The organism is Arenimonas aestuarii, from assembly GCF_054781715.1.
Window position 1 is genome coordinate 1 of sequence record NZ_BAAGTW010000006.1, and the last position, 112,157, is coordinate 112,157.

General features: G+C 69.1%; 98 protein-coding genes and 1 tRNA gene (1 of these 99 running past the window's edge). 44 read left to right on the plus strand and 55 right to left on the minus strand.

Annotated elements, in window-relative coordinates:
• Window positions 1-113: 113 nt before the first annotated feature.
• Window positions 114-611, minus strand: a complete 498-nt coding sequence (locus tag ACYVJH_RS09660) for an MgtC/SapB family protein (protein ID WP_460454435.1) — start codon at window positions 609-611, stop codon at window positions 114-116.
• A gap of 26 nt (window positions 612-637) precedes the next feature.
• Window positions 638-1,849, minus strand: a complete 1,212-nt coding sequence (gene tyrS / locus ACYVJH_RS09665) for a tyrosine--tRNA ligase (protein WP_460454436.1) — start codon at window positions 1,847-1,849, stop codon at window positions 638-640.
• A 183-nt stretch (window positions 1,850-2,032) separates the two neighbouring features.
• On the opposite strand from tyrS, the gene ACYVJH_RS09670 reads away from it, so the two are divergent.
• A complete protein-coding gene (locus tag ACYVJH_RS09670; RefSeq protein WP_460454437.1) occupies window positions 2,033-3,325 on the plus strand; it encodes a peptidoglycan DD-metalloendopeptidase family protein in 1,293 nt (430 codons plus the stop codon).
• 4 nt (window positions 3,326-3,329) lie between these two features.
• Entirely contained in the window at window positions 3,330-4,463 is a 1,134-nt protein-coding gene (locus ACYVJH_RS09675; protein ID WP_460454438.1) for an anhydro-N-acetylmuramic acid kinase, read from the plus strand.
• Window positions 4,464-4,475: 12 nt separating this feature from the next.
• Here the strand turns inward: ACYVJH_RS09675 and ACYVJH_RS09680 are convergent, their stop codons facing one another.
• The 3 genes from ACYVJH_RS09680 to ACYVJH_RS09690 are packed head-to-tail and all read right to left on the minus strand — an operon-like array spanning window position 4,476 to window position 6,868.
• Window positions 4,476-4,766, minus strand: a complete 291-nt coding sequence (locus ACYVJH_RS09680; RefSeq protein WP_460454439.1) for a hypothetical protein — start codon at window positions 4,764-4,766, stop codon at window positions 4,476-4,478.
• 57 nt (window positions 4,767-4,823) lie between these two features.
• Window positions 4,824-6,104, minus strand: coding sequence for an AmpG family muropeptide MFS transporter (locus tag ACYVJH_RS09685; protein WP_460454440.1), 1,281 nt, complete (start codon window positions 6,102-6,104; stop codon window positions 4,824-4,826).
• The gene (locus tag ACYVJH_RS09690) at window positions 6,101-6,868 is read right to left on the minus strand and encodes an exodeoxyribonuclease III (protein WP_460454441.1); all 768 of its coding nucleotides are present in this window, start codon (window positions 6,866-6,868) and stop codon (window positions 6,101-6,103) included. The genes ACYVJH_RS09685 and ACYVJH_RS09690 overlap by 4 nt, the downstream gene beginning before the upstream one ends.
• 112 nt (window positions 6,869-6,980) lie before the next feature.
• On the opposite strand from ACYVJH_RS09690, the gene pyrE reads away from it, so the two are divergent.
• The gene (gene pyrE, locus ACYVJH_RS09695; RefSeq protein WP_460454442.1) at window positions 6,981-7,628 is read left to right on the plus strand and encodes an orotate phosphoribosyltransferase; all 648 of its coding nucleotides are present in this window, start codon (window positions 6,981-6,983) and stop codon (window positions 7,626-7,628) included.
• A gap of 15 nt (window positions 7,629-7,643) precedes the next feature.
• Window positions 7,644-8,333: a DUF4124 domain-containing protein gene (locus tag ACYVJH_RS09700; protein WP_460454443.1), complete on the plus strand. Its 690-nt coding sequence runs from the start codon at window positions 7,644-7,646 to the stop codon at window positions 8,331-8,333.
• Window positions 8,334-8,347: 14 nt separating this feature from the next.
• On the opposite strand, the gene ACYVJH_RS09705 is transcribed toward ACYVJH_RS09700, so the two are convergent.
• The 3 genes from ACYVJH_RS09705 to coaBC are packed head-to-tail and all read right to left on the minus strand — an operon-like array spanning window position 8,348 to window position 12,366.
• Window positions 8,348-10,669 (minus strand): phosphomannomutase/phosphoglucomutase, encoded by a 2,322-nt coding sequence (locus ACYVJH_RS09705; RefSeq protein WP_460454444.1) that lies wholly within the window; start codon window positions 10,667-10,669, stop codon window positions 8,348-8,350.
• Window positions 10,670-10,705: 36 nt separating this feature from the next.
• Window positions 10,706-11,164 carry a dUTP diphosphatase gene (gene dut / locus ACYVJH_RS09710; protein WP_460454445.1) on the minus strand — a complete coding sequence of 153 codons (459 nt, stop codon included), beginning with the start codon at window positions 11,162-11,164 and terminating at the stop codon, window positions 10,706-10,708.
• Window positions 11,161-12,366 (minus strand): bifunctional phosphopantothenoylcysteine decarboxylase/phosphopantothenate--cysteine ligase CoaBC, encoded by a 1,206-nt coding sequence (gene coaBC, locus ACYVJH_RS09715; protein WP_460454446.1) that lies wholly within the window; start codon window positions 12,364-12,366, stop codon window positions 11,161-11,163. Before coaBC ends, dut begins: the two co-directional genes overlap by 4 nt.
• Before the next feature lie 93 nt (window positions 12,367-12,459).
• Here coaBC and radC point away from each other — a divergent pair, with 93 nt between their 5' ends.
• The 5 genes from radC (at window position 12,460) to ACYVJH_RS09740 (ending at window position 17,214) form a co-directional block, all read left to right on the plus strand.
• Window positions 12,460-13,134 (plus strand): RadC family protein, encoded by a 675-nt coding sequence (radC, locus tag ACYVJH_RS09720; protein WP_460454863.1) that lies wholly within the window; start codon window positions 12,460-12,462, stop codon window positions 13,132-13,134.
• Window positions 13,135-13,203: 69 nt separating this feature from the next.
• Window positions 13,204-14,250 carry a hypothetical protein gene (locus tag ACYVJH_RS09725; RefSeq protein WP_460454447.1) on the plus strand — a complete coding sequence of 349 codons (1,047 nt, stop codon included), beginning with the start codon at window positions 13,204-13,206 and terminating at the stop codon, window positions 14,248-14,250.
• A gap of 192 nt (window positions 14,251-14,442) precedes the next feature.
• Window positions 14,443-16,206 carry an arginine--tRNA ligase gene (gene argS, locus ACYVJH_RS09730; protein ID WP_460454448.1) on the plus strand — a complete coding sequence of 588 codons (1,764 nt, stop codon included), beginning with the start codon at window positions 14,443-14,445 and terminating at the stop codon, window positions 16,204-16,206.
• A complete protein-coding gene (locus ACYVJH_RS09735; protein ID WP_460454449.1) occupies window positions 16,206-16,790 on the plus strand; it encodes an SPOR domain-containing protein in 585 nt (194 codons plus the stop codon). Before argS ends, ACYVJH_RS09735 begins: the two co-directional genes overlap by 1 nt.
• 25 nt (window positions 16,791-16,815) lie before the next feature.
• Window positions 16,816-17,214, plus strand: a complete 399-nt coding sequence (locus ACYVJH_RS09740) for a hypothetical protein (protein WP_460454450.1) — start codon at window positions 16,816-16,818, stop codon at window positions 17,212-17,214.
• Here the strand turns inward: ACYVJH_RS09740 and ACYVJH_RS09745 are convergent.
• Entirely contained in the window at window positions 17,201-18,052 is an 852-nt protein-coding gene (locus ACYVJH_RS09745; protein ID WP_460454451.1) for an NAD(P)-dependent oxidoreductase, read from the minus strand. The genes ACYVJH_RS09740 and ACYVJH_RS09745 overlap by 14 nt on opposite strands.
• On the minus strand, window positions 18,049-19,953 hold the full coding sequence (gene speA / locus ACYVJH_RS09750; RefSeq protein ID WP_460454452.1) for an arginine decarboxylase: 1,905 nt from the start codon (window positions 19,951-19,953) through the stop codon (window positions 18,049-18,051). Before speA ends, ACYVJH_RS09745 begins: the two co-directional genes overlap by 4 nt.
• Window positions 19,954-20,063: 110 nt before the next feature.
• Between speA and speE the strand changes: the two genes are divergently transcribed.
• The gene (speE, locus tag ACYVJH_RS09755; protein ID WP_460454453.1) at window positions 20,064-20,915 is read left to right on the plus strand and encodes a polyamine aminopropyltransferase; all 852 of its coding nucleotides are present in this window, start codon (window positions 20,064-20,066) and stop codon (window positions 20,913-20,915) included.
• Window positions 20,916-20,995: 80 nt separating this feature from the next.
• On the opposite strand, the gene ACYVJH_RS09760 is transcribed toward speE, so the two are convergent.
• The 4 genes from ACYVJH_RS09760 to ACYVJH_RS09775 form a co-directional block, all read right to left on the minus strand.
• Entirely contained in the window at window positions 20,996-21,487 is a 492-nt protein-coding gene (locus tag ACYVJH_RS09760) for a hypothetical protein (RefSeq protein ID WP_460454454.1), read from the minus strand.
• A gap of 19 nt (window positions 21,488-21,506) precedes the next feature.
• Window positions 21,507-21,836 carry a LysM peptidoglycan-binding domain-containing protein gene (locus ACYVJH_RS09765; protein ID WP_460454455.1) on the minus strand — a complete coding sequence of 110 codons (330 nt, stop codon included), beginning with the start codon at window positions 21,834-21,836 and terminating at the stop codon, window positions 21,507-21,509.
• Between the two features lie 81 nt (window positions 21,837-21,917).
• Window positions 21,918-22,256 carry a P-II family nitrogen regulator gene (locus tag ACYVJH_RS09770; protein ID WP_034224894.1) on the minus strand — a complete coding sequence of 113 codons (339 nt, stop codon included), beginning with the start codon at window positions 22,254-22,256 and terminating at the stop codon, window positions 21,918-21,920.
• Between the two features lie 20 nt (window positions 22,257-22,276).
• Entirely contained in the window at window positions 22,277-23,563 is a 1,287-nt protein-coding gene (locus ACYVJH_RS09775; RefSeq protein WP_460454456.1) for an ammonium transporter, read from the minus strand.
• Window positions 23,564-23,742: 179 nt separating this feature from the next.
• On the opposite strand from ACYVJH_RS09775, the gene ubiK (ACYVJH_RS09780) reads away from it, so the two are divergent.
• Window positions 23,743-24,009 carry a ubiquinone biosynthesis accessory factor UbiK gene (gene ubiK / locus ACYVJH_RS09780; protein ID WP_460454457.1) on the plus strand — a complete coding sequence of 89 codons (267 nt, stop codon included), beginning with the start codon at window positions 23,743-23,745 and terminating at the stop codon, window positions 24,007-24,009.
• 250 nt (window positions 24,010-24,259) lie between these two features.
• On the opposite strand, the gene ACYVJH_RS09785 is transcribed toward ubiK (ACYVJH_RS09780), so the two are convergent.
• Complete coding sequence (locus tag ACYVJH_RS09785) at window positions 24,260-24,658, minus strand: DUF4279 domain-containing protein (RefSeq protein ID WP_460454458.1); 399 nt, start codon at window positions 24,656-24,658, stop codon at window positions 24,260-24,262.
• Between the two features lie 15 nt (window positions 24,659-24,673).
• Complete coding sequence (locus ACYVJH_RS09790) at window positions 24,674-29,530, minus strand: RHS repeat domain-containing protein (RefSeq protein WP_460454459.1); 4,857 nt, start codon at window positions 29,528-29,530, stop codon at window positions 24,674-24,676.
• 168 nt (window positions 29,531-29,698) lie between these two features.
• On the opposite strand from ACYVJH_RS09790, the gene ACYVJH_RS09795 reads away from it, so the two are divergent.
• The 4 genes from ACYVJH_RS09795 (at window position 29,699) to ACYVJH_RS09810 (ending at window position 32,513) form a co-directional block, all read left to right on the plus strand.
• The gene (locus tag ACYVJH_RS09795) at window positions 29,699-30,178 is read left to right on the plus strand and encodes a hypothetical protein (RefSeq protein WP_460454460.1); all 480 of its coding nucleotides are present in this window, start codon (window positions 29,699-29,701) and stop codon (window positions 30,176-30,178) included.
• Window positions 30,179-30,269: 91 nt separating this feature from the next.
• On the plus strand, window positions 30,270-30,536 hold the full coding sequence (gene ubiK, locus ACYVJH_RS09800; protein WP_460454461.1) for a ubiquinone biosynthesis accessory factor UbiK: 267 nt from the start codon (window positions 30,270-30,272) through the stop codon (window positions 30,534-30,536).
• Window positions 30,537-30,554: 18 nt separating this feature from the next.
• Complete coding sequence (locus ACYVJH_RS09805; RefSeq protein WP_460454462.1) at window positions 30,555-32,069, plus strand: YifB family Mg chelatase-like AAA ATPase; 1,515 nt, start codon at window positions 30,555-30,557, stop codon at window positions 32,067-32,069.
• A 24-nt stretch (window positions 32,070-32,093) separates the two neighbouring features.
• Entirely contained in the window at window positions 32,094-32,513 is a 420-nt protein-coding gene (locus tag ACYVJH_RS09810; RefSeq protein WP_460454463.1) for a GFA family protein, read from the plus strand.
• On the opposite strand, the gene ACYVJH_RS09815 is transcribed toward ACYVJH_RS09810, so the two are convergent.
• Complete coding sequence (locus ACYVJH_RS09815) at window positions 32,510-33,691, minus strand: putative peptide maturation dehydrogenase (protein ID WP_460454464.1); 1,182 nt, start codon at window positions 33,689-33,691, stop codon at window positions 32,510-32,512. The genes ACYVJH_RS09810 and ACYVJH_RS09815 overlap by 4 nt on opposite strands.
• Before the next feature lie 112 nt (window positions 33,692-33,803).
• On the opposite strand from ACYVJH_RS09815, the gene ACYVJH_RS09820 reads away from it, so the two are divergent.
• On the plus strand, window positions 33,804-34,091 hold the full coding sequence (locus ACYVJH_RS09820) for an NHLP-related RiPP peptide (protein WP_460454465.1): 288 nt from the start codon (window positions 33,804-33,806) through the stop codon (window positions 34,089-34,091).
• Here ACYVJH_RS09820 and ACYVJH_RS09825 read toward each other — a convergent pair whose 3' ends face one another.
• The 4 genes from ACYVJH_RS09825 to aceB form a co-directional block, all read right to left on the minus strand.
• On the minus strand, window positions 34,092-36,716 hold the full coding sequence (locus ACYVJH_RS09825) for a putative peptide modification system cyclase (protein WP_460454466.1): 2,625 nt from the start codon (window positions 36,714-36,716) through the stop codon (window positions 34,092-34,094). It abuts the gene before it with no gap.
• A 70-nt stretch (window positions 36,717-36,786) separates the two neighbouring features.
• Complete coding sequence (locus ACYVJH_RS09830) at window positions 36,787-37,803, minus strand: GGDEF domain-containing protein (protein ID WP_460454467.1); 1,017 nt, start codon at window positions 37,801-37,803, stop codon at window positions 36,787-36,789.
• A gap of 110 nt (window positions 37,804-37,913) precedes the next feature.
• The gene (aceA, locus tag ACYVJH_RS09835; protein WP_460454468.1) at window positions 37,914-39,218 is read right to left on the minus strand and encodes an isocitrate lyase; all 1,305 of its coding nucleotides are present in this window, start codon (window positions 39,216-39,218) and stop codon (window positions 37,914-37,916) included.
• Between the two features lie 32 nt (window positions 39,219-39,250).
• On the minus strand, window positions 39,251-40,852 hold the full coding sequence (gene aceB, locus ACYVJH_RS09840; RefSeq protein ID WP_460454469.1) for a malate synthase A: 1,602 nt from the start codon (window positions 40,850-40,852) through the stop codon (window positions 39,251-39,253).
• Between the two features lie 120 nt (window positions 40,853-40,972).
• On the opposite strand from aceB, the gene ACYVJH_RS09845 reads away from it, so the two are divergent.
• Window positions 40,973-41,932: a LysR family transcriptional regulator gene (locus tag ACYVJH_RS09845; protein ID WP_460454470.1), complete on the plus strand. Its 960-nt coding sequence runs from the start codon at window positions 40,973-40,975 to the stop codon at window positions 41,930-41,932.
• Here ACYVJH_RS09845 and ACYVJH_RS09850 read toward each other — a convergent pair.
• The 3 genes from ACYVJH_RS09850 to arfB are packed head-to-tail and all read right to left on the minus strand — an operon-like array spanning window position 41,902 to window position 44,236.
• The gene (locus ACYVJH_RS09850; RefSeq protein WP_460454471.1) at window positions 41,902-43,170 is read right to left on the minus strand and encodes a mechanosensitive ion channel family protein; all 1,269 of its coding nucleotides are present in this window, start codon (window positions 43,168-43,170) and stop codon (window positions 41,902-41,904) included. The two genes, ACYVJH_RS09845 and ACYVJH_RS09850, sit on opposite strands and share 31 nt — an antisense overlap.
• Window positions 43,171-43,226: 56 nt before the next feature.
• Entirely contained in the window at window positions 43,227-43,814 is a 588-nt protein-coding gene (locus tag ACYVJH_RS09855; protein WP_460454472.1) for a lysophospholipid acyltransferase family protein, read from the minus strand.
• On the minus strand, window positions 43,811-44,236 hold the full coding sequence (gene arfB, locus ACYVJH_RS09860) for an alternative ribosome rescue aminoacyl-tRNA hydrolase ArfB (protein WP_460454473.1): 426 nt from the start codon (window positions 44,234-44,236) through the stop codon (window positions 43,811-43,813). Before arfB ends, ACYVJH_RS09855 begins: the two co-directional genes overlap by 4 nt.
• A 42-nt stretch (window positions 44,237-44,278) precedes the next feature.
• Here arfB and ACYVJH_RS09865 point away from each other — a divergent pair, with 42 nt between their 5' ends.
• The 5 genes from ACYVJH_RS09865 to plsB are packed head-to-tail and all read left to right on the plus strand — an operon-like array spanning window position 44,279 to window position 51,499.
• Window positions 44,279-46,258: a UvrD-helicase domain-containing protein gene (locus ACYVJH_RS09865; protein ID WP_460454474.1), complete on the plus strand. Its 1,980-nt coding sequence runs from the start codon at window positions 44,279-44,281 to the stop codon at window positions 46,256-46,258.
• 58 nt (window positions 46,259-46,316) lie between these two features.
• Window positions 46,317-47,222 (plus strand): 5'-nucleotidase, lipoprotein e(P4) family, encoded by a 906-nt coding sequence (locus tag ACYVJH_RS09870; RefSeq protein WP_460454475.1) that lies wholly within the window; start codon window positions 46,317-46,319, stop codon window positions 47,220-47,222.
• Window positions 47,219-47,935, plus strand: a complete 717-nt coding sequence (gene pyrF / locus ACYVJH_RS09875; RefSeq protein ID WP_460454476.1) for an orotidine-5'-phosphate decarboxylase — start codon at window positions 47,219-47,221, stop codon at window positions 47,933-47,935. Before ACYVJH_RS09870 ends, pyrF begins: the two co-directional genes overlap by 4 nt.
• A gap of 50 nt (window positions 47,936-47,985) precedes the next feature.
• Window positions 47,986-48,939 (plus strand): hypothetical protein, encoded by a 954-nt coding sequence (locus tag ACYVJH_RS09880; RefSeq protein WP_460454477.1) that lies wholly within the window; start codon window positions 47,986-47,988, stop codon window positions 48,937-48,939.
• Window positions 48,940-48,949: 10 nt separating this feature from the next.
• Window positions 48,950-51,499 (plus strand): glycerol-3-phosphate 1-O-acyltransferase PlsB, encoded by a 2,550-nt coding sequence (gene plsB, locus ACYVJH_RS09885; RefSeq protein ID WP_460454478.1) that lies wholly within the window; start codon window positions 48,950-48,952, stop codon window positions 51,497-51,499.
• Window positions 51,500-51,529: 30 nt separating this feature from the next.
• On the opposite strand, the gene ACYVJH_RS09890 is transcribed toward plsB, so the two are convergent.
• Window positions 51,530-51,736 (minus strand): YdcH family protein, encoded by a 207-nt coding sequence (locus ACYVJH_RS09890; RefSeq protein ID WP_460454479.1) that lies wholly within the window; start codon window positions 51,734-51,736, stop codon window positions 51,530-51,532.
• A gap of 58 nt (window positions 51,737-51,794) precedes the next feature.
• Between ACYVJH_RS09890 and ttcA the strand changes: the two genes are divergently transcribed.
• From ttcA to ACYVJH_RS09910, 4 genes are read left to right on the plus strand one after another with little or no spacing between them, the layout of a single operon-like run.
• Window positions 51,795-52,742, plus strand: a complete 948-nt coding sequence (gene ttcA / locus ACYVJH_RS09895) for a tRNA 2-thiocytidine(32) synthetase TtcA (protein WP_460454480.1) — start codon at window positions 51,795-51,797, stop codon at window positions 52,740-52,742.
• 27 nt (window positions 52,743-52,769) lie between these two features.
• Window positions 52,770-53,681 carry a recombination-associated protein RdgC gene (locus ACYVJH_RS09900; protein WP_460454481.1) on the plus strand — a complete coding sequence of 304 codons (912 nt, stop codon included), beginning with the start codon at window positions 52,770-52,772 and terminating at the stop codon, window positions 53,679-53,681.
• 38 nt (window positions 53,682-53,719) lie between these two features.
• On the plus strand, window positions 53,720-54,484 hold the full coding sequence (locus ACYVJH_RS09905) for a YgjP family zinc-dependent metalloprotease (protein ID WP_460454482.1): 765 nt from the start codon (window positions 53,720-53,722) through the stop codon (window positions 54,482-54,484).
• 20 nt (window positions 54,485-54,504) lie between these two features.
• On the plus strand, window positions 54,505-55,029 hold the full coding sequence (locus ACYVJH_RS09910) for a hypothetical protein (protein WP_460454483.1): 525 nt from the start codon (window positions 54,505-54,507) through the stop codon (window positions 55,027-55,029).
• Here the strand turns inward: ACYVJH_RS09910 and ACYVJH_RS09915 are convergent.
• Together ACYVJH_RS09915 and hemH are read right to left on the minus strand one after the other, a co-directional pair.
• On the minus strand, window positions 55,026-55,868 hold the full coding sequence (locus ACYVJH_RS09915; RefSeq protein WP_460454484.1) for an alpha/beta fold hydrolase: 843 nt from the start codon (window positions 55,866-55,868) through the stop codon (window positions 55,026-55,028). The two genes, ACYVJH_RS09910 and ACYVJH_RS09915, sit on opposite strands and share 4 nt — an antisense overlap.
• Complete coding sequence (gene hemH, locus ACYVJH_RS09920; protein ID WP_460454485.1) at window positions 55,868-56,878, minus strand: ferrochelatase; 1,011 nt, start codon at window positions 56,876-56,878, stop codon at window positions 55,868-55,870. The genes ACYVJH_RS09915 and hemH overlap by 1 nt, the downstream gene beginning before the upstream one ends.
• Before the next feature lie 119 nt (window positions 56,879-56,997).
• Between hemH and ACYVJH_RS09925 the strand changes: the two genes are divergently transcribed.
• The 5 genes from ACYVJH_RS09925 to ACYVJH_RS09945 all read left to right on the plus strand — a co-directional run bounded on the left by ACYVJH_RS09925 (window position 56,998) and on the right by ACYVJH_RS09945 (window position 59,875).
• Window positions 56,998-57,687 (plus strand): lipid-binding SYLF domain-containing protein, encoded by a 690-nt coding sequence (locus tag ACYVJH_RS09925; protein WP_460454486.1) that lies wholly within the window; start codon window positions 56,998-57,000, stop codon window positions 57,685-57,687.
• 67 nt (window positions 57,688-57,754) lie between these two features.
• Window positions 57,755-57,991, plus strand: a complete 237-nt coding sequence (tatA, locus tag ACYVJH_RS09930) for a Sec-independent protein translocase subunit TatA (RefSeq protein WP_460454487.1) — start codon at window positions 57,755-57,757, stop codon at window positions 57,989-57,991.
• A gap of 29 nt (window positions 57,992-58,020) precedes the next feature.
• Window positions 58,021-58,449 carry a Sec-independent protein translocase protein TatB gene (tatB, locus tag ACYVJH_RS09935; RefSeq protein WP_460454488.1) on the plus strand — a complete coding sequence of 143 codons (429 nt, stop codon included), beginning with the start codon at window positions 58,021-58,023 and terminating at the stop codon, window positions 58,447-58,449.
• Window positions 58,442-59,182 carry a twin-arginine translocase subunit TatC gene (tatC, locus tag ACYVJH_RS09940; RefSeq protein WP_460454489.1) on the plus strand — a complete coding sequence of 247 codons (741 nt, stop codon included), beginning with the start codon at window positions 58,442-58,444 and terminating at the stop codon, window positions 59,180-59,182. The genes tatB and tatC overlap by 8 nt, the downstream gene beginning before the upstream one ends.
• Window positions 59,183-59,185: 3 nt before the next feature.
• A complete protein-coding gene (locus tag ACYVJH_RS09945; protein WP_460454490.1) occupies window positions 59,186-59,875 on the plus strand; it encodes an RDD family protein in 690 nt (229 codons plus the stop codon).
• A 7-nt stretch (window positions 59,876-59,882) separates the two neighbouring features.
• Here ACYVJH_RS09945 and ACYVJH_RS09950 read toward each other — a convergent pair whose 3' ends face one another.
• Window positions 59,883-60,806, minus strand: coding sequence for a hypothetical protein (locus ACYVJH_RS09950; RefSeq protein ID WP_460454491.1), 924 nt, complete (start codon window positions 60,804-60,806; stop codon window positions 59,883-59,885).
• A 5-nt stretch (window positions 60,807-60,811) separates the two neighbouring features.
• Window positions 60,812-61,540, minus strand: coding sequence for a glutamine amidotransferase (locus ACYVJH_RS09955; protein ID WP_460454492.1), 729 nt, complete (start codon window positions 61,538-61,540; stop codon window positions 60,812-60,814).
• A gap of 69 nt (window positions 61,541-61,609) precedes the next feature.
• Between ACYVJH_RS09955 and glyQ the strand changes: the two genes are divergently transcribed.
• Together glyQ and glyS are read left to right on the plus strand one after the other, a co-directional pair.
• Window positions 61,610-62,521, plus strand: a complete 912-nt coding sequence (glyQ, locus tag ACYVJH_RS09960; protein WP_460454493.1) for a glycine--tRNA ligase subunit alpha — start codon at window positions 61,610-61,612, stop codon at window positions 62,519-62,521.
• The gene (gene glyS, locus ACYVJH_RS09965; RefSeq protein WP_460454494.1) at window positions 62,514-64,604 is read left to right on the plus strand and encodes a glycine--tRNA ligase subunit beta; all 2,091 of its coding nucleotides are present in this window, start codon (window positions 62,514-62,516) and stop codon (window positions 64,602-64,604) included. The genes glyQ and glyS overlap by 8 nt, the downstream gene beginning before the upstream one ends.
• Here glyS and ACYVJH_RS09970 read toward each other — a convergent pair.
• Genes ACYVJH_RS09970 through ACYVJH_RS09980 form a run of 3 tightly spaced genes read right to left on the minus strand, consistent with a single transcriptional unit; the run spans window position 64,593 to window position 68,872 of the window.
• Window positions 64,593-65,759: a PepSY-associated TM helix domain-containing protein gene (locus ACYVJH_RS09970; protein WP_460454495.1), complete on the minus strand. Its 1,167-nt coding sequence runs from the start codon at window positions 65,757-65,759 to the stop codon at window positions 64,593-64,595. The two genes, glyS and ACYVJH_RS09970, sit on opposite strands and share 12 nt — an antisense overlap.
• 5 nt (window positions 65,760-65,764) lie before the next feature.
• Window positions 65,765-66,454, minus strand: a complete 690-nt coding sequence (locus ACYVJH_RS09975; protein WP_460454496.1) for a Fe2+-dependent dioxygenase — start codon at window positions 66,452-66,454, stop codon at window positions 65,765-65,767.
• A gap of 51 nt (window positions 66,455-66,505) precedes the next feature.
• Window positions 66,506-68,872, minus strand: coding sequence for a TonB-dependent receptor (locus ACYVJH_RS09980; RefSeq protein WP_460454497.1), 2,367 nt, complete (start codon window positions 68,870-68,872; stop codon window positions 66,506-66,508).
• A 151-nt stretch (window positions 68,873-69,023) separates the two neighbouring features.
• Here ACYVJH_RS09980 and ACYVJH_RS09985 point away from each other — a divergent pair, with 151 nt between their 5' ends.
• Window positions 69,024-70,811, plus strand: a complete 1,788-nt coding sequence (locus tag ACYVJH_RS09985) for an autotransporter assembly complex protein TamA (protein ID WP_460454498.1) — start codon at window positions 69,024-69,026, stop codon at window positions 70,809-70,811.
• Window positions 70,808-74,548 carry a translocation/assembly module TamB domain-containing protein gene (locus ACYVJH_RS09990; RefSeq protein WP_460454499.1) on the plus strand — a complete coding sequence of 1,247 codons (3,741 nt, stop codon included), beginning with the start codon at window positions 70,808-70,810 and terminating at the stop codon, window positions 74,546-74,548. Before ACYVJH_RS09985 ends, ACYVJH_RS09990 begins: the two co-directional genes overlap by 4 nt.
• Before the next feature lie 156 nt (window positions 74,549-74,704).
• On the opposite strand, the gene ACYVJH_RS09995 is transcribed toward ACYVJH_RS09990, so the two are convergent.
• From ACYVJH_RS09995 to pepN, 8 genes are all read right to left on the minus strand, one after another.
• The gene (locus ACYVJH_RS09995; RefSeq protein ID WP_460454500.1) at window positions 74,705-75,484 is read right to left on the minus strand and encodes a hypothetical protein; all 780 of its coding nucleotides are present in this window, start codon (window positions 75,482-75,484) and stop codon (window positions 74,705-74,707) included.
• A gap of 139 nt (window positions 75,485-75,623) precedes the next feature.
• A complete protein-coding gene (locus tag ACYVJH_RS10000; RefSeq protein WP_460454501.1) occupies window positions 75,624-77,471 on the minus strand; it encodes an ABC transporter ATP-binding protein in 1,848 nt (615 codons plus the stop codon).
• A gap of 154 nt (window positions 77,472-77,625) precedes the next feature.
• The gene (locus tag ACYVJH_RS10005; protein WP_460454502.1) at window positions 77,626-79,446 is read right to left on the minus strand and encodes an autotransporter domain-containing protein; all 1,821 of its coding nucleotides are present in this window, start codon (window positions 79,444-79,446) and stop codon (window positions 77,626-77,628) included.
• Between the two features lie 146 nt (window positions 79,447-79,592).
• Window positions 79,593-80,795, minus strand: a complete 1,203-nt coding sequence (locus tag ACYVJH_RS10010; RefSeq protein WP_460454503.1) for a hypothetical protein — start codon at window positions 80,793-80,795, stop codon at window positions 79,593-79,595.
• A gap of 9 nt (window positions 80,796-80,804) precedes the next feature.
• On the minus strand, window positions 80,805-81,389 hold the full coding sequence (locus ACYVJH_RS10015) for a DUF2062 domain-containing protein (RefSeq protein ID WP_460454504.1): 585 nt from the start codon (window positions 81,387-81,389) through the stop codon (window positions 80,805-80,807).
• Between the two features lie 17 nt (window positions 81,390-81,406).
• A complete protein-coding gene (gene mnmG, locus ACYVJH_RS10020; protein ID WP_460454505.1) occupies window positions 81,407-83,284 on the minus strand; it encodes a tRNA uridine-5-carboxymethylaminomethyl(34) synthesis enzyme MnmG in 1,878 nt (625 codons plus the stop codon).
• A 431-nt stretch (window positions 83,285-83,715) separates the two neighbouring features.
• Window positions 83,716-84,732, minus strand: coding sequence for a hypothetical protein (locus ACYVJH_RS10025; RefSeq protein WP_460454506.1), 1,017 nt, complete (start codon window positions 84,730-84,732; stop codon window positions 83,716-83,718).
• A 94-nt stretch (window positions 84,733-84,826) separates the two neighbouring features.
• A complete protein-coding gene (gene pepN, locus ACYVJH_RS10030) occupies window positions 84,827-87,436 on the minus strand; it encodes an aminopeptidase N (RefSeq protein ID WP_460454507.1) in 2,610 nt (869 codons plus the stop codon).
• Window positions 87,437-87,503: 67 nt separating this feature from the next.
• Here pepN and ACYVJH_RS10035 point away from each other — a divergent pair, with 67 nt between their 5' ends.
• The 3 genes from ACYVJH_RS10035 to ACYVJH_RS10045 are packed head-to-tail and all read left to right on the plus strand — an operon-like array spanning window position 87,504 to window position 90,375.
• Window positions 87,504-88,454 (plus strand): pyridoxal-phosphate dependent enzyme, encoded by a 951-nt coding sequence (locus ACYVJH_RS10035; protein ID WP_460454508.1) that lies wholly within the window; start codon window positions 87,504-87,506, stop codon window positions 88,452-88,454.
• A gap of 13 nt (window positions 88,455-88,467) precedes the next feature.
• Entirely contained in the window at window positions 88,468-88,896 is a 429-nt protein-coding gene (locus ACYVJH_RS10040; RefSeq protein WP_460454509.1) for a ketosteroid isomerase-related protein, read from the plus strand.
• Window positions 88,897-90,375 (plus strand): ArnT family glycosyltransferase, encoded by a 1,479-nt coding sequence (locus ACYVJH_RS10045; RefSeq protein ID WP_460454510.1) that lies wholly within the window; start codon window positions 88,897-88,899, stop codon window positions 90,373-90,375.
• A gap of 7 nt (window positions 90,376-90,382) precedes the next feature.
• On the opposite strand, the gene ACYVJH_RS10050 is transcribed toward ACYVJH_RS10045, so the two are convergent.
• From ACYVJH_RS10050 to bioB, 5 genes are read right to left on the minus strand one after another with little or no spacing between them, the layout of a single operon-like run.
• Window positions 90,383-91,093, minus strand: a complete 711-nt coding sequence (locus tag ACYVJH_RS10050; protein WP_460454511.1) for a DUF4377 domain-containing protein — start codon at window positions 91,091-91,093, stop codon at window positions 90,383-90,385.
• Between the two features lie 51 nt (window positions 91,094-91,144).
• Entirely contained in the window at window positions 91,145-92,020 is an 876-nt protein-coding gene (gene bioC / locus ACYVJH_RS10055) for a malonyl-ACP O-methyltransferase BioC (protein WP_460454512.1), read from the minus strand.
• Complete coding sequence (gene bioH / locus ACYVJH_RS10060; RefSeq protein ID WP_460454513.1) at window positions 92,017-92,793, minus strand: pimeloyl-ACP methyl ester esterase BioH; 777 nt, start codon at window positions 92,791-92,793, stop codon at window positions 92,017-92,019. Before bioH ends, bioC begins: the two co-directional genes overlap by 4 nt.
• Window positions 92,790-93,983, minus strand: coding sequence for an 8-amino-7-oxononanoate synthase (gene bioF / locus ACYVJH_RS10065; RefSeq protein ID WP_460454514.1), 1,194 nt, complete (start codon window positions 93,981-93,983; stop codon window positions 92,790-92,792). Before bioF ends, bioH begins: the two co-directional genes overlap by 4 nt.
• A 1-nt stretch (window position 93,984) precedes the next feature.
• Complete coding sequence (bioB, locus tag ACYVJH_RS10070) at window positions 93,985-94,998, minus strand: biotin synthase BioB (protein WP_460454515.1); 1,014 nt, start codon at window positions 94,996-94,998, stop codon at window positions 93,985-93,987.
• A 174-nt stretch (window positions 94,999-95,172) separates the two neighbouring features.
• Here bioB and ACYVJH_RS10075 point away from each other — a divergent pair, with 174 nt between their 5' ends.
• Window positions 95,173-95,874, plus strand: a complete 702-nt coding sequence (locus tag ACYVJH_RS10075; RefSeq protein ID WP_460454516.1) for a ComF family protein — start codon at window positions 95,173-95,175, stop codon at window positions 95,872-95,874.
• Between the two features lie 7 nt (window positions 95,875-95,881).
• Here ACYVJH_RS10075 and ubiA read toward each other — a convergent pair whose 3' ends face one another.
• Window positions 95,882-96,787, minus strand: coding sequence for a 4-hydroxybenzoate octaprenyltransferase (ubiA, locus tag ACYVJH_RS10080; protein ID WP_460454517.1), 906 nt, complete (start codon window positions 96,785-96,787; stop codon window positions 95,882-95,884).
• Between the two features lie 104 nt (window positions 96,788-96,891).
• Here ubiA and ACYVJH_RS10085 point away from each other — a divergent pair, with 104 nt between their 5' ends.
• Window positions 96,892-97,131, plus strand: a complete 240-nt coding sequence (locus ACYVJH_RS10085) for a hypothetical protein (protein WP_460454518.1) — start codon at window positions 96,892-96,894, stop codon at window positions 97,129-97,131.
• Between the two features lie 19 nt (window positions 97,132-97,150).
• On the opposite strand, the gene ACYVJH_RS10090 is transcribed toward ACYVJH_RS10085, so the two are convergent.
• Complete coding sequence (locus ACYVJH_RS10090; protein ID WP_460454519.1) at window positions 97,151-99,973, minus strand: sensor domain-containing protein; 2,823 nt, start codon at window positions 99,971-99,973, stop codon at window positions 97,151-97,153.
• A gap of 169 nt (window positions 99,974-100,142) precedes the next feature.
• Between ACYVJH_RS10090 and ACYVJH_RS10095 the strand changes: the two genes are divergently transcribed.
• Window positions 100,143-101,057, plus strand: coding sequence for a glutaminase (locus ACYVJH_RS10095; RefSeq protein WP_460454520.1), 915 nt, complete (start codon window positions 100,143-100,145; stop codon window positions 101,055-101,057).
• A 68-nt stretch (window positions 101,058-101,125) separates the two neighbouring features.
• Window positions 101,126-101,202 (plus strand) — tRNA-Arg (locus ACYVJH_RS10100).
• A 7-nt stretch (window positions 101,203-101,209) separates the two neighbouring features.
• On the opposite strand, the gene ACYVJH_RS10105 is transcribed toward ACYVJH_RS10100, so the two are convergent.
• The 5 genes from ACYVJH_RS10105 to ACYVJH_RS10125 are packed head-to-tail and all read right to left on the minus strand — an operon-like array spanning window position 101,210 to window position 107,425.
• Window positions 101,210-102,256, minus strand: a complete 1,047-nt coding sequence (locus ACYVJH_RS10105) for a TraB/GumN family protein (protein WP_460454521.1) — start codon at window positions 102,254-102,256, stop codon at window positions 101,210-101,212.
• A gap of 26 nt (window positions 102,257-102,282) precedes the next feature.
• The gene (locus ACYVJH_RS10110) at window positions 102,283-104,310 is read right to left on the minus strand and encodes a S9 family peptidase (RefSeq protein WP_460454522.1); all 2,028 of its coding nucleotides are present in this window, start codon (window positions 104,308-104,310) and stop codon (window positions 102,283-102,285) included.
• A complete protein-coding gene (locus ACYVJH_RS10115) occupies window positions 104,307-106,091 on the minus strand; it encodes a hypothetical protein (protein WP_460454523.1) in 1,785 nt (594 codons plus the stop codon). Before ACYVJH_RS10115 ends, ACYVJH_RS10110 begins: the two co-directional genes overlap by 4 nt.
• The gene (locus ACYVJH_RS10120; RefSeq protein WP_460454524.1) at window positions 106,084-107,004 is read right to left on the minus strand and encodes an ABC transporter ATP-binding protein; all 921 of its coding nucleotides are present in this window, start codon (window positions 107,002-107,004) and stop codon (window positions 106,084-106,086) included. The genes ACYVJH_RS10115 and ACYVJH_RS10120 overlap by 8 nt, the downstream gene beginning before the upstream one ends.
• Window positions 107,005-107,014: 10 nt before the next feature.
• Window positions 107,015-107,425: a GntR family transcriptional regulator gene (locus ACYVJH_RS10125; protein WP_460454525.1), complete on the minus strand. Its 411-nt coding sequence runs from the start codon at window positions 107,423-107,425 to the stop codon at window positions 107,015-107,017.
• 129 nt (window positions 107,426-107,554) lie between these two features.
• Between ACYVJH_RS10125 and ACYVJH_RS10130 the strand changes: the two genes are divergently transcribed.
• The gene (locus ACYVJH_RS10130) at window positions 107,555-108,313 is read left to right on the plus strand and encodes an outer membrane protein (RefSeq protein WP_460454526.1); all 759 of its coding nucleotides are present in this window, start codon (window positions 107,555-107,557) and stop codon (window positions 108,311-108,313) included.
• Window positions 108,314-108,326: 13 nt separating this feature from the next.
• Here ACYVJH_RS10130 and ACYVJH_RS10135 read toward each other — a convergent pair whose 3' ends face one another.
• Together ACYVJH_RS10135 and ACYVJH_RS10140 are read right to left on the minus strand one after the other, a co-directional pair.
• Window positions 108,327-109,049: a murein L,D-transpeptidase catalytic domain family protein gene (locus ACYVJH_RS10135; RefSeq protein WP_460454527.1), complete on the minus strand. Its 723-nt coding sequence runs from the start codon at window positions 109,047-109,049 to the stop codon at window positions 108,327-108,329.
• Window positions 109,033-110,070: a L,D-transpeptidase family protein gene (locus ACYVJH_RS10140; RefSeq protein WP_460454528.1), complete on the minus strand. Its 1,038-nt coding sequence runs from the start codon at window positions 110,068-110,070 to the stop codon at window positions 109,033-109,035. Before ACYVJH_RS10140 ends, ACYVJH_RS10135 begins: the two co-directional genes overlap by 17 nt.
• Before the next feature lie 381 nt (window positions 110,071-110,451).
• Here ACYVJH_RS10140 and ACYVJH_RS10145 point away from each other — a divergent pair, with 381 nt between their 5' ends.
• Entirely contained in the window at window positions 110,452-111,315 is an 864-nt protein-coding gene (locus ACYVJH_RS10145; protein ID WP_460454529.1) for a helix-turn-helix transcriptional regulator, read from the plus strand.
• A gap of 117 nt (window positions 111,316-111,432) precedes the next feature.
• Here the strand turns inward: ACYVJH_RS10145 and ACYVJH_RS10150 are convergent, their stop codons facing one another.
• Window positions 111,433-112,157, minus strand: the 3' end of a protein-coding gene (locus ACYVJH_RS10150) for a TonB-dependent receptor plug domain-containing protein (protein ID WP_460454530.1). 1,828 nt of this gene lie beyond the right edge of the window; only the last 725 of its 2,553 coding nucleotides appear in the window; its start codon lies off the right edge, out of view — the gene reads right to left on this strand; it ends in the stop codon at window positions 111,433-111,435.

Below are 112,157 nucleotides of genomic sequence, written 5' to 3' on the forward strand. Positions count from 1 at the left end.
GGGAGCCGCACATTATACGAGAGTTTCCAAGGACGTCAACACCTTTTCGACGCCCTTTTTTGCCCCCCGACACCGTCCGGGCCGTCGAGGGCCGCGAACTATAGCGGCATGGATCAGGATTGGGAAGAGGGGGTGTCGCCGGCCGCGTCGCGACGGCGTTCCAGCCAGCCCAGGACCGCCAGCACGGCCAGCGTCAGTGCGGTTGCGGCCACCGCCAGCACGTAGCTGTGCACGCCCACGGCGATGCCTATGACCGCGACCATCAGCAGCGAAGCGGCCGTGGTGATGCCGGTCACCACCGACTCGTTGCCGCTGCGGAAGATCGTGCCTGCGCCCAGGAAACCGACCGCCGCGACCATGGCCTCGATGAGACGGATCGGATCGATGCGCACCAGGTTGCTGTAGACCTCGGCCGAATAGCGGTGCGCCAGCAGGTCCACCAGCCCAACCAGCAGCGCCGCGGCGCCCGCCACCAGCATGTGCGTGCGAAAGCCCGCGGGCCGGTTCTTCATTTCGCGTTCGTAGCCGATGGCGCCTCCCAGGACCATGGCCACCAGCATGGTGCCCACCAGCTGCAGCTGCAGTTGCCAGTTTTCGAACAGGCCGTCCATCGCGCCTCCGTGGTGCGGCGCGGGCCTCAGGCCTGGGTCAGGCGCACCCGCGCGAAGTTGCGCTTGCCAACCTGCAACACGCCTTCGAAACCGGCGGTGAACAGGCGCTGCGCATCCTCGAAGGCTTCGCCGTCGATGCGCACCGCACGCTCCTTCAACTTGCGGTTGCCTTCGGAGTTCGAAGCCACCAGGCCCGCGGCCACCAGCAGCGCGGCGATGCGCAGACCGTCGGCCGGCACGCTGATGTCCGCCTGCGGCAGAAGGGATGTATCGCCTTCCCCGCGCACCACCGCGTGCCAGCCGGCGACGGCCTGTTCGGCCGCGGCGGCGCCGTGGAAACGCGCCGCCAGTTCGCGGGCCAGGCCCAGCTTGGCGTCACGTGGATTGAGCGCACCCGACGCAACGTCCTGCTTCATCCTGGCAAGCGCCGACAGCGAGACGTCGAAGCTGAGCAATTCGTACCAGCGCCACATCAGGTCGTCGCCGACCTTCATTGCCTTGGTGACGATGTCGATCGCCGGCTCGTTGATGCCGATGTAGTTGCCCAGGGACTTGGACATCTTGTTGACGCCGTCCAGGCCCTCGAGCAGGGGCATGGTCAGCACCACCTGCGGCTTCTGGCCGTAGTGTTCCTGCAGGCCGCGGCCCATCAGCAGGTTGAACTTCTGGTCGGTGCCGCCCAGCTCGACATCGGCTTTCAGCGCCACGGAGTCGTAGCCCTGCACCAGCGGGTAGAGGAACTCGTGGATGGCGATCGACTGCTGCGCGGCGTAGCGCTTGGCGAAGTCGTCGCGCTCGAGCATGCGCGCCACGGTGTGCTGCCCGGCCAGGCGGATCATGTCGGCCGCCGCCATCTTGCCGAACCACTCGGAATTGAAGCGCACTTCGGTGCGCTCGCGGTCGAGCACCTTGAATACCTGGTCTTCGTAGGTGCGCGCATTGGCCGCGACGTCGTCGGGCGTCAGCGGCTTGCGGGTGGCGTTCTTGCCGGTGGGGTCGCCGATCATCCCGGTGAAGTCGCCGATCAGGAAGATCACCCGGTGCCCCAGGTCCTGGAACTGCCGCATCTTGTTGAGCAGGACCGTGTGGCCCAGGTGCAGGTCGGGCGCGGTCGGGTCGAAACCGGCCTTCACCCGCAGCGGGCGGCCCTCGCGCAGGCGGGCGGCCAGCTCGGCGGGCTTGAGAATCTCGTCGGCACCGCGGCCGATCAGTTCAAGGGCGTGGTCGATTTCGGACATGGCTTGGGGTGTTCCGGGGGCAGGGCCGGCCTGGGGGGCCGCCGTTAAACTGAGGTTAACCTAAAGTTAAAGGGAGCAGCCGGAAAAATCCAGCAGGGACAAGGGTTTGACGCTGGTATTTATTGCTGGTTATCGTAGCCCGACATCACCACTTGGCGGGGGAAGCCCTTGCAACACCGCGAAATGTTTTCCCCCAGCCGCTGGTCCCGGGATCACTGGATCCTCGCCAGCCTGTTTGCCGCCCTTGCCGTGCTAGTTGCCACCATCATCCCCGGTTTCGCCTCCGCCATGCGCGGGGCGGAAGACGCCGAGGTCCGGCGCGTGGTCGCACTGGCCCTGCCGCCGGCGACGAAGGACGACCCGGCCCCCGCCGCCGCCAGCGGCCCGGCCTGGCAGTCGGTCACGGTGGAAAGCGGCCAGACCCTGGGCGCGGTGTTCTCCGACATGGGCGTGCCGGCGGCCGAGATGCTGCAGGTGCTGGAACTGCCCAGCGCCCGAAAGGCGCTCTCGCGCGTGCGCGCCGGTGCCGAACTGGGCTTCGACCTGGGCCCGGACGGCGAACTCCGCGGCCTGCGCTTCGCGCGCGACGAAGGCGCCAATGTTGAAATCCAGCGCGTGGGCGGCAAGTACGTGGAGAAGGTGATCGAGCGCCCGCTCGAGCGCCGCGTCATGATCGCCAGCGGCGAGATCGACAGCTCGCTGTACGCCGCCGGCGCCAAGGCCGGCCTGGGCCCGGCGGTCATCAACGAGATGGCCAACGCCTTCTCCTACGACATCGACTTCACCCAGGACCTGCGCGTCGGCGACACCTTCCAGGTCGTTTACGAGGAAATCTGGCGCGACGGCGAACGCCTGCGCAGCGGTGGCCTCGTCGCCGCCAGCTTCTCCAACCGCGGCAAGGAGTTCACCGCCCTGCGCTTCGAGCGCAACGGCAAGGCGGAATATTTCGACCTCGCCGGCCGGCCGCTGAAGAAGGGCTTCATGCGCATGCCGATCGAGTTCGCCCGCATCAGCTCGCGCTTCAACCCGCGCCGCAAGCACCCGGTGCTGGGCACGGTGCGCGCACACAAGGGCGTGGACTACGCCGCCGTGACCGGCACGCCGATCATGTCCGCCGGCGATGGCCGCATCGCCTTCGCCGGCTGGCAGCGTGGTTACGGCCGCACCATCATCGTCGACCACGGCCGCGGTTACACCACGCTCTATGCGCACATGTCCCGCCTGGGCAAGCACAAGGTCGGCCAGCGCGTGCAGCAGGGCGCCACCATCGGCTACGTCGGTGCCACGGGCCTGGCCAGTGGCCCGCACCTGCACTACGAATTCCGCGTCAACGGCGCCCACCGCGACCCGCTGACCGTCACCATGCCCAAGCCCGACCCGCTGGCCGGCGCCGAACTGGCCGCCTTCCGCGCCGCCACGGCCCCGGCCATGGCCCAGCTCCGGCGCGTCGGCGGAACCCGCCTGGCCTCGCGCTGACGCCATGGCGCCGTCCGGCGACCCGAACGAGCCCGCCGCCACCGACGGCGGGCTTTTTCTTGGCCTGATCTCGGGCACCAGCGCCGACGGCATCGATGCGGCCCTGGTGCGCTTCGAGCCGTCGCCATGCGTGCTGTTCGGCCGCACCTACCCCTTGCCCCCGGATCTGCTCGAGGACGTGCTGCGGCTGTCACAGGCCGAGGCGCGGCTGAGCCTGGATGACCTGGGCCGGCTCGACACCCGCCTCGGCCAGGCCTTCGCGCAGGCGGCCAGCCAGGCGCTGGCGGATGCCGGCGCGGCCGCCGGAGACGTCACCGCCATCGGCTCGCACGGCCAGACCCTGCGCCACGACCCCCGCGGCGCCGCGCCCTTCTCACTGCAGCTGGGCGATGCCAGCGTGATCGCCGAAACCACCGGCATCACCACCGTCGCCGACTTCCGCCGCCGCGACGTCGCGGCCGGTGGCCAGGGCGCGCCGCTGATGCCGGCCTTCCACGCCGCGGTGCTGCGCGACCCGGGGGAAGACCGCGCGGTGCTCAACCTGGGTGGTATCGCCAACCTGAGCCTGCTGCCCCGCCAGGGCGACGTCCGCGGCTTCGACACGGGTCCGGCCAACGGCCTGATGGACGCCTGGTGCCTGCGCCATCGCCAGCAGCCCTACGACCGCGGTGGCGCCTTTGCCGCCGAAGGCCGGGTGGATGCACCGTTGCTGGCCGCGCTGCTGGCCGAGCCGTGGTTCGCCCTGCCGCCGCCCAAGAGCACTGGCCGCGACCAGTTCCAGCTGCAGTGGCTGCAGGCCCGGCTCGGCGACCAGTCCCCGGCCGACGTCCAGGCCACCCTGTGTGAACTGAGCGCCGCCACGGTGGCCGATGCCCTGCTCCGGGAAATGCCGGGCTGCCGGCGCCTGCTGGCCTGCGGCGGCGGCGTGCACAATCCGGAGCTGATGCGCCGGCTGGCGGCGCGGCTGCCCGGCATCGCCGTGGCCAGCACCGCCAGCGTGGGCATAGACCCGGATTTCGTCGAAGCCGCTGGGTTCGCGTGGCTGGCCCGGGAAACCCTGGCCGGCCGGCCGGGCAACCTGCCGGCAGTTACCGGCGCCCGCGGGCCGCGGGTGCTGGGCGCCATCCACCGCGCCTGAAGACGCGGTGGGCTAGCCGCCAGGCTTCTTGCCCGGTGGCGCCATGTAAGACGGGGCGTCGTCGGGCAGGCTGTTGAGCGCTTCCATGGCTTCGGCGAAGGCCCGGCTTTCGTCGTCGTTCCAGGAGCCGGTGAGGCGGGCGATGTCGCCCGGCTCCGGCGCCGGTTCCGGCTCGATGATGCCCAGCGACTGCTTGAGCAGGTGCAGGATGACGTCGTTGAGCGGCCAGCCCTTCTGGCGAGCCATCTCCTTGATGCGCTCGGCAATACGCTCGTCGATGTCGCGCAGCAGGAAGTCGGCCATGGCCTCGATCCTCGGGGGGACGCCCAGCATACGACCACAGCGGCCCCGGGCAAAAGTTCAGGCTGTTGGTCGCGGCGCCAACCTGGGCCACAGCCAGAGCAGCAGAAGCAGGGTCGGCACGATCGACAGCGTGCTGAATACGAAGAAAGCCGTGTAGCTGCTCGCCTCCACCATGAAACCCGATACGCCGCCGATCAGCTTGCCCGGCAGGTTGGCCAGCGAACCAAGCAGCGCGTATTGGGTGGCAGTGTAGCTGCGGTTGGCCAGCGCGGACATGAACGCCACGAGCACCGTTCCGGCGAAGCCCTGGGAGAAATTGTCGCCCGAGATCGCCGCCATGAACGCCCACAGTTCGCCCGGATGCACCGACATCAGGATGAAGAGCAGGTTCGACAGCGCCACCCCGACCGCCGCCACCGCCAGCGACCAGCGCAGGCCGATGGCCGCCACCGCCATGCCGCCGACAAAGGCGCCGGCAATGCCGATCGGCACGCCGTAGAGCTTGGAGATGTTGGCGATCTGGGCCTTGTCGAAGCCCGAGTCGAGGTAATACGGGCCGGCAATCACGCCCAGCATCTGGTCCGGGAGCTTGTACAGACCCACGAACGCAAGCAATGCCACGGCCAGCACCCAGCCATTGCGGCGGAAGAACTCCACGAACGGACCCACGAAGGCCTGCACGAAGCCACCGCGGGGACCCAGCGGGACGGTTGATTCCGGTTCGCGCGCGACCAGCGTGGTGAGCAGCGGCGGGATCATCAGCGCGGCCATCGCCAGGTAGGCCACGCGCCAGTCCCAGAACTCCGCCACGTACAGCACGCCGACCGTGCTGGCGATCAAACCCAGCCGGTAGCCCAGGGTATAGGTCGCCGCCAGCGCGCCCTGGGCTTCGACCGGGGCGATCTCGATGCGGTAGGCGTCCACCGCGATGTCCTGGGTCGCACCCGCGAACGCCGCGACGCCAGCCAGCAGGATGAACAGGGGCAGGCCCGCGCCCGGCCCCAGCAGCGCCATGCCGGCCAGGCCGGCGGCCAGAAGCAACTGCGAAGCAAACAGCCAGCCGCGCCGGCGCCCCAGCCAGGGCAGCGGATAGCGATCGAGCACCGGCGCCCAGACGAACTTGAGGGCATAAAAAAGACCGATGTAGCTGAGCAGCCCGATCAGCCCCAGGTCATAGCCGGCCTCGCGCAGCCAGATCGACAGCACGTAGCCCACCAGCAGGAAGGGAAGTCCGCTTCCGAATCCCAGCAGGCACATGGTCAGGGCCGAGGGCGTGCTGAACGCGGACAGCACCCCGCGCCAGCCGCGTGCCTGCGGAGCCGTGGCATCCGCGCTCACGCGTAATCCACCACGAAGGGCGCGTGGTCGCTGAACTTCGGTTCCGGGTGGATGCTGCAGTCGCGCAGTCGGTCGCGCAGCGAAGGCGACACCACCTGGTAATCGATGCGCCAGCCCACGTTCTTGGCGCGGGCGGCGCCACGCTGGCTCCACCAGGTGTAGTCCTCGCCGTCGGGGCGCAGGTGGCGGTAGCTGTCCACCCAGCCACGCTCATTGAACAGCGTGTCCAGCCAGGCGCGCTCCTGCGGCAGGCAGCCGGAGTTCTTCTGGTTCGATGTCCAGTTCCGGATGTCCTTGCGGGTGTGCACGATGTTCCAGTCGCCGCAGATCACGTAGTCGCGGCCACTGGCCAGCCACTGGTCGAAGATCGGCGTGATCCAGTCCATGCAGCGGAACTTGTAGTCCTGGCGCACGTCGCCCGACGAGCCGGACGGGAAATACAGCGACACCACGCTCAGGTTGCCGAAACGCGCCTCGATGTAACGCCCCTCCTCGTCGAAGTCCGGCCAGCCCAGGCCGGTCAGCACCTGGTCGGGCGCCTGGCGGCTGTAGATGCCGACGCCGCTATAGCCCTTCTTGGTGGTCGCGTCGCGGAAATGGGCGTGGTAACCGGCCGGGCGCAGCTCGGCAGCACCGAGCTGGTGTTCCTGGGCCTTGGTTTCCTGGATGCAGACGATGTCGGCGTCCTGGTCCTGCAGCCAGTGGAAAAAACCCTTGCTGGCCGCCGAACGGATGCCGTTGGCGTTGAAGCTGATGATTCTCAAGGCGGGGGGACCGGTTCGATTTACCCGAAAGGTTAGCCCAAACCCGCGCCGACGCGGGTGCCGGCGACGGGCCTGCTGTTGCACAATCGGGTTTTGCCCACCGGGTTGCCCCATGAAACCGCACCAGAGCCGATTCCTGGACCTGGCGCTGGACCGGCAGGTCCTGCGCTTCGGCCAGTTCACCCTCAAATCCGGCCGCACCAGCCCGTATTTCTTCAATGCCGGCCTGTTCGACTCCGGCGCGGCGCTCAAGGCGCTGGGCGAGTGTTACGCCGACGCGCTGGAGGCCTCCGGCCTGGCCTACGACATGCTGTTCGGGCCGGCCTACAAGGGCATCCCCCTGGCCACCACCCTGTCGGTGGCGCTGGCCGCGCGGGGCCGCGACGTGCCGGTGGCCTTCAATCGCAAGGAAGCCAAGGCCCACGGCGAAGGCGGCAGCCTGATCGGGGCGCCGGTGCGCGGCCGCGTGCTGATCGTGGACGACGTCATCACCGCCGGCACCGCCATCCGCGAGTCGATCCGCATCATCACCGAGGCCGGCGGCGAAGCCTGCGGCGTGCTGATCGCGCTCGACCGCCAGGAGCGTGGCCAGGAAGGTGAACGTTCGGCCGCCGAAGAAGTCACGGCGGAGTTCGGCCTGCCGGTGTTCGCCGTCGCCGGCCTGGACGAACTGCTGGCCCACGCCGACGAGCGGCCCGGCCTGGCCGGGCACAAGGACGCCCTGGTGGCGTATCGTTCTGCCTATGGAAGCCGTCGCTGAACGCCGGAGCCCCGCATGAAGACCAGACTGACCTGCATCGCCCTCGCCCTCCTGCTCGCCTCCGGCGCCGCCGCCGGCCAGGAGAAGGCCAAGAAGCTCTACCGCTGGGTGGACAAGGACGGCAAGGTGCAGTTCTCCGACACCCTGCCGGCCGAGGCCCTGGAACAGGCCCGCACCGAAATCAGCGCCAGCAGCGGCCGCACCACCGGTGAAGTCGGTCGCGCGCTCACGCCCGAGGAACAGGCCGAGTTCGATCGCCTGGCCGCCGAAAGGGAAGTCCGGCAGCGCGCCGACGAAAAGCAGCGCCAGACCGAAGAAGCCATGCTGGCCTCCTTCCAGACCGAAGAAGACCTGCGCCGCTCCTACGGCGTGCGCGTCACCCTGATGCAGGAAAACCTCAACGCCATCGAGGCGGGCATCGGCAGCCAGCGCAACAGCCTGACCAGCCTGCTGGCCGATGCGTCCGAAGCCGAACTGGCGGGCCAGCCGGTCAATGCCAAGCAGGCCGCCACCATCCGCGAACTGCGCCAGGAAATGACCAAGCAGCAGAACATGCTGGTGCTCAAGCAGGCCGAGCTGATGAAGCTCGACGAAGACCTGGAATACCTGGTCCAGCGCTTCCGCGAACTCAAGGGTGGCGATGAGACGCCGTCCGCCCCCGCGGCGGCGCCCTCGCAGCCGGCCGAGGAAACCCCGACCGGCTGAACCGCCTCAGGCGGTCAGAACGGCAGCTGCAGCGACGGGTCCGTGGCCAGCAGCTGCTCGCGGAACGCCGTCTTGATGCGCTCGAGCGCCGCTTCGTCCTTGGCGTCGAAGCGCAGCACCAGCACCGGCGTCGTGTTCGACGCCCGCACCAAGCCCCAGCCGTCGGGCCAGTCGGCGCGCAGCCCGTCGATGGTGGCCAGGCGTGCGCCCTCGAACTTCGCCTTGGCCAGGAACTCCTCGATGAAGGTGTACTGGCGGCCTTCCTCGACCTGGATCTTCAGCTCCGGCGTGGACACGCCCTTGGGCAGGGTGTCGAACACTTCCTGCGGCGTCTCGGCCCGGCTCGACAGGATCTCGAGCAGGCGCGCGGCGGCGTAGATCGCGTCGTCGAAGCCATACCAGCGCTCGCGGAAGAAGAAGTGGCCGCTCATCTCGCCAGCCAGTTCGGCTTCGGATTCGCGCATTTTGGCCTTGATCAGCGAATGCCCGGTCTTCCACATCAGCGGGCTGCCGCCGTGGCGCAGGATGTGCATGGCCAGGTGACCGGTGCACTTGACGTCGTAGATGATGCAGGCGCCCGGATTGCGTTCCAGCACGTCGGCGGCGAACAGCATCAGCAGGCGGTCCGGGTAAATCATCTCGCCCGAGCGGGTGACCACGCCCAGGCGGTCGCCGTCGCCGTCGAAGGCCAGGCCCAGGTCGGCGTCCACGCGCTGCACCACGTTCACCAGGTCGCGCAGGTTGGCCGGGTCGCTGGGATCGGGGTGGTGGTGCGGGAAGGTGCCGTCGACCTCGCAGAACAGGGGCTCGACGTCGGCGCCGATCGCCTCCAGGACCTGCGGCGCGAACGCGCCCGCGATGCCGCTGCCGCAGTCCACGACGACCTTGAGCTTGCGCTCGATCTGGATGTCGCCTGCGATGCGGCTCGTGTAGTCCGCGGCGATATCGCGTTTGCTTGCCAGGCCTTGTTCTTCGGACTCGTGCAGGTCGTTCTCGACGATGCGCTCGTAAAGTTTCTGGATGGCGTCGCCGGCCAGCGTCTCGCCTTCGATGACGATCTTGAAGCCGTTGTAGTCGGGCGGGTTGTGGCTGCCGGTGACCGACACGCAGGAGCCCGCACGCAAGTGGTAGCCGGCGAAATAGGTCACCGGCGTCGGCGCTTCGCCGATGTCGAAGACTTCACGGCCGGCGCGGCGCAGGCCGTCGATGAGGGCGTCGGCCATGCGCGGCGACGACAGCCTGCCATCGCGGCCAACCACGATCGCCTTCGCGCCCTGGGCGTGCATGACGCTGCCGATGGCCTGGCCGATCAGGCGCGCGGTTTCTTCGTTCAGGGTCTTCCCGACCACGCCGCGGATGTCGTAGGCGCGGAAGATGCTGCGGTCGAGCACCGCGCGGGCAGGGCTGTCCGGCAGGGGCGGCATCACCGGCTTGGAAACGGCGCCCGCGGCGGGCTCGGGCGGATTGACCCGGCCGCTGGCCTGCAATTCGGCCAGGGTCGGGGCATTGCCGACGGGCACGTCCTCGACCTCGTCGTCGTCGGACTTCCGACGCAGCTTCAGGCGTGGCTGAAGCAGCAGGCCGCCTGCGATCATGAAGCCCAGGCCCGCCAGCAGGAAGTTGGTGAGCATGCCGCCGCTGCCGGCCGGCGCCGCCGCGACCACGCGCATGCGGGTGCCGGCCACCGGCACGGAGCCGAACTCCGCCGACGAGGCCAATTCCAGATCGCCGCGCTCGAATACGTTGTGCCGGCCCTGGCGAAGCGCCAGGTAGCCGCTGTCCGACAGTTGCGCGCTCTGCAGCGGGCCCACCAACGTGTCCAGGGGCAGGCGCACGTAGACCACCGACAGCACCAGACCCTCGGCCAGCACCGGCGCCGCCAGGGCGAGGCGCGGTGCGCCGGCGTCCATCACGACGGCGGCGCGGCTGGCGTTGTCCTGCAGCGCCAGCTCGATCACGCCGAGCTTGCCGTAGCCAAACGCGGCCGGATCCGCATAGGCCGCGTCCAGCCCCGGGTCGTGCCACTCGACGGCTTCGACCTCCGCCCAACCGCCCTTGATCACACTGTCGGCGGCAGCCTGGTCGCCACGCTGCAGGGCGGTGGCGAGGGCAAAACGCACGCGCCGTTCCTCAAGTTCGGAAACCGCTTCCTGGACGCGCTCGGTCACCCCGGCGCCGGCGGACAGGCGACTGGTGTCCACCTGGGTCTGCAGGCGGGTCGCGCCCAGGTCCTGGACACCGGACCAGGTGAACCAGGCCGCCAGCAGCAGGGCCAAGGCCGCCAGCAGCCAGGTCGGCTTGATGGAATGGAGCGGGTTTTTTCCGGACGATTTCATGCTTCCCCCTGTTCCCGGCGCGGTTTCCCGCCCCGTTCAGCGCGTGCCGGTGTGGCCGAAGCCACCTTCACCGCGCGCGCTGAGTTCGAATTCTTCCACCTGGCGCAGCGCGGCCCGGGCCACGGGCAGGAAGACCAGTTGGGCGACACGGTCCCCCGGGCTGATGGTGAGCGGTTTCGGCCCACGATTCCAGAGGCTCACCATCAAGGGACCCTGGTAATCGGCATCGATCAGCCCGACCAGGTTGCCCAGCACCAGTCCGTGTTTATGCCCCAGGCCCGATCGCGGCAGGATCGTGGCACACAGCCCGGGGTCGCCAATATGGATGGCGAGGCCGGTGGGCACGAGCTCGGCGTCACCTGGCGCGAGCTCCAGCGGCGCCTGGATCATTGCCCGCAGGTCCATGCCGGCCGAGTGCGCGGTGGCGTAGTCCGGCAGCGGGAACTCACTGCCAAGGCGCGCGTCCAGGCGCTTGAATTGGATATCGACGGTCATTGCATGGCTTCCAGGCGTTGGGCGATCAGCAGCAGCAGCTCGGTGGCGACGCGCGACTTCGGGCCGTGGCCGATATCGTGCCGGCCGTCGCGCCAGAATACCGCCAGGGCGTTTTCATCGGACTCGAAGCCCTGGCCGGGGCGTGACACGTCATTGGCCGCGATCAGGTCCAGGCCCTTGCGGTGCAGCTTGTCGCGGGCGTAGGCCTCCAGGTCGCTGGTTTCGGCGGCAAAACCCACCACCAGCCGCGGCCGCGCCGCGTGCGCGGCGACGTCGGCCAGGATGTCCGGCGTGCGCACCAGGGTGAGCGTGAGGCTGTCGCCGGACTTCTTGAGCTTCTGCGGCAGGGTCTCGGCCGGCGCGTAGTCGGCGACGGCGGCGGCGCCGATGTAGGCGTCCTGCCCCGGCAGCGCCGCCAGCACCGCGTCGCGCATCTGCGCCGCGCGGCGCACGTCGATGCGGGTGACCCCCGGCGGCGTCGGCAGCGACACCGGGCCGGCGACCAGGGTGACTTCCGCGCCCATGCGGCGCGCGGCGTCGGCCACGGCGAAACCCATCTTCCCGGAGCTGCGGTTGCCCAGGAAACGCACCGGGTCGACGTCCTCGAAGGTGGGACCGGCGCTGACCAGGATGCGCCGGCCTTCCAGGCGCGGGGGCCGCAGGCTGGCGGCCACGGCGGCCACGATTTCCATGGGCTCGGACAGCCGGCCTTCGCCGACCTCGCCGCAGGCCTGGTCGCCGCGGCCCGGACCGATGACCTGCGCCCCGCGTGCCACCAGGGTGGCGAGGTTGGCCTGGGTCGCCGGGTGCGCCCACATCACGCGGTTCATCGCCGGCGCCAGCAGCAGCGGTGCCTCGCTGGCCAGGCACAGGGTGGAAAGCAGGTCGTTGGCCTGGCCCTGGGCCAGGCGACGCAAGGTATTGGCCGTGGCCGGCGCGACCAGCACGCGGGTGGCCCAGCGGGCCAGTTCGATGTGGCCCATCGCGGCCTCGGCGGCCTCGTCCCAGAGCGAGCAGCGCACCGGGTGCCCGGAAAGGGCCTGGAAGGTGGTCGTGCCGACGAAATGGCGGGCCGCCTCGGTCATCACCACGCGTACTTCGGCACCCGCGTCCTGCAGGCGGCGCACCAGGTCGGCGGCCTTGTAGGCGGCGATGCCGCCACTCACGCCAAGCAGGATGCGTTGTCCCTTCAGCTCGTGCACCGGGTTTCCTTACCTTGCTGAACGCACCTAGCTTACCCGAAGCGCCCTGGCGCCCCGATGTCCCGGCGCGTCCCGGCGAGCCACCCTGCCGCCATGCGCTTGCAGGACTGGCCCGAGCCCGAACGACCCCGCGAAAAGCTGCTCAGCCGGGGCGCGGCGGCGCTGTCGGACGCCGAGGTGCTGGCCTTGCTGCTGGGCACCGGCCAGCGCGGCGCCGACGCGGTGGCGGTGGCCCGGCGGCTGCTGGCCGCGGCCGGCGGTCTGCGCGGACTGCTGGACCGGCCGGCCCCTGCACTGGCCCGGCTGCCCGGCCTGGGCCCTGCCCGCGCCTGCCGGCTGGCGGCCGTTGTCGAACTGGGCCACCGACACCTGGCCCAGGGCCTGGCCCGCGGCGAAGCACTCACCGACCCCGGCAAGGCCGGCGACTACCTCACGCGCCGGCTGCGGGCCCTGCCCTACGAAGTCTTCGCCTGCCTGTTTCTGGATACCCGGCACCGGGTGATCGCCTTCGAGGAGCTGTTCCGCGGCACCCTCGACGGTGCCGAGGTGCATCCGCGCGAGGTCGTGCAGCGCTGCCTGGCGCACCACGCCGCAGCGGTGATCCTGGGCCACAACCATCCCAGTGGCTGCACCGAACCCAGCGCCGCCGACCGCGCCGTCACCGTCCGACTGCGCCAGGCCCTGGGCCTGGTGGAGGTGAGGCTGCTGGACCACTTCATCGTCGGCGACGGTCCCGCCTGTTCGATGGCCCGGCTGGGGGCCCTGTGACACCTTGGCTGGCTGACTCGCGCCCGCGGCTACGTATACTCAGGGCAGGCAGGGGGCTCGGGAGCTGGCGTGATCCTCGGGATTTCGAATCTTTACCCTGGCGACGCCGTCGAGGCGGCGCTGCCCGACGTGGCGGCCGCCCATCGGCTGTTGTCTGAAAGCGACGCCAGCCTGGTGCCGCGACTGGAAGCCGCCGGCGCACGCGCCGCCGGCAGCGGCTTCGACTCCGCCGACCTGGCCCGGCACGTGGATGCCTCCGTGCTCGGACTCGCCCGCCTGGGCCTGCGCCATGGCCGGCTTGGCGACGACCTGCACGATTACCACTGCGAAACCCACGTCATGGAAGTGGCCGAGCGTCGCCTGGGCCATCTGATCGACGCCCTCGGCCACGGCTCGCTGCCGCCGGCCGACTGGCTGGCCCTGCTGGTGTTCAGCGCCTGCCACGATCTGCGGCAGCGCGAATCCTTCCAGCCGCCCGGCCCGGTGGGCGGCAACGAAGCGGCCTCGATCGCCGAAACCTTCCGCATCCTGTCGGCCTGCGGCTTTTCGCCCGAAGCCGACCGGGAAACCTTCATTACCCTTGAACTGATGATCGCCGGCAGCACCTTCGATGCCCGGCCCCTGCCCCACCCCGAGGCGGCCGAACTGGCCACCGCCGCCGGCGGTGCCCTGGCGCGCGGCCTGGGCCTGTGGCTGGACGGCGAACGTCCGGACTGGACGTCCGACCCGGCCGCCAAACGCGGCGAACGCCTGGGCCGCCTGGCCGCCGATATCGACACCGCCAACGTCGGCGAGCGCTTCGACCTGCTGGCCGACAGCGCCCTGCGCCTGTGCCGCGAGCGCGAGCGCCGGGCCGGCCGCGACCTGAACCGGGCCGGCAGCGGCCCGACCTGCCTGGGCTTCCTGAGCCGGGGCCAGCTGGCTTACTTCTTCGAGCTGCACCGCTTTTCCAGCCGCGAGGGCGAGCGGGTCTACGGCCCGGGCAAGATCGCCAACGGCGCCGGCGTGCGCCGGGTGTCGGCGGGCCTGTTGCAGCGCTTCGATGACCAGCCCCCGGCAAATGGCCAGGCCGTGCTGGACGCCTTCGCCGAGCTCGCCGCCGCCGAGGTCAGCTGAAAAAAAGAGGGTCGGCGTCAGCCGACCCTTGCCCCGGAACCCGACCCACTGGCCAGTCCGAAAGTTCTAGAGAGAGCACGTTGTCTGTGCGTGCCGGGGCATTGTCGGGCCCCGGAGTTACAGCTCCATGACAGCACCCGCCCCCGGGCGCGATACAATGCCCAGTTCACCCCCGTGGAAACCCAAACAGCCGTGAAAGACCACCTTCGCGAACTCGTGGCGCAGGCCCTGCTCGACCTCAGGCGGCATGGCCGCCTGCCACAGGACCTGCCGACCCCCGCCTTCGTGGTCGAACGCACCAAGACGCGCGAACACGGCGACTACGCCTCGAACGTGGCGATGCTGCTGGCCAAGCCCACCGGCATGAAGCCGCGCGAGCTGGCCGACCTGCTGGTCGCCGCGCTGCCGACGTCTCAGCACGTGGAAAAGGTCGCCATCGCCGGCCCGGGCTTCATCAACTTCACGCTGGCCCGCGGCTGCCGCCTGGGCACCATCCGCCGCGTGTTCGAGCTGGGCAAGGATTACGGCCGCGCGCCCGAGGGCAGCGGCGAGTCGGTGACGGTGGAATTCGTCTCCGCCAACCCCAACGGCCCGCTGCACGTCGGCCACGGGCGCGGCGCCGCCTACGGCGCCTCGGTGGCCAGCCTGCTCGACGCCGCCGGCCACAAGGTCCAGCGCGAGTACTACGTCAACGACGCCGGCCGGCAGATGGACATCCTGGCGGTATCGGTGTGGCTGCGTTACCACGAGCTGGGCGGCGTCAACGTGCGTTTCCCGGACAACGGCTACAAGGGCGAATACGTCGTCGACATCGCCCGCGGCCTGCGCGCCAAGGCCGGCGACGGCCTGCGCCACAGCGCCATCGAGATCACCGACGGCCTGCCGCCCGACGAAGGCCAGGGCGGGGACAAGGAAAGCCACGTCGACGGCCTGATCACCCGCGCCAAGCAGCTGCTGGGCGACGCCGGCTACCGCCAGGTGTTCGAAGCCGGCCTGTGCTGGTGCCTTGGCGACATCCGCGAGGACCTGGCCGGCTTCGGCGTCAACCACGACAACTTCTTCTCCGAACGCTCGCTGATGACCGAAGGCTACGTCGACCGGGCCATCGCCACGCTTGAAGAGCAGGGCCACCTGTACGAACAGGAAGGCGCCCTGTGGTTCCGCGCCACCAGCTTCGGTGACGACAAGGACCGCGTCGTGCGCCGCGAAAACGGCGTCACCACCTATTTCGCCTCGGACCTGGGCTACCTGCTCAGCAAGTTCGAGCGTGGCTTCGAACGCGCCATCTACATCTTCGGTGCCGACCACCACGGTTATGTCGCGCGCCTGAAGGCCGCGGCCCAGGGCCTGGGCCTGGACCCGTCCAAGATCGAGGTGCAGCTGGTGCAGTTCGCCATCCTGTTCCGTGGCGGCGAGCGCGTGCAGATGTCCACCCGCGCCGGCAGTTTCGTCACCCTGCGCGAGCTGCGCGAGGAAGTGGGCACCGACGCGGCGCGTTTTTTCTACGTGATGCGTGGCAACGACCAGCACCTGGACTTCGACCTGGACCTGGCCAAGAGCCGCAGCAACGAAAACCCGGTCTATTACATCCAGTACGCCCACGCCCGCGTCTGTTCGCTGTTCAACCAGCTGGCCGAGCGCCAGCTGAGCTACAACCGCGGTGCCGCCGAGGCGGCGCGCCAGCGCCTGGTCGAACCGCACGAAGACGAGCTGGTGGACGAACTGATGCGCTTCCCGGAAGTCGTGGAAGCCGCCGCCCTTGGCCGCGCGCCCCAGATCGTGGCCAACTACCTGCGTGAGGTGGCCGCCGCCTTCCACGCCTTCTACAACGCCCAGCCGATCCTGGTGCCCGACGAAGAGCTGCGCAACGCCCGCCTGGGCCTGGCCAAGGCCACCCAGCAGGTGCTCGCCAACGGCCTGGCCCTGCTGGGCGTTTCCGCCCCGGAGAAGATGTAATGGCACGCCGATCCAAGAACCAGGCCAAACGCAATGGCCGCCAGGGAACGCCCGGCTGGGTCTGGCTGCTCGGCGGCCTGGTCGGTGGCGCCGTCATCGTGGTGGTGCTGCTGATGCGCAACGGCGGCGATGTCGGCCAGCTGCTGCCCAGGCCCGACCCGCAGGCACGCGCGCCTGTCGCCAGCGACGAACCCGTCGCCCAGGACGCCCCCGAGCCGCGCAAGCCCAAGTACGACTTCTACGACGTGCTGCGCGACAAGGAAGTGGTGATCCCCGACGCCGAGCTCGACGCCCAGGCCCGGGCCGAAGCCGCGGCGCCGCCGAGCCCCGAAACCCCGCCGGTCGCAGACGGCGTGCGCTACCTGATCCAGGCCGGCGCCTTCCGTTCCTCGTCCGACGCCGAAGCCCTGAAGGCGCGCATCGCCCTCACCGGCGAACTGGCCCGGGTCGAGTCGGCGCAGATCGAAGGCGGTACCATCTACCGCGTGCGCCTGGGACCCTACCCGAACGCAGCCAGCCTGGCCGCCGCCAAGCGCGCGCTGGGTGACCATGGCATCGAGGCCCTGGCGATCAGGGCGGAATAAGGTTCAAACGCGGGGAGCACTCGCGATGACCTGGCAAGTGCAACACCTGGCGGACGAAAACGTGGTGCAGGTCACCGCGGACGGTCTGCACGACCGGAGCATGCTGCGTGACCTGACCCGCGACGCGGTGATGGCCGGCCACCGGTTCCAGAGCGCGCGTTTCCTGATCGACCATCGCCGCACCCGGCTGGCGCTGGGCGCGGCCGAAATCTTCGACATGCCCAAGCGCGGCGAGGACGCCGGCTTCGGCAACGACCTGCGCATCGCGATCCTGATTGATGCCGATGGCCCGACCCGCGGGGACTTCGAGTTCTACGCCGTGCAGTGCGGCAACCTGGGCATCCACTTCATGCGGCTGTTCTTCGAACGCGGGCAGGCGATGGAATGGCTGACCGCCGACCGGGTACCCTTCAACCGCGCTTGAGCAGGATCAGCGCCGAGGTGTCGGCGTCGCCTTCGCCGCGCTCCACCAATTCGGCGTAGTCAGCCAGGGCCTGCTCCACCACCGGCGTGCGCAGACCAAGGTCCGACGCCATGCCGTGCACGATGTGCAGGTCCTTGAGCAGGTGGCCGCACTTGAAGCCGGGCACGAACTGGTTGGCCAGCATGGTGGCGCCGCGTTTTTCCAGGAACCAGTTGCCGGCCGCGCCAGCCATCAGGGTCGGCAGCAGTTTTTCCGGGTCCAGGCCCAGCTTTTCGCCCAGGGCGAGTCCTTCGCAGACCGCTTCGTTGATGCCGGCCACCAGCACCTGGTTGACGGCCTTGGTGGCCTGGCCGGCGCCGGTGTCGCCCATGTGGGTGATGCGGGCGGCATAGGCCTCGAGCACGGGCCGGGCCTTGGCCAGGTCGGCTTCGCTGCCGCCGGCCATGACCGACAGTTTGCCGTTGCGGGCACCTTCGACGCCGCCGGACACCGGCGCGTCGACGAAACCGATGCCACGCGCCGCAAGCAGCGCCCGGGCCTGGCGCGCGGTATCCACCGACACCGTCGAATGGTCGATCACCACGGCACCGGCCGCCAGCACGCCGGCCAGGGCCTGGACGTTTTCCAGCACGTCGGCGTCCAGCGACACGCACAGCGCGACCACGTCGCAGCCGGCGAAGTCCTTGGCCGAGGCCGCTGCGGCGATACCCAGTTCGGCCGCCAGCGCCTGCGCCTTGGCGGCCGTGCGATTGCCGACCACGGCCAGCAGGCCGCGTCCGTGCAGGTGCCGCGCCATCGGGGCGCCCATCGCGCCCAGGCCGATGAAACCCGCGCTCACGCGCGTGCTCCGGAGGCGTTTTCCTCGTGCAGGTAGGTATAACCGGTGAGGCCGGTTTCCAGGTCCACCAGCAGCTTGGCGGCCTCGGCCGGGGGCAGGCCGGCGGCGTCCACCTTGGCCTTGTAGGCGATGCGCAGTTCGTTGAGGTCGTAGCCGACGTAATCGAGCATCACGTCGGTGGTGTCGCCCTTGCGCTGGCGGGACACGGAGTAACCGCCGCCTTCGCCGAGCTCGACGTTGGCGGTGTCGGTGTCGCCGAACAGGTTGTGGATGTCGCCCAGGGTCTCCTGGTAGGCACCGACCATGAAGATGCCAAGCCGGTAGCTTTCGCCTTCGCGCGGCGAGTGCAGCGCCAGCGAGCTGTCGAGCGATTCGGATTCGACGTAGCTGTCGATGCGGCCGTCGGAATCGCAGGTGAGGTCGGCGATGACGCCGCGGCGGTCGGGCACTTCGTCCAGGCGCGCGATCGGCACGATCGGGAACACCTGGTCGATGGCCCAGACGTCGGGGATCGATTCGAACACCGAGAAGTTGACGAAGTACTTGTCCACCAGGCGTTCGTTGAGCTCGTCGAGCACGTCGCGGTGGCTGCGCTCCTGCGCCGTCAGGCGTTCGCGCACGGCGTGGGCGATGGCGTAGAACAGGTCGTCCAGGCGGGCGCGGTGGCGCAGGGTGATCTGGCCCAGCGCGTACAGGGCCTGGCCTTCGGCCAGGTGGTGCTGGGCTTCGTGGAACAGCTCCAGCGCCGGCCGCTCGCCCAGGGCCGCGTGGGTTTCGCGCAGGTGGCGCACCACCGACGGCTCGTCGTCGTCGGAGCGTGGCACCTGGCCTTCGGGCGCGCGCTCGACTTCCGACACGTTCACCACCATCACCGCGTGGTGCGCGGTCATCGCGCGGCCGGCTTCGGTGACCATGCGCGGCGGCGTGATGCCTTCTTCGGCGCAGGCTTCGGCCAGCGGCTGCACCAGGGTGTGGGCGTACTGGTCGAGGCCGTAGTTGATCGAACAGAAACCACGCGAACGCGTGCCTTCGTAGTCCACGCCCAGGCCGCCGCCGGAGTCCATGAAGCGCACGTTGCAGCCCAGGCGGGTGAGTTCGACGAAATACCGCACCGCCTCGCGCATGCCGTTGGCGATGTCGCGCACGTTGGAGATCTGGCTGCCCATGTGGAAGTGCAGCAGCTGCAGGGTGTCGAGCATGTCGGCGGCCTTGAGGCGCTCGACCAGGTCGAGCACCTGGCGCGGCGAGAGGCCGAACTTGGCCTTGTCGCCGCCGCTGTTCTGCCACTTGCCGGCGCCCAGCGAGGCCAGGCGCAGGCGCACGCCCAGGCCCGGCTTCACGTCCAGGGCCTTGGCCTCCTCGATGACCATGGCCAGTTCGCTGGGCTTTTCGATGACGATGAAGGTCTCCAAGCCCAGCTTGCGGCCGACCAGGGCCAGGCGGATGAACTCGCGGTCCTTGTAGCCGTTGCAGATGACCAGGCTGCCCGGGCGGGCCAGGCCCAGCACGGCCATCAGCTCGGGCTTGGAGCCGGCCTCGAGGCCGAAGCCTTCACCACCCGCGGCGGCCAGCTCGCCGGCGACGCCGCGGTGCTGGTTCACCTTGATCGGGTACACGGCGGTGTAGCCGCCCTGGTAGTCGAGTTCCTTCATGGCGCGGCCGAAGGCGGCCTGCAGCTTGCCCAGGCGGTCGCCCAGGATGTCGGAAAAGCGCAGCAGCAGCGGCAGCTTCAGACCGGCGTCGGTGGCCTTGGCCACGACCTCGGGCAGGGCCAGCTCGGGGCCGCCGGCGCCGCGCGGGCGCACGACCATGCGGCCCTGGGCGTCCACGTCGAAATAGCCCTCGCTCCAGTAGGGAATGGAGTAGGTGTGGCGGGCGCGGTCGAGGGACCAGGCGGGCATGGGCGCGGATTCCGGGGAAAAGGTGGGTCCGTAGTGTACCGCCCGGGGCTCGTGGGTTCATGCGCGGGCGTTACAATGCGCCCCCACGTTCAGTTGCCCCGGAAACCGCGATGACCACCACCTGGCTCCATGAAAACTTCGAGCACACCGGCTCGGCCTTCGGCCTGCGCATGAAGCGCAAGCTCGAGGAAGTGCAGTCGCCGTTCCAGAAGATCGAGATGTACGAGAGCACCGACTGGGGCAACGTCATGCTGATCGACGGCGCGATGATGGTGACCACGCGCGACAATTTCTTCTACCACGAGATGATGGCCCACGCGCCGCTGTTCACCCACGCCGACCCCAAGGACGTGGTGATCATCGGCGGCGGCGACTGCGGCACCCTGCGCGAGGTGCTGCGCCACCCGGGCGTGCGCACGGCGGTGCAGTGCGACATCGACGAGCAGGTGACGCGCATGGCCGAGAAGTATTTCCCGGAGCTGTGCGAGTCCAACGACGACCCGCGCGCGACGGTGATGTTCGACGATGGCATCGCCTACATGAAAAACGCCGCTCCGGCATCGATCGACGTGATCATCGTCGACTCCACCGACCCGGTCGGCCCGGCCGAGGGCCTGTTCAACCAGGCCTTCTACGAAAGCTGCCTGAAGGCCCTGCGCCCGGGCGGCCTGCTGGTGCAGCAGAGCGAATCGCCGCTGGCGCTGATGCAGCTGATCCTGGACATGCGCGACGCGATGACCGCCGCCGGCTTCACCACCTTCCGCACCCTGCCCTTCCCGCAGCCGTGTTACCCGACCGGCTGGTGGAGCTGCACGATCGCCTCGAAGGAAGCCCGCGACCTCACCGGCTTCCGCGAAGCCGACGCCGCCGCCAAGCCCTTCGACACCCAGTACTACACCGCCGCCGTGCACCAGGGCGCGCTGGCGATGCCGCCGATGATGCAGAAGGCCCTGGGCGACTGACGCACGCCGCCCGGGCGTGGCCCAACAAAAAGGCCGGCGTCTTCTCGACGCCGGCCTTTTTTGTTCGCGTTGCCCGGCGCTTACTGCCCGGCAACCACCGTGAACTCCCGGGTTTCGACCTTGCGGCCGTCCAGGGAGATTTCCAGGGTGTAACGGCCAACCGGCCAGCCGTCGGGCTTGCTGATCCGGAAGTTGGTGGTGCCGGGGCCGGCGAAGCTGAAGGCGTTGCTTTCTTCGTTCACCACCTGGCCGTCCTGGTACAGCCACTTGGCCGACAGGCTGCCGGCCACGGCCGCGACCGGGTCGCTGGTGTTGGTGCTGACCGACGCCGTGATGGCCTGGTTCGGGGTGAAGCGCGACTGGCTTTCGATCACGCGGCCATCGGCATCGACGTCGGTGCCCAGGCTGACGCCGGTGACCGCCACCGTGGCGGCGACGGGCGCGGGCGCCGGGGCCGGGGCCGGTTGGGTCACGACCGGCGGCGACGCCGCTTCGTCCTTCTTGCAGCCGGCCAGGGCCAGCGTCGCGGCCAGCGCAAGGCCGACCGCCTGGGTCAGGGGGGTGGTTTTCATGGGGTTCTCCAAAGGGGGATCACTCGTTGCCGCTGGCAAGCGGCGGGATCTTCAGGATCTGGCCTGGATGGATCAGGTCGGGGTTGTCGAGCTTGTCGCGGTTGGCTTCGAAGAGGATCGGCCAGGAGCCGGCCTTGCCGTAGTACTGCTTCGCGATGCCGGACAGCGTGTCGCCGCGGACCACGGTGTGCGTGCGCACGCCCTGGCTGCCGCCGCCACCGCCTTCGATGGCCTGTTCGGACGAGCGGACGCCGGAAGCGACGTTGCCGAAGTCGGCCCGCGGGGCCTCGCTGCCGGTGACCCGGGACTGGACGCTGGAGAAATCGGGCTTTTTCGGGGGGGTGGTCATCGGTGTCTCCCGGACTGGGGTGTCCGGGAGCCACACTAGGCCCTCAGGGGCCGATGAAGCTGAATCGTTCGCTGCGCCGGCTTACAGGGCGTCGCCGTCGAGTTCGCCGGTGCGGATGCGCAGCACCTTGTCGAGGTCGTAGACGAAGATCTTGCCGTCGCCGACCTTGCCGGTGTTCGCCGCCGCCTGGATGGCTTCCACCACGCGATCGGCCTGGTCGTCGGTGACGGCGACCTCGAGCTTGATCTTGGGCAGGAAGTCGACCACGTATTCGGCGCCCCGGTAGAGCTCGGTGTGGCCCTTCTGGCGGCCGAAGCCCTTGACCTCGGTGACCGTGACGCCCGAGACGCCGACTTCGCTCAGGGACTCGCGCACGTCGTCGAGCTTGAAGGGTTTGATGATGGCCATGACCATTTTCATCGAAGCATCTCCCGGGGAGTTCAAAGGTTGTAACCGCGTTCGTTGTGCAGGGCGAGGTCCAGGCCCTCGGCTTCCTGGTCCTCGTCCACCCGCAGCCGGATGACCAGGCCAACCAGCTTCAGAAGCACGTAGGTGACCACCGTAGTGTAGGCGATGGTGAAGCCCACGCCCTTGGCCTGCACCCAGAGCTGGGCCGGGATGTCGGTGACCGTGCCGAAGCCGCCCAGGGCCGGCGCCGCGAAGATGCCGGTGAGCAGCGCGCCGACGATGCCACCGACCGCGTGCACGCCGAACACGTCCAGGGAGTCGTCATAGCCCAGCCGGCGCTTGAGCGTGGTGGCGCAGAAGAAGCACACGATGCTGGCGCTGAAGCCGATGACCAGGGCGCCCACCGGCCCGGCCGTGCCGGCCGCCGGGGTGATGGCCACCAGGCCGGCCACCACGCCCGAGGCGATGCCCAGGGCGCTGGGTTTGCCGTGGGTGAGCCATTCCACCGTCATCCAGCCCAGGGCCGCCGCGGCCGTGGCCACCTGGGTGACCAGCATGGCCATGCCGGCGGTTTCATCGGCCGCCACCGCCGAACCGGCGTTGAAGCCGAACCAGCCCACCCACAGCATGGCCGCGCCGACCAGGGTGTAGCCCAGGTTGTGCGGGGCCATCGCGGCGCCCGGGTAGCCGTGCCGCTTGCCCAGCACCAGGGCCGCCACCAGGCCGGCCACGCCGGCATTGATGTGCACCACGGTGCCGCCGGCGAAGTCGAGCACGCCCCAGTCCCACATCAGGCCGCCGTCGCCGGCCCAGACCATGTGGGCGATGGGCGCGTAGACCAGGGTGAACCACAGCGCCATGAACACCAGCATCGCCGAAAAGCGCATGCGCTCGGCGAAGGCGCCGACGATCAGGGCCGGGGTGATGATGGCGAAGGTCATCTGGAAGGTGATGAACACGCTTTCCGGGAAGGCCCCGACCACGCTGTCCTTGCCCAGGTTCCTCAGGAAGGCGTTGTCGAAGCCGCCCACGAAGGAGGCCAGGTTCACCGTGCCGGCCTGCATGCCGGTGGTGTCGAAGGCCAGGCTGTAGCCAAAGACCACCCAAAGCACCGAAATCAGGCCGGTGATGGCAAAACACTGCATCAGCACCGACAGGATGTTCTTGGAGCGCACCATGCCGGCGTAGAACAGGGCCAGGCCGGGGATGACCATGAACAGCACCAGGGCCGTGGCGGTGAGCATCCAGGCGGTATCGCCCGAGTCGACGGGCGGCGGGGTGGGGCTGGCGAGCGCCAGCAACGGCAACAGGGGAACCATGGGCAGGGCCTCCGGGGACGTGGAAAGGGGATTCAGACGCGAACACCTGAACCATGCCCGCCACGCGGCGATTGATTGCTCGGCCCGGGCGTGGAATTCTTGTGGGCCCCGTGGGGAATCCCCGACAGACCCCGGCGCCGGCAAGGCGCATCGTGGCCCCACCCCACCGGAGCGACCCCATGATCGACCTCAAGAACATCGACGACCTGGCCCGCAAGCTGAGCGAGCTGGTGCCCCCGGGCCTGAAGGACGCGCGTGCCGACCTGGAGCAGAACTTCAAGGCCACCCTGCAGTCGGGCCTGAACCGGCTGGACCTGGTGACCCGCGAGGAGTTCGACGTGCAGCGGGCGGTGCTGCTGCGGACGCGGGAGAAGCTGGAGGCGCTGGAGCGGAAGCTGGCGGAGCTCGAAGCGCAGGGTGGGGTGTCCGACGGGACCGCGCACTAATTATCTCTCGCGCAATAAAGTGCCACGGGCTCATGACTCAGCCCGGGTCCGCGCATCAGTCGAACCATCGCCAAAGCAAGGTCGGCCAAGTTTGCGAACCGCTGGCTCTTTAGCTAGTTGCCACCACTTGTGCATGACGAACGGTTGAAGACTACCTCTGTCGCTTAGCTGGGTGTTGGGTTGAGTATCCCCAGTTGACTCAGTCACAAAGCTCTTTCCTTTGCATCCACCGCGCCCGAGTCTGCTTTCGCTATCGCGCCGTTACTATTAAGTCGACGCCTAGCACAGACAGTGTGCTGAGAAAGTCAGATCGCATTTCAAAGGCGAATCCACCTTGATTCTCATCTGTTCCCAACGGCACGAACACGTCCAACTCTGCTTTCTCAATTCCGGCAAATCCAACTACTGTAGAACACTTAATGTTCTTGAAAAGGCTGGCTGCGTGCGAAGAGATCTCCCCGTAATCAACCCTCGCCCTGTGCTCCCAAGAGCCAGTCTTGTGAACAATATCGGTCCCTGATGATGTCACTCGCACCTCCCCACGACGCCGAACCCGCGTTGGCGTTATCCCAAGCAACTTAGTTGCCTCGTCATGCAAGATATCGGCACCATACAGATATAGAGAAACTGAACAGAAATTCTCATTCATTACCTTTTTGCCCCGTTACTCGTCATTTAAGTTGCCGACCGGTTCGCCGTTCTGATCAATAACTTCACCGGTCTTGGGGTTGACACCGAAGTCATGATCACCTCGCGCACCCGGCGTGTGTTCTTTCACGCCCCGATGAAATTTATCCTTTCCCTCCTTTTCACCGACCCCGTTTCTCTTTCCCCATTCGGCTGCGCCGGCGTCTCCTGGCCAGAAGCCCGGAGGGAAAGCGCCTGACATCATCATTCCGCACGGCGGATTATCAGGCATCTCACAGGCAGGCGCTCCAAGCTCGGACGGCCAAAACAACATGAGCAGAAAAGGTCCCGCACGCGGCGAAACCGTGACTTCTATCTTCGGCAATGTCACAGGCTTGGGGGTCGCCGGCAACGGCGCCGGAAGCGCAATGCTAGTTGCCTTGTTCGGAGGCTTTGATGCCGTAACCTCTACAGTCGGCAATACCGTGGTTTCTGGCGGCGGGGGAGGCTCCTCCTTCAGCTTCTCCAGTCTTCCATCAGGATCGGTGAATCGATAAGGGTTGTTTGCCGCGTACCGGTATCGATTAAAGTTCGCCCCCGACCCCGGGTGCGCTTCGACTGGATCTACACTCAGGAACTTCCCAATCGCTGGATCATAGTAGCGCTGCTGCATGTAAACCAACTTCGACGCCGCATCCATCTGGTGCCCGGTGTAGCCCGGGCCATAGCTCCACGTCCCGTCCGCCGGCTCGCCCCAGGCGGTCATGCGTTCGCGGGGCAGCAGTGTGCCGCTTTGGTTAGTCGTCGCCACCGGCGAGCCCAGGGCGTCGGTGTGCTGGTAGGTCACTTCGATTGTGGGGTTGCTTCCGAACGGCACCTTTCGGTTGGCGACCAGGCTGCCGGCCAGGTAGATGTGGTCGGTGCGATTGCTGGTCTTGAGGTCGTTGGTGTACAGCAGCTTGCCGCCCTGGCCGTAGTAGAAGTAGGTCGAGGCACCCATGAACTCCCGGACCCGGCGGCCCAGGCCGTCGTAGACGTAGCTGGTGGCAGTGGGGATCTGCGAGCTGGTCAGCCGGTTCTCCCGGTCGAAGACAAGGCCGCCACCGTCCTTGTTGATGGTGTTGCCGCGGGCATCGTAAGTGAAGCTGTGCAACAGGGTGCCGCCGGGCGACCGGATCTCGTCCAGGCGGTTGTTCGCGTCGTAGACGTAGCGGAACTTGCGGCTGCCCTGGTCGAGCACCCGCAGGTTGTCCAGTGGGTCGTAGGCGAAGGTGCCGTTTCCGCCTTGGGCCGTACCGGCAACCACGCCGACCAGGCGGTCGAGCGCGTCATAGGTCATGGTGCGGTTGCCGGGTTGACCCGATAGGGCGTCGCTGATGCCGGCGACGTTGCCGTTCAAGTCGTAGTCGTAGGAGTCGTCCAGGATCACGTTGGTGCCTAGCGCATCCTTGCTGCGCTCGGGCAGCTGGCGCAGGTTCTGGGTCATCGTGTGCACGATGCCATTGCCGTAGGTAAAGCCAGCCAGGGCTCCGTTGGGGTGATACGTCGCCCCGGTGGCATAGGGGCCGGCCTGGGTGGCCTGGCCCAGCGCGTTGGGTGCATACGGCACCTGGATGCCGCTTGGGTAGGTGGAGGCAGCCAGGTTACCCAGGGTGTCGTAGCTATGGCTGGTAAGCCAGTTGATGCTTCCATATTCCAAGCGTTCAAAGGTCAGTAGACCGCGCTTGTTGTAGCTATAGGTCAAGAGGGTCGGGGCCCGGCTGATGGTGGCCACCTTTCCGTCGGCGGTGTAGGTCGTGGCCACGTCCGGCGTGCTGTCCGGGTAGTCGACCAGGGTCAGGCGGTTGCGGCTGTCGTAGCTACGCAGGATGCGCTCGCTGGTGGGCACTGAGCCGCGGTTGCAGGCTGAGGTCGTCAGGGCGCTGCCTTCTGCAGTCCAGGCAATATTCTGGGCCCCGTCGTACTCGACCAGTGTTGCGCCAGTCTCGGGTTCGATGCGCTTACAAAGGCGCTGGTGGATGTCATAGACATAGGATCGTGTCAGAGACAGTGTTGCACCCCCGTAGACTCCCTCGCGCTCGACTGATTCCGGCTTGCCCAGAACGTCCCGGTCAATCCTGGTTATCTGCTGCTCCGGCTTGCCGACGGCTGCGGTTATGGTCAGCGGCGAGCCCGTCGTCGGTGTGTCGAAGGCCTGGAAGCTGGTCAACGTATCGACGTTTAGCGGATTGCGGACTTTGGTGACGAAGTTGGACTGGTACTCATAGAGCGTGACAGCAGGCCCGCCATCGGCCGTCTGGCTGACGCTGGTGGGGCGACCGAGCGCGTCATAGAGGGTGGACGTACCGGTGGTGCCAAAAGAAGCGATCGAAGTAGCGGTACTGCGCGGATAGCCGGCAAAGCTGACCCGGCCTTCGTGGTCGTACTTCCAACCCAGGAATCGCTGGGTGGCCGTAACGGCTGCGTTGTCGTACTCCCGCTCAATGACGGGCCGCCACAGCGCGTCGAAGTAGATGATCTTGCGATAGTTGCCCCGTGTGACGGTCTGTCGCCAATGGCCAGCCGGTATGCCGTATTCAGTGGAGGCCACCTTGGCGTAAGCGATGGTGGTGGGCGCCCAGCTGACGGTGTCGCCCGTCGGGTGGGTCAGGCTGGTCATCCGGCCCAGCGCGTCATGGCCGTAGGTGGTCGTGTTGTTGAGCTCGTCCTTGACGCTGGTGACGAAGCCATGCGCGTTGACGGTGGCCGTTTGCGTGACGCTGCCTGGGAAGGTGACGGTCCTCGGGATGCCGCGATACCAGTTGCTCAGCGCGGTAGTGTTGTTATTTCCGTCTTTGACCGAAGCTACAGTCCCGTCCGAGTTGTAGGTGAGCGTTTGGACGAGCAGCCCGTTGGTCGTTGTAGTTCCTGGCGTATAGAAGTGCGTCGGCAGCAAGCTGCTGGTATTGAATCCCGTGCGCGACGTATAAACACCGGTTTCGACGTTTCGGGTGTTGGCAACCTGGCCCATGACCCACTTGCCGGCGTGGTCGTAGTAGGTTGTCCGATCAGTCCTTGCCTGCCCCAAGGTGCTGGCGCGGTACTCCTCCGTCGGCCGAGCCAGCGCGTCGAAGTCAGTCGCCGCCCATACGAAGTTTTCACCCTGCTGGGTGATAGTCCGCGTAATCAGCGGACGATGGTACTCGGATGGGAAGCTCGCATAGTTGACCTGCATTCCTGTGCCGAAGCGGGTGGGATACGGCGCTGCCGCGGCGAAATCAAGGTCGTATTCGTTGAGCGTGGTGCGGATGGCATTTCCCGTTACGACTTCGCCAACGCCAACCTCCACTGTCTTGAGCTTGCCCTCGTCGAATCGGAAGGTATTGCCGTACGTATAACGCGACCATTCGTTGTTGGGACCGGTAACCACGGTGGTGCTTGATCCAGCACACTGGACCTCGTCGCACGGCGGATCCCAACAGTTGTAATAGGGGACATTCATGCCGCTGTGCCAGGGAACACAGACAGGGTTCATGAACGTGGTGCCCGGGTAGCGGTGGACGCTCTTGCCCGAGGTATAGGCGTAGTTCCATGTGGCCGTCGCCAACGCTGGCCCTGAGACTTGCTTCGATTTGAGCGTGAAGGCGTGATACGAAATAGCGAAAAGGTTCGCGTCGTCATTGGGGTCGTTCTGCGTGGTGACATTGCCGCAGTTGAGCGTCACCTTGCTGCGCCCGTGCTCCTTGATGTTGACAGTGAACGTGCCGATCGCACCAGCGGGGTGCGTAATTGTTCCGACTGGCTCGCTTGCGTAGTTGAGGGGAATTTCCAGCACGGTGCACGTGCGATAGGTCTCGCCCGGCGCAAACGCCTCTGTGTACTGGATCTCAGCTGTCGTGAACGAACCAAACGCGATATTCCAGGCGGAGTTGTCCGGCAAGGTGACCTGGGTAAGGGTCTTGCGCCCTGAGCTGAGGCTGCCGTAGGTGTAGCTCCACGTGCGCGAGCCGTCGCTGACGGTGGCGATGTGGCCGCTGGCGTTATACGTAACGCTGAGAGTGCGGCCGTCGCTGCTGGTGATGGCCGGCTGCGAGGTGCCGGCGTTGAGGCGTCCCGGCTGGTTCCAGGCATTGCTGTACTTGAACTGCACCCAGTTGCCGAAGCGGTCCTCGATGCGGGTAGCGTAGAGGACGTTTTTGCGACGGTTGGTAGGGACTTCGCCCGTGGGAAGGCCCTGGGTCGGCGTGGCCCGACGCAGCGGCGGCTCATAGTGCTGGGCCATCCAGTCAAACCAGTACTTCGTGCCGTCCGGGGTGATGGCCAGGAAGCCCTGCCCCGTGCCGTTCTGGATGGTGGTCAGGCACGAGACATGGATCTGCTCGCCGGCGATCCAAAGCCAGGGACCACCCGTCGAGGGCTTGGTCGTGGCTGACTCGGTCTTGAGCAACTCGCCACCACCCACCCCCGGGATGTTCAGGTTCAGGCCACTCCAGACGTCGGAGAGCAGGTAGCCGCCAGCTGGCATGGGAGGGGGCGTCTGGCTGGAACAGCGATTGGTGGAGCCCCCTTCCGCCAGCCAATCGGTGGCGAACACGCCGCTGATCTGGGGCAGCTGAATGTCCCAGTCCGCCAGCATGGCGTCGGTGGTGTAGTACCGGCGGTCCCGCACGGAGTAGGAGCGGCCGAAGGCCACGGGCAGGCCATTGTTGCCGGGAATGCTGACATCGACTGCCGAAAAGGAAAGGGCGCCGTTGCTCAGGCTGACTTCGTCGCCAAAAGCGTTGTTGCCCAACGGGGCAACCTTTTCACTGGCCTTGATCCGCTTGTCGACCTCTTCCCAAGGGGCTTTGCCGCTCTGGGCATGGGTGGTTCCCGCGAGCATCAGGGTCAGGGCAAAGGCAAATAGCTTGCGCATGCGAGGCACTCGGTAGCGGGGTCCTAGGGGTTCAACGTCGGCACGGGGTCGGGACCGGCCAGGGGAAAGTGTGCGTGCCATCACATTTCGTTACATTGCCCCCAACTCCATGGCCGACCGCTCAGTGGCCATGCGTTGATTCGGTCATCCCAGCCCACGGAGTTTCTGATGAAGCCTCTCGCCCTGATAAGCCTGATTGCCGGCCTGGCTTTGGCAGCGCTCCCGGGACCGGCTTCAGCCCAGGTGCGTGATGGGTTGGAACTGTCGGTGACTGCACCCGCCAAAGCGCGTCTCATGGGAGACACGGAAATCGTGGTTAGTCTGACCAATACCGGGCCGCTGGCAATCAACCTGCCCAGTCGCCCCGGGTGGGACGCCGAAGGTGGCCTAACCCTGAGCCTTACCGAAGTCAACGGCGCACGTATGACTCGCCCGGTTCAGGCAGAAGAACCGATGCGTGGAGTGGTGCGGTCCCGCGGCGGGAGCACGATGGTTCTGGAGGGAGAGCAGGGCATGGACTTCTTCCACGTCGTGCAGTTGGGCGACCTGATCAAGTCGCCGGGAACCTACCGGTTGGAAGTGGCCTATCGCAGAACAGGGCAAGCCGAACTCATATCGGCACCGGTGGAAATCGTCGTCAGCGATTAGCCGCCGAAGGCTTGTGGGCCCCGTGGGGAATCCCCGACAGACCCCGGCGCCGGCAAGGCGCATCGTGGCCCCACCCCACCGGAGCAAACCCATGATCGACCTCAAGAACATCGACAACCTGGCCCGCAAGCTGAGCGAGCTGGTGCCCCCGGGCCTGAAGGACGCACGCGCCGACCTGGAGCAGAACTTCAAGGCCACCCTGCAGTCGGGCCTGAACCGGCTGGACCTGGTGACCCGCGAGGAGTTCGACGTGCAGCGCGCCGTGCTGCTGCGCACCCGCGAGAAGCTTGAGGCGCTGGAGCGCAAGCTGGCCGAGCTCGAGGCCCGCGGCGGCGCGCCCGACGGCACCGCGCACTAACCCCCGCCTTCCCCTGCAATGAACCTGGCGCTGGCGCACAGCCGCGCCCGGGTCGGCGTGCTTGCGCCCGCGGTGCGGGTCGAGGCGCACCTGGGCGGCGGTTTGCCGAACTTCACCCTTGTCGGCATGCCTGCCACCGCGGTGAGGGAAAGTCGTGAGCGGGTGCGTTCGGCGATATGCAATGCGCAATTCGAGTTCCCGCAGCGACGAATCACCGTGAACCTGGCGCCGGCCGATCTGCCGAAGGAAGGCGGACGTTACGACCTGGCGATCGCACTGGGGCTGCTGGCCGCCAGCGGTCAGTTGCCCGTGCAAGCGCTGGGCGAAGTCGAACTGCTGGGCGAACTGGCACTGACCGGTGAACTCAAGCCCGTCGATGGTGTGCTTCCCGCGGCGCTGGCAGCCGCGCGCGAAGGGAGAGCACTTGTGGTGCCCGTCGGAAACGGCGCCGAAGCCGCGCTGGCAAGCCGCGGCCGCGCCTACGTCGCCCGAACACTGCTGGAGGTTTGCGCACACCTTCGCGGCGAGGCCACGCTGCCGCTTGCCAACACCAATGACCTAGAGCTGGTCGCGCCGCGATATCCCGACCTGGCCGATGTTCGCGGCCAGCAGACTGCACGGCGCGCACTGGAAGTCGCGGCGGCGGGCGGACATGCGCTGCTGTTAATCGGCCCGCCCGGCTGTGGCAAGACACTACTGGCGTCGCGACTGCCCGGTCTGCTGCCGGACCCGGACGAGAACGAGGCCTTGGAAACGGCCGCGATCCACTCCGTCAGCGGCCTGGGCCTGGATCTCTCGCGCTGGCGGCAGCGCCCCTATCGCAGCCCGCATCATCTGGCGAGCGCCGTGGCGCTGGTCGGTGGCGGCAGCAACCCGCGCCCAGGCGAAGTATCGCTGGCACACAACGGGGTGCTATTCCTGGACGAGCTGGCCGAGTGGTCGCGGCAGGCGCTGGAGACGCTGCGCCAGCCGATGGAGTCCGGCAGGGTGGTGGTGTCGCGCGCGGCGCGTCAAAGTGAGTTCCCGGCGAGCTTCCAACTCGTCGCCGCCATGAACCCCTGCCCCTGCGGCTGGGCCGGCGACCCCAGCGGCCGCTGCGGATGCAGCGCCGAGTCGGTGACCCGCTACCGCGCCAGACTTTCCGGTCCGCTGCTCGATCGCATTGATCTCCAGCTGGCGGTACCGCGGCTGCCGCCCGCCCAGCTGCGCCCGGACCAGCCTCCCGGTGAGCCCACGGCCGTCGTTCGGAAGCGGGTACTGGCGGCACGCGTGCGGCAAATCGAACGCGGTCGCGTACCCAACGCACGCCTCGACCAGGCCGGCACCGACCGCGACTGCGTACTGCACCCACGCGACCGACGCCTGCTGGAACGCGCCATTGATCAGCTGCAACTTTCCGCCCGCGCCTTGCACCGTATCCAACGCGTAGCCAGAACCCTGGCCGACCTTGCCGGCGAAGACGCCATTCGCACCGAACACGTCGCCGAAGCCATCGGCTACCGCCTGCTTGATCGCGCCGGCCCGCCAGCCTGAGCTAGCATCGACGCAGGAGGACCCATGGACACTGCTCCCGCGAACACTGCCTCAGGCCATTGCCTCTGCGGCGACCTGCGCTTCAGCGCGCAGTTGCCTTCGAAATGGATGGCCCACTGCCACTGCACCCTGTGCCAGCGCGCCCACGGCGCCGGCGTGGTCACCTGGGTCGGCTTCGAGGCCCCGCAGGTCCGGATCCACGACCCCGACCGCCGGCTCACCTGGTACGAATCCAGCCCCGGCGCCGAACGCGGCTTCTGCTCGCGCTGCGGCAGCACCCTGTTCTTCCGCTCGCAGAAATGGGCCGGCGAACTGCACATCGTGCGCAGCAACTTCGACACCCCGCTCGACCGCGAGCCGCAGGTGCACGTGTATTACGACACCCACGCCGCCTGGCTGCCCACGGCCGACGACGGGCTGCCGCGCAAGCCGGCGCCGGGCTAGGCCTCGCGGTCCAGTTCGACCGGGTCGAACTGGTCCAGTTCCATCGTGCGCATCTCGGCCGCACGCGGGCCGAAACCGACCAGGGCAATCGCCGCCTCACGCAGAGGCCTTAGCCGCAGGGCCTCGTCCACCGCGCGGTCGTTGATGGCGGCGGTGACGAAACAGCCCAGCCCGCGCTCGGTGGCCGAGAGGTACATGGTCTGCGACAGATGCCCCACGTCCAGGTGCACCACGCGCCAGGCCTTGGCGTGGCGGCGGTATTTCCAGAACAGGCGGTCGAAGCGCGCCGTCATCACCACCATCACCGGCACGTCCTCGAACCAGTCCTGGCCGGCGACGAAGCGGTGCGCCAGGGCCGCGGCGTCCTGGGGCGAAAGCGCCTGCAGCGGCTCGAGCGCATGGCGCATGGACAGGTAGTGGTACAGGCCGGGCGCCAGACCCTCGACCCGCCGCACCAGCACGTAGGCTTCCACCGCGTGCAGGCCACCGCCGGCCGGGCTGGTCTTTTTCACCGCCACGGCGCCGGGCGCCAGGGTGCGCGTGCCCAGAGCGCCCCAGACGCGGCGCAGCATGGTGGAAAAGTCGTCCTGCGCCAGCGTCGCGTTGGCGTCGAAGTTGCGGCAGGTGCGGCGGCGCTGCAGCAGCGCGTCGAAGTCGCTGGCTTCGGCCACCGGCAGCGCCAGCGGCGTCGCCTCGGGCGCGCGCCGGTAGTCGGGTTCGGGCGCGGCGCCGAAGGCGTCCACCATCTGCTGGCTGCTCAGCATCAGGCCCTGTTCGCCGCGGGCCTGGATGTCCAGGTCGCGCCAGCCGCCGTGGGCCTGCGCCATCAGCGCCGGGGTCCACCAGGCGATGTCGCGGGTGGCCTGGTCGCGGTCGCGCCAGCCGGCATGCGCGTCGGCGTCGGAAACCAGCAGGCCCTGCGCCAGCAAGGCCTGCACCGCCGCCTCGCCGTGGGCCTGGTGCAGGGCGCCGGCCTCGGCCCAGTCGTCGCGCGACACCGCCTGCAGCAGCGCCAGCTGGTCCAGGTCCACCGGCACGGGCTCGTCCAGATGGGCCGCGTAGGCCAGCCAGCGCGGCGTGCGGTCCAGGCCGTCGCCGCCGGTGAGCAGGGTCCCGAAAACGAAGCGCGGCTCCTGGTCCAGCTCGACGAACAGGTGCTGGCAACGACGCAACAACATGGGCGGCTCCGGCCACGGACGGGTCCGACAGTATGCGACACTGCCGCCGCGCCCCGGGGGAGCCGGGTGCGCCTTTTAAACGACGCATTTGCGTCACGCCAGGGGAATACCGATGTCCAACACGCTTTCCGACGAAACCGCGGCCAAGCTGCTCGACAAACTCGCCAGCGACGACCAGTTCCGCGACCTGTTCCAGAAGAACCCGCGCCAGGCCCTGGCCGACGTGGGCTACGCCCCGGCCGCCGACGCGTCGGTGAAAGAAGGCCTGTGGAGCTGCCTGTCGGTGTCGAAGCTGGCCGACAAGAAGGACATCGCCGCCAGCCGCGACACCATGCGCCAGCACCTGGCCAGCGCCCAGGCCAGCGCCAATCCGATCACGCTGGAAAACCCGGTCCGCTGATCAGTCGGCGCCGAAGCGGCGCTCGACCACGTCCTGCATTGCCTGCCCGGGCCAGGCCGATTCGAATTCGGCCTGGCGCGCGGCGGCCAGTTCCTTGCGTCCCAGCTGCGTCGCCAGCCGTGCGGCGCTGCCCAGCGCCAGGTTGGACTCGATGATGTTGACCGGCTGCAGGATGTTGAGGCTGTTGAACTCGATGTAGGCCAGCCCCCGGTGGCTGCGCAGCCAGTCGGCCTGCGCCAGCGCGCCCGCGGTGTCGCCGGACGCTTCCAGGGCACGCATGCGCACGGCATGGGCCAGGTACAGTTCCTCCCCGACGGCATTGCGTTTTTCCAGGATCTCCAGGGCGCGCCCGGCATCACCGGACTGCAGGGCAAGTTCGGCGCGCAGCACCCGGGCCATGTCGGCATTGGCGGGGAAACCCTTGAGTTCGGGGTAGCTGTCCACCGCATCCAGCGCTTCGTGGGCGAGGTCGTCGCGACCCTGCCCCGCCGCCATCCAGCCCGCGGCCAGCACATGGAAGACCAGGTGGCGCCGGTCGAAGCGGCTGGCGTCGGCCAGCAGGCCGGCCTGCCCGCGCAGATACGCCGCCAGATCGGTTTCAAAACCCGCGTCCGCGGCATAGCTGCGCAGCCCCAGTTCCAGCCCCTGCGCCACCCACCCGTTCAGGGCGCTGGCCTCCGGGGCCTCCCGCGCCTGGCGCCGGGCTTCGTTGCTCGCCTTTTCCCACTGGCCCTGGTCGAGCGCGAAGCTGATCGCCGGCAGGCGCTGTTCGAAGGCAACGGCGGCCAGGCCGGTATCCGTGCTGCGGCCCAGGATCTTTTGCGCCGGCTCGTAGCGCCGGAGGCTGGCCAGGGCTTCGGCGTGGTGGCGCCGGTCGCCGCCGACCCCCAGGGACTCGGCGCGCTCGAAGGCCGCCAGCGACGCGTCCGTTTCACCCAGTGCCAGGTGCAGGATGCCCTGCAGGTAGGCTGCGCTGGCGCGCCCGGGGTTCTGCTGGGTCACGGCCGGCTCGAGCTGCTCAAGGCTTTCGCGGTAACGCTGCCCGCCGGTCCAGCCGAAGTAGGCGTAGTTGTAATAAGCCCGGTATTCGTCCGGATACATCGCGCTCAGCACGCGCAGCCGGCGCAGCGCGGGATCCGGACCCTCGGGAACCCGGGCCGCGGCGTCCAGGAACAGCGCCTCGCGCTCGCTCAGGTGGCTGCGGTATTTCTGCGCCAGGCCCAGGTAGTGCTCCATGCCCTTGCCGTCGTTGTCCGAGTAACGCAGGAAAGCCATGCGCAGGTAGGCCATGGAAAATTCCGGGTCGCGGCGCACGGCTTCCTCGAACAGGTCCCAGGCGTCCTGGTAACGCCCGTCGTAACGCGCCTTGACGCCCAGGGAGAAGGCCTTGAGGGCCACCAGGTCGTGCGTGGTCGCTTCTTCCAGCGGCTTGGTGGTGGCCGTGATGGACGCCACCGATTCACCCAGGCGCTCACGGGTCTTGGCCAGCGCCTGGTCCATGGCCGGCAGCACGCCGTTCCGGCCCTTGCCTTCACCGAAGGCGCTCGAGACCGTGATGCCGCTGGCGGGTTCGATCAGTTCCAGGCCCACGCGCACCTGGCCGCCCACTTCCGCGACCGTGGGCAGGATGACGGCCTTCGCGCCTTCGCGCAGGGCCAGTTCGACGGCCAACTGGCGGTCAACCGGCTGGCCGCTGCGCTGCATGCGCTGCAGGGCCCGGTCGATCTGCAGGTCGGAAATGAGGTTGACGTGCCGCGACTGCTCCAGGCCGATGCGCAGGGCCACGTCGAGGGATTCGTCGAACAGGTCTTCGCCGGTCTGGTTCTGCACGTCGGCCACGACCACCCAGTCGCGCTCGGCGAAGGCGATGGCGGGTTCGCTTCGGAAGGTACTCCAGAGCAGGCCGGCACCCAGCGCCAGCAAGAGCAGCGCTTCAGCGGCGATGACCGGCGGTCGCCGCCACAGCGGCAGTTCGCGCCAGGCCTTGTCGCCCGACTCGGGGGCGCGCAGCGGCGCGATGCCGGGCTCGCCGACTTCGTGCACCAGCATCGGCGCCGGCACGCCCTTGAAGCGGTAGCGCCCGTGCACCAGCCAGCGCAACCGGCCGGCGCGTTCGCCCAGTTCGCCGGCGGCGCGGTGCGAGAGGTTCTGGGCCATGCCCGACATCAGCACCTGGCCAGGCATGGCCAGGCTCATAAGGCGGGCGGCCACCGGCTTGGCCAGGCCTTCGACCTCGATGGGCTTGGCGCCGGCCTGTACGTCGCGCGGGTGGTTGGCCCAGGTCATCACGTCGCCGACGTGGATGCCGGTGCGGGCGCGCAGCGGAACGCCTTCGGACTTGCCCAGCTCGTGCAAGCCGCGCTGGTAGCGCAATGCGAAGTCCAGGGCCTGGATCGGTCGTTCGAACAACGCCAGCACGCCGTCGGCCTTGTCCACCAGCTGGCCATGGCAAAGCTTCATGGCCTGCAGCAGCAGCTGGTCGTGGCGCTGCATCAAGGTGGCGGTACGGGCGTCTCCCAGGCTTTCGACCAGGGCGGTGGAGCCGACGATGTCGCACACCAGCACCGCGCGCAGCATCGGCCGCACGGCGGGTGCGTCGGAGCGACTGGGGTGGTGGGGGTCCATGGCGTCCATTCTGCTGCCGGCAGGCGTCCTACCCGGGTGAACGCAGGTGTCGCGGCGCGCCGGACAAGATTTATTCGTCCAGCCGCCAGGCGTCCCCGCCCTGGCGCTTGGCGGCGTAAAGGGCGCGATCGGCTTCGCTGTACCAGGCGGCCCAGCCACCGGGGTCGGCGCAGAAGGCACCGCCCACGCTCACGCTCAGCCGCGATTCGCCCAGGCTGGGCAAGCGCAGGCTGCGCACCGCCGCCAGCAGGCCCAGGGCCCGGTTGGCCAGCTCGCCGCGGTCGGCGACCCGCAGCACCAGGGCGAATTCATCGCCACCCAGGCGGCAGGGCAGCTCCAGCGGCCCGGCCATGCGCCGCACTTCCTCGGCGATGGCGCGCAGGGCGGAGTCGCCGGCCAGGTGGCCGCTGCGGTCGTTGATCTGCTTGAAGTGGTCGATGTCCACCAGCAGCAAGGCCAGGCGGTGACCGACCAGGGGCTGGCGGGCGATTTCGTCGAGGTAGCGGTACAGGCCGCGACGATTGGCCAGGCCGGTCAGGTCGTCGCTGCGCACCAGCTGCTGGGCGACGGTGAGTTCGCTGCGGGTCCGGCGCAGGGTGTCGAGCGTCTGCAGCAGGTCTTCGTTGCGACGGCGCAGGCTCTGCACCAGCTGGTGCTCGCCGGCCACCAGGTAGGCGAAGCTGCGGCGCATGAAACGGGCGACGTGCGCCGGCTCCTGGTCGATCAGGGACTGGAAGGCGTCCTGGGTGATTTCGTAAAGCACGCCGGGGGTTTCGGCCACGGCGCGCGCGAAGCGCTGGTGGCGGCCAATGAATACCGCCAGTTCACCGAAGTACTGGCCCGGCCCGAGCACCTTGTCGGCCAGGCCGTCGTCGAAGCACAGGCGCACTTCGCCGGTGTCCACCAGGAACATGCTCTGCGCGTCTTCACCGCGCCGGAACAGTTCCTCGCCCGGCAGCACCGCCCGGCTCACGCCGACCGACGCCAGCACCCGGAATTCCTCGGGTGACAGCTGCGATGGCAGTCGGGCGTCCGCGTCGCTGCCGGTCTGGGCGGCGACGTGGACCGGGTAATCGGTTGGATTCACTGGGAAACTCGACCCTCGGTTGAGGCCGAGTGTAACCGGGTCCGGGCCGCGAATATGCGACCACCTTCAAATCGGGCCGGCCCCGTCCCCTGACAGGGCCGGCCCCGGGATCAGGCGGCGTCCGCCTGGCGCTCCCCCTGGAACTGTTCTTCCTCGGTCGAACCCTTCAGCGCCGTGGTCGAGCTTTGCCCGCCCTGGATGGCCTGGGTGACCGAATCGAAGTAACCGGTGCCGACTTCGCGCTGGTGCTTGACCGCGGTGAAGCCCTTGTCGGCGGCGGCGAACTCCTTCTCCTGCAGCTCGACGAAGGCGGTCATCTGGTTGCGGGCGTAACCGTGCGCCAGCTCGAACATGCCGTAGTTGAGCGCGTGGAAACCGGCCAGGGTGATGAACTGGAACTTGTAGCCCATCGCGCCCAGTTCCTTCTGGAACTTCGCGATGGTGGCGTCGTCGAGGTTCTTCTTCCAGTTGAAGCTGGGCGAGCAGTTGTAGGCCAGCAGCTTGCCCGGGTACTTGGCGTGGATGGCTTCGGCGAACTTGCGCGCGAACTCGAGGTCGGGCTTGCCGGTTTCGCACCACACCAGGTCGGCGTAGGGCGCGTAGGCCAGGCCACGGCTGATGGCCTGGTCGATGCCGTTGCGGGTCTTGTAGAAACCTTCCGGGGTGCGCTCACCAGTGCAGAAGGGCTGGTCGTTCGGGTCGATGTCGCTGGTCAGCAGGTCGGCGGCCTCGGCGTCGGTGCGCGCGACCAGCAGGGTCGGCACGTTCATGACGTCGGCGGCCAGGCGCGCGGCGATCAGCTTCTGCACGGCTTCCTGGGTCGGCACCAGCACCTTGCCACCCATGTGGCCGCACTTTTTCACCGAGGCCAGCTGGTCCTCGAAGTGCACGCCGGCGGCGCCGGCCTCGATCATCGCCTTCATAAGTTCGAAGGCATTGAGCACGCCGCCGAAACCGGCTTCGGCGTCGGCCACGATCGGCTGCAGGAAATCGATGTCGTCCTTGCCTTCGGCGTGGTGCAGCTGGTCGGCGCGCAGCAGCGCGTTGTTGATGCGCTTGACCACCAGCGGCACCGAGTTGGCCGGGTACAGCGACTGGTCGGGGTACATCTCGCCGGCGACGTTGGCGTCGGCCGCGACCTGCCAGCCGCTCAGGTAGATGGCCTTCAGGCCGGCCTTGACCTGCTGCATGGCCTGGTTGCCGGTCAGCGCGCCCAGCGCGTTGACGAAGGGCTCGGTGCCCAGCGACTTCCACAGCTTCTCCGCGCCCAGGCGCGCCAGCGAATGTTCGATGGCCACGGTGCCGCGCAGGCGCACCACCTCTTCGGCGCTGTAGCCGCGCTGGATGCCGGACCAGCGGGCGTCGTTGGCCCACTGCTGCTTGAGTTGTTCGGCGGTCGGGAGGGGCGTGGTCATGGTCGGGTTTCCTTGTTGGATGGGGAGGCGGTTCAAAGGCGTTCGTAGGCGGGCAGGGTCAGGAATTCGACCAGCTCGTCGGCGTGGGTCAGTTCGTCGAGCAGGGCGATGGCCTCGTTGATCTTCGAGCCGCCGGGCAGCTTCATCCGGTCGGCCAGCTTCGACGGCAGCGCCAGCAGCGCGCGGTCGAACAGCGAGAAGTCCACCGGCGTGCCGTCGTCCAGGTGCAGGTGGCGGTTGTGCAGCCACTGCCAGAGCTGGGCGCGGCCGATCTCGGCGGTGGCGGCGTCTTCCATCAGCCAGTGGATGGGCACGCAGCCGTTGCCGTCGAGCCAGGCGGCCAGGTAACGCACGCAGACCTCGACGTTGTTGTCGAAACCGGTGCGGGTGATGGTGCCGATGCTGGGGCGGATAAGGGCGTCACGGGTCACCTGCACGTCCTCGCGGCGCGTGTCGTGCTGGTTCGGGCCGGGCATGCCGGCGTCGAAGATGGCGCGTGCCACCGGGATGAGCGCCGGGTGCGCGACCCAGGTGCCGTCGTGGCCGGCGTCCACTTCGCGCTGCTTGTCGGCGCGCACGCGGGCGATGGCTTCTTCGTTGGCGATCGGGTCGCCGGCGATCGGGATCTGCGCCGCCATGCCGCCCATCGCGTGGGCGCCGCGGCGGTGGCAGGTCTGCACCAGCAGCTCCGAATAGGCCTTCAGGAAGGGCTGGGTCATGCCCACCTGGCCACGCTCGGGCAGCACGCGGTCGCGGTGCCGGCGGAAGACCTTGAGGTAGCTGAAGATGTAGTCCCAGCGGCCGCAGTTCAGGCCGACGATGCGGCTGCGCAGCGCGTGCAGGATTTCGTGCATCTCGAAGGCCGCCGGCAGGGTCTCGATGAGCACGGTGACCTTCATGCAGCCCGCGGGCAGGCGCAGGCGCGCCTCGATCCACGACAGCACGTCTTCCCACAGCGCCGCTTCTTCCATGCACTCGAGCTTGGGCAGGTAGAAATAGGGGCCGCGGTCGCGGGCCTGCAGCACGGTGGCATTGAGGAAGGCGAACAGGCACAGGTCGAACAGGCTGGCCGACAGGCGCTCGCCGTCCACCAGCACGTGCTTTTCGTCCAGGTGCCAGCCGCGCGGGCGCACGATCAGGGTGGTGGTCGAGGTCGGGTCGAGCACGTAGTGCTTGCTGCCGTCCGGCGCCATCCAGTCCAGGGTGCCGTTGGTGGCCTTGCGCAGGGCGCGCTGGCCGACCAGCAGGTTTTCCCAGGTGGGGCTGGTGGAATCCTCGAAGTCGGCCATGTAGCAGCTGGCGCCCGAGTTGAGCGCGTTGATCACCATCTTGGGTTCGACCGGTCCGGTGATCTCGATCCGGCGGTCGAGCAGCGCCGCCGGGATCGGGGCCACGGTCCAGTCGCCCTCGCGGATGGCGCGGGTGTCTTCGCGGAAGTCCGGCAGTTCACCGGCGTCGAAGCGTTCCTGGCGCTGGCGGCGGGCCGCCAGGCGTTCCTGGCGCCGGCCTTCGAAGGTCCGGTGCAGTTCAACCAGGAACTCCAGGGCGGCCGGGCCGAGCAGGTCTTCCTGGCCCGCCAGGCGCGGGCCGGCCAGGACCAGGGGGGAAAGGGTGCGTGCCGCGTCGCCTGCCATGGGAACTCTCCGGGTTCGGAATCTGGACTCGACCCTAGGCCCGCGGAGCTGACTTTGACAAAACAAATGTTTTGATACTTGGTATAAGCTCAGCTTATACACAACTGGAAACAGCCACTTATGGCCGAGCGCAAGCCCCGTTTTTATTACAAGGGCGACCGTCTCAAGCCCGTGCGGGCCTTCTGCCAGGTCGCGCGCCTGGGCTCGGTGACCCGGGCGGCCGAAGCCCTGTTCCTGAGCCAGCCGGCCGTGACCCTGCAGGTGCAGGCCCTGGAGCGGGAATTGGGTACACCGCTTTTTGAGCGCATCGGCCGGCGTTTCAGCCTGACCCGCGAGGGCCAGCTGCTTTACGACCTGGCCCGGCCCCTGGTCGAGGGCCTGGACGGCCTGGAGGCCGAGTTCCGCAGTAAGATCAAGGGCTTGAAGGCCGGCGAGCTGCATGTGGCGGCCGGCAGTTCGACCATCCTCTACCTGCTGCCGACCCTGGTGCAGGCCTTCCGGGAACAACACCCGGAGGTGCAGCTGGTGCTGCACAACGTCACCGGCCAGGACGGCCTGGGCCTGCTGCGCTCGGACGGCGTGGACCTGGCCGTGGGCTCGATGCTGGACGTGCCCACCGACCTGGCCTACGAGCCGGTGTACTCCTTCGACCCGATGCTGATCTGCCCGCCCGGCCACCCGCTGGCGGACAAGCCCGACCTGCGGCTGGAGGATCTATCGCCCTATGGCCTGATCCTGCCGCCGCGGCGCCTCACCACCTACCGGCTGGTGGACCTGGTGTTCCAGCAGCAGCGGGTGCCCTACACGGTGGCCCTGGAAGTGGGCGGCTGGGAGGTGATCAAGCAGTACGTGGCCATGGGCCTGGGCATCAGCATCGTCACCAGCATCTGCCTGACCGACGCCGACCAGCAGCGGCTGGTGGCCCGCAGCCTCGCCGACTATTTCCCGCCGCGCAGCTACGGCGTGGTCATGCGCAAGGGCAAGTACCTGAGCCCGCAGGCGCGCGACTTCGTCGACCTGGTGAAACCGGGCCTGTTCCAGCGCCGCGATTATTTCGACTCGGGGCACTCCGAGCGCTGAGCACCCAGCGCCTGCGCGGCCGCGGCGACGTCACCGCCCGACGGCGCCTGGAAGGCCCGCAGGCCGAACTCCGGCAGGATCGCCAGCAGGTGGTCGAAGATGTCGGACTGGATGTCCTCGTACTCGTTCCAGGCCGTGGTGGCGGTGAAACAGTAGATCTCGATCGGCAGGCCCTGCGGGCCCGGGTCGAGCTGGCGCACCAGCAGGGTCATGTCGTCGCGGATGCCCTTGTGCGCCTGCAGGTAGGCGCGGGCATAGGCGCGGAAGGTGCCCAGGTTGGTGAGCCGGCGCAGGTTCACCGGCGCCTTGCCCTGGCGCTGGGCGTTCCACTCGGCCAGCTCCGACGCCTTCTTCTCGAGATAGGGCTGCAGCAGCACGAAACGCGACAGCCCTTCGCGCTCCTCGTTGTCCAGGTAACGCACCGTGCCCTGGTCGATCGGCAGCGCCCGCTTGATGCGGCGGCCACCGGACTCGCTCATGCCGCGCCAGTTCTTGAAGCTGTCGGCGATCAGCGCATGCGTGGGGATGGTGGTGATGGTCTTGTCCCAGTTCTGCACCTTCACCGTGTGCAGGGCGACGTCGATGACGTCGCCGTCGGCGCCGTAGCGGGGCATCTCGATCCAGTCGCCCACGCGCACCATGTCGTTGGACTGGATCTGCACGCTCGCCACCAGCGACAGGATGGTGTCCTTGAACACCAGCATCAGCACCGCCGTCATGGCGCCGAAGCCCGACAGCAGCAGCAGCGGCGACTTGTCCACCAGCACCGCGATGATCAGCACCACCGCCAGCACGAACAGCACGATCTTGGCCACCTGCAGGTAACCCTTGATCGGCCGGCTGCGCGCGCGCTCCGGGTCGTGGGCCTCGTAGATGTCCTGCAGGCTGGCCAGGAAGGCGCTGATCGCCTGCGCCGCGGTGAGCACGACATAGGCAGCGGCGACGTTGCGCACCACCTCCACCGCACCCTCGGGCAGGTTCGGCACCAGCGGCACGCCCAGGTAGATGACCACGGCCGGCACCGCGTGGGCCAGGCGCGCGATGACGCCGCGCGCCAGCAGCGCGTCGTCCCACTTCACCGACGAAGCCTCCACCATGCGCACCAGCACGCGCAGCAGCAGGCGCTGGGTCAGCTGGTCGGCCAGCCAGGCCAGCAGCAGCAGGAACACGGCGACGGTGGTCGTATGCATCCAGGGATGCGCGGTGAGCTGGTCGTACGTGCTGTAGATGACATCCATCGGCCCAGTCTAACCAGCGCCGAGGCACCACCCAAGTTGGCGGGCGCGACGCTGGCCTACAGCGTGTCGCGGTTCTTTCCGACGTGCGGCCGGTAGATCTCGCGTATGCGGGCCATGTCGGCCGCCTGGTCGTCGCTCAGGTGCACGAGTGGTCCAAGGCCGATCGTGCGCGTGGGGTAGTGGAACCAGGCGCAGAAAACCGGAACCTCCGCGCGCCGGGCGATTTTCCAGAAACCGGTCTTCCACTGCTGCACGCGCTTGCGCGTGCCCTCCGGGGCCAGCACGAAATACATGCGCTCGGCGCCGCGGATCCGCTCGACGGTCTGGTCGACCAGGCCACCCGGTGCACTGCGGTTGACCGGCAGGCCGCCGAGCTTGCGCAGCAGCCAGCCGAGCGGGCCGCGAAACAGTTCGGCCTTGGCGATGAAGCTGATGTCCACGCCCATCGCCAGCTTGGCGGCCAGGCCCCAGTACGCGTCCCAGCCCGAGGAGTGCGGCGCGGCGATCACCACCAGGCGCGGGTCGGGCGGGAAGTCGCCCTCGATCGTCCAGCCGCCCAGGCGCAGCAGGGTCCGGCCGAACCAGCGGCTGAAGCGACCGCCGCTTCGCGGGGCCTGCGCCGGCAGCACCGGGACCCGGGTCATTCGCGCTCCCAGCGCGACACGCTGCGCTGCCGCTTGACCGTGGCGCGTTCGCGCTTGGCGCCCAGCCGGCGCTCCTTCGAGCCTTTGGTCGGCTTGGTGGCGATGCGCTTCTTGGGCGCCACGGTGGCGGCCGCCACCACGGCCGCCAGGCGCTCGCGGGCGTCTTCACGGTTGCGGTCCTGGGTGCGGAAACGCTGGGCGCTGAGCACCAGCACGCCCTCGGCGGTGATGCGCCGGTCGCGGCGGGCCAGCAGGCGCGCGCGCACCGCCTCGGGCAGGGACGGTGAATTGGCCACGTCGAAGCGCAGCTCGACAGCGGTCGACACCTTGTTCACGTTCTGGCCGCCCGGCCCGCCCGAGCGCACGAAACGCTCGACCAGTTCGTCGTCGGGAATGGCGAGGGTGGGCGTGACCTGCAGCATGGCGCGGATTGTACCCGCCGGCCCGGTACAATCGGCGCCCTCATGCATGACCTCAACCCCCCCCAGAAAGAAGCGGTCGCCTACACGGCGGGCCCCCTGCTGGTGCTGGCCGGCGCCGGCAGCGGCAAGACCCGCGTCATCACCGAAAAGATCGCCCACCTGGTCGGCAGCGGCCAGCGCGAGGCCCGGCACATCGCCGCGATCACCTTCACCAACAAGGCCGCGCGCGAAATGCGCGAGCGCGTCGCCAAACGCATCAAGGGCGAGGCCGCCGAAGGCCTGACGGTCACCACCTTCCATTCGCTGGGCCTGCGCTTCCTGCAGATCGAACACGACCGGGCCGGCCTGCGCCGGGGTTTTTCGATCTTCGACGCCGACGACCAGATGTCGATCATCAAGGACCTCTCGCCCCAGGGCCTGAAGAACGACGCCCTGTATGCCCTGCAGAACCTGATCAGCGCCGCCAAGAACAATGCACTGACCCCCGAGCAGGCCGCCGAGGCCGCGCGCAGCGTGCGCGAACGCGAGGCGGCGGCGCTGTACGCGCGCTACCAGGCCCGGCTGCAGGCCTTCAACGCGGTGGACTTCGACGACCTGATCCGGCTGCCGCTGCAGCTGCTCGAAGCCGAACCCGACCTGGCCGCCGGCTGGCGCGAGCGCATCCGCTACCTGCTGGTGGACGAATGCCAGGACACCAATGGCGCCCAGTACCGCCTGCTCAAGCAGCTGGCCGGCCCCAAGGGCAACATGACCTGCGTGGGCGACGACGACCAGTCCATCTACGCCTGGCGCGGCGCCCAGCCGGAAAACCTGGAGCTGCTGGCCCAGGACTACCCGGCGCTGAAGGTGATCAAGCTCGAGCAGAACTACCGCTGCTCGGGCCGCATCCTGCGCTGCGCCAACACCCTGATCGAAAAGAACCCGCACAAGCACCTCAAGCAGCTCTGGAGCCAGCACGGCGACGGCGAGCCGGTGCGGGTCTGGCAGTGCCGCAACTCCGAGCACGAAGCCGAACGCATCGCCGCCGAAATCCACTACCTCAAGCAGGCCAAGGAAATCCCCTGGGGCGAGTTCGCCATCCTGTTCCGCGGCAACCACCAGTCGCGGCCGCTGGAAAAGGCCCTGCAGCTGCTGCGCATCCCCTACCACCTCACCGGCGGCACCGCCTTCCTGGACCGCGCCGAGGTGAAGGACCTGCTGAGCTGGCTGCGCGTGCTGGCCAACCCCGACGACGACACCGCCTTCCTGCGCGCGATCGCCGCGCCCAAGCGTGAGGTCGGCGCGACCACGCTGGAAAAGTTGGCGGGCATGGCGCAAACCGCCGGCATGCCGCTGTCGCGGGCAGCCGGCCAGATCGGTTTCCTCAAGCAGCTGACGCCGCGCGCCGCCGCTGGCCTGGACGAGTTCACCCGCATCGTCGAATCGCTGCGTGACGATTCCCAGCGCCTGACCCCGGCCGAACTGGTGCCGGTGCTGGCCGAGCGCAGCGGCCTGCTGGGCATGGTGCGCAGCCAGTGCAAGGACGAAGCCGGCTTCCTGCGCCGCAAGGCCAACCTCGACGAACTGGCCTCGTGGTTCGAAGGCGCCCGCGGCGGCGGCCCCGGCGAACTGGCCGCACAGCTGGCCCTGCTGTCGAACGCCGACCGCGGCGAACCGGGCAACGCAGTGCGCCTGATGAGCCTGCACGCGGCCAAGGGCCTGGAGTTCCGCGCGGTGTTCGTGGTCGGCTGCGAAGACGGCAACCTGCCGCACGAAGCCAGCGTCGAGGAAGGTGGTCTCGAGGAAGAACGCCGGCTGATGTACGTCGGCATCACCCGTGCCAAGGAACGCCTGTACCTGTCGCACAGCGCCGAGATCAAACGCTGGGGCGCGCTTGAACACCTGCTGCCCAGCCGCTTCCTGGACGAACTGCCCGCGGCCGACCTGCTGCGCGACGGCAGCGACCCTGAGCGCGAAACCGCCGAAAAGAAACAGCGCGGCCGCGCCCACATGGACGCCATCGCCGCCCTCTTCAACGACTGAAACGACGCCGTCGCAGGCGCCGGGTAGAATCGGCCGCCTTCGAAAAAGGAACCCGCCGATGACCCGCTTGCGCACCCTGTCGCTGTCTGCCCTCGTCCTGGCCCTGGCCGCCTGCCAGACCACGCCGGGCCGCGCGCCGGTCGAAGCCCCGGCACCGGGACCGACCCCGGTCGCCGCCGGCCCGGCCGCCGACGACAACCTGAACGCCGTGGCCTGGGTGCAGACCGCCGAGGAATATGCGCTGATCAACCGCCAGACCTTCCTGGCCGCGGCCAAGGAGCTCGACCGGGCCATCACCACCCCCGGCTGGGACGCGCTGGTGCCCGCCGAGCGCGCCAACCCCGCCGACGGCCTGCCGCCCGCGGTCATCGTCGACATCGACGAAACCGTGCTCGACAACTCGCCCTACCAGGCCCGCCTGGTGCGCGACGGCGGCAGCTACAACGAAGTCACCTGGGACGCCTGGGTGCGCGAGGAGGCCGCGCGGCCGGTGCCGGGCGCGCTGGAATTCGCCAAGGCCGCGCACGCCCGCGGCGTGACCCTCTTCTACGTCTCCAACCGCGCCGCCCACCTCAACGAAGCCACCGTCGCCAACCTCAAGGCGGTGGGCTTCCCGATCGACTCCGACGCCCAGTTCCTGGGCCTGGGCTTTTACGTCGAAGGCTGCGAGCAGCACGGCTCGGAGAAGGGCTGCCGCCGCCAGCACGTCGGCCGCACGCACCGGGTGCTGATGCAGTTCGGCGACCAGATCGGCGACATGGTCAGCATCGAGGCCAACACCCCCGCAGGCCGCAAGCAGGCCCTGCAGCCCTACCTGGCCTGGTTCGGCGAACGCTGGTTCGTGCTGCCCAACCCGACCTACGGCAGCTGGGAGCCGTCCTTGTTCAACAATGCCTGGGAGCTGCCGGAGGCCGAGCGCCGCCAGCGCAAGCTCGACGCCCTCAACTACGCCGAACGCCCATGATCCCTGTCCGCGATCGCCTCATCTTCGCACTCGACGTCCCCACGGCCGCCGAAGCCTCCGCCTGGGTCGACCGCCTGGGCGATTCGGTCGGCTTCTACAAGATCGGCATGGAGCTGCTGACCAGCGGCGACTACTTCCGGGTGCTCGAGGACCTGGCCGGCCGCGGCAAGCAGGTGTTCGTGGACCTGAAGTTCCACGACGTGCCGGCCACCGTCGCCGCGACCATCCGCGGCCTGCGCCGCTACCCGGTGTCGCTGTGCACCATCCACGGTCAACATAGCGCCATGATGCAGGCTGCTTCGCAGGAGAAGGGCGATATTCGGCTCCTTGCGGTCACCGTGCTCACGTCCATGGATCGCAGCGATCTTCGGCAAATGGGCATCGATCGTGAGCCTTCCGAGGTCGTGGTCGAGCGCGCCCTGGCGGCGAAGGCGGCCGGCTGCGACGGGGTCATCGCCTCCGGCCAGGAAGCCGGCGCCATCCGCCGGGCCGCGGGCCCGGGTTTCCTGGTGGTCTGCCCCGGCATCCGGCCCGCCGGCCCCGCCGGCGACGACCAGAAGCGCACGGTGGACGTGGCCACGGCCTTCGCGGCGGGCGCCGACTACATCGTCGTCGGCCGGCCGATCCGCAACGCCACCGACCCGGTGGCCGCCGCCGAGACGATCCAGGCGCAGGTGCACCAGGCCCTGGGGGCCGCGGAAAACGGGCTCTGAACACCCGATCTGGTAGATTCGGCCGCCAATCCCGACGGTATCCACGCCGCATGATCCGATTCCCGAACCTCCGGGCCTTCGCCGCCCTGCTGCTGATCGCGCTCGCCCTGGTCGCCTGCCGCCGGGACCCGCCGGTCGAGGACGCCTCGACCGTGCCCGGCAGCCCGGTCGCGGCCATCGAGGCCCAGGCACAGGCGCTGCGCGACAACGACCTGGTGCGCTGGTCCCGGCTGGGCCTGCCGCCCGAGCTGCACGCGCGCACCGAAGCCCTGTGGAATCGCCGCCTGGCCGAAGCCGGCCCGCCCGACCCGGAGGAAGCCCGCGAGTACGCCGACATGATGTCGCGGCTGATGGCCCCGGATGCCGAACAGGCCCTGATGCGCGACATCGAGCCCAAGCTGTCCGAGTTCGAAACCGAGATCGCCGGCCAGTGGCCGCTGATGCAGGCCACGGCCGCCATCTTCCTCAACGCCGCGATCGAGGCCAATACCGAGCTCAGTGCGGCCGAGAAGTCCCATGGCCAGGAGCTGGTGTCCGCCCTGCTGGACTGGGCCCAGCCGGCGCTCTTCACCGACCGCGCCCGTGCCCGCCAGGCGGTCGCCGCGCTCAGCGCCACCGCCCGGGAACTCGACCTGCCGACCCTGGAAGATGCCCGCGCGCTGGAAATGATGCCGGCGATGGAAAAGGGCGGCGTCGCCCTGGTCGGCATCAAGCAGGCGGCCCAGGCCTACGGCATGGACCTGGACGCGTCCCTGGACGGCGTCGAGGCCGACCTGGTGTCGCGCGAAGGCGACCAGGCCCGCGTGAAGGTCACCTACCCGCTGCTCGGCGAAACGATCAGCTTCGAAATGGACATGCAGCGCGTGGGCGAAGGCTGGTACAGCGCCGACGCCATCCGCCAGGCCGAAGCCGACCTGGCCGAAGCCGGCCCGGACACCGCCGTGACGCCATCGGCCGCCCCCGACGCGGAGCCCGCGACCACGGGCGCCGGCAGCGCCGACTGAGCCAGCACGCATGGACGCCGTCAACACGCCCACGCCGGGCCAGCCTCCTCGTCCGAGCGGCAAGCCGCCGCTCTGGGCGCGCTTCATCGAATCGCTGCTCAAACCCTGGATCGAGATCAAGCGCGAGCCCGCCGAGGCGCCCTTCGATCTCGACCGGCCGATCTGTTACGTCATCGAGAACTACGGGCTCTCGAACACCCTGATCCTCGACCGCGCCTGTCGCGAGGCCGGCCTGCCGTCGCCGCTGGCGGCGCTGCCGGGCGACCCGCTGGGCCGCAAGCGCGCCTACGTGGCGCTCTCGCGCCGCCGCGCCGGCATGTTCGGGCGGCCGCGCAACCGCAGCCATTCCGACGCCCTCTCGCGCCTGCTCATGGCGCACCGCCTCTACCCCGACCAGGACGTGCAGCTGGTGCCGGTGTCGATCTTCGTCGGCCGTGCGCCGGCGCGGCAGTCGGGCTGGTTCTCGGTGCTGTTCTCGGAGAACTGGGCGCTGGTGGGCCGCTTCCGCCGGCTGCTGGCGATCCTGCTCAACGGCCGCGACACGGTGGTGCAGTTCTCGCCGGGCGTGCGGGTCTGGGAAATCCTGGGCGACGACATGCCGCACGAGCGCCAGGTGCGCAAGGTCAGCCGGGTGCTGCGCGCGCATTTCCGGCGCATCAAGACCGCGGTCATCGGTCCGGACCTGTCCACCCGCCGCCTGCTGGTCGATCGCGTGCTCGACGCCGAACCGGTGCGCAAGGCGATCACCGACCAGGCCCGCCGCGACGGCACCGAATACCTCGACGCCTGGAAGAAGGCGCACGGGTTCGCCTGGGAAATCGCCGCCGACTATTCCAATCCCGTGGTGCGTTCGGCCTCGTTCGCGCTCACCGGCTTCTGGAACCGCATCTACGACGGCTTGAACGTGCACCACATGGACACGCTCAAGCAGGTCGCGCCCGGGCACGAGGTGATCTACGTGCCCTGCCACCGCAGCCACATGGACTACCTGCTGCTGAGCTACCTGCTCTACAGCCGCGGCGTGGTGCCGCCGCACATCGTGGCGGGCGTCAACCTCAACATGCCGGTGCTGGGGCCGATCCTTCGCCGCGGCGGTGCCTTCTTCATCCGCCGCTCGATCAAGGGCAATGCGCTGTACGCGGCGGTGCTGGGCGAATACGTGGCGCAGCTGGTGTCGGAAGGTTTCTCGCTGGAATATTTCATCGAAGGCGGCCGCTCGCGCACGGGCCGGCTGCTGCCGCCCAAGGGCGGCATGATCGTGATGACGCTCAAGGCGTTCCTGCGCGCGCCGCGCCGGCCGGTGGTGTTCCAGCCGGTCTACATCGGCTACGAAAAGCTGATCGAGGGCAAGAGCTACCTCGACGAGCTCACCGGCCAGCCCAAGGAAAAGGAAACCATCTGGGCCCTGCTCAAGGCCGCCGCCGGCATCCTTCGCCAGCACTACGGCAAGGTGGCGGTGAACTTCGGCGAGCCGATCTTCCTGGACCAGGTGCTGGCCGTGCACGCGCCGGACTGGCGCGAGCGAAACGCCGCCAACCCGGATGAAAAACCGGCCTGGCTCAACACCGCCGTCGAGGACATCGCCAACCGCATCCAGGTCAACATCAACCGCGCGGCCGACGTGAACCCGGTGAACCTTCTGGCGCTGGCGCTGCTGGCCACGCCCAAGCACGCCATGTCCGAAGCCGACCTGCTGGCGCAGCTGGCCCTGTACAAGAAGCTGCTGGCGTCGCTGCCTTACTCCGACCGCGTCACGGTCACCGAACTCGACCCGGCCGAAATCATCGCCTATGGCGAGAAGATCGGCGTGCTGACCCGCACCGACCATCCCCTGGGCGCGGTGCTCAGCGTCGAAGGCGAGACCGCGGTGCTGCAGAGTTATTTCCGCAACAACGTTCTGCACCTGTTCGCGGCGGCGTCCTGGGTGGCGCTGTGTTTCCAGAACAACCGGCGCATGAGCCGCTCCGGCCTGCTGCGCCTGGGCCGCACGATCTATCCGTTCGTGCAGGAGGAATTGTTCCTGCCCTGGGACGCCGATGGTTTCGTCAAGCGCCTGGAAGCCACGGTGGACCTGTTCGTTGCCGAGGGCCTGCTGACCATGGCCAGCGAGGACGACGGCGGTTACCTGTCGCGTGGCCCCGGGCAGACCGACGAGGTGTTCCGCCTGCGCGCGGTGGCCCACAGCCTCCAGCAGGCTTTCGAGCGGTATTTCATCGCCATCACCACCCTGGTCAAGAACGGGCCACGCACGCTCAGCTCGGGTGAGCTCGAGACCCTGTGCCAGCTCACCGCCCAGCGCCTGAGCCTGCTCTACGCGCCGGCGGCGCCGGAGTTCTTCGACAAGACCCTGTTCCGTGGCTTCATCCACAAGCTGCGCGAAATGAAGCTGGTCTGGATCGCCGACAACGGCAAGCTCGATTTCGACGAGCCGCTGATGGCCTGGGAGAAGGACGCCAAGGTGGTGCTGGGCCGCGACCTGCGCCACACCATCGCCAAGCTGTCGCCCGAGGCGGTGAGCAAGGTGGCCAAGTCGCGCGGCGACGAGCAGGCGCCGGCCTGAGGCCGGCACCGCGGGGACGGCCAGGCAGGTTCAGGCGTCGAGGTCGGGGATAAGCCGGCTTTCGAGCGCGATGATCATGTCCTTGATGCGCAGCTTGCGCTTCTTCAGGCGCTTGAGCGTCAGCTCGTCGGCGTCGCGGTCCACCGACAGGCGTGCGATGGCCTCGTCGAGGTCGCGGTGTTCAACCCGCAACTCGACCAGCTGGGCGGTGATCCTGGCGGGATCTTCGGTGGCCATGCGCTCTCCCGGTTCCCCGCTAGCCTAGCGCTCCGGCGGGCCGGGCGACAGGGGTAGAATGTGCGACCGTTTCGCCATCGTTGCCAAGCCCGCCATGTCCCTGGTCCTGCACGATCCGCTGCCCCGCCAGCCGACGCCCGAAGGCGTCGCGCGCCGGCAGGCGCATGAGCGCGCCAAACTGGCCAAGCGCCTGCGCCGGCAGGTCGGCCAGGCCATCGCCGACTACGGCATGATCGAGGACGGCGACAAGGTCATGGTCTGCCTGTCCGGCGGCAAGGACAGCTACGCAATGCTCGACCTTCTGCTGCAGCTTCAGCAGAAGGCGCCGGTGCGTTTCGAACTGGTGGCGGTGAACCTGGACCAGAAGCAGCCTGGGTTTCCGGAACATGTGCTGCCCGACTACCTGCGTTCGGTCGGCGTGCCCTTCACCATCCTCGAGCAGGACACCTATTCGGTGGTCAAGCGCGTCGTTCCCGAGGGCAAGACGATGTGCTCGCTGTGCTCGCGCCTGCGCCGCGGCGCGCTGTACCGGCATGCGAAGGAAAACGGCTTCAGCAAGATCGCCCTCGGCCACCACCGCGACGACCTGCTGGCCACGTTCTTCATGAACCTGTTCTTCCACGCCAAGCTGGCCACCATGCCGCCCAAGCTGCTCAGCGACGACGGCGAGCACGTGGTCATCCGTCCGCTGGCGACCTGCCGCGAGGCCGACCTGGTGGCCTACGCCGACGCCAAGCAGTTCCCGATCATTCCCTGCACCCTGTGCGGCTCGCAGGAAAACCTGCAGCGCAAGCAAGTCGGGCGCATGCTGGCCGCCTGGGAAAAGGAAAGCCCCGGCCGCATCGAAACCATCGCCCGCGCCCTGGCCGACGTGCGCCCCGCGCAGCTGGCCGACCCGGCGCTGTTCGACTTCGCGGCGCTCGGACGCCACGGCGACGGCCCGCTGCCCGACGCCAGGGCCTGGCTCGCCGTCGGCCCGACCGAGCCCGACGAAGACCACCCCTGACCCCGCATTTCTTGCTTTGGAGTTTTGATGTTTTTTCGCAACCTCACGTTCTTCCGTTTTCCGACCACCCTCGCCAAGACCCTCGACGACCTCGACGCCCGCCTGGAAGAGTGCAAGCTCAAGCCGGTCGGCCCGTCCGAGCTGATGTCGCGCGGCTTCGTCTCGCCCTTCGGCCGTGACGGCGCGACCATGAGCCACCGCGTCGGCGATGCCGTCTGGATCACCCTGGGCGGCGAAGACCGTCTGCTGCCTTCGGCCGTCATCAACGACCAGCTGGGCCGCAAGCTCGCCGAGATCGAGGAGAAGGAAGGCCGCCGCCTGGGTGGCCGCGCCCGCAAGCGCCTGAAGGAAGACATCGTGCTCGAACTGCTGCCGCGCGCCTTCGTGCGGCCGGTGCGCTGCTCGGCCACGCTCGACCTTGAGCACGGCTTCATCGCCGTGGACACCAGCTCGCGCAAGACCGCCGAGAACCTGGTATCGGAGCTGCGCCACGCCCTGGGCAGCTTCCCGGCCCTGCCCCTGAACGCCGAAGCCTCGGTGCGCGCCATCCTCACCGGCTGGCTGGCCGGTGAAGCGCTGCCGCCGGGCCTGGCCCTGGGCGACGAATGTGAGCTCAAGGACCCGGTGGACGGCGGCGCCGTCGTGCGCTGCAGCCGCCACGAACTGCAGGTGGACGAGATCCGCCAGCACCTCGAAGCCGGCAAGCAGGTCACGCGCCTGGCCCTGGTGCTCGACGACCACGTCGGCTTCGTGCTCGGCGAAGACCTGGTGCTGCGCAAGCTCAAGTTCCTCGACGGCGCCGTCGACCAGCTCGAGGGCACCGAAACCGAAGGCGTGGCGGCTGAACTCGACGCCCGTTTCGCGCTGATGTCCGGTGAACTCAAGCGCCTGTTCGCGGTGCTCGAGCCGGCGCTGAAGTTCAGCCGCGCCGACGCCTGACGTCGGCAGGCCGGGCCGCGGCGCGGTAGATTGTCGCCATGTTCCTGCGAACCAAGCGCCCCGCCCCGCCAGCGACCGAAATCCGGCCGCTGGCGCTGGCCGACGGCCGCGAGGTGCCGGTGCGCTGGGTGCGCGACCGGCGCGCGCGCCGGCTGCGCCTGATCGTCTCCGACAAGGGCGCGCGCCTGACCTTGCCCACCGTGGCGTCGGTGCGAATGGCCGAAGCCTTCCTGCACGAACACCGCGACTGGCTGGCCGAGCAGCTCGAGCGCCAGCACCCCGACGACGCCCCGCTGTTCGGCCGCGACTGGGCCGGGCCCCTGCCCCTGCGTGGCACGCACGCGCCGCTGGCCTGGCGCGAGGGCCGTTTCGCGCGTGCCACGCTGACCGAACACGGCATCGAAGTGCAGCTGCCCGAGCGCGCCGACGACCGCCGCGCCCGCGCCGCGCTGCGCGACTTCTACCTGCAGCAGGCGCGCACCGACCTGGGCACCTGGCTGCCGCGTTACCTGCCGGCCCTGCCGCGGCCGCCGGCGTCGCTGCGCCTGCGGGCGCTGTCCTCGCTGTGGGGCTCGCTCAGTCCCGGCGACGCCGTGTCGCTGGACCTGGCGCTGGTGCTGGGCCGCCCCTCGGCCTTTGAATACGTGCTGGTGCACGAGCTTTGCCACCTGTTGCACGCCGACCATTCGCCGCGCTTCTGGCGCGAGGTGGAAGCGCGCTGGCCCCGCTGGCGCGACGAACGCGACTACCTGCGCGGGGAAGGTTTGGCCTTGAAGGCGACACTGGCGCGTTTGACCCGGTAAGCCCTTTCCGGGGAGCCACCTTGGCCCCGTCCACCCGCCGCCTGCTTCCCGCCTGCCTCGCCGCCCTGCTTTGCTGCGCCTGCGGCGGCACGCCCGACAGTGCGCCCGGGACCCTGGTGGAAGAGGCGCTTGAAGCCAACGCCCGCCAGCAGGCCGCGGACGGCCAGGCCGCCGTCGGCGAACGTACGCTCACCCTGGAAACCGAGGCCGGCATCTACCGCGCCACCAGCGGCGACAACCTGGCCCTGCCGGAGGACTTCCCCGACGACGTGTCGCTGCCGCGGGATGCCAGCATCACCAGCGCCACCCGACTGGGGGCGACGGTCTCTCTGGGCGTGCACAGCCCGCGCGGCCTGGCGATGGTTTTCGAGGAATTCCGGAAGGCCCAGCGGGCGGCCGGCTGGACCGAGGTGACGGTGCAGGCCGACGCCACCGTGCGCGTGGCCGGCTTCGACAAGGACAGCCGGCACCTGGAGGCCGATTTCGTCGAAGAAACCGGCGGCGGCACCACGCTGGCGCTGACCGTCGGCCCGGCGGGCGACTAGTCGCGCAGGAAGCCCAGCAGGGCCCCGGCCACGGCCTCGGGCTGTTCCATGTGCAGGTGATGGCCACCCGGCAGTACCACCACGCTGGCCTCGCGCAGGCAGGCCAGGCGTCCTTCGCGCACCTCGGGCGTGAAATAAGGCGGCGACGGATCGGCCGCGACCACCCGCACCGGTGCTTCTATCGCCTGCAGCATGGCCCGGATGGTGGTTTCGTCCATGCGCACGTGGCCGGGCCAGGTCAGGCGCGGGTCGCTGCGCCAGGCGTAACCACCGTCGACCTCGCGCAGGTTGCGCTGCACGATCAGCCGCGCCGCTTCGGGCGACATGCGGCTGGCGGCCAGCCGCGCGGCCACGGCGGTGTCGACGTCGGGCAGGACGCGCGGGGCACGCGGAGGTTTGCCGCGGCGCGCGGCGACGGCGTCGCGGAGCCGTTCACCGGCCTTGGCCGGGTCGCCCGCCACCGGACCCAGGGCTTCGACCAGGGCGAGACGGCGAACCCGCGCGGGCGCGGCGGCGGCCAGCACGCAGGCGATGGCGCCGCCCATGGAATGACCCAGCAGGTCGGCCCGCGGCCAGTCCAGGGAATCGAGCGCGTCGAGCACGTCGTGCAGCCAGTCGGCGAAGGCGTAGTCGTAACCCGGCGCACGATGCGAGGAACCGCCGTGGCCGGGCAGGTCCAGCGCCACCCAGTCGAAGGCGGCCAGGTGCGGCGCCAGCGGCAGGAAGCTGGCGGCGTTGTCGAGCCAGCCGTGCAGGCAGAGCAGCTTCGGGCCGGCGGGGTTGCCGCCGCGCAGCGCGGCCAGGGGCCCGCGCGCGGTCTGTAGCTCGATGTCCTGCATCAGTGCGGCCAGCCCTGCAGGTGCCGGCGCGCCAGCGCCGACAGGGCCGCCACGTGCCCGGGTTCATCGTTGAGCGCGCTGATGTAGCGCAGCGCTTCGCCGCCGGCGGCGCGGAAGACTTCGTCGTTTTCGACGGCGATTTCCTCCAGGGTTTCCAGGCAGTCGCTGGCAAAGCCCGGGCAGACCACGTCCAGGGTCTTCACCCCGTCGCGGCCCAGGGCCTCCAGGGTCTTGTCGGTGTAGGGCTGCAGCCATTCCTCGCGGCCGAAACGCGACTGGTAGGTCAGCAGCCACTGCTCGTCGGCCAGCTCCAGCCGGGTCGCCAGGGCGCGGGCACCGGCCTCGCATTGGCGTGGGTAGGGATCGCCGGCGGTTTCAAAGCGTTTGGGCAGCCCGTGGAAGGACATCACCAGGCGGTCGGCGCGGCCGTGCAGGTCCCAGTGCGCGCGCACGCGCGCCTCGAGCGCGTCCAGCCAGCCGGCATCGACGTGGTAGTCGGCGATGAAACGCAGCTCCGGCGGGCGCCGCCAGGTCGCCAGCTCGGCGTTGACCGCGTCCATCACCGCGGCCGTCGTCGAGGCGGAGAACTGCGGGTACAGCGGCAGCACCAGCAGCCGATGCATGCCCTCGGCCTGCAGCTGGCGCAGCACGTCGGGTATGGACGGGTTGCCGTAGCACATGGCCAGGCGCACCTGCACGTCGGGCAGGGCGTGCTGCATCTGCCTGGCCAGGCGCTGGCCGTAAACCAGTAGCGGCGATCCGTCCTGCATCCACACCGACGCGTAGTTTCGCGCGACCCGCGGCGAGCGCAGCGGCAGGATCACGAAGTGCAGCAGCGGGCACCAGATCCAGCGGCTCAGCTCGACCACCCGGTGGTCGTGCAGGAACTGCGCAAGGTAACGACGCACGGCCGCCGGCGTCGGCGCGTCGGGCGTGCCCAGGTTGACCAGCAGCAGCGCCGTGCGGCCGGAGCCGGGCGCGGGAACGGGGGCGTCGAGGTAGGGTTTCATGCGGGGCGGTGATTGTGTGCTTCGCGCAACTTATCATCCGCAGGGTGAAGGCGTGGCTCACCCGCGGTTCATTGCCCGCCCCCATACTCAGGCCGTTGCGTCCACCCGGAGACCGTCCCATGACCCGAATCCTCGCCCTTGTGATCGCCGCGTTCGCGCTGGCGCTGCCCGTCGCTCCCGCCCTGGCCGGCGAGAAGGAAGAAACCAGGGCCGCCGACGCCGCCCGCGTGCTGGGCGAGATCATGCGCATCCCGGAAACCGCCATCCCGGAAAAGATGTTCGACGAGGCCCATGCCATCGCCGTCATTCCGGACGTGGTCAAGGCCGGCCTGATCATCGGCGGCCGCGGCGGCAAGGGCCTGATCTCGGTGCGCAGCCCCGACGGCACCTGGTCCAACCCCAGCTTCATCAAGCTCGGCGGCGGCAGCGTCGGCTTCCAGGCCGGCGTGCAGTCGGCCGACGTCATCCTGGTGTTCCGCTCCGAACGCGGCGTCAACGACATCGTCAACGGCAAGTTCACCCTGGGCGCCGACGCCTCGGTGGCCGCCGGCCCGGTGGGCCGCAGCGCCCAGGCCAGCACCGACGAGCAGCTCAAGGCCGAGATCTACAGCTACTCGCGCGCCCGCGGCCTGTTCGCCGGCGTGTCCCTGGACGGCACCTGGCTGCGCATGGACCACACCGCCAACCAGCGCGTCTACGGCAAGAACACCACCCCCCGGCAGATCTTCGAGGGCCGTATCCCGGCGGCACCGTCCCCGGTCGTGGACTTCCGCGACAGGCTCGAGGAAAACACCGTTTCCCAGGACTGATGGCCAGGGCGGACCCGGCCCGCCTGCGCTAGACTCCGGGCATTCCTAATTCGCGGGACGCACGCAGATGGGCAGTTTCAGCATTTGGCATTGGGTGATCGTGCTCGTGGTCGTCGTGCTGGTGTTCGGCACCAAAAAACTGTCGAACGTCGGCAAGGACCTGGGCGAGGGCATCAAGGGCTTCAAGAAGGGCCTCAAGGATGGCGACGAAGCGCCGCCTTCGCAGCTGGAGAATGAGCGCCGCGAGGCTGGCGAAAAGCCGCGCGAAGGCGCGTCGCAGGACAGCCAGAACAAGGACTCCTGAGCCCGGCCCCGGCCGGCCTTGGCCCCGCCATGTTTGACCTGGGTTTCAGCGAACTGCTGGTGATCGCGGTGGTGGCCCTGGTGGTGCTCGGCCCCGAACGCCTGCCGCGGGCCGCGCGTTTCACCGGCCTGTGGGTGCGCAAGGCGCGCGCCCAGTGGTATTCGGTCAAGTCCGAATTCGAACGCGAGATGGCCGCCGAGGACCTGAAGCGAAGCATCGGCGACCCGGCCCGCGACCTGCGTGGCGACGTCGAGGACATCCGCCGCCAACTCGACGAAACCAGTGCCCAGGCCGGCAGCGCCCTGCGCGAGGCCGAAACCTCGGCCCGCGGGCAGCCGGCGCCCGAACCCGGCCTGGCCGCACCGGCGGACGACGCCGCGGACGCCGCGGACGACGCGGGCGACGCGCAGGACGCCCCCAGCCAACCCTCCCTGCTGCCCCCGCGCCGCGATGACTGATCCGGCCGCGCCGCGCGAAGAAAGCCTGATGGGCCACCTGCTGGAGCTGCGCTCGCGCCTGCTCAAGGGCGTGCTGGCCGTGGTGCTGGTGTTCGTGGCGCTGATGCCCTTCGCCAACGACATCTACGCCCAGCTGGCGGCGCCCTTGCTGGCCAAGCTGCCGGCCGGCGGCCAGCTGGTGGCCATCGAGGTCGCTTCGCCGTTCTTCACCCCGGTGAAGCTGGCGTTTTTCGCCGCGGTGATGCTGTGCATGCCGGTGCTGATCTACCAGGCCTGGGCCTTCGTCGCGCCCGGCCTGTACCAGCAGGAAAAGCGCCTGGCCCGGCCACTTCTGCTGGCGGCGATCGTGCTTTTCTACACCGGCTGCGCCTTCGCCTATTTCCTGGTGCTGCCGACGGTGTTCGGCTTCCTCACCGCGGTCACGCCCGAGGGCGTGGCGATGATGACCGACATCAGCCGGTACCTGGATTTCGTGCTGGTCATCTTCCTGGCCTTCGGCCTGAGCTTTGAACTGCCGGTGGCGGTGGTGGTGCTGGTGCTGCTGAAGGTGGTGACGCCGGCGCAGCTGCGCGAGGCGCGCGGTTACGTGGTCGTCGGCGTATTCATCCTGGCGGCCATCATCACGCCGCCGGACGTGGTGTCGCAGCTGATGCTGGCGATCCCGATGTGCCTGCTCTACGAACTGGGCATCGTCGCCGGCATGCTGCTGTCGCGGAAACCCAAGGCCGCCTGAGCGATGCGTCCGTCCGGCTTCTGGCGCCGTTACGCCGCCTACAGCCTGGACCTGGTGGTGCCTGTCCTAGTGTCGGTGCCCCTGCTCTGGCAAACCGGCCAGCGCATGCTCGACCGCACCTGGCTGCACATGGCCGAAGCCGAACTGCGCATGTTCGACCTGATGACCGCGTCGGATGCCAGCGGCGGCCATGCCCTGGCCGGCATGTTCGAGTGGAGCGCCGATCCCGCCCTGCGCGGGGTGCTGCTGGCCATGGTGGCCGCCTGGCTGGAAGCCATCGGCATCGCCGCCCTGGTGATCGCCGCCCTGGCGGCCCTATGGTTCATCACCTTCGAAGCCTCGCCCTGGCAGGCCACCCCCGGCAAGCGCCTGGCCGGCCTGCGCGTGGTGGCCGTCGACGGCAGCCGCCCGGGCCTGGGGCGCATCGCCCTGCGTTTTTTCGCCGGGGCGCCGTCTTGGCTGCTGCTGCACCTGGGGCATGCGATGGCCGCGATCCGCCGCGACGGCCGTGCCCTGCACGACCTGCTGGCCGGCACCTGCGTGGTGCTGGCCCCCGGGGCCACGACCCGGATCCCGCGCTGGGCCCGCTTCTGGCTGCTGGTTCAGGCCCTGGCGGTGGCCGCCGTGCTGGCGACGGTGGCCAGCCAGTACCTGCTGCTGGCCGTGGCCGCCTGGGACGCCGGCTTGCCCTGAGCCGCGCTCAGACCGCGAGCGTGCCTTCGGTCGGCGGCGCCGGCGCGTCGGCCAGGCCGAAGATGTCGCGCCAGCCGTGGTAGTAGAACGCGAACAGCATCGCGTACACCGCCAGCATCACCAGCAGCATCAGCGGAAGCATCACCAGCACCACCAGCACCGGGCTGGCCATCGCCAGCAGCGCCAGGAGCAGGCCCAGCACCAGCCCGACCAGCAACATCGCGAAGAACCCGGCGACCAGGAACACCAGCACGAAGCCCAGCAACGGCAGGAAGTTGCGCAGCGCCGCCAGGGCGCCGGCAACCACCGCCGTGGCCACGTCCACGTCGCGCAGGGCTGCGGTGGCCAGGGCCAGCATCGACGCATGCAGCCAGGTGAACAGCACGATCGCCACCACCGGAAGCCACAGGAAGGTCGACGGCGTGGTCTTCGCGAACAGCGCCTGCAGCGCCGCCATGTCCGGCTCGCCGCCTACCGGCGTGGCCAGGGCGATGGTGAAGTACTCGCGGAAGAACTGCCCCAGGGGCGTCAGCAGCATCAGCGCGGCGAAACCCACGTAGAACAGCGAATAGACCAGCGAGACCAGGACCAGGCGCTTGCCGCCGTGGCCGCGGCCGTAGGCATTGAAAACGTCGCTGGCGACCACGGGCAGGCCGCGGTCGGTGGCGTCCACCACCCGGAACAGCCCGCCCACCAGCGGCGGCATCACCACCCAGTTCACCGCGGTCATCAGCACCATGACCACCATCAGGCCGGTCATCGAGCCCTGCGCCAGGACCTGCAGGAACATCTGCGCCATCGTGATCGCCACGACCACCACCAGCATCAGGGAGATCGCGCCGAACAAGGCCTTGGGGTTGCGGCGGCCGACGTCGAAGGCCTTGCGCAGCCAGCGGAAAGGGGCGGCCATGCCGACATTGGAAGGACTCATGGGTATCAGGCTCCGTTGCGGGCGCGCTGGCGCGCCAGGTGGATGAATCGCCGCAGCACGCGTCGTGCCGCCGGGGTCGGGCGCACCGCCTGCGCGAGTTCACGCGGGCAGGTGCCTTCCTTGCGCAGGGCGTCGGCGCGGGCGTGGATGTAGCCCCGCATCATGCCAACGCTGAATTCGGGGTGGAACTGCACGCCCCAGGTCGCCTCGCCCCAACGAAAGGCCTGGCAGTTGTCGCGACCCGACATCGCCAGCACGCTCGCGCCCGGCGGCGGCTGCACCACGGTCTGCAGATGGCTGGCCTGGGCCGGCACCTGGCGGGGGAACCCGTCGAACAGCGGGTCCTGGCCGGCGCCGTTGGCCAGGTCCACGGACACCGTGCCCATCTCGCGGCCCTGCGGGTTGTCGTCCACCCGGCCGCCCAGGGCGTGGGCGATCAGCTGGTGGCCGTAGCAGATGCCGAACAGCGGCTGGCCGGCCTCGGCGGCGCTGCGAAGCCAGCCGGCGGTGCGCTCGGACCAGGGCTGGCGGTCGGTGACCATGGCGCCCGAGCCGGAAATGATCACACCGGCGTGGGCGCCGGGTCCCGGCAGGTCTTCGCCTTCGAAAACCCGGACCACCTGCGATTCCCGGCCCGACAGGCCGGCGGCAACGCGGATCCAGTGACCAAACCCACCGTGGCGGCGAAGGCTCGGGACCGGGTCGCCGGTTTCAAGGACGAGGAAGGGTTTCATCAGGGGTCTGGAAGGGCGGCGGCGCAGGCGGCGGCTATACTAGCCTGCTTTGGACAGGGCGAAACCGCGATGACCGCACCGACCTTCCAGGAAATGATCCAGCGCCTGAACCAGTACTGGGGCGAACAGGGTTGTGTCCTGGTCCAGCCGCTCGACCTCGAGGTCGGCGCCGGCACCTTCCACCCGGCCACCTTCCTGCGCGCGCTGGGGCCGGAGCCGTGGAACGCCGCCTACGTGCAGCCCTGCCGCCGGCCCACCGACGGCCGCTATGGCGAAAACCCCAACCGCCTGCAGCGTTATTACCAGTACCAGGTGGTGCTCAAGCCCAATCCCGACGACATCGTCGAGCGCTACATCGGCTCGCTCAAGGCGCTGGGCGTCGACCCGCTGGTGCATGACCTGCGTTTCGTCGAGGACAACTGGGAATCGCCGACCCTGGGCGCCTGGGGCCTGGGCTGGGAAGTCTGGCTCAACGGCATGGAGATCACCCAGTTCACCTATTTCCAGCAGGCCGGCGGCATGGAATGCCGCCCGGTGACCGGTGAGATCACCTACGGCCTCGAACGCCTGTGCATGTACCTGCAAAATGTCGACAACGTCTTCGACCTGGTCTGGACCGTCGGCCCCGACGGCAGCCCGGTGACCTACCGCGACGTCTACCACCAGAACGAAGTCGAGCAGAGCACCTACAACTTCGAGCACGCCGACGTCGAGGAGCTCTTCCACCGCTTCGACGCCTGCGAACGCGAGGCCCTGAAGCTGGTCGAGCTGGGCCTGCCGCTGCCGGCCTATGAGCAGGTCTGCAAGGCCTCGCACAGCTTCAACCTGCTCGATGCCCGCCGCGCCATCTCGGTCACCGAGCGCCAGCGCTACATCCTGCGCGTGCGCACCCTGTCGCGCGGCGTGGCCGAAGCCTACTTCGCACAACGTGAGAAGTTGGGATTCCCCGGAATGAAGAGCAAGGAGGCCACCCATGGCTGATTTCCTGCCGCTGCTGGTCGAACTGGGCACCGAAGAGCTGCCGCCCAAGGCCCTGCCCGAACTGGCGCAGGCCTTCCATGACGGCGTGCTCAAGGGCCTGGCCGCGCGACGCATCGTGGTCAGGGACGCCGATGGCGGCGCCGTGCCCACCGGCCCGCTCTATACCCCCCGCCGCCTGGCCGTATACCTGCCGGCCGTGGCGACCCAGCAGCCGATCCAGCACAGCGAGGTGCCGGGCCCGTACACCAACATCGGCCTGGACGCGCAAGGCCAGCCCACCCCGGCCCTGCTGGGCTTCGCCCAGAAGAACGGCGTGGACTGGACCAAGCTCGACCGCGTCACCGACGCCAAGGGCATGCGCTTCGTCTTCCGCAGCTCGCGCCCCGGCGCGGCCACGTCCGACCTGCTGGCGGAAATCGTCGCCGAGGCCCTCAAGGCCCTGCCGGTGCCCAAGCCCATGCGCTGGGGTGAACGTGACTACGCCTTCGTGCGCCCGGCGCACTGGCTGGTGATCCTGCTTGGCCGCGAGGTCGCGCCCGGCGAGGTGCTGGGCCTGAAATCCGACCGCATGAGCCGCGGCCACCGTTTCCACCACGCCAAGGGCGTGTGGCTCAACGAAGCCAACGAATACCTGCAGGCCATGCGCGAAGCCAAGGTGCTGGCCGACCCGCGCGAGCGCCGCGAGCGCATCCGCGCCGAGATCAGCGCCGCCGCGAAACAGGCCGGCGGCGACGCCCGCGTGCCGGCGGCGCTGCTCGAGGAAGTGAACTGCCTGGTCGAGTGGCCCAAGGCCGTTCTGTGCAGCTTCGACAAGGAGTTCCTGCGCGTGCCGTCCGAGGCCCTGGTGCTGACGATGGAGTCCAACCAGAAGTTCTTCCCGGTGATGGACGCCGACGGCAAGCTCAGCGAAAAGTTCATCGGCATCGCCAACATCGAGTCCAAGGACCCGGACGAAGTGCGCAAGGGCTACGAGCGCGTGATCCGCCCGCGTTTCGCCGACGCCGCCTTCTTCTACGACGAAGACCTCAAGCAGGGCCTGGCTTCGATGGCCGAAGGCCTGGCCAGCGTCACCTACCAGCAGAAGCTCGGCAGCGTGGCCGACAAGTCAGCGCGCGTCGCGGCGCTGGCCGGCGACATCGCCGGCATGCTGGGCGTGGATGCCGACCAGGCGCGCCGGGCCGCCAGCCTCGCCAAGGGCGACCTGCAGAGCCGCCTGGTGGGTGAGTTCCCGGAACTGCAGGGCACCGCCGGCCGCTACTACGCCACCGCCGCCGGCGAACCCGAGGCCGTGGCCGCCGCCATCGACGAGGCCTACCAGCCGCGTTTCGGCGGCGACGCCATCGCGCCGTCGGCGCTGGGCCGGGTGCTGGCCATCGCCGAACGCCTGGACACCCTGGCCGGCGGTTTCGCCGCCGGTCTCAAGCCCACCGGCAACAAGGATCCGTTCGCCCTGCGCCGCAATGCCCTGGGCCTAGCGCGCACCATCATCGAAGGCGAGCTCGAACTCGAACTGCCGGCGCTGGTGGACGCGGCCGCGAAGAACCTGCCGGCGGGCCTGTCGCTCGACCAGGGCGAACTGCTGGACTTCATCCTCGACCGCCTGCGTGCCTATTACGCCGACCAGAACGTCCCCGGCCTGCAGTTCGAAGCCGTCGCCGAAGTGCGCCCGGCATCGCTGCTCGACTTCGACCGCCGGCTCAAGGCCATCGCCGAATTCGCGCGCCTGCGCGAGTCCGGGGCGCTGGCGTCGGCCAACAAGCGCATCCGGAACATCCTGCGCAAGGTCGAATCGCCGATTCCCGATGCGGTGGACAAGTCCAAGCTGGCCGAACCCGCGGAACAGGCACTGCATGACGCCCTGGCCTCGGCCCTGGCCGACACCGACCCGATGCTGGCCAAGCGTGACTACGTCGGAACGCTCAAGCGCCTGGCGAAGCTGCAAGGCCCGGTGGACAACTTCTTCGACCGCACCATGGTGATGGCCGAAGACACCGGCCTGCGCGACAACCGCCTGGCCCTGCTGCGCGGCGTCGCCGATCGTTTCGCCACGGTGGCCGCGGTCGAGCAGCTGTCAGCCAGCTGATCGCCGCGCCGCGGCCAGCGCTCGCTCGCGCCGGCGCTGGCGGCCGGCGCGCTTCTTCGCCCGACGGTCCAGGTAAAGCTGCAGGCCGGTAACAGCGAACAGTGGCATCGCCAGGCTGGCCAGGCAAAACACCGCCAGCCCCACCGGTCCGAACCACGCCCCGCTGTGCAGCGGGAAGATGCCGGCCATGAAGCGCTGGGCCGCCGGCTTGTCGGCGAAGCGCTCGTGCGCCTGCACCGTTGCAGTGGCCGCATCGAGCACCAGCCTGTTGTTGGCGCGCTCGTGCGCGGCATCGCCGCTGCGGTAGCTGAACTCGAAGCTCGCGCCGGGCCGATCCGGAAGACGCAGGCTGACGGTGGTCCAGTCACCGACCTGGGCTTGGAAGACCGCGAAGGCCGCCTGCACGTCGAGCGGGGTGGATGCGTCGCCGGGGTCGGCGACGTCGCCGCCGCGCTGCGGGGCTTCGGCGCCACTCAGGGCGTACAGGCCGTCGCGATACCAGCCATAGGACCAATACAGCCCGGTGAGCGCCATCACCAGGTAGGGTACGAGCAGCCAGGTCGCCACCACCGAATGCAGGTGCCACAGGAATCGCCGCCCGGTCAGCGCCGGATCGAACAGCAGCCACGCGCGCGGACTTTTCCAGCGCCGCGGCCAGCGCAGGTAGAGGCCCGAGAGGCAAAAGAACACCAGCGCCACCGTGCTGGCGCCAACGATCTGCTTGCCGACGGCGCCCGTGGCCAGCCACCGGTGCAGCTGCATGGTGGTGCGGAAGAAGCCTTCGCCGCGCGGTTGCGGCAGCAGCGCGCCGGTGTAGGGGTCGACCCCGCGGCTCTCCCCGCGCATACGGCCGCCGGGTCCCGGCACGGCCTCGGCGGACGGGGCGAAGGTGACCCGTGCCGGCACATCCGCCTCGGTCGACAGCGACACCGCCTGCAGCGTCCGGCCGGGCATTGCCTGCTGCACGCGTTCGAGCAGGTCGCCGGGAGCCAGTCGCGGACGACCGTTGGCCGGCACCACCAGCACCCCGGGATTGATGGCGCGCAGCACGGCATCCTCGTAGGACAACATCGCGCCGGTGACGCCCACCAGGACCAGCACCAGCCCGGCGGTGATGCCCAGGAACCAGTGCACTTGGAACAAGACGTTACGCATTGTATTCAGGCGTCCGACCAGCGCCGAAGCAGGTTGTGGTAGACGCCGGTGAGTTGCACCAGGGCCGCGTGGCCCGGCTGCGCCGCGGTGAGACTGCGGATCGCCAGGTCGAGTTCGAACAGTTCGCGCCGCTGGCCGGCATCACGCACCAGGCTCTGGGTCCAGAAGAAACTGGCCACGCGTTCGCCACGCGTTACCGGCGTCACCTGGTGCAGGCTGGTGCCGGGGTAGAGCAGCAGGTCGCCGGCCGGCAGCTTCACGCGCTGTGTGCCGTAGGTGTCCTGGATGACCAGTTCGCCGCCGTCGTACTCGTCCGGCCCCGACAGGAACAGGGTGCTCGACAAGTCGGTGCGCACCGGCACCTGGCTGCCGCCCGGCCCGGTGTCGTAGCGGATGGCGTTGTCGATGTGGAATCCGAACGACTGCCCGCCGGCATAACGATTGAACAGCGGAGGGTAGATCCGGCGCGGCAAGGCCGCGCTGAAAAACAGTGGACTACGCCCGAGCGCGTCGAGCACCCGGCCTCCGAGCTCTTTCGCCACCGGATCGGCTCCCGGCAACTGTGCATTGTCCTTGGCCTGAGCCGACTGGTAACCGGCGGTCAACTTGCCATCGGCCCAGCCGGCGCCGGCCAGGCGCTGGCGGAAGTGGGCGACCTGTTCGGCGTCGAGCACGTTGGGGATGTGCAGCAGCATGGCGATCTCCTGGGTGGGCCCGCGCCGGCGCAGGCCATGCCGTGGACGGCGTTAGAACTGGTAGCTGGCCGAGAGCACCACCGAGCGCGCTTCGCCCGGGGTCGCCCAGCCGTTGTTGCGCACGCGGATGAAGTACTGCTTGTTGAAAAGGTTGTTGGCATTGAGCTGCAGCGCCAGCTGCGCGTTGACCTGCCAGGCCACCATTGCCCGGTGCGTGGTGTAACCCTTCACGTCCGGCGCGCCGTTGACGCGGCCGCCGTCGAAGCTGCCCTGGTAGTTGACGCCGTAACCCGCGGTCCAGTCGGGCGCGAAGGCGTAGGTCGTCCACAGGTTGGCAGCGCGCTCGGGGGTGTTGTCGATGCGGGCGCCACGGTCCGGGTCCGGATCGCCCGGGGTGTTGGTGCAGCCGTTGAGGCCCGGGTTGGCCAGGCAGTAATCGGACACCGACTGCAGGATCTCACTGTCCAGGAAAGTGGCATTGGCGAAGATCGACCAGTCGCGGGTGATGTGGCCGGCGACACCGAGCGCCAGGCCGTCGACGCGGGCCCGGCCGTCGAGCTGCTGCTCGCCGGTGGGGTTGGCCGGATCGAAGTCCGCCACGCGGTACTGGCTGCGTTCATTGCGGAACACCGCGGCAGTCAGGGCAAGGTGGCCGTCTAGCAGGTCCCACTTGGTGCCCAGCTCGATGATGCGCGACTCTTCCGGATCAACCCCGCAAGTCTCGGCTCTGCAGCTACGGCTGACCAGCGCGGTGGACGGTGTCATCGCATTGGCGTAGTTCAGGTACACGCTGCCGTTTTCGGCCGGCTTGTAGACCACGCCCGTGCGCCAGGAAAACAGGCTGTCCTGATTGCGCAGCGTCGGATTTTGCGACAGCACCTGGCCCAGGCCGCTGTTGTCGGCGCCCGGGGTGGCGTCGTAGGTCTTGATGGCCCAGGTGGTGTTGGCGCTTTCGTTTTGCTCGTAGCGCGCGCCGAAGTTGAGCCGCCATTGCTCGCCGAACTTGAGCGTGTCGAACACGTAGACGGCCTGGTTGTTCATGCGGCCCCGCGCCTTGCCGGTGCGGAAGTAGTTCACCGGCCCGGCCCAGGTCGAATCCGGGTTCGACAGGTCCATCACCGGCAATGGCACCGGGCTGCCGTCTTCATTGCGCAGCATGCTGCCGCTGTCGAGCTCGAAGCTCTCGCGGGTAAAAGCCACGCCAGCCACCAACGCATGCTCGACCGCGCCCGTAGTGAAACGTGCGGTGAGGTCGGTCTGGCTGGCGGCCAGGCCATTTTCTGCGTCGCGCCGGTAGCCGCGCGGTCCGCTGGGCTGGTAGGTGCCCGGCGTGGCGCAGGCGGCGCCGGTGGCCGGGTCCACGCCGCTGTCCAGGCACCACTGGCCCTTCACGGCATCTACGACGGTGGTCTGGTCAACCTGCTGCAGGCGCAACAGGCTGCGCAGGCCGACACGATCATTGAAGTCGTGCTCGAACACGCCGGTCAGGCTGTGATTGCTGATCTCCTGTCGGTCGACGTTGTGGTAGCCGTAATAGGCTTCGACGTCGGCCCCCGGCAGCAGGCCGCCGTAAGCCGGGAAATAGGGCACGCCGTACTGCGGCACGTTGTCGTCGCGCTGCACGTATGCGCTGAGGGTGAAGCGGGTGTCGGAATCGAGCGCCAGCCCGAACGAAGGCGCGAAGCCCCAACGCTCGAACTTTTCGTACTCGCGCCCCGGGACATCGTTCTGGTGGACCATCGCGTTCAGGCGCAGCGCGGACTGTTCGCCGATCATCTGGTTGCTGTCGGCGGTGATGCGGCCATATCCGTCGCTACCGGCACCAACGCTGAGCACACTGAAGGTCTCCAGCTGCGCCGTCTTGCTGACCAGGTTGATGTTTCCGCCCACCGAGCCGGCGCCGGAATGGGCCGAGTTGGCGCCGTTGACCAGCTCCAGCGCCTCGAGGTTGAAGTTGTCGCTGCGCGTGTACTGGGCGCTGTCGCGCACGCCATCGGCGGTGATGTCGGCGTTGGCGCTGAAACCGCGCAGATTGATGCTGTCTCCGTAGCCACCGCCGCCCTCGCCGGCACCAAAGGTGATGCCCGGAAGCGTGCTCAGCACGTCGCGCAGGCTCAGCAGGCCCTGCTGGTCCATCGTGGCCTTGTCGACCACGGTGATCGTCTGCGGGGTGTCGACCAGGGCCTCGGTATATTTGGGGGAGGATGGCTTGTCGACCCGCTCGCCGGTGACTTCGATGCCCTCGAGCTGGGTCGCGACGCCGGTCCCCGCCGGCGCCATCCCGGCATCGGCCACCGGGTCGGCCAGGACCGCCTGGCTGGCGCCGAGCGCAGCGGCGACGGCGATCGACAGCAGGGAGGGATGGAGAAAGGGGCGCACGGCGACGGGGGCCGCCGGGGTCGGGGTCTTGGGGGACATGCTTCGGTCCTGCGTTGGCGTTGATGGCTGGGCCGAAGCGGCTAGCTAATGCGAATCATTATCATTCGCTTCGATCTTGAATGCAAACCCAGCCACGCCTTAAGCCCCCCGTCACCGGGCTACGTCAACGCAGCGGGTATCCTGACCGGGAATGGCATTCCTCCCCCCACCCCGCCTTTTCGCCGCCTTTTGCCTGGCCCTGCTGCCCACCCTTCCGGCGGCGGCCCTGGAACTGCGCGGCGTCGAAGTACGGGGCCTGGCCGACGAGGCCGAGAAGGCCAACGTGCGCGCCGCCCTGTCGCTGGTGGCGCTCGACGCCCGCCAGCGTGCCGACCTCGGTGATGGCGAGCTCGACTACCTGCTGCGGCAGGTGCCCGACGACGTGGCCCGCGGCCTGGAACCCTTCGGCTATTACGACACCAAGGCCGAAACCGACGTACGCCGGGACGGGGAGGCCGTCACCGTCATCGTCACCGTGCGGGCCGGCGAGCCAGTGCGCGTGGACGAGCGCGACATCCAGGTGACCGGCGAAGCCGGCGCCGACGAGGCGATTACCCGCCGACTGCGTTGGCTGCGGCCGCGCAAGGGCCAGCCCCTGCGCCATGACCTGTACGAGGCCTCCAAGGCCAGGATCGATGCCCTGCTGCGCGAGCGTGGTTATTTCGACGCCCGCCTGCAAATCCACCGGGTGGAAGTGGACCGCGGCGAGGGCCTGGCCGACATCTTCCTGACCTGGGAATCAGGTGAACGTTATCGCCTGGGCGAAGCCCGCTTCAGCGGCCACCCCTTCCGCGACGACCTGCTTGGGAAGCTGGTGGACTGGGAGCCGGGCACGCCCTACCACCAGTCCCTGGTGGTGGACCTGCAGCAGCGCCTGGCGGCGCTGGATTATTTCGCCGGCATCGACGTGCGCGCCGAACCGCCGGAGGACGGCAGCACCACCGTGCCCGTGGACGTGCGGCTGACGCCGGCCAAGCGCAGCATCTACAGCGCCGGCCTGCGTTATTCCACCGACAAGGGCGCCGGCGTCACCGGTGGCCTGGAGCGGCGCTGGGTCAACGACCGCGGGCACAAGCTGCTGGCGAACGTCGAACTTGCCCAGCGTGGCAACGAAGCCAACGTCGCCTACCGCATCCCGGCCTTCGCCTGGCTCAATGGCTGGTATACCGCCAGCGCCAGCCTGCGCCAGGACCCGATCGACTTCATCGATTCGGAGGTGCTCGAAGTCGTCGGCAGCCGCAGCGGCCAGCTGGGCGACTGGACCGTGGTGGCCGGACTGCACTTCCGCCGCGAACGATTCGACGACCCGGCCACCGGCAACGCGCTGGCGTATTCGACGCTGGTGTATCCGCAGCTGGCCGCGAGCTGGCGCGTGGCCGACGACCCGCTGTATCCGCGCCGCGGCCAGTCGCTGCACATCGAGCTGCGCGGCGGCCATACCGGCATCGGCTCGGACATCGATTTCCTGCAGGCGCGCGCCGAAGCCAACTGGGTACGGTCCTTCGACTGGCGCAATCGCATCCTGCTGCGCGCCGAACTGGGCACCACCCTCACCGACGACTTCGCCGACTTCCCGCCGCTGCTGCGCTTTTACGCCGGCGGCGACCAGAGCGTGCGTGGTTATGGCTATCGCGACATCGGCGAACATTTCGTCGGCTTCGACAATCGCGACTACATCATCGGCGGCAAGCACCTTGTCGTCGCCAGCGTTGAATTCGAGCGCATGTTCACTCGTGAATGGGGCGGCGCGGTGTTCGTGGACGCCGGCGACGCCTTCAACGATTTCAAGTCGGACTCCTTCGACATGCAGGTGGGCGTCGGCGTCGGCGTGCGCTGGCGTTCGCCGGTCGGGCCGGTGCGGCTGGACCTGGCACACGGGCTGGGCGATGACGCGCAGGACACGATCCGCCTGCACCTGACCATCGGGCCGGACCTGTGAACGCGAAGCCGGCTGCCGTCGCCAAAGCCCGCCGCTGGCCGCGACGCACGGCGTGGACGCTGCTGGCGCTGCTCGCGGCATTGGCGCTGGTCCTGGCCTGGCTGCTGGCCAGCGCCGGCGGCCGCGACACCACGCTTTCCTGGCTGCAGTCACGCCTGGGCGAAGACGCCCTGTCCTGGGAATCGGCCGAAGGCACGCTGGGCGGCACCCTGGTACTGCATGGCGTGCACTGGCAGGGCGACGGCGTGCGGGTCAGCGCCGACCGCCTGCTGCTTTCGCCGCGCCCCGGCGCGCTGCTCAGCGGCGCCCTGCGGCTGCGTGCGCTTGAAGCCGACGCCGTGCACGTCTGGCTGGCGCCCGTGCCCGACCAAGAGCCAACGCCGTGGACCGCCTGGCCCGAGCTGCTGCCCACCCTGCCCCTGCCCTTCGAGCTGTCGGCGCAAACCGCCGCCGTTTCCGGCCTGCGCATCACGCGCGGCGACGAACCGGTGTTCGCGGCGACGACCCTGGCCGCCGAGGACCTTGCCTTCGTGCAGGACGGCCTGCGCTTCACGACGCTCAGCGGCAAGGGTGACTGGGGCGATGCCCTGCTGAAGGGCCATTACCTGCCCGCCGATGGTTTCCGCACCGAGCTCGGCGGCCGGCTGCGCCTGGTCGCGCCCGAGGGCCAAGAAGATGCGCAAGTGCAGCTTTCGATGCGCGGCAACGTCGACAGCATGCGGGCCGAAGCCAGCGGCACCGCGGGCGGCCCCTGGAGCCTGGAAGCCGCCATTGACGACGGCCGGTCGCGACAGGCCTGGACGCTGGATGTGCAGGGCAATCAAATCGCGCCGCACTGGTTCGGTGGCGCCAGCGACAGTGCGCCGCTCGACGCCGTACTCACGCTGGCGGGCGAAGGCCGCACCGGCCGCGGCCGCATCGCACTGACCCAGGGCGACACCGAACTGGCGCTGGAAGACCTGCAGGCGCGTTTCGCCGGCGCCGGCCTGGCGCTGGAACAAGGCCGGCTGCTGACGCCGGTGGGCGAGCTTACCGTGCAAGGCGCCTGGGATCCGCTGGCCGAACAGCCGATCGCGCTGACCGCCAACGCCCAGGACCTGCAGTGGGCCCCGGCCGACGGCGGTGCAGCGGTGCAGGCCGCCGGCACGCTGTCGGTGCAGGGGCTGCCCGATGACTGGCGCGCAACGCTGGACGCCACCCTGGTGCGCGAGGGCGAACAGGCCACGCTTCGCGCCACCGGCCTGGGCAACACGACCGGCGTGGAGCTTGAGGAACTGGTGATGCGCACGCCCGGCGGCAAGCTTGCCGGCCAGGGCCGCGTGGATTGGCAGCCGGAGCTGGCGATCACACTCGACGCCCGCCTGGACGGCCTGGACCCGGGCTACCTGCTGCCCGACTATCCCGGCGCGATCAGCGGCGGCCTGCGCGCCGACCTGCGCCACGCCGACAATGGTTGGGTGGGTGAGCTCGCACTGGACGACCTGCGCGGGACCCTGCGCGGCCGCGCGATCGCCGGCCGGGCCACGCTGGCCTGGCAGGGCGAATCCGGCCAGCTTGACGCCCTCGCACGGCTTGGCGAAAGCCGCATCAGCGCCAAAGGCCGCATCGGTGCCACGCTGGCGCTGGACCTTTCGCTTCAGCCATTGCGGCTGGCCGACCTGGCCAAAGACGCCGCCGGCCAGCTCGAAGGCACCCTGCGCGTGCAAGGCCCGCGCGGCGCGCCGGGGCTGGTGGCCGATCTCGAGGCGAGCAAACTGCGCTGGGGTGATCTGCAGCTCGGCGCGGGCAGCCTGCGCGGTGAGCTTCCGGCCTCGGGCGAAGGCGGCAGCCTGGTGCTGGACGGCACCGATTTCGCTTATGGCGACCGCGTCCTGCAGTCGCTGACCCTTCGCGTCGATGGCACCCAGGACGACATGGCCCTGCGCCTGCAGGCGCGCAGCAATGACCTGCAGCTGGCGATGGCCGGCACCGCGCAGGGCAACGGTCGCGGTCGTCGCGGTGAGCTTCGCGAATTTTCGCTCGACGCCCCACGGGCGCCGGCCTTGGCCCTGCGCGAGCCGGCCCGCTGGTCGTGGAGCGAGAATGCCTTCCGTCTTGAACCCGCCTGCGTCACCGGCGAGGGCAACGGCTTTCTGTGCATGCAGGCGGAGCCCGGCCTGTGGCGCGCCGAGGGCGAAGGCATCCCGCTGGCCCTGGCACAGCCCTGGCTGCCCGACACCGGCGTACCGCTGCGACTGGATGGCGAACTGAGCCTGGATGCGGCGTTCCGCAAGAAGGCGCAGGGCTGGAACGGCACGCTGACCCTGGCCAGCGACGCCGGTGGCCTGGCCACCGAGGCCAGCGCCGGGCGTCGCAGCCTGTTCGCCTATCGCGAGTTGCAGGTGAGCGCGACGGTCGAAAACGGCGCGGTTACGGCCCGTGCCGGCGCCGCACTCAATGACGAAGGCATGCTGCGGGCCGAGCTACGCGCCGGCGCGGGCAACGAAGCCGCGGTGTCGGGCCAGATGACGCTGCGCATGCAGGACCTGACCTGGCTGGAACTGCTGTCACCCGACATCGTAGAACCCACTGGCCGGCTGGAAGGCGAGATGCGCATTTCCGGCACGCGCGCGGCGCCGCGCATCGAGGGCCTGCTGACCCTGCGCGAGCTCGCCACCGAACTGCCAGCCCTGGGCCTGGCGCTGGAAGGTGGGCAATTCGACCTGCAGGGCGCCGCCGACGGCACCGCCGTGCTCAGCGGCCGCGTGCAGTCCGGCGAAGGCGTGCTGCAGGTGAACGGCTCGCTCAACCTGGCGCGCGAACAGCCGCTGGAGCTTGCGCTGACCGGCGACCGCGTCACTTTCTCCGATACACCCGACCTGCAGCTGGTGGCCAGCCCGGCCCTGGTGGTGGCGATGGGCGACGAGCGCCTGCGCGTGGGCGGCCGCATCGAAGTCACCCACGCCCGCGTCAATCTCGAAGCGCTCGACGGCGGCGCCGTCGAACCCTCGCCCGACGTGGTTCTGGTGGACGCCGAGGTACCGCGCGACACCGGCCCCGTGCTCGACCTGGCCGTGCACGTGGCCCTGGCGGACGACGTGCGCCTGCGCGGTTTCGGCCTTGACGGCGCGCTCAGCGGCGCGCTCGACATCCGGCAGGCACCGGGCCGCCCCGCCCTGGCCACCGGCACGCTGCAGGCCAGTGGCCGCTACCGCGCCTACGGCCAGGACCTGGACATCAGGCGCGCGCGCCTGGCCTACAGCGGCAGCCCGGTCGACAACCCGACGCTGGACATCCTGGCCGAACGCCGGCGCGGGGAAGTCACCGTTGGCGTGCAAGTGCGCGGCCGGGCGCTGAGCCCGGTCACCACCATCGTTTCGACGCCGGCCATGGACACCAGCGAAGCGCTGAGCTGGCTGGTCTTCGGCCGGCCGCTGCAGTCCACCAGCTCGAACGAATCGAGCCAGCTCGAAGCCTCGGCGCTGGCACTGGGCGTCGGCGGCAACCTGCTGGCCCAGCAGATCGGCGACGGCCTGGGCCTGGACAGCGCCGGCGTCGAAGAAAGCCGCGCCCTGGGCGGCGCCACCTTCACCGTCGGCAAGTACCTGTCGCCGCGCTTGTTCCTGGGCTACGGCATTTCGCTGGTCGGTCGCGGCCAGGTGGTCACGCTCAAGTACCTGCTGACCCGCGGCTTCGACATCACCATCGAGTCGGGCACCGAGTCCGCCGCCTCGCTCAACTGGCGCACCGAGCGCTGACCGCGCCCACCGCGGACTTGCAGGAGCGCCTTCAGGCGCGAATCCTCTCCCGCGCCGACGACGAGACTTCGTTCCGACTGTTTTCGTCGTCGCCCAACTTTCGTCTTGGGGATGCCCGCTTCCGGCCATAAACGACCGCTCAGGTCCAGAACGGAACTACTTCGGTGATCTTGAGACTGCTGGAACGCCGAGGTGTGCGGATAGCGCGGACTCAAGTTCTTCCAAGTGTTCGTGACGCTGTTCGGTGAACTGGATCATTGATCCGGTTCGGCTCAGGTTATCGACATACTCGTTGAGAAAGGCTTGGTTTGCTCGCATCTTTTCGACGTCACAAGCACGGTTCCAGCGGAATCCTTCGCCGCTTAGTGCGGTCCAGGCGTCAACGGTCCCGGTTTCCAATGGCGCCCGACCAATAGCGATCAGACCTGGGAACCGGCTGTGTAATCGAAATAGCTCGTTGGTAGCTTCATCATAGTAAGCGCGTGCACGCCCGCGAAATATCACGTAGCTACGCAGGAACTCTTTGATGCCTTCATCCTGCAACACGTCAAACCGTCCGGTGGATAGCATCTCATCAAGAACTGGCAGTTCATCAGGTGGCCGCCTAAAAACGTGTGAGGCCACAATATGACGACACTCCAAGTCGGAAAGGGTGCGCAATGGCTCCTGGGAGAACAGTACGGGATTGACACTCATCAGAATGTCGGCACGCTCACTCAGACTCACCAGCTCTTCGCGCTGTGTCTCGAGTAATTTCACCGTCTCCGCGTGAAGGCGGCTGAGCAGGGCGTTCTCCTCGATGCGCTCCTTGCGCGCTTCGTTCCAATCCTGAACCTGCAAGCCCATAAAAACGCCGACAACGACGATGACAAAGTCAACCGCCACCGCGAACCAGTTTTGTGATTTTAGGTGCTTTGAAAGACGTCGGCGGATCATTGGTTGGCCCTTGGTAGCTTAGTTAGTGATGTTCAGAAATGGGCAGTCGCGACTTGAGCGACTGTCCGCTTTGGGTCGAGAACGGACGCCCTGCACAACCTGGCAGCTAGCGAACGCCGTCCCCGGCACATGCGGTAAGTCAGCGATACCCCCGTGCCTGCAGCTTGAATAGGTGTGCGTAGTGACCGTCCTGCGCCATCAGCGTCTCGTGGTCGCCGCGCTCGATGATGCGTCCGTCCTGGATGACGATGATCTGGTCGGCCATGCGCACGGTGGAGAATCGATGCGAGATCAGGATGGCGATGCGGTTCGTGGTCAGCTTGCGGAAGTGCTCGAAGATCGAGGCTTCCGCTTCCGCGTCCATCGCCGCGGTCGGCTCGTCCAGCACCAGGATGTCGGCGCCCGAACGCATGAAGGCGCGGGCAAGGGCGATTTTCTGCCACTGCCCTCCGGACAGTTCGCGGCCGTCGCGGAACCACTTCCCCAACTGCGTATCGAAGCCGCTGGGCAGGGCTTCGATGAAGGGCGTGGCCATGCCCATGTCGGCGGCTTCCTGCCAGCGTAGGCGGTCCTCGAAATGCTCGACGTCGCCAACGCCGACGTTCTCGCCCACGCGCATCTGGTAACGGGCGAAGTCCTGGAAGATCACCCCGACCCGCTCGCGCAGGGTGGCATCGTCCCATTCGCGCAGGTCGCAGCCGTCAAGCAGGATCCGCCCCTCGTCCGGGTCGTACAGGCGCGTGAGCAGCTTGATCAGCGTGGTCTTGCCGGAACCATTCTGGCCGACCAGGGCCAGTGATTCCCCGGGCCGGATGTGCAGGTCGATGGCCTGCAGCGCTGGTGCCTCGCCGCCGGGATAGGTGAAGGAGACGTTCTCGAAGCGGATGCCGTCATCGGGGTCCGGCCCCCGCTGCGCCGTGCCCGTCGATGCCGGCACGGGCGTGTCGAGGTAGTCGTAGAGAGTGGACAGGTAAAGGTTGTCTTCGTACATGCCGCCAATCGCCGAGAGACTCGCCGCCACCGCCGATTGCCCCTGGCGGAACAGCATCAGGTACATCGTCATCTGGCCCAGCGTGATGCGGCCGACCACCGCGGTGAGCGCGATCCAGCCGTAGGCGGCATACAGGGTCAGGGTGCCGACCAGGCCGAGTACGAAACCCCAGCCGTCGCGACGGATCGCCAGCTGGCGGTCTTCGCGATAGAGCGTATGGAAGATGTTCCGGTAGCGCTCAAGCAGCAGCGGGCCCAGTCCGTAGAGCTTGACCTCCTTGGCATGGTCCTCGCGCGCCAGCACCGTCTCCAGGTACATCTGCATGCGTGTTTCCGGCGAGCGCCAGCGAAACAGACGGAAGGCATCGCCGGAGAACTTGGTCTCGGCCAGGAAGGCGGGCAGGCCCGCGAGCAGAAGAACGGCCACGGCCCACGGCGAGAACTGCGCCAGCAGCACGCCGTAGCTGACCAGCGAAATGCCGTTCTGGGCCAGGCCGAAGGTGCGCGTCACCAGTGACAGCGGCCGGCTGGAGGCCTCGCGCCTGGCGCGGGTGAGCTTGTCGTAGAACTCTGAATCCTCGAAGTGCGCCAGCTGCAGGGTCAGCGCCTTCTCCAGGATCATCACGTTCACGCGCTGGCCCAGCTGCGCCCGCAGCAGCGACTGGCACAACGAAATGCCGCGCTGTGCGCCGGCCAGGGCCATCACCAGCACGGCTTCGAGCGCGATCAGCCAGAACACCGGCGCCATCGCCACCGCCTCGCCCGCCGTGGCGGCGCGGCTGGCCACCACGACCGCATCGATGATCAGCGCACCGACGTAGGCGATGCCCGCCGGCAGCAGCCCGCCGACCAGGGTCAGCAGCCCCAGCCAGAGCGTCAGCCCGCGACTGGTGCTCCACACCAGGGCCAGCGCCCGCCCACTGAAGCGGAACACGCCGAAGAAGCTGCGGGTGAAGTCACTGTTCTCGGACGTGGTTCCTGGACCGTGATGGGCCAAGCTCGATACCTGCGATCGGACATCCGGCGGGATGTGGAGCCACCATCATTGGGGCAGGCCAGCATCGATGCAACCAGGGCTCGGCAGCGAGTGGCGAGAATGAAAAAGGCCGCCCGGGTGGGCGGCCTTCTTCGTGCAACCGGAAGCGTGCGAATCAGAAGTTGATGCGCAGGCCCAGGCTGCCGCTGTTGCGTTCCTGCTGGTCGTCGTTGAAACGGCCGCTGTAGGCGAAGAACGCGGTCATGTTGTCGTTGACCTGCCAGTTCAGGCCGAGGTCGGCGCTGATCCAGTCTTCCGACGGGGTGAAGCCCGGCATGGTGAAGCGGCCCGGCATCGAGTTCGAGCCGGCATTGACGAACAGCTGGTCGTCTTCGGATTCCTGGTTGTGCGCGACGCGCAGGAACGGACGGATGCTGCCGGCATTGCCCATCAGCTGGTAGCCGATGCGGGTGACCATGGAGTCGCGGTCGAAGGACGAGTAGTTCATCGACGTGGCGCTGCCGCTGTCTTCGGCGAAGCCGTCGACTTCCTGCTGCACCCACGAAGCGCCCACGAACGGGCCGTGCTGCATGCTGCCCGTCTCGAACAGCCAGCCCAGGCCCAGCTCGGCGCCGAACAGCGAGGCGTTGGTGGAGCCTTCTTCCTGGCGCACCGACGGGCCCAGCACGATGCCGCGGCTGACGTCGATCGAGGTGCTGCCGCCGCTGACCGCGCCGTGCACGTAACCGCCGCCGCCGAAGGTCAGCGTGCCGTGCAGGGAACCGATGACTGCGCGGCCGTCGAGGTTGCCCATGCCGGTGTCGTTGTCGTGGTTGCCCAGGGTGATGCCGAAGCCCCAGTAGGCGTTGTCGGTGATGCGATGGTTGGCACCAACCGACAGGCTCAGCACGTCGGCCTCGGCGCCCGGCACCGCGGCGCTGGCGTCGAAGTCCTGCTGGCCGTACTGCACGGTCGCGTAAGCGCGCACGGAGCCGGTTTCACGCTTGAGCTGGAAGTCCGACAGCATTTCGTCGTTGATCGCGCGCACGTGGTTTTCATTCACCTGCACGCCGGCTTCGCCGGCCATGGAGAACTGCACCGGGGCGGCGATGGTGGAAAGCACCACGTTGGCCAGCATCGCGTGGGCGGCGCCGGTCGGGTGCACGCCGTCGGCGAACAGCCAGGTTTCGTTCGTGCCCGGCGCGTAGCCGGCCGGCAGGCCGGAGCCGTTCGGGCCGCAGGCGATCGAGCTCGGCGGGTTGCAGGCGGTGCCGGTGACGTTCTGGAAGCCGAAGCGGCTCGGGTCGGCGACGATTTCGCTGATCAGGCCGAAGGTGTTGATCGGGATGATGCCGTCGCCCAGCTGGGCCAGGCCGGCGTTGAGCGCGCTGTTGTAGACCACCGTGATCTGCGACACCGCCGAGGCGTTCGGCGTGCCCCCGAACTGCGGCGTGGCGCCGAGGTTGGGCAGGTTGTAGACGATGACGTAGTTGGCGCCGGCGGCCTGCAGTCGGCCTATCTGCTGCACGTAGGCAGTGGCGGCGGCAACCGTGTTGGCCTGGGCGTTGGCCGGGTCCAGCGTGAGCGTGGCGAAGATGTCGTTGGCGCCGCCCCAGATGCTGTAGAGCGCGTTCGGGTCGGCCACGCCGCCGGTCAGCGACAGGTACTGGCTGACCTGGGTCGCGATGTTCGGAACCGGGTTGAGGCAGGGACCGGCCGCGTTGACGCAGGCGCCGCCCCAGGCGAAGTTCGGACCGCCCGACAGCGAGTTCAGGCCGGACTGGCCGAAGTACGCGGCGATGATCTCGGCCGCGACCGGATCCGGGTTGGTGGTGAAGCTGTTGCCCGCGGGCAGGCCGCTGAACTGGGCGATGTTGCCCGAGTCGCTGAGGCTGTCGCCGAAGACGTAGAAACCGGTGAACTCCTGAGCCTGTGCGGCGCCGGTGCAACCGAGCGCGAGTGCGAGCGCACCAGCGAGTTTGTGGGAACGGGGCATGTGAGACTCCTTGGAAAACTGGACTTGTTGATGGCCACGTGCCCAGGGTCTCCTTCGCAGCACCGGTGAAACCGGTACGTGCGCCCTCCCTTGAGCCGCTGCCCGCCACATTAATGCAAAGGCCCCATCCATACCACCGGGTAGGGTCAGGGCGTGATCCGGGCCCCGCGCAGGCGCGGGCTGCCGTCCACGATTTCGGTCCAGGCCAGCCAGGCCTGGCCGTCGCGCAGCTTCAGGCGCGGGAAGCCGGTGCCGCGGCCGCGGCCGGCCAGGTCGGCCACCTTCACGCGCAGCGACTCCTTCGCCAGGGCGTGGTCATGGCGGGCCAGCCACAGGGACTGCCGGCCGGAGGTTTCCTCGATCCAGGCCGTCCAGACGCCCTCGCCGTCCGCGGCCACGTCCACCCGGCCCTGCACGGTGCCCCCCTCGCGCAGGGTCAGCGGCGGATCAAAGCGGCGGCCGCCGTCGCCCGAACGCGCCAGCCGCAGCGACGGCGTGCCGCCCGCGGCGGTGTACCAGGCCACCCAGGCCTGCTCGCCGCGGGCATCGATGGCCGGGCCGTTGACGGGGCAGGCCGGCATCATCCATTGGTCGGCGTGCACGATGGCCGGCGCCTGCCAGCGGCCGTCCGCGAAGCGGGCGACGGCGATGTCGCGGATCTCGCCTTCGGCGCGGTCTCGGTAGGCCAGCAGCACGGTGTCGCCGACCCGGGCGCTGTCGGTCTGGCAGCAGTCGCAGGTGCTGGCGTCGAGCTCGCTCTCGGCCCGCTTGCCCTTGGCGTCGAAGACCGCGGCGCGCAGGGTCATGGCGCCGCCGGGACCCGCGTGGTCACCGTGGCCACCGCCGCCGGTGTGGCGGCCGTCGAGCCAGGCGATGCCCAGCCCGCCGCCGGGCTGGGGCCAGAGCGTGGCGAAGCCGTGTTCGGTGGGCGTGCCGTCGTCGTGCACGGCCGGCATCTGTTTCCAGGTCTTGCCGCCGTCCAGCGACGCCTGCAGGCGGACGTCATAGGCGTAAGGCGCGTCGCCGTTCTTCACCAGCACGTGCGCCCAGAGGCTGCCGTCGTCCAGCACCTGTAGCGCGGGGAAGTCGGCCCAGTTCACGAACCAGTCCTTGCCCTCGGCGGCGACACGGCTCGGCTGCCACTTGCCTTCGCCGGTGAAGCGTCCGTAGGCCAGGCGGTGGCCACCGCCGTCGCGACGTTCGATCCAGCTCAGCACCAGGTCGCCATCGGGCGCCAGGGACAGGTTGGGCTGGGCGGATCCGTCGGGCGCCGGCAGCGGCCAATCGGTGACGGTGGCGGCCTGCAGCGGCAGGGCGAACAACAACAAGGCGGTGGCGGGTATTTTCATGGCGCCAATCTAACTGCCCGGGGCGTCACCGTCACCGTGGCGGTAGCCGAAGTGTTCATGCAGCGCCGCCAGCTGGGCGCGGAAACGCCGTGATTCCCAGGCCAGCAGGCGCCAGCCCAGGTCCAGCAGGAGCGCGAACGCCAGCCCGCCGACCACCCCGCCCACCACCAGCGCATTGATATGGGTACCGACCGCGCTGGCGCCCTCGCCGTAGCCGGTCAGGCCGATCAGCCAGGCACCCAGGCGGTGGGTGGCGTAATAGATGGGACCCATGGTCAGCGGGTTGGTGACCATCTGCAGGGCCGCCATCACCGTGAGGTTGCCGCGCAGCCAGATCGCCAGCGCCAGGCCGATGGCCAACTGCAGCCCATACACCGGCATCAGCGCCACCACCGCGCCCGTGTACAGGGACACCATTACGTGCTGGCGCTTGAACGACCACAGGTAGGGGCGTTTGCGGGCCGCTTGCGCGAACCACTTGATGACCGGGTATCGGGCGACGTTGGCGCGGCGCGGCAGCGGCCGCAGCCAGCGGCGCAGGCGACGGCGGCGCGCCAGCCAGCGCCGGTGCAGCGGATGCGAACGAACGGGCATGGAAGGGCCACGCCGCCTCAGGCGACGCGACGACCCTTGCGCCGGGCGAGCTGCACCAGCAGCAGCGAGATCGCCGCCGGCGTCATGCCGGGAATGCGCTGGGCCTGGCCGATGGTTTCCGGACGGACGCCGGCCAGCTTGCCCTGCAGCTCGGCCGACAGGCCGGGCAGGCCGGCGTAGTCGAAGTCATCGGGGATGGCGGTGTCTTCGTGCCGGCGCTGGCGTTCGATTTCTTCGGCCTGGCGGTCCAGGTACCCGGCGTACTTGACGCCGATCTCGACCTGTTCGGCCACCGCCGGGTCGTCGACGCCCGCCCCCAGCGAAGGCAGGCGGCGAAGCGCGGCGTAGTCGAGCTCCGGGCGTTTCATCAGGTCGAGCGCCGTGCACTCGCGGCTCAGCACGACGCCGGTGACGGCCTCGAGCTCGCCGGCCAGGGCGCCGCCGGGCGTGGCCCAGATGGCCTTCAGACGCGCGGCTTCGTTGGCCACGGCCTCGGCCTTTCGGCTGTAGGCGGTGAAGCGCGCTTGATCGACCAGGCCGAGCTCGTGGCCGATGGGCGTCAGGCGCGCGTCGGCATTGTCCTCGCGCAGCAGCAGCCGGTACTCGGCGCGGCTGGTGAACATGCGGTAGGGCTCGGTGGTGCCGTGCGTCACCAGGTCGTCGACCAGCACGCCCAGATAAGCCTGGTCGCGACGCGGCGACCAGGCCTCGCGCTGCTGCACCCGGCGCGCGGCGTTGAGGCCGGCCAGCAGCCCCTGGGCCGCGGCTTCCTCGTAGCCGGTGGTGCCGTTGATCTGGCCGGCGAAGAACAGGCCGGCCACCGCCTTGGTTTCCAGCGAAGCCTTCAGGCCGCGCGGGTCGAAGTAGTCGTACTCGATGGCATAACCCGGACGGGTGATCACGGCGTTTTCGAAGCCGCGCATCGAGCGCACCAGCTCAAGCTGCACTTCGAAGGGCAGCGAGGTGGAAATGCCGTTGGGATAGATCTCGTGGGTGTCCAGGCCCTCGGGCTCGACGAACACCTGGTGCGAGGCCTTGTCGGCGAAGCGCACCACCTTGTCCTCGATGCTGGGGCAATAACGCGGGCCCACGCCTTCGATCTCGCCGGCGTACATCGGCGAGCGGTCCAGGCCACCGCGGATGACTTCGTGGGTGCGTTCGTTGGTGTGCGTGATGAAACACGACACCTGCCGCGGATGCTCGTGCACGCTGCCCAGGAAGGAAAAAACGGGGCGTGGGTCGTCGCCGGGCTGTTCGGTCATCACCGAATAATCGAGGCTGCGGCCGTCGATGCGCGGTGGCGTGCCGGTCTTGAGCCGGTCGACCACGAAGGGGCCTTCGCGCAGGCGCTGGGCCAGCGTGGTGGCCGGCGCCTCGCCGGCGCGGCCGCCGGGATGGTTGCGCAGCCCGACGTGGATGCGGCCAGCCAGGAAGGTGCCGGCGGTCAGCACCACGGCCGGTGCCTCGAAGCGCAGGCCGGACTGGGTAATGGCGCCGCGCACCTGCCCGGCTTCGATCACCAGGTCGTCCACCGCGGCCTGGAACAGCGTCAGGTTCGGCTGGTTTTCCACCAGGCGCCGGATCGCCGCCTTGTACAGCGCGCGGTCGGCCTGGGCGCGGGTGGCGCGCACGGCCGGGCCCTTGCTGGCATTGAGCGTGCGCCACTGGATGCCGGCCTGGTCGGCGGCGCGGGCCATGGCGCCGCCCAAGGCGTCGATCTCGCGCACCAGGTGGCCCTTGCCGATGCCGCCGATGGCCGGGTTGCAGCTCATCTGCCCGACCGTCTCGATGCTGTGGGTCAGCAGCAACGTGCGCGCACCGGCCCGCGCGGCCGCCAGGGCCGCTTCGGTGCCGGCGTGGCCGCCGCCAATGACGATCACTTCATAACTGAGCATGGGTCGGGATCCGATCGAGGCCGGCGATTATCCGCCGTCGCCGGCAGCGGTGCATCCGCCGGCCGGTTGGCACGCTTTCTGCATTAACTCCAAGGCACCTGCCGCGGCCAACGCCGGGGGGCGTCGACCAGACTGAACAGGGGCTGGTCAGGCGCGCGGTAGGGATGCCAGGGCCTGGCGCTCCCGGGGGGGAGCGCCAGGCCCTTTTTTTATGGCTTGTTTCCAGCGCTCCGGCGAACACACGGCGCTGCAGGGATTAAAGTCGGCGCCCGGCGGGTCTTGGAACAGGGGGAATCCAGGGGACCTGATGCCGGGCGCCGAACAGAGGGTCGAACCCGCACCCGCGTCACAACCTGACGCAAAGTGTCAGTCGGCGGCCGTAGGATGCGCCGCACCCAAGGGCGGCGCAATGCCGTCGGACCGCTCCGGGCCTAGGCTTCGTCGTCGGATGTGCTGTTTTGTGACGTGCGTCTCACTTGTGGCCGCGGGGCCGGCCGGGGCGCCGGCGGCGCCTGGCGCGGTGCCGGTTTCGCCGCAGGCTGGGCACGGGGCATGGGCGCGGGCCGGGCCTGCGGGGCGGGGCGCGCCTGCGGGGCGGGGCCTACGTAGCGCGCACCCTGCGACTGGCGCACGACCGGCGCCGGCCGGCTGACCGGCTGGCGGGGCTGTGCACGCACGGGCTCCGGATAACGCATCCGCGCGCCACCGGCCCGGGCAGGTGCCGGTTGGACCGGCAGGGTCGCCCGGCGCGCCGTCGGCGGCGCGGCCGGCTCGCCACCGTAGGCACGCAGCGGCGGGCTGGTGCCTGGACGCACGGCCGGCTTCCGGTTGCTGCGCGGCAGCGGCTCGCCCCGGTCGCGGCTACGTTCGCCGCCGACAGCCGGGCGGCGCGGGGCCGGCGTCACCGTGTTGCCAGGCCGCCCGGCGCTGGCCGGGATCCGGTTGGACGGGGCGTAGGCCGGACGCGGCTTGGGCATCGGGCGCGGCCAACGGTCGTAGTTGTCTTCGTTGCCGTAGTACGGGTAGTCCGGCCGCGGGTTCGTGTCGCGATAACGCGGCCGGTCGTGCCAGTGGTAGCCGCCATACCAGCCCCAGTTGTTCCAGCCCCAGGTGTTGCCGACCGAAAAGCTCCAGCCCGGCGAGTAGTGGTAGGGGTAATAGCCGCCCCAGCTGGGCACGCAGCCGTAGTAGCTGCGGCAGCGGTAGCGGTCCAGGCCCCAGAAGGGCGAATAGCCGTAACCGTAGCCATAGCCGATGCCGCTGCCGTACCGGTAGTCGTAGTCGTAGCCGTCGTCGGCGCCGTAGTAGTAGTCGCCGTCGCCTTCGTATGCCGGGTAGTAATAGCCGCCGTCCCGGTACACCGTCCGGTCGCGGTAATAACCGTCGCCATAGGTCGCGCAGCCGGTAAGCGCGACCAGCGGGACAAGCAGCATCAGCAGGCGTTTCATGGCGTTTCCCCCAGTCATGTCGGCAGTCTTGGCGCCGGGGGGTGAATACCCCCTTAACTCACCGGGCCTTCACCGGCGGCAGGCCGCCACCGGATCAGGCCAGCAAACGTTCGAGAAAGTCGCGGCTGTCCGGCGAAGCCAGCTGGCCCTGGAGCGAGCCGAGCGCGGACTTTGCCTGCCCGCGCTGGGGTTGGGCCCAGCGGTGCCAGCTTTCGAAGGCACCCAGCAGCCGTGCCGCAACCTGGGGGTTCACGCCGTCGAGCGTGGCCACCTGCGCCGCAAGCAGCCGGTAGCCGGCACCGTCGCGCCGATGGAAGGCAAGCGGGTTCAGGCGCGCGAAGCTGCCGACCAGGGCGCGAACGCGGTTGGGGTTGGCGGGTTTCCACCAGGGCGAGGCCATCAGGGCCTGGACGTCGTCCAGGGCGTCGGGATGCGGACGCGTGGCGACCAGGCCGATCCACTTGTCGGTGACCAGGGGGTCGCCGGCGTGGCTGTCCCGGAATCGGGCCAGCGCCGCTTCGGCGCCGGGCGCCTGGAAATGCAGCAGGCAGCGCAGCGCGGCGATGCGTTCGGTCATGCTGCCGCCGGCGTCGAACTGCGCCTGCGCCAGGCGCGCCTCGGGGTCGAGCCGCGTCAGCCAGGCCAGGCAGGCATTGCGCAGCGCGCGCGCCGACATGGCCTTGCCAGACAGGCCGTCACGCGCAGCGGTGGCCAGCGCTTCATAACGTAGCTGCAGGCGCTCGACCTGGTCCTCGGCCAGGCGGTCGAGCAGCTCTTCGCGGCGGGCCACCAGGGCCTGCACGTCCACCTCGTCGACCTGTTCGGCCAAGGTGTCGAAGTCGGGCAGCACCAGGCACTCGGCGACGAAGGCCGGGTCGGCATCGGGGTCCGAGAGCAGGTCGGCCAGGGCGTCCGACAGCGCGCCGGTGGCGGCCTCGGCGTGTGGCCGCGCCAGCAGGGCCTCGGTGGCCAGGCGCTGCAGCAGGTCCCAACGGTTGAAGGGGTCGCGCTCGAGCCGGGCCAGGCGGGCAAGGTCGTCCACGTCCTGGTCGAAGCGCAGCTTCACCGGTGCGCCAAACCCCTGGTTGAAGGCCGGAATCGGCTGACCGTCCAGGCCGCGCCAGCGCAGCACGTGGCGGGCGTCGGTGAGTTCGACCAGGCCGTCGCGCACGACGGCGTCGGACTCAGGCGCTTGCCCGACGACGGCCCCGTCGGCGTCGAACAGCACGTAGCGCAGGGGAATGACCAGGGGCTGCTTGTCCGGCTGGCCCGGGGTCGGCGGGGTGTGCTGGTCGACGGTGAGCGTGTAGTCGCCCGTGGCCGGGTTGAAGTCGGCGCTGATCGCGACTTCCGGCGTGCCCGCCTGCGCATACCAGCGCGCGAAGGCGGACAGGTCGCGGCCGCTGGCGGCGGCATGCGCAGACATGAAGTCTTCCAGCGTCGCCGCCCTGCCATCGTTGTCGGCGAAGTAGCGGTCCATGCCGGCGCGGAAGGCTTCTTCCCCAACCAGCGTGTGCAGCACGCGGATGATCTCGGCGCCCTTCTCGTAGATGGTCAGCGTGTAGAAGTTGCTGATTTCCTTGTAGCGGGCCGGCCGCACCGGATGCGCCAGCGCGCCGGCGTCCTCGGCGAACTGCCGGCCGCGCAGCAGGCGCACTACTTCGATGCGCTTGAGCGCCCGCGAGTGCAGGTCGGAGCTGAACTCGGTGTCGCGGAAGACGGTGAGTCCTTCCTTCAACGACAGCTGGAACCAGTCGCGCAGCGTCACCCGGTTGCCCGACCAGTTGTGCAGGTATTCGTGCGCCACCACCGACTCGATCGCCAGGAAGTCGGCGTCCGTGGCGGTGCTCTCGTCGGCCAGGATGTAGCGGGCGTTGAAGATGTTCAGGCCCTTGTTTTCCATTGCACCCATGGTGAAGTCCTGGGCGGCGACGACGTTGAACACGTCCAGGTCGTAGCAGCGGCCGAAACGTTCTTCGTCCCAGCGCAGCGCGCGTTCGACCGCGCCCAGCGCGTACTTGCAGCGTGCGACGTCACCGGGTTCGGCCCAGACGTTGATCTCCACGTCGCGGCCTTCCGCCGTTTTCAGGCGCTGGCTGACCCGCTCCAGTGGGCCCGCGGCGATGGCGAACAGGTAAGCCGGCGTCGGATGCGGGTTTTCCCAGCTGGCCTCGTGGCGGCCGTCGCCCAGGTCCCGGCTGGACAGGGGATTGCCGTTGGCCAGCAGTACCGGGAAGGCGTCGCGGTTGGCGCGCAGCACGATGCGCCAGCGCGGCATCACGTCGGGCCGGTCGGCCATGAAGGTGATGCGGCGGAAGCCCTGGGCCTCGCACTGGGTCAGCAGCAGGTCGCCGCTGCGGTACAGGCCTTCGAGCCGGGTGTTCCCGGCCGGGTGGATGCGCACGCGGGTCGCCAGCTCGCAGTCACCGGACAGGCCGGCCACCACCAGGCGGTGGCCGTCGTAGTCATAGCGGTCCGGCGCCAGCGGCTGGCCGTCGAGGGTGATGTCGAGCAGTTCCAGGCCTTCGCCGTCCAGCTCCAGCGGCTGCCCGGGCCGGGCCGGGTCCGGGGACAGGCAAAGCCGCGACAACACGATGGTGGCGGCGGGATCGAGCTCGAACTGGAGCTCGGCCTGGGGGATGCGCCAGGCAGGCGCGATGTAGTCGGCGAGATGGACGTGGCCATCGCCTCGTGGCTGGTTCATAAGGCGGAAGATCCGGGGGGTTTACTGACTTTTGCTAGGCTAGCACGTGCTCACTGAAGCCCTGCCAATGCCGAACCCGACTCCCGTATTCGACGACGTGCTGGCCGCCGCCGCGCGCATCGCACCGCACGCGGTGCGCACGCCGGTGCTGCATTCGGCCGAGCTCGACCGCTGGGCCGGCGCCACCCTGCTGTTCAAGGCCGAACACCTGCAGCACGTCGGCGCCTTCAAGTTCCGCGGTGCCTGCAATGCGGTGATGGCCTTGGACGCCGATGCCGCCGTTCGCGGCGTGCTCACCCACTCCTCCGGCAACCACGGCGCCGCGCTGGCCATGGCCGCGCGCGTGCGCGGCATCCCCGCCCACGTGGTGGTGCCCGAAGGCGCGGTGGCGTCGAAGCTGGACAACATCAGGCGGCAGGGCGCCATGATCCATCGCTGCGCACCGACGCTGGCCGCGCGCGAGGCCACCACCCACCGCCTGCAGGCCGACACCGGCGCCACGCTCGTGCACCCCTACGCCGATGCCCACGTGATCGCCGGCCAGGGCACGGCGGCGCTGGAGCTGCTGGCCGATACCGGCCCCTTGGATGCGCTGGTCGTTCCGCTGGGCGGCGGTGGCCTGGCCGGCGGCACCGCGATCGCCGCCGCCGCCTGCCAGACCGGGCTGGCCGTGTTCGCGGCCGAGCCCGAAGGCGCCGCCGACGCCTTCGAATCCCTGCGCCAGGGCCGGCATGTCACCGACCTGGTGCCCGACACGATCTGCGACGGCCTGCGCGCCACCCTGGGCACGCCCAACCTGGCCTTGCTGCGCGAGCACGGCGTCACCGTGCTGCTGGTGTCCGATGCCGAAGTGCTGGCGGCCATGCGCGAGGCCTGGGCCCGGCTCAAGCAGGTCATCGAACCGTCCTCGGCCACCGTGCTGGCGGCCGTGCGTCGATACCCCGGGCACTTCGCCGGCAAGCGCGTGGGGCTTATCCTGTCCGGAGGCAACGTCGATCTCGACGCCCTGCCCTGGTGAACCGAGGAATGCCATGATCGTCGACGGCACCCGCCTGTCCGACCGCGCCATCGAACTCGTGCTGGCCTATTACGCCGCTTTCAACCGCGGCGACGCGGCCGCCATGCTCGACCTGCTCACCGACGACGTCGCCCACGACATCAACCAGGGTGCGCGCGAAACCGGCAAGGCCGCCTTCAGCGAATTCCTGGGACGCATGGAGCGCTGCTACCGGGAACAACTGCGCGACATCGTCGTGATGGCCAACCAGGCCGGCGACCGCGCCGCCGCCGAGTACACCGTGCACGGCGAATACCTCGCCACCGATGACGGCCTGCCCGCCGCCAGCGGCCAGAAGTACACGCTGCCCGGCGGCGCCTTCTTCGACGTGCGCGACGGCCTGATCGCCCGCGTCAGCAACTACTACAACCTCGAAGACTGGGTCGCACAGGTCTCGAGCTAGGTGTCCGGGCTTCGCACCGTCTTTTCCTCCCCGGGATTCCGCATCCTGGTCGTGGCGCTCGTGCTTGCCTTCGGGCTGATGGGCGCGCGCGCCATCTGGGATCCCGACGAAGGCCGTTACACCAACGTCGCGCTGACCATGCTCGACAGCGGCAATTTCGTCGACCTCTCCCGGCATCACGAATCCGGGCACTGGACCAAACCGCCGGTGACCTACTGGGCCATCGCCGCCAGCATCGCGACCTTCGGGGCGCAGCCGTGGGCGGCGCGGCTGCCGGCGGCCCTGGCCTTCCTGGCCTGTACCTGGCTGGCCTGGCGACTGGCCCGTCGGCTGCAGCCAGGCAGCGAACACGTGGCAGCCCTGGCGTACGCGACCATGCTGCTGCCCTTCGGCGCGGCCAACCTGATCACCACCGATTTTGTGCTCGCCGCGTTCCAGGGCCTGGCGATGTGGGCCTGGGTCGAATCGCGTTTTGGTCCGCGTGCGCACGCCGGACGATGGCTGTTGCTGATGTGGGTGGGTTTCGCGGCCGCTTTCATGACCAAGGGGCCGCCGGCGCTGCTGCCACTGCTCGCCGTGGTGGCGATGATGTGGCTTGCGCCCGCCGGCGACCGGCGCGGGAGCCGGGCCTGGTGGGCGGGGGCCCTGCTGTTCGCGCTGCTGGCCCTGCCCTGGTATCTGGTGGTGGTGCTGCGGCATGAAGGCCTGTTGGCCTATTTCCTGGGCACCGAACTGGTGGCGCGCATCGCCAGCGACAAACTGCATCGCAATCCCGAGTGGTATGGCTGGCTGCTGGTTTACGGACCGACGCTGGCGCTTGGCTCCCTGCCCTGGACGGCCGTTGCCTGGCGTGCGCTGCGTGCCGCGACGCGCCGGCTCAAGAGCTGGCGTGACGCCGCGACCCGCCAGCAGGAAGCACCGTTGCTGGCGCTGTGGCTATGGCTGCTGGCGCCGCTGCTGGTCTTCTGCCTGGCGCGCTCGCGGCTGCCGCTCTACCTGCTGCCGCTGTTCCTGCCGATGGCGGTGCTGGTAGCACGACAGTGGCAGGCCGAGGGGCGGTCGCTGCCGCGCGCGCGCTGGCTTGCGGTCTGGGTGTTCGTTCTGCTCGGCTTGCGCCTTGCCAGTGCGCTTTGGCCCACGAACAAGGACGCCGGCCGCTGGGCCGAGGCGCTTTCTTCGCGGGTCGACCACCGGGTGGAGGAAGTCGTTTTCGTCGAGGACATGGCGCGCTACGGCCTGCATCTGCACATGGGCGCTGCGGTCGAGAAGGTTTCGCTGGAGCCCCGCCCTCGCGCGCCCTACGGCGCCGAGTTCGACTCAAGCTTCGCCGATGAACTGCTCGAACGCGAAGACGCTGTCTGGGTAACCAAGCAGGCGATGTTCCCGGCGCTGGTCGAACGCGCCGCGCCCCTGGGCTTCCAGCTCATCCCCTTGGGCGAACCCTACGAAGGCCGGGTCATCTTCCGGGTGGCGCGGTAGGCCGGACTCAGCGGCTGCGGTCCAGCACTTCCTCGAGCACCCAGCGGCGCGAGCTGCCGTCGGCGGGCGGGTTGGCGACGGTGTATTCGCGGATGCGCAGCACGTAGTCGATGCCCTGCTGCCAGCTGAAACCTTCGATCTCGCCGAAGTAGTTCTGCCAGGGCGCGCCAGGCTCGGTGCGCACCTGCAGGCACTGCATGGCGCCGACGCCGCTGCAGGGCTTGCGTTCACCCGACACCAGCACGATGCGCTCGCGGCCCGCACTGGTGGGCACGTCCTGGCTGTCGAAGGTCCAGCGCGTGCCGTCGGCCGACACCAGGCGCAGCTGGGTGCCGCTGAATTCAGCGCGCAGCGGCTGGGCAAGGGCGCCCAGCAGCTCCGATTCGCGCTTCATCAATTCGCCCGGGCAGCCGCGCTTGGTGCTGAAGATCCCCTCTTCGCCGCCCAGCTTCACCTGGTCGCCGTTGCGCGACCAGCTGCCGCCGTGGGTGTTGCAGGGCCCGGTCATGGAAAACCGTGCCGCTGAAAAACGCAGCATCGCCGCGCCCGCGCCCTGGGTGGGCAGGTTCCGGCCGTCGGGCGCGGCCACCAGGCGCCAATCCTTGTCGAGCAGCGGTTCGTCGTCCACGGCGCGGACCTCCCGGCTGGTGGGCGCCATGCAGGCGGCGAGTGTGAGGACGATGGCCACGGCAAGCGCAGGCAGGCGGAAATGGCGCATGTCGGATCTCCAACTCAACAGGGTCGTGCGCAGTCTAGCGCCGTCGCCGGTTCAGCGCCGACGCAGCGGGATGCGGTCGGCCGGGAAACTGGCGAGGTCGGCGCCGCCGAGCCGGCGCGGCGCACCCGGCGCGGGACCCCATGCCTGCGCGGTGATCACTTCCCAGGTGCTGGGCAACACATCGCCGCGGCGCTGGTCTTCATAGGCCGCGGTGACCCGCCGGAGACGATCGCGCCCGCCCAGGCCACGGGGCCGGTCGTGGCGGGCGTTGCCGGCGCCGATGGCGCGCAGTTCGCGCATCAGCGTGCGCAGGTCGGGATAGGTCAGCGTGTAATTGTCGCGGTCGATCACCGGGTCCTTGAAGCCAGCCGCCAGCAGCGCGTCGCCGACCTGCTGGATGGCCGCGAACGGCGACAGCGGCGGCACTTCGCCGACGGTTTCGTAGGCCTCGCGCAATTCGGAAAGCGTGCCCGGGCCGAAGGTCGAGAACAGCAGCAGGCCATCGGGCCGCAGCACGCGCCGGAATTCGGCCAGCACGGCGGGCAGGTCTTCCACCCACTGCAGGCACAGGCTGGAGAACAGCACGTCGGCGCACTGGTCGGCCAGCGGCAGCGCGGTGACGTCGGCGCAGACCCGCTTCACCGGGCGCCAGAAGCGGGTGTGCCGCGGCACTTCGCGCAGCATCGGAAGCGCCGCGTCCAGGGCCAGCACCTCGGCCTTGGGCCAGCGCTTTTTCATTGCGCCCGCGGCGCGACCGGGTCCGCTGCCCAGGTCCAGGATGCGTGCGGGCTGGCGGTCGTCCAGGTAATCAAGCTGTTCCAGCAGGCGCGCTTCCACTTCGCGCTGCAGCGCGGCCACGGCGGCGTAGTTCGGCGCGGCGCGGCCGAAGGCACGGCGCAGGTGGCGGCGGTCGAATACGGAGCTCACGGCGGGCAATCCTTGGCGAAGTCGCGAAGGGCATTCGCCACGTCATCGGCATGGGTCAGGAAGGGAGCGTGGCCACCGTGCTCGACCTGCCGGAAGCGGGCATCGGGCGCCAGCGCCGCCGCAGCCTGCATGGCCGCCGGCGACACCAGCCGGTCGCGCCGGCCCGCCAGCCACAGGCTGGGCATGGCCAGGCCCGGCAGGGCCGCGCGCAGGTCGCTTTGTTCGAGAAGGCGCAGGCCCTCGCACAGCACGTCGGCGCCGGGTTCGCCGTGGGCGAAGACCTCCGTGCGCAGCAGCCGCAGTTCTTCGCGCACGTGGTCCGAACCCTGGGCCTCGAGCATCAGGAAACGGTCGAGCGTGCCGCGGTAGTCGCGGCCCAGTTCGCTGCCGAAGCCCCGGAACACCGACGGGTCCATGCCCGCCGGCCAGTCCTCGGCGCGCACGAACCGCGGGCTGGCGGCCAGCATCACCAGGCCGCGCACACGGTGTGGGGCTTTCGCCGCCGCCTGCAGGGCGACCAGGCCGCCGAGCGACCAGCCCAGCCAGATCGCAGGCGCCGGCACGAGGGCGGCGACCGCATCCGCGGCGGCGTCCAGGCTCAGCGTGACGCCGGCATCGGCGCTGCGGCCATGGCCGGGCAGGTCAACCAGATGCAGCTCGAAATCGTCCGCCAGCGCGTCGACCAGCGGCCCGAAAATGCCGGCGTGCATGGCCCAGCCATGCAGCAGCACCAGGGGCTGGCCCTGGCCACGGACGGCGTGGAACAGGCTCATGCCGCGATCGGGTCGGGCGCGGGTTTCACCGCTTCGGACAAGGCGGCCAGCAGGCCATCGACGTCGGCTTCGTCGTGGTCCACCGACAGGGTGACCCGCAGGCGCGCCTGGCCCTCGGGCACGGTGGGCGGCCGGATCGCGGTGACCAGGTAACCGCGTTCCTCCAGCGTTCGCGCGGCCGCCAGGGCCGTGGCGTTGTCGCCGAGCACGATCGGCTGGATCGGGGTGAACGACTCCTGCAGCGGCAGGCCGCGCGCAGAGGCGCCCCGACGGAAGCGCATCACCACCGAGGCGAGTTTGGCCCGTCGCCAGGATTCCTTGCGGATCAGCCGCAGGCTGGCGCGCATCGCGGCAGCCATGGCCGGTGCCGGCGCGGTGGAGAACAGATAGGGACGTGCGGTTTCGGCGATGTGGCCGACCAACGCTTCGCTGCCCAGCAGCACGGCGCCCTGGCCGCCGAAGGCCTTGCCCAGCGGCACCAGCAGCAGCGGCACTTCGCGCGCGCCCAGGCCGGCCACGGCCAGGCTGCCGCGGCCTTCGGGACCGAGCACGCCGATGCCGTGGGCATCGTCGACGTAAAGCAGGGCGTCCTGCGCGCGCGCCACCAGGGCCAGGTCGGCCAGCGGCGCGGCGTCGCCGTCCATGCTGAAGACGCCGTCGGTGGCCAGCATCGCCGCACCGTCGCGGCGCGACATCAGCTGGCGCATGGCCGCCTCGACGTCGGCGTGCGGGTAGCGCTTGAGTTCGCAGCCGGCCAGGCGGGCGCCATCGATCAGGCAGGCGTGGTTCAACTTGTCCTGCACGCAGGTGTCGCCGGCTTCCAGCAGCGACTGCATCACCGCCAGGTTGGCCTGGTAACCGCTGCCGAAGTACAGGGCGCGCTCGTAGCCCAGCCAGTCGGCCATTTCGCGTTCGAAGCGCGCGTGTTCGGCGTGGTGGCCGGTGACCAGCGGCGAGCCGGTGCTGCCGACGCCGTGCCAGGCCGCGGCTTCCTGCATGGCTGAAACCACGTCCAGGTGCTGGCCGAGCCCCAGGTAGTCGTTGCCGCAGAAGCTGGTCAGCTGGCGGCCATCCACCAGCACCCGCGCACCTTCGCGGCCTTCGATCTCGCGCCGGGGCCGGAGTGCGTTACGGGCCGCGCGGTCGGCGCGGGCCAGGGCAATGCGGTCGGCGAACCGGATGCGCGACATCTCAGGCGGCGCAGCCAGCAGTGGGCTCGACGATATCGGCGTGCACGGTTTTCGATTCGTGCACCACCGGCATCGGCCGCAGGCCCAGGCGTTCGAACAGGGCCTGGTCGGCGGCCACGTCCGGGTTGCCGGTGGTCAGCAGCTTTTCGCCGTAGAAGATGGAATTCGCGCCCGCCAGGAAACACATCGCCTGCAGTTCCTCGCTCATCTCGGCGCGGCCCGCCGACAGCCGCACCATCGAGGCCGGCATCATGATGCGGGCGACGGCGATGGTGCGTACGAACTCGAACGGATCAAGCAGGGCGGTACCGGACAGCGGCGTGCCCTCGACCTGCACGAGGCGGTTGATCGGCACGGAGTCCGGGTGCGCCGGCAGGTTGGCCAGGGCCTGCAGCAGGCCGGCGCGCTGGGCGCGGGACTCGCCCATGCCGACGATGCCGCCGCAGCAGGTCTTCATGCCGGCGTCGCGCACGTGTTCCAGGGTGTCGAGGCGGTCCTGGTAGTCGCGGGTCTTGATGATGTCGCCGTAGAACTCGGGCGCGGTGTCGAGGTTGTGGTTGTAGTAGTCCAGGCCGGCGTCGCGCAGGGCCTTGGCCTGGTCGCCCTTGAGCATGCCCAGGGTGGCGCAGGTTTCCAGGCCCAGGGCCTTCACCTCGCGGATCATTTCGGCGACCTTCGGGATGTCGCGGTCCTTGGGGCTGCGCCAGGCGGCGCCCATGCAAAAACGCGAGGCGCCGGCGGCCTTGGCGGCGCGGGCACGCTCAAGCACCGCATCCGTGTCCATCAGCTTCGTGGCTTCGACGCCGGTGTGGTAGCGCGCGGCCTGCGGGCAGTAGGCGCAGTCCTCGGGGCAGCCGCCCGTTTTCACCGACAACAGCGTCGAAACCTGCACTTCGGCCGGGTCGAAACGTTCGCGGTGCACCGTGGCGGCGCGGTAGAGCAGTTCGGGGAAGGGCAGGTCAAAGACGGCGAGGACTTCCTCGCGCGACCAGTCGTTACGGATGACGGCAGGCATGGGCATTCCCTGATGGTGCGGGAAAAACAAGAGCGGCAGTCTGTTTGCCATGCCCCACCCTGTCAACCAAATCCAACCCCCGGAAGTTGACGGCCCCAGCCCGGTCGGGGGGATGCCGGGAGGCCGAGGCTACGCCAGGCCCGGACCCGTGTTCCGTGACCACGATCACGCTCCGTGCGCCGGGCCCTAGCCGAACTTTTCGCAGGGCTGGGCCCCGCCCTGTTGCCCTGGCGCTGCCTGGTCTGCACCGACCCAGGCGCGGGCGGCGTCGACCTGTGCCTGGCTTGCCGCCACGACCTGCCCTGGAACCGATCGGCCTGCGCCCGTTGCGGCCTGCCCCTGCCCCGCCCGGCTGCCCGCTGCGGTCGCTGCCTGGGCAGCCCGCCCATCCAGGCCAGCACGCGCGCGGTCTTCCGTTATTCACCGCCGCTGGATCGGCTGCTGCTTCGGCTGAAATTCCACGGGGACCTCGCGGCCGGCCGCTTGCTCGCCGCGCTATTGGCCGAGGACCTGGCCGGGGCACCGCGACCAGCGGCCCTGGTCCCCATCCCCCTGCATCGCCGCCGGCTGAGGCAGCGCGGCTACGACCAGGCCCTGGAACTGGCCCGGCCGCTGGCCGGGGTGCTGGCCCTGCCCCTGCTGGCCGACGGCCTGCAGCGCGCTCGCGCCACGGCGCCGCAGTCCGAGCTCGACGCACGGGCCCGGCGCCGCAACGTTCGCGGCGCCTTCCAGGTCTCTCCCGGGATCACCCTGCCCGCCCACGTGGCCCTGTTCGACGACGTCATGACCACCGGCGCCACGCTGGCCGAAGCCGCGCGCCAGCTTCGCCGGGCCGGCGTGGCGCGGGTCGACCTGTGGGTGGCCGCGCGGGCCTAGGGCCTGCTCAGCCCAGCGCGTAGTGGCCGGCGATGCCGGCAAAGATCGCCAGGCCCACCCACTGGTTCGAAATAAAGGCTTCGAAACAATTTTCGCGGGCGCGGTCGCGTGCGATCCAGAACTGCCGCACCACCAGCACCAGGGCCACCGCCAGCGCCACGTAATAGAAGATCCCCAAGCCCGCCCGGCCACCGACCAGCCACATCGCCCAGGCAAAGCCCGCGTACAGCACGCCCTGGGCCACCAGGTCGGCGTCGCCGAACAGGATGGCGGTGGACTTCGACCCGGCCCTGAGGTCGTCCTCGCGGTCGACCATGGCGTACCAGGTGTCGTAGCCCGTGGTCCACAGCAGGTTGCCCAGGAACAGCAGCCAGGCCAGCGGCGGCACCGTGCCCTGCACGGCCGCGAAGGCCATCGGGATGCCCCAGCCAAAGGCGACGCCGAGGTACACCTGCGGCAGGTAGGTATGACGCTTGAGGAAGGGATAGGTCGCCGCCAGGAAGGCGCCGACAACGCTCAGCTGGATCGTCAGCCGGTTGGTCAGCAACACCAGGCCGAAGGCCACCAGCATCATCACCACGAACAGCGCCAGCGCCTCGCGCGGACTCACCGCGCCGGTGGCCAGCGGCCGTCGGCGGGTGCGTTCGACCTGCGGGTCCAGCCAGCGGTCGGCATAGTCGTTGATGACGCAGCCGGCCGAGCGTGTCAGCCAGACGCCGGCACTGAAGATGAGCAGCAGGTGCCAGGGCGGCAGGCCTTCGGCCGCCAGCCAGAGCGCCCACCAGGTCGGCCAGAGCAAAAGCAGGATGCCCACCGGCCGATCGCCGCGGATCAGCAGCCAGTAGAGGTGCAGGCGCGTGCGCCAGGCCGGCGTCGGCGCCCCGTCGGGCGTCGGTTCGGGGGGTCGGGACATGGCGCGAAGCCTAGCAGAGCGCCCCGTCGCCGGGCAGCGCACTTGAAGCCGCCCTGCTATGTCCCCATTGTTCGAGCTGACTCCCCCAACAAGAGGTCGCAAGCATGAGCGCAGGACAGGGTTCCACCGGCAATGTCATCGCCGCCATCTGCAGCTTCTTCGTGCCGGGCCTGGGCCAGCTGGTCCAGGGACGCATCCTTTGGGCGATCGGCTGGTTCGCGCTGGCCTGCGTGGCCTTCGCCGTCACCTGGCTGGTGACGCTTTCGCTGCTTCCGTTCGGCTGGTTCGTGATCAGCCTGTTCTCCTGCATCCACGCCGCGGTCTATTCCCCGGCGAACCGCTGACCGGTGCGGCGGCGCGGGCTCAGGCCTGCGCCGCCAGCCAGGTGGCCATTTCGGCGGCGGCCAGCGGCCGGGTGAACAGGTAACCCTGCGCCTCGTCGCAGCCCTGCTGGCGCAGCAGCTGCAGCACGTTTTCGGTTTCCACGCCCTCGGCCACCACGCTCAGTCCCAGGGCGTGGCCCAGGCTGACCACCGCGTGGGTGAGCTCGAGCATGTTGGGCGTGGTGTCCATGCGGCTGACGAAGCTGCGGTCGATCTTGAGGTTGCGCAGGGGGAAGCGGTGCAGGTAGCCCAGGTTTGAGAACCCGGTACCGAAGTCGTCGATCGACAGCGTGATGCCATTGGCCTTGAACAGCGCGAAGGTATTGCGCAGCACCTCGCTGTCGCGCATCAGCGCCGATTCGGTGATTTCCAGCACCAGCCGGTCGGTGGGCCATTGCTCGCGCGCGCAGGCCTCAAGGACCTGGGTTCCGAAATCGGGGTCGCGCAGCTGCAGCGGCGACACGTTCACCGCGATGCGGCCGAATTGCAATCCGGCCTCGTGCCATGTCCGCGCCTGGCGGCAGGCTTCGCCCAGCACCCAGCGACCAATCGGCAGGATCTCGCCGCAGTCTTCGGCGACGGGAATGAATTCCGTCGGGAAACGCGACTCGCCCGCCGTGGTGGTCCAGCGCAGCAGCGCCTCGATGCAGGAAACGCCGCCGTCGTCCATCGACATGGTGGGCTGGAAAGCCAGGTGCAGCTCGTTGCGCGCGAGCGCCTGGCGCAGCTCCTGTTCCAGCGTCACCCGCCGCTGCACCCGCTCGTAGAAGCTGGCGTTGTAGAACTGGAAGGTGTTCCGGCCGGCGTCCTTGGCCGCGTACATGGCGGTGTCGGCGGCGCGCAGCATGGATTCGAGGTCGAGGTTGTTTTCCCCAAGCAGCGCGATGCCGATGCTGCAGCCGACCTGCGCCTCGCCGTTGGCCAGGTTGATCGGCTTGCCCACCACCTCGATGATCTTGCGCGCCACCAGGGCGGCATCCTCGGGTCGGGCGATCTCGCGCAGAAGCACCAGGAACTCGTCGCCGCCGAGCCGGCCGACCAGGTCCGAGGCGCGCACGCACTGGCGCAGTCGTCCGGCGATTTCCTGCAGCAGCAGGTCGCCGGCCTCGTGGCCCTGGGTGTCGTTGACGTACTTGAAACGGTCCAGGTCCAGGAACAGGAGCGCCAGCGGCTGCCCGGTGCGGCGGGACAGCTCGATCGACTCTTCGGCACGCTCGCGGAACAGGAACCGGTTGGGCAGGCCGGTCAGGGTGTCGTAGTGCGCCAGCTGTTCGATGCGCTCGCCGGCCTCGTGTTCCTCGGTGATGTCCTGGGTGAGGCCGGTGATGCGGTAGGGCTGGCCCTCGCGCAGCTCGAGGCTGCCGGTGACGCGCAGCCAGATGCGGCGCTCGTCGGGCGTGATGTAACACAGGTCGGCGGTCTGTTCCGGAAGGTGTTCCTTGACCATGCGCTGGAAAGCGACGCGGAGCTTCTGCGCCGATTCGGGCGTGTAGTTGGGCAGCGTGTCTTCCAGTTGCAGCGGCGTGCCGGGCTCGATGCCATGGATGCGGTAATTCTCGTCGGTCCAGTGCAGCTCGCCGTTCTCGACCAGCAGCTCGAAGCCGCCGATGCGGCCCATGGCGGCGATGCGGTCGAGCAGGTCGTTGCGCCAGCGCGAGTTTTCCTCGGCGTTGCGCTGTTCGGTGATGTCGTGCAGCACGCCCACCAGGCTTTGCACGCGCCCGTCGTCGCTGAGGATGGCCTCGGCGCGGGCCTGCACGATGCGGCGCTCGCCGTTGGGGCGAAGCATCACCAGTTCCAGCGCATAGGGCTTGGCCTGCTTGAGCAGGGCCACCGACGCCGCATGCAGGCGCTCGTAGGATTCGGCGGTGAACAGGTGCCGCTGGTTGCGGAACTTCGGTGGCGATTGATTGTTCGACAGGCCCACGATCCAGTACAGCTCGTCCGACCACCACAGCTTGTCGTTCTCCGGGTCCCAGCTCCAGTTGCCCAGGTGGGCGACATGCTGGGCCTGGTTGAGGATCAGTTCGCGCTCGCGCAGCTGGGCTTCGATCTGCTTGTAGTCGTGGATGTCGGTATGGGTGCCGACCACGCGCTTCGGACGGCCGCTGCTGTCCCAGGTGATGGCGCGGCCCCGGTCGAGCACCCAGCGCCAGCGCCCGTTGGCGTCGCGCACGCGGTAATCGACGATGTAATTCTCACGCTCGCCGGTCAGGTGGGCGTGCAGCGCCACCTTCATGCGCGGGCGATCGTCGGGGTGGATCAGTGTCTGCCAGGCATCGAAGCTGCCGGCGAAAGCGTCACGGGCGTAGCCAAGCATCGTGAAGCAGCGACCGGACCGGTACACCCTGTCACGCTCCGCGTCCCAGTCCCACAGGCCGTCCTGGGCGTTTTCGAGCGCGAAGCGCCAGCGGGCACGTTCGGGCGAATCGGCCAGGTCGGGCGCTTCGTCCTGGCTGAACACGCTGACGGTGTAACCCAGGACCTCGCCGCCGGTGCCGGTGACGGCGCGCAGCAGGCAGTCGAGCGTGTACTTCGGGGTTTCGTGGCGATGCTGGATTTCCCGGTCCGGGTGTTCAGCCAACTGGCGCATGCCGTCGGCCAGCGCCTGGCGCAGGTCGTCCTCGAGCTGGCCCCCCACGAGGCTGCGGGCCCGTTCGTTGCCCGCGATCAACCGCCCCTGGGCGTCGAGCGCCAGCAGGGCGCGTCGCGAGGGGTGCTGCAGCAGGCTGGCCAGGAACGCGTGGTCGGCGTTCACGTCCGGGCCGGTGGGGTCGGCGTGTGGCGGGGTGGCATCAGGCATACGTTAGCTTCAGCGTCACATAAGTGCAGCCCCGGAACCGTGGTCTTTTGCACGATTCCGTTCGCAATCCCTGCTCCAGCGGATTGGACGGGCCTGCGTGCGATAATTGCCGACCCCCTCAAATGTGGCCCGGCCCGTGAGAGCAGAGGTTTCCGAGACTATCACCGGAATGGATTTCGACGCGCTGCTGGCGCGCATCGCCGACGACGTCAGGCCGCTGATCCCGCAAGGCAAGGTGGCGTCCTACATCCCACGCCTGGCGCAGGTCCCGGCCGACCGGTTCGGCATGGCGGTGGCGACCCTGGACGGCCGCCGATTCTCGATCGGCGATGCCGGCACGGCCTTCTCGATCCAGAGCATTTCCAAGGTCTTTTCGCTCTCCATGGCGCTCGACGCCCTGGGCGGCGACCTGTGGCAGCGCGTGGGGCGGGAGCCCTCGGGCAGCCCCTACAACTCGCTGGTCCAGCTCGAGGACGAACGCGGCATTCCGCGTAATCCCTTCATCAATGCCGGCGCCCTGGTGGTCGCCGACGTGGTGCTGTCCAAACGCCGCGACGGCCTGGATGCGCTGCTGGCGTTCATCCGGGAGCGGGCCGGCAACCCGGACATCCAGGTGGACACCGACGTGGCCGAATCCGAAGCCCTGGCCGGGTTCCGGAATGCGGCACTGACCAATTTCATCCGCAGCTTCGGCAACATCGAGCAGCCCGTGGACGAGGTGCTGGACTTCTACTTCCGGCAGTGCGCGATCGCCATGAGCTGCGAAGACCTGGCCCTGGCCTTCCTGCACCAGGCCGACGGCGGCCGCTGCCGGCGCACGGGCGTGCAGGTCATCAGCCCGGTGCGGGCCCGGCGCATCAACTCCCTGATGCTCACCTGCGGCACCTATGACGCCGCGGGCGACTTCGCCTTCCATGTCGGCCTGCCGGCGAAAAGTGGCGTCGGCGGCGGCATCGCCGCGGTGGTGCCGGGCGCCCTGGCACTGGCCGTCTGGTCGCCGGGCCTGGACGAACGCGGCAACTCCCTGGCCGGCACGGCGGCGCTGGCCCGGTTCACCGAGCTCACGGGCTGGTCGATCTTCTGACTTACCCCGCCGGGTCGCGCAGCCGGGGCTGCGGTTGATCTGCGCGGCGTGGCATAATCCGCCCCCGGGCGCCTGTAGCTCAGCCGGATAGAGTAGTGGCTTCCGAAGCCATTGGTCGGGGGTTCGAATCCCTCCAGGCGCGCCAATCTCCTTCAATCCGACGCCTTGTCCTCCCCGGGCGCTTCGACGCGATACCCCGCCTGTTCCAGCAAACGCAGATAGCTGCGTTCGCCGATGATCCGCGACATCGGCAGGACGGCGAAACTCTCGCGATGTTCAGTCAGCGCACTCTTTGCCGCGGCCAGCCAGGCGGCTTCGACCCGGGCCGGCAGGTCGGTGAGGCCCCGGCTTTCCGCAAGACTGGTCTGCAGCAGCGCTTCCGTGCACGCCTGGCTGTTGTCGGCGTAGGGAAGGTCCTGCAGCATCGCCACCTCGCCCAGCGCCCAGGCGTTGGCCCGTGTCGCCAGGGTGTCCAGGTCGCGCTCCACCTGGTCGAGCGTGAGGCGGAAACATTCGAGGTCGTCCAGCTCATCGCGGCTGAACTGCTTCAGCGCAGCCCGGGCATTTTCGACCCGCAGGCTGATGGTTGGCTGCTCAAAGGGAACGCCGCTGCGCCTGGCGGCCCGCTTCACTTCGCGGCCAACCACGTCGCGCCAGGAGAGGTCGTTGCGGTCGAAGGCTTTCTCGCGCAGTTCCATCGCGGCGGCGATGGGGCGGCGGTTCTCGACGCCGCGGTCGCGCCCGAGATAACGCGCCTTCAGGACCTGCCAGCGGGCGTAGTCCGCTGCCGGCAGCACGTCCTGCAGCTGCTGCTTGTCGGGGTTGTTGCGCGCGCGCAGGGCCGAAGGCAGCAGGAACATGCCGCCCAACGCTCCGCCCCTGGTCGTCAGGCTCACTTTCGGCGAAAGCAGCACGACGCCGGAGGCCGAGATGCGCTCCCTGACTTCGTCCGAACTCCACTCCATGCGCTTGGGCAAGGGCGCCAGCGTTCCCAGCACCCACAGGACATTGCCGTCGCGCGACACCTTCCACAGCCCCGGCCCCGGCTGGACGCCGCTGACGACCACGGTCTCGAGCGTAGGCAGGTCCGCCCGTTCCGGCGCGACCGGCGGCGCAACCGCCGGCGCAGCCAGGGCCGGCAGGGCCACCAGCAGGCATGCAAGCGGAAAGGAATACGTCCGGGGGCGGCGTTTGCTCATGGCGGCATTGTGCCGCAACGGCCCGTCTAGGGCGGGCCGGGCAGCACCGAGCCGCGCAGCCGCAATGAGCGTGCCAGGTAGGCTTCAAGCGCCGGCGACGGGGGCTCGGGCGGGTCGGAACCCAGGTGGCGATGCAAGGCCCCTTCTACCAGGTAAAGCCAGGCTTCGCGGGTCAGCGGGTCGTCCATGCCATGGCCGGCGTCCGGCTCGACGAACAGGCTGACGTCCTTGCCCAGCAGCGCCAGCGTCGCCGCATAGTGGCTGACGCCGCGAAACGCCACGCGTTCGTCCCGGCCGCCGGCGAACAGCAGCACCGGACGCGTCAGTCTCTCCGCATGTGCCAGCGGCGACTGAGCCGCCAGGCTCTTGATTACGCCCGGGTCTTCGGGGTCGACGCCGAGCAGGGCAAAGGTCGTCGCGAGCGGCACGCCCGCCTGCAGGCTCAGGTCGCTGTTGTGGACGGCCCACCGCAGGGTCCAGCCGAAATCTGTCGGCGGTACCGCTGCCAGGGCGAGGCGATAACGCTGCGGCGAAAACGTCACGCCCAGCAGCGCGGAGTAACCGCCGAACGAAGCCCCGACGATGGCGACCCGCTGAGGATCACCGATTCCCCGGGACAGGACGACCTGCGCCCCTTCGTCGATGTCCTGCTGCACCCGGCCGTTGCCGAAATCGCCTCCCGGCGCCAGCAGCATCTCGCGCCCGAAGCCGGTGGATCCGCGGAAGTTGGGCTCGAACACCGCCACGCCGCGACTGGCAAGCAGTGCGGCAAATGGCGAATGACCCGGACGCGCCGCCGACCACGGGCCGCCGTGCACCGACACCACCAGCGGCACCTTCGATGCGTCGCGCCCCGCCGGCAGGGTCAGGAAGCCATGCAGTTCGCGGCCATCGGACGCCGTCCAGCGTACCGGGCGCCTTGGTGGCTGCGCGGGCGTAGCGGCGTCGGGCACCAGGTCGAACGATTCGAGATGCCCGGCCAACGGATCGAAACGCCAGGTGCGCACGCCGGCCCGTGTCGCCACGCGCTGCTCCACCCACCACGGCGCCTTCGCCGACGGTCCAAGCTGCAGCGACAGGTCGCTGTCCGGCAGCGCCTGTTCAAGCTGCGACAGCGCCTTGTGCACGTCCGGATTCCGCGCCAGCCAATGCGGCTGTGTGCTGCGCCAGGCCAGAAGCACGGGTTCGCGGGTCTGGTGATCGAATACAACCTGGTCCAGGTCCGCCTCGGCGCGCGGGTCCGGCGCGATTGCGACAACACCATGCTCCGGTGAGTAGCGCTGCAGCTGCTGCAGGTCGGCGCCCAGGTCGCCCAGCAGCCAGAGGCCGTCTTCACCGTCGCGGGCGAGCAGGCGGCAACGGTGCAGGTTCGTGCAGTCGAAACGTTCGTGCAGACGGCCGCCGGCGTCGGCCTGGTAGACCACGTGACGCGCGGCCTCGGCCTGCCGCAGCCAGGCCAGTTCTCCGTCCGGCGTCAGCAGCACGTCCAGGATCGGCCTGTCGCTTTCATGCAGCTTCACTGCCTCGCCATCGGCACGCCATCGCCAGACGGCGGTTCGCCAGGGCACCGCGCCATCCGGCGATTGTTCGTGCAACAGCACCGCATCGGGTTTGCCCGGACCGGTATCGAGCAGCGTGCGCGAGCGGCGGTCCTGCCAGCGCGCGAGGATTTCGCCGGCGCCTGCCGCCTCGCGGTCGAACGCCATCAGCTGCGTCGGCGTCAACACGAACAGCCAGCGGCCGTCGGGCGACCAGCGCAAGGACGCGTCGTCCAGTCGCGGCAGCAGGCGAACCGGTTCGCCGTTGTCCAGTGGCCGCCACCAAAGGCTGCGCTGGTCCTGGTCGCGGCGCAGGTAGGCCACGTACTGGCCATCGGGGGACAGCAGACTGCGCTCGAGCCGCGCGGGTCGCATCGCCGTCTCGCGGGACAGCGTGGGGATGGTCGGCCAGTCGGCCGCCTCGGCGCCGGCAATGGCCCAGTCATCCGCCGCCGACGTTGCCGTGCACGCGAATGCCAGGCACAGGCCGCGGGTCAAACGCCGCCACCAGCTCATGCGTGGTCGCGCCTCGGGTAGAGCAACCACTGGGCCAGCAGGCCAGGCAAGCCGATGAGCAGGCAAACCAGCACCCAGATCACCCGCGCGCGACGTCCCAGCGCCTGCCGGCGACCCCAGGCCCAGGAACCGATGGCGGCGACCAGGGCAGCGAGTCCGGCGGCAAGCCAGGCCGCCGCGGGGCGCGGGCCGGGACCGCCGGCCTGCAGCGGGTTGGCCGTGGCGAACAGCTGCACGAGGGCCTGGCGTGCGCGGCTCAACGTTGGGGACACCCACCACTCGTAATGCCGAAGCAGTTGCGGGAAGTCGGGTGCCAGGTCGCGGCGCGCCACCTCCTGCGGCGAGCCTTCCGCGGGCCAATGCCAGACCGCCTGCCAGGCCTCGCCCGTGCCATCGATGCTGCCGCGCCCCACGGTGATGGAAACGAGTTCGCCGTCGATCAGCTCCATCAGGTCTATCCGCGCAAGCCGCGCGCCATCGAGCGAAAGCGGCAGGCGCTGGCGTGGCGCGAGGGCGGCGGTACCGGTGCGGAAGGCACGGGCGTCGTAGAGGTAAAGCGCCTGGTCGCTCAGTACCGCCAGCGACTCGCCGGCGACCGCCGGCGGCGCGGCCAGGGTTTCCGTCGCTGGCAGCTCCAGCACGACGTCGATCTGCTGGCGATCGTTGTCGTAGCGGTAGAGCGCGTGCGCCGTCGCCATCAGGCCATCGCCGACCAGCAGCGGTGGCGACGGAAACCGCTGCTGCGTTTCCCCGACGCCCAACACGCCCTCGCGTTCGCGATTGACCGGATTCACGCCCAGGAAACGCCCCGCGTCATGGCTGAAGGTGTAGCGCCGGCGATTGTCGGCGTCGTCGAACTCGGCGAGCACCGGATTGGTCAACGCATGCACGAGGGGAAACGCGGTGAACTCCGGCGACAGCGAACCGAGCCTGGACAGTGGAACCTGCTGCCGCCACAGCGGCGCCTGCGCATGTTCGCTGCCGGCCAGTCCGGCCAGCAGCAGCTCGCCGGCGTCGGCTCGGCTGGCTTCCACGTAGCCGCCCGCCGGCGGCGTGCCATTGAGCGGGTGGTTGCCGAGCACCATCCAGCCCAACTGGTAGCCGAGGCTGGCCAACACCAGCAGCACGTAGGCGCCAAAGGCCAGCGGTACAGCTGCCAGGCCCTGGCCTGCCGCCGTGCGGGGTGGCGCCGTCAGGTCCGGCTTGAACACCACCCGCAGCCACGCCGCCAGCCAGGCAAGCACCAGCACCTGCACCGCCAGCGCCCAGACGCCGCTGGCCTGGCTTGCGAACCACAGGGCCGGCGGCACCAGCGCAAACGCGGCGACCCGCCGCGTGCTCAGCATCGCAATGGCGCCTGCCAGGTAGCCACCCATGGCGATCAGGCCGGCCGCCAGCGGCAGCGCGGCGTGGCGCAGGTCGACGACCCGCGCCGTCCAGGCCCATTGCCCGAGAACGAGCAGAAGCAGCGGCAAGAGCACGGCAAGGCACAACAGCGCGCCGGCGGCCGACGACAGCGCCGCGACGATGCGGCCCGGCGGCAGCGGCCGGTGCAGCAGGTTCAGCCAGGCATTGGGGCGCCGGTAGCTGCCCATCTGGTACAGGCCCAACAGCAGGCCCAGGACGAAGTACAGGCCCGCGACGATGGCATGCACGAAGTCCGGTTGTTGCAGTGGATCGACCAGGCGTGCAAAGAAGCCCAGCACCGCCAGGTGCACGATCGCCGCGGCGATGGCCCAGGTGCGGAAGCGCAGCAGTTCGGCCTGCAAGAGCTCACGCATGGCGCAGCTCCGTCGGGGCCGCGTGGTGCTTGGCCAGGAATCCGTTCACGGCGCGGTCCAGGCTCACCGGCATCGACTGCACCGTGCGGGCTCCGACGCTGCGCAGGAAATCGGCGAAGCCCTCGTCCTGGTCCAGCACCAGGTAATGCTGCAACCCATCGAGTTGCTGGCGCTGCAGCAGGCCGGGCACGGTTTGCGGCGGCGGACCCTGGAAGGGGATGTCGGCCACCCACAGCGAAACGCGTTCGCAAAATTCGTCCGGCGCCGACATGTGGGCAAGGCGGCCGCGCTCGAGGATCACCAGGTTGTCCGCGACCCGCTCGATCTCCTCCATCTGGTGCGAGCAGTAGATAACCGTGCAGTCCTCGGCCGCGTTGCTGTAGAGCAGCGATTCGAGGAAGGCGCGCTTGGCGACCACGTCCAGGCCAAGGGTCGGTTCATCGAGCACCAGCAACTCCGGCGATTGCGCCAGCGCGAGCGCCAGGTTCAGGCCGGCCCTTTCGCCGCGCGAGAGCTGGCTCACTTTCTGGCCCTGTTCGACCTGGTAGTGGCCAATCACCTCGTCGAACGCCGCCTGGCGCCAGCGCGGGTAGTGCTTTTTCTGCATGGCCGTCACGGCGGCCACCGTCATCCAGCCCGGCAGCGTGTGCTCTTCATTGACGAAACCGATGCGGCTGCGGTCGGCGGGAGCCAGCTGCTGGCTGTCGACACCCAGGATCCGCGCCCGTCCCGAGCTGGGCGGCAGGAAGCCGAGCAGGATGCGGAACAGGGTCGACTTTCCGGCGCCGTTGGCACCGACGATGGCGTGGATGCGGCCGCGCGGGATCGCCAGGCTCAGACCGTCGAGGGCGTGCTTGCGGCCGTAGCGCTTGACCAGCGCGTCGGTCTGGATGACCAGGTCGTCGTCGTTCATCGCGGCTACCTCAGGCGCGCTTGCGCGGCCGCAGGGCGCGCAGTTCCAGCTGCAGGCGCGCCTGCACGTCGGCGGCCGGGATATCCAGCGCCACCACGTCGTTTACGAAACGCTGCACGGCGTCGTCGAAGCGACGCTCACGCTCGGTGTCACTCAGGCGCTGGCGCGGAGTGGCCACGTACAGGCCCAGGCCCTGGCGCGACTCCAGCCAGCCCTCTGCGGTGAGTTCGGCGTAGGCCTTGGCCACGGTGTTGGGATTGACCATCAGCTGCTGCGCAAGGCCACGCACGCTGGGCACCTGGTCGCCGGCCGCCAGGCCGCCGGTGGCGACCTGCATGCGGACGGCGTCCACGATCTGCTTGCTTATCGGGCGGGCATCGCCGGTGGCGATCTGGATCATCAGGGGGCGGGTTCGGGCCATGGCGCTGCGTCCGTACTGTACTAGTGCGGACAGTACACCTATCCGACTGGCACGGCAAGCCCTGGAGCTGCGTGTGTAGGTAGGCCCCGGCAACGGCCGGCTGGCCTTTCCCCTCAACAGGAGTTCCCCATGTTCAAGTCCCTGCCCCTGTTTGCCCTGCTCGGCCTGGCGGCTTCCCCCGTACTGGCCGCCGAACAGGCCTGGACCGGCTGGCATTTGGGCGGCCACGCCGGCCATGCCAGCGGCGATTCCCGCGCCGATGTCAGCCTGGGCGGCCAGTGGTCCATCGAATCCCAGGCGCTGCGAGACGACGTCAGCGCTGGCTGGTCCACGGACCTGGACCCGGACGGCAGCGCCTTCGGCCTGCTGTTCGGCTACGACCATCAGTTCGCCAGCGGTTTCGTGCTGGGCGCCGAGCTCGACTACGCTTCGCTCGACATCAGTGACAGCCGGGCCACCGGCCCGCAGCCGACGCCGTCGGTGCCGACGCTGAGCTACGACTACGGCAACCGCATCGAACTAGACGACAAGTGGTCACTGCGGGCGCGTTTTGGCTACGCCAGCGGCCGGCACCTGTTCTTCGCCAGCGCCGGCTGGGTGCAGGTGGAAGCCAGCGCCAGTGCGTCCGTGGCCAGCAACGGCGGATATCTCAAGCTGGGCCGGGAGTCCGACACCCTGGATGGATTCGAGTGGGGCCTGGGTTACGCCTACGACTTCGGCAACCAGTGGTCGCTGCGCGGCGAATACCTGATGACCGACCTCGACGACCTGCGCTACGACACCGGTTACCTGCCCGGCAGCACCTTCACTTCGCCGGCCTACCTGGAATCGGTGCGCCAGGACGTCGATTTCGACACCTTCCGCATCGCGCTGGTCTACCGCTTCTGAGCCGGGTCCGGGGTCAGCCCTGGCTGGCCCCGGCTTTCGCCTGCGCCAGCGCGGCGTCGCCGCAGCCCAGGAACTGCGAGCCTTGCAGCCACTTCGGGTCGGGGTAATAGGCGAACACCAACTGGCCCTGCTTCAGGGTGTCGATGACCTCGCGCGCCACTTCCGGGCGCACCGCGGGGCAGCCGTAGCTGCGGCCCAGGCGACCCTGGACGGCCGCGGCCAAGGGATTCACGTAGGGCGCGCCGTGCATCACGATCAAGCGGTCGCGGGCGGCGTCGTTGATGCCTGGCTCCAGGCCATCCATGCGCATCGAGTAGCCGTTGCCGCCGTGGTAGGTCTCGCCGGTGCGGAACAGGCCCAGGCTGGACTGGTGGCTGCCTTCGCGGTTGGAGAAATCGGTGGCGAGGTTGCCGCCGCTGCCCTGGCCATGGGCCACGTGTTCGGCGAACAGCAGCCGGGCCTGGTCCAGGTCGAACACCCATAGCCGTGGCTCGGTGGACGGCCGCGAATAATCGATCACCGCCAGCCGGCGGGCCGAGGGAGCGCTGGCCAGGGCGCATTCGCGCGCCTGCAGCGCCAGCGCCAGCACCCGGGCGTCGGCCTCGGGCGCCTGGGCCTGCAGCTTTTCCAGCAGCGTGGCCTTGGCCAGCGCCGGGCCGGCGGCCAGCAGGGCGGCGCAGGACAGCGCTCGCAGCAAGGTCATCAGGGCGTTTCCACGGTCATTGCCCCTCAGCATGGGGCCTGGCCGGCGGGATTTCATCCCCGGCCTCGATCACGGTCAGCGCCGGGGCCCGGCGCAGGGCCTCGTCGGTGACCACCAGCGTGGCCCCGGGCACCAGGATGTCGTAGACCCGCGCCAGGAAACGCGGGTCCGCGTCCAGGCCTGCCGGGCCCAGGACGCCGGCCGGGTCGTCGGCGCCGTCGCCCAGCACCCGCAGCCAGCGGCGGCGCGGCCGATCGGGCAAGGACGTGGCCGCGTCCGGCTGCACGCCGTCGAGCAGCAGGTAGGCGCGGGTGCCCGCGGGCAGCGGGCCGGTGAGGTTTACCGGGCTGCGGCCAATCTCGACGCCTTCGCGCATCACCACCATTTCCCGCTCCGACAGGCTCAGCACCACGGTCACCTGCCCGGGTGGCGCCTGCCCGGGCTGCCAGCTGAAGACCGCATCCGCCGGCACCGGCAGCGACAGGTCGGCCACGCGGGTGCCCACGGTCGGCGGCGGCGCGCTTGCCGGGAACAGGCGGGGATCGGCAAGCATCGGCACGCGGGCCGGGTCGTCGGTAATCACCACGGTCATGCCACGCGTGGTGACGTCGTAGAGTTTTTCCGCGAAGGCCTCGGGCAGGCGCACGCAGCCATGGGAGGCCGGATAACCCGGCACCCGCCCCGCGTGCAGGGCGATGCCGTCCCAGGTCAGCCGCTGCATGTAGGGCATCGGCGCGTCGTCGTAGAGATTGGAGTAATGCTCGCGCTTCTTCTGCAGGACGCTGAACACGCCGGTCGGCGTGTCGTAGCCGGGTTTGCCGGTGCTGGCGGTAGCGACGCCGATGCGCACGCCGTTGCGATACACATACGCACGTTGTTCGGGAAGGCTGACCAGCACCAGCACCGGGCCCACCGGCGCCAGCTCCGGCGTCCACAGGTACTCGCCGGGCAACAGGCGCAGCGGCGAACCCGCAGGCGGCGTGGCCACGGCCAATGCTGCCGCCGACAGCGCGACCAGGCAGGCCGCCAACCCCAGGGTGATGCTCCGACGCATCGTGCCGCTCCCGCTTACGAACGGCCCTATGCTACGCGCCACTGCCTGCCGACGGGTTCAGGAATGAAAACGGCCCGAATCCATTCGGGCCGTGCCTGCGAAGACGAACCTGTTGGTCCCGAACCCACTCTGTAAGGTTCCAGGATCGCCGTGCCGTTGGAGAGAGAGTCTGGCGTCGCGGACGGCGACATCTTGGACCGGGACGATACCTCCGCCGTGTGCATGGATTGCGATTGCGGTAGTCGCGAAAAGCCTTGTTTTGAAGGGTTTCTGAACCATTTCAAACTGTCCGCGCGGACGTCCGCGTGGACATGACTTTCTACCCATGCCGCCCCCCGGGGCGCATGCAAACTCGGCGGATGTCCCTTCGGATTCCCGTCGATGTGCCCCGCTGCACTTTTTTCCACGGCTGATTTCCACCGCCTGGGTTTCGCCGGCGCGGTCGTTCCGGTGGCCGAACGTTTCCACGTGGTCGTAGCCGCCGCGCGCGGCGCGCAGGTGGATCTGCCTGCCGGCTGGGCTTCGGCGTGGTGGGTGCTGCAGGGCAGCCTGGGCGTGCAAGCGCCCGCATTCCAGGGCGAGGTCGCCAAGGGCCGCATGCTTGCCTGGCAGGACGGCCCGCTGCGGCTGTCGGCGCCGGGCCAGGTCGGTGCGATCGGCATCGCCGGGCCGGCGCACCTGTGGGCGCATCGCCTGCGCGACCAGCCCGGCGGCGGCGATCGCCTGCTGATGCCCTGGCAGGTCCGCCCGGGCCGCGAGCTTCGCCGCCTGATGCTGCGCGTCGCCCGCCTGTCCCGGCATGGCAAGGCACGCAACGAAGCCGCGCTGGGCGCGCTGGTGGCGGCCGTGCACGAAAGCCAGGCACCGGTGCGCGTCTACCTGGACGCCTGCAGCGGCCGCACCCGGCAGCGGCGCGAACAGGTGCTGCTGCGCCTGATGCGCGTGCGCCACCTGATCACCTTCGGCCGCCCGGCCCGGCTCGACCTCACCCGCCTGGCCGAGGTGGCCAACTATTCGCCCACCCACCTGATCCGCCTGTACCGCGAAGTGTTCGGCGAAACCCCGCTCGAACACGCCAACCGCCTGCGCGTCCGGCGGTCCTGGACGCTGGTGCGCGACACCCGCATGCCGATCGGGGACATCTCGGAAGTGATCGGCTTCGAAAGCAAGAGCGCGTTCTGCCGCTCGTTCAAGGCCAACTTCGGCGCCACCACCTCACAGGTCCGGCGCACCGGCACGGCCTGAAACCGGCGCCGTCGACGCCAGCCTTCCCCACGCCAAGAAAAAAGGCCCGCGATTTTCATCGCGGGCCTTGCCTTCCGTGCCGCGGCGCCTTCGGGGTGGCGCCGCGGACCGGGGACCTCAGAACGTCTGCGTGTAGCGCAGGTAGGTCGTGCGACCGTAGGCGTCGTACAGGTAGAAGTTCCACGGACGGCCGTCGAAGGCCACCAGTTCGGGGTAGCGGTCACCCACGTTGGTGGCGCCGACGGTGATGGTGCCGTTCCACGGCGCCTGCCAGCTCAGCTGCACGTCGTTGGTGGCGTAGCCGCCGACCGGGCCGTGTCCGCCGATGTAGTTGATGTTCCAGCCGGCGGTGAAGTCACCGAAGGTCCAGGTGTTGTTCAAGGAACCGCGGCGGTCCGGGTAGCCGTTGATGTCCAGGAACTCGGTGACGTTGCCCAGGCCGTCGTCGATTTCGTAGCTGTTGATGTACGAGATCGTCAGCTGGTTGCGCAGCTGGCCGTACTTGCCGAGGTCGAAGTTGGTGTTGGCCCGGAAGTCGATGCCGTCGGTGTCGAGCGTGCCCTGGTTGGCGTAGCCGGCGATGATCTCGTCGATGGCGCCATTGGCCCGGCGGGTGATGCTCATGCCCGGCGGGATCGGACCGTAGGTGGCCGGATCCAGGTCGGAGTTGATGATCGCCTGCGGGGTGATCTGGTTGATCGTGTTCTCGACCTCGATGGCGTAGTAGTCCACCGAGAAGTCCAGCCACTCCAGCGGATCCCACACGGCGCCGACGCTGAACTGCGTGGACTGCTCCGACTCCAGCTGCGGATTGGCCTGGAAGAAGGTGTCGACCTGCAGCT

Coding starts and splice junctions, on each gene's coding strand:
- ACYVJH_RS10130 (WP_460454526.1), top strand. CDS start 107,555: ATGTTCAAGTCCCTGCCCCTGTTTGCCCTGCTCGGCCTGGCGGCTTCC.
- ACYVJH_RS09775 (WP_460454456.1), bottom strand. CDS start 23,563: ATGGTTCCCCTGTTGCCGTTGCTGGCGCTCGCCAGCCCCACCCCGCCG.
- ACYVJH_RS09880 (WP_460454477.1), top strand. CDS start 47,986: ATGATCCGATTCCCGAACCTCCGGGCCTTCGCCGCCCTGCTGCTGATC.
- ACYVJH_RS09795 (WP_460454460.1), top strand. CDS start 29,699: ATGAAGCCTCTCGCCCTGATAAGCCTGATTGCCGGCCTGGCTTTGGCA.
- aceA (WP_460454468.1), bottom strand. CDS start 39,218: ATGACCACGCCCCTCCCGACCGCCGAACAACTCAAGCAGCAGTGGGCC.
- ACYVJH_RS09670 (WP_460454437.1), top strand. CDS start 2,033: ATGTTTTCCCCCAGCCGCTGGTCCCGGGATCACTGGATCCTCGCCAGC.
- bioB (WP_460454515.1), bottom strand. CDS start 94,998: ATGCCTGCCGTCATCCGTAACGACTGGTCGCGCGAGGAAGTCCTCGCC.
- ACYVJH_RS09850 (WP_460454471.1), bottom strand. CDS start 43,170: ATGGATGTCATCTACAGCACGTACGACCAGCTCACCGCGCATCCCTGG.
- ACYVJH_RS09925 (WP_460454486.1), top strand. CDS start 56,998: ATGACCCGAATCCTCGCCCTTGTGATCGCCGCGTTCGCGCTGGCGCTG.
- ACYVJH_RS10025 (WP_460454506.1), bottom strand. CDS start 84,732: ATGAAACGCCTGCTGATGCTGCTTGTCCCGCTGGTCGCGCTTACCGGC.
- ACYVJH_RS09820 (WP_460454465.1), top strand. CDS start 33,804: ATGTCCAACACGCTTTCCGACGAAACCGCGGCCAAGCTGCTCGACAAA.
- ACYVJH_RS10135 (WP_460454527.1), bottom strand. CDS start 109,049: ATGCTGAGGGGCAATGACCGTGGAAACGCCCTGATGACCTTGCTGCGA.
- ACYVJH_RS10095 (WP_460454520.1), top strand. CDS start 100,143: ATGGATTTCGACGCGCTGCTGGCGCGCATCGCCGACGACGTCAGGCCG.
- radC (WP_460454863.1), top strand. CDS start 12,460: ATGCGCTTGCAGGACTGGCCCGAGCCCGAACGACCCCGCGAAAAGCTG.
- ACYVJH_RS10085 (WP_460454518.1), top strand. CDS start 96,892: ATGAGCGCAGGACAGGGTTCCACCGGCAATGTCATCGCCGCCATCTGC.
- ACYVJH_RS09975 (WP_460454496.1), bottom strand. CDS start 66,454: ATGCTGCTGCACATCCCCAACGTGCTCGACGCCGAACAGGTCGCCCAC.
- dut (WP_460454445.1), bottom strand. CDS start 11,164: ATGACCGTCGATATCCAATTCAAGCGCCTGGACGCGCGCCTTGGCAGT.
- ubiK (WP_460454461.1), top strand. CDS start 30,270: ATGATCGACCTCAAGAACATCGACAACCTGGCCCGCAAGCTGAGCGAG.
- ACYVJH_RS09985 (WP_460454498.1), top strand. CDS start 69,024: ATGGCATTCCTCCCCCCACCCCGCCTTTTCGCCGCCTTTTGCCTGGCC.
- ttcA (WP_460454480.1), top strand. CDS start 51,795: ATGTGCGACCGTTTCGCCATCGTTGCCAAGCCCGCCATGTCCCTGGTC.
- ACYVJH_RS09890 (WP_460454479.1), bottom strand. CDS start 51,736: ATGGCCACCGAAGATCCCGCCAGGATCACCGCCCAGCTGGTCGAGTTG.
- ACYVJH_RS09675 (WP_460454438.1), top strand. CDS start 3,330: ATGGCGCCGTCCGGCGACCCGAACGAGCCCGCCGCCACCGACGGCGGG.
- bioF (WP_460454514.1), bottom strand. CDS start 93,983: ATGTCGCGCATCCGGTTCGCCGACCGCATTGCCCTGGCCCGCGCCGAC.
- ACYVJH_RS09740 (WP_460454450.1), top strand. CDS start 16,816: ATGACCTGGCAAGTGCAACACCTGGCGGACGAAAACGTGGTGCAGGTC.
- ACYVJH_RS09770 (WP_034224894.1), bottom strand. CDS start 22,256: ATGAAAATGGTCATGGCCATCATCAAACCCTTCAAGCTCGACGACGTG.
- bioH (WP_460454513.1), bottom strand. CDS start 92,793: ATGAGCCTGTTCCACGCCGTCCGTGGCCAGGGCCAGCCCCTGGTGCTG.
- ACYVJH_RS09845 (WP_460454470.1), top strand. CDS start 40,973: ATGGCCGAGCGCAAGCCCCGTTTTTATTACAAGGGCGACCGTCTCAAG.
- tatC (WP_460454489.1), top strand. CDS start 58,442: ATGACTGATCCGGCCGCGCCGCGCGAAGAAAGCCTGATGGGCCACCTG.
- ACYVJH_RS09805 (WP_460454462.1), top strand. CDS start 30,555: ATGAACCTGGCGCTGGCGCACAGCCGCGCCCGGGTCGGCGTGCTTGCG.
- ACYVJH_RS09945 (WP_460454490.1), top strand. CDS start 59,186: ATGCGTCCGTCCGGCTTCTGGCGCCGTTACGCCGCCTACAGCCTGGAC.
- ACYVJH_RS10015 (WP_460454504.1), bottom strand. CDS start 81,389: ATGCCCGTTCGTTCGCATCCGCTGCACCGGCGCTGGCTGGCGCGCCGC.
- ACYVJH_RS09825 (WP_460454466.1), bottom strand. CDS start 36,716: ATGGACCCCCACCACCCCAGTCGCTCCGACGCACCCGCCGTGCGGCCG.
- ACYVJH_RS09980 (WP_460454497.1), bottom strand. CDS start 68,872: ATGTCCCCCAAGACCCCGACCCCGGCGGCCCCCGTCGCCGTGCGCCCC.
- ACYVJH_RS10120 (WP_460454524.1), bottom strand. CDS start 107,004: ATGAACGACGACGACCTGGTCATCCAGACCGACGCGCTGGTCAAGCGC.
- hemH (WP_460454485.1), bottom strand. CDS start 56,878: ATGAAACCCTACCTCGACGCCCCCGTTCCCGCGCCCGGCTCCGGCCGC.
- glyQ (WP_460454493.1), top strand. CDS start 61,610: ATGACCGCACCGACCTTCCAGGAAATGATCCAGCGCCTGAACCAGTAC.
- speA (WP_460454452.1), bottom strand. CDS start 19,953: ATGCCCGCCTGGTCCCTCGACCGCGCCCGCCACACCTACTCCATTCCC.
- ACYVJH_RS09955 (WP_460454492.1), bottom strand. CDS start 61,540: ATGAAACCCTTCCTCGTCCTTGAAACCGGCGACCCGGTCCCGAGCCTT.
- ACYVJH_RS09870 (WP_460454475.1), top strand. CDS start 46,317: ATGACCCGCTTGCGCACCCTGTCGCTGTCTGCCCTCGTCCTGGCCCTG.
- ACYVJH_RS09995 (WP_460454500.1), bottom strand. CDS start 75,484: ATGATCCGCCGACGTCTTTCAAAGCACCTAAAATCACAAAACTGGTTC.
- pyrE (WP_460454442.1), top strand. CDS start 6,981: ATGAAACCGCACCAGAGCCGATTCCTGGACCTGGCGCTGGACCGGCAG.
- ACYVJH_RS09765 (WP_460454455.1), bottom strand. CDS start 21,836: ATGACCACCCCCCCGAAAAAGCCCGATTTCTCCAGCGTCCAGTCCCGG.
- ACYVJH_RS09790 (WP_460454459.1), bottom strand. CDS start 29,530: ATGCGCAAGCTATTTGCCTTTGCCCTGACCCTGATGCTCGCGGGAACC.
- tatB (WP_460454488.1), top strand. CDS start 58,021: ATGTTTGACCTGGGTTTCAGCGAACTGCTGGTGATCGCGGTGGTGGCC.
- ACYVJH_RS09735 (WP_460454449.1), top strand. CDS start 16,206: ATGGCACGCCGATCCAAGAACCAGGCCAAACGCAATGGCCGCCAGGGA.
- mnmG (WP_460454505.1), bottom strand. CDS start 83,284: ATGCTCAGTTATGAAGTGATCGTCATTGGCGGCGGCCACGCCGGCACC.
- ACYVJH_RS09900 (WP_460454481.1), top strand. CDS start 52,770: ATGTTTTTTCGCAACCTCACGTTCTTCCGTTTTCCGACCACCCTCGCC.
- ACYVJH_RS09680 (WP_460454439.1), bottom strand. CDS start 4,766: ATGGCCGACTTCCTGCTGCGCGACATCGACGAGCGTATTGCCGAGCGC.
- ubiA (WP_460454517.1), bottom strand. CDS start 96,787: ATGTCCCGACCCCCCGAACCGACGCCCGACGGGGCGCCGACGCCGGCC.
- ACYVJH_RS09815 (WP_460454464.1), bottom strand. CDS start 33,691: ATGTTGTTGCGTCGTTGCCAGCACCTGTTCGTCGAGCTGGACCAGGAG.
- ACYVJH_RS10115 (WP_460454523.1), bottom strand. CDS start 106,091: ATGCGTGAGCTCTTGCAGGCCGAACTGCTGCGCTTCCGCACCTGGGCC.
- ACYVJH_RS10005 (WP_460454502.1), bottom strand. CDS start 79,446: ATGCCCCGTTCCCACAAACTCGCTGGTGCGCTCGCACTCGCGCTCGGT.
- pepN (WP_460454507.1), bottom strand. CDS start 87,436: ATGAACCAGCCACGAGGCGATGGCCACGTCCATCTCGCCGACTACATC.
- ACYVJH_RS10125 (WP_460454525.1), bottom strand. CDS start 107,425: ATGGCCCGAACCCGCCCCCTGATGATCCAGATCGCCACCGGCGATGCC.
- ACYVJH_RS09970 (WP_460454495.1), bottom strand. CDS start 65,759: ATGCGTAACGTCTTGTTCCAAGTGCACTGGTTCCTGGGCATCACCGCC.
- ACYVJH_RS10105 (WP_460454521.1), bottom strand. CDS start 102,256: ATGAGCAAACGCCGCCCCCGGACGTATTCCTTTCCGCTTGCATGCCTG.
- ACYVJH_RS09660 (WP_460454435.1), bottom strand. CDS start 611: ATGGACGGCCTGTTCGAAAACTGGCAACTGCAGCTGCAGCTGGTGGGC.
- tatA (WP_460454487.1), top strand. CDS start 57,755: ATGGGCAGTTTCAGCATTTGGCATTGGGTGATCGTGCTCGTGGTCGTC.
- ACYVJH_RS10145 (WP_460454529.1), top strand. CDS start 110,452: ATGTGCCCCGCTGCACTTTTTTCCACGGCTGATTTCCACCGCCTGGGT.
- ACYVJH_RS10140 (WP_460454528.1), bottom strand. CDS start 110,070: ATGCGTCGGAGCATCACCCTGGGGTTGGCGGCCTGCCTGGTCGCGCTG.
- ACYVJH_RS10050 (WP_460454511.1), bottom strand. CDS start 91,093: ATGCGCCATTTCCGCCTGCCTGCGCTTGCCGTGGCCATCGTCCTCACA.
- ACYVJH_RS10010 (WP_460454503.1), bottom strand. CDS start 80,795: ATGAAAATACCCGCCACCGCCTTGTTGTTGTTCGCCCTGCCGCTGCAG.
- ACYVJH_RS10110 (WP_460454522.1), bottom strand. CDS start 104,310: ATGAGCTGGTGGCGGCGTTTGACCCGCGGCCTGTGCCTGGCATTCGCG.
- ACYVJH_RS09705 (WP_460454444.1), bottom strand. CDS start 10,669: ATGAAATCGTCCGGAAAAAACCCGCTCCATTCCATCAAGCCGACCTGG.
- aceB (WP_460454469.1), bottom strand. CDS start 40,852: ATGGCAGGCGACGCGGCACGCACCCTTTCCCCCCTGGTCCTGGCCGGC.
- ACYVJH_RS09760 (WP_460454454.1), bottom strand. CDS start 21,487: ATGAAAACCACCCCCCTGACCCAGGCGGTCGGCCTTGCGCTGGCCGCG.
- ACYVJH_RS10035 (WP_460454508.1), top strand. CDS start 87,504: ATGCCGAACCCGACTCCCGTATTCGACGACGTGCTGGCCGCCGCCGCG.
- plsB (WP_460454478.1), top strand. CDS start 48,950: ATGGACGCCGTCAACACGCCCACGCCGGGCCAGCCTCCTCGTCCGAGC.
- ubiK (WP_460454457.1), top strand. CDS start 23,743: ATGATCGACCTCAAGAACATCGACGACCTGGCCCGCAAGCTGAGCGAG.
- ACYVJH_RS10090 (WP_460454519.1), bottom strand. CDS start 99,973: ATGCCTGATGCCACCCCGCCACACGCCGACCCCACCGGCCCGGACGTG.
- ACYVJH_RS09855 (WP_460454472.1), bottom strand. CDS start 43,814: ATGACCCGGGTCCCGGTGCTGCCGGCGCAGGCCCCGCGAAGCGGCGGT.
- ACYVJH_RS10040 (WP_460454509.1), top strand. CDS start 88,468: ATGATCGTCGACGGCACCCGCCTGTCCGACCGCGCCATCGAACTCGTG.
- ACYVJH_RS09810 (WP_460454463.1), top strand. CDS start 32,094: ATGGACACTGCTCCCGCGAACACTGCCTCAGGCCATTGCCTCTGCGGC.
- ACYVJH_RS09950 (WP_460454491.1), bottom strand. CDS start 60,806: ATGAGTCCTTCCAATGTCGGCATGGCCGCCCCTTTCCGCTGGCTGCGC.
- tyrS (WP_460454436.1), bottom strand. CDS start 1,849: ATGTCCGAAATCGACCACGCCCTTGAACTGATCGGCCGCGGTGCCGAC.
- arfB (WP_460454473.1), bottom strand. CDS start 44,236: ATGCTGCAGGTCACGCCCACCCTCGCCATTCCCGACGACGAACTGGTC.
- glyS (WP_460454494.1), top strand. CDS start 62,514: ATGGCTGATTTCCTGCCGCTGCTGGTCGAACTGGGCACCGAAGAGCTG.
- ACYVJH_RS09915 (WP_460454484.1), bottom strand. CDS start 55,868: ATGCAGGACATCGAGCTACAGACCGCGCGCGGGCCCCTGGCCGCGCTG.
- pyrF (WP_460454476.1), top strand. CDS start 47,219: ATGATCCCTGTCCGCGATCGCCTCATCTTCGCACTCGACGTCCCCACG.
- ACYVJH_RS09785 (WP_460454458.1), bottom strand. CDS start 24,658: ATGAATGAGAATTTCTGTTCAGTTTCTCTATATCTGTATGGTGCCGAT.
- speE (WP_460454453.1), top strand. CDS start 20,064: ATGACCACCACCTGGCTCCATGAAAACTTCGAGCACACCGGCTCGGCC.
- ACYVJH_RS09700 (WP_460454443.1), top strand. CDS start 7,644: ATGAAGACCAGACTGACCTGCATCGCCCTCGCCCTCCTGCTCGCCTCC.
- ACYVJH_RS09905 (WP_460454482.1), top strand. CDS start 53,720: ATGTTCCTGCGAACCAAGCGCCCCGCCCCGCCAGCGACCGAAATCCGG.
- ACYVJH_RS09865 (WP_460454474.1), top strand. CDS start 44,279: ATGCATGACCTCAACCCCCCCCAGAAAGAAGCGGTCGCCTACACGGCG.